Raw genomic sequence first — 112,876 nt, forward strand, 5'->3', positions numbered from 1 at the left:
CAGTGCTCCTCCAGCCAGGCGAACGCGCGCTCCAGCAGCGGGATGGGGCGCCGGCCGTGCGCCCACGCGTAGTAGGCGCGCTGGGCCGCCACGTGCGCGCGCAGCCCGGCCTCGCCGAGCGGGGCCAGCTCCTCGGCCGTGAAGGCGGTCTGGTGCAGCGCCGCGAGGATCCCCACACTCGCGTCCTGCAGCCGCCGCTGTTCGGCGGGGGAGGCGTCGTGCAGCCAGCCCCCGAACGTGTACGGCATCACGTCCGGCGGCACCTGCCCGTCGGCGCGTTCCATGACGAAGAACGGCGTGCCGAGCGGAGCGGGATCCGGCTCGAACCAGAGGGTGCGCGGCGCTGGGATCCCAGCTTTTTCCCTGGCCAGGCGCATAATCTCGAACTGCGCCCGCAGATCGTATGCAGGGAAGACAGGAACGGCTTCCACCGCAGGTGCGAGCCTGGCTACGCAGCGCGTACTGTCTCCGTTCCAGGTGGCGGTGAAGAACAGGGTCTCGCTCGACAGCCCGTTTTCCGACGGTCTGGACATCTCGGACACCGTGGCGTCCGCACCGAGGCGGCCACGGAGCCAGACGGTGGCTCTTTTCCGTAATTCGTCCAGGTCACGGGTGGAAGTACGCAGCTGTTCCGTCACAGTGGGCCTCCCGGGTGGACATATGCCCCTCGACAGTCGTATACCCCCTAGCAAGCGCTTGTCCATATACGGGTGGCCGTTACGGTCAGGTACGCAACAGCCGTACCCTTGTCTGAAAGGGCATGTCACGAAGGGACAAGTGGGATGAGTTCAGCGGGTGAAGGCCTGTCTCGCCCGCTTCCCGAGCAGGTGCGGCTCAACGTGGTGGACCTGGCCTCCCAGGTCCTCGGGTCGATGCCCGCTGTCGCCATACCGGCACCCCTGCGCGGCATCGCCAAGTTCGACCCGCGCAAACGGGCCAGGCTGGGCGGCGCGCCCATCGCGGCGCAACTGGAGAACGACAAGAAGTTCCGCGAGCTGGTGGCGGAGTCCGTGGCCGCGGGCTGGCCCGAGCTGGTCGCCTCGCTGGCGGAGGGCAACGTGCCCCCGGCGGCCGACCCGGTGATGGTGGCCGCGGCGGCCTACCTCACCCGGCCGCCCGGCTGGGCGGAGATGATCGAGGTCGCCCGCATCGATCTGGAGCAGTCGGCGGTGGCGGCCGAGGGCTCCGAGCGCGAGGAGGTCGTGGCCCGGCTGCGCGAGCAGCTCGCCGCGCAGAAGAGCTCCGCCAAGGAGGAGTCCGACCGGCTGCGCGAGCAGATCAAGATCGCCCGCGGGGAGAACTCCGAGCTGCGCCGCAAGCTGCACGACGCCCGGGAACGGGCCAAGGCCGCGACGCGCAAGGCCGAGGAGTCGGAACGGGGCGCGGAGGAGGCCAGGTCGGCCGCGGTGGCCGCGGGCAGCGCGGGCGAGTCCGAGCTGCGGCGGCTGCGCGAGCGGCTGGCCGATGTGGAGAAGCAGCTCGAAGCCTCGCGCCGGGCCGCCCGCGAGGGCAGGAGCATCGAGGACGCCCGCATCCGGGTGCTGCTCGACGCGCTGCAGGACGCCTCGGCCGGGCTGCGCCGCGAGCTGGCCCTGCCCACCACGATCAGCCGGCCCGCCGACTCGGTCGCGGCGAGCACCGGCGAGCGCCCCGGCGTGCGCGGGATGCCCGCGCGGGCCCTGGCCGACGACGACCCGCAGCTGCTCGACCAGCTCCTGGCGCTGCCACAGGTGCATCTGATCATCGACGGCTACAACGTCACCAAGACCGGCTACGGCACCCTCACCCTCGCCGACCAGCGCAACCGCCTCATGACTGCGCTCGGCGGCCTGGTGGCGCAGACCAGGGTCGAGGTGACCGTGGTCTTCGACGGCGCGGAGCTGAACGCGCCCGTGCAGGTGGTTGCGCCGCGTGGGGTGCGGGTGTTGTTCAGCGCGCCGGGGGAGATCGCCGACGACCTCATCCGCCAGCTCGTGCACGCCGAGCCGCCCGGCCGGGCCATGGCCGTGGTGTCCTCCGACCGCGAGGTGGCCGAGTCGGTCAGGCGAATGGGTGCCAGACCCGTTCCGTCTGGCATGCTGCTGCGCCGGCTGGGCCGCGCATAAATTATGAAAAAGTGGGTTTAGGGCGCTACCTCACCCTGCACTTCTGTACTATTTCGCCCCAGGTACATCCCCCTTGGAGGCGACACAGTGAGGTTTGGTCGGGTGCCGGTGGCCGCAGGTCTGACGATCGGACTGGTGCTGACCCCGGTAGGAGCGGCCCTGGCTGATCCCCGGCCCACCTTGGCGCAGGCAAAGGCCAAGCTCAAGAAGCTCAACGACAAGGCCGACAAGGTCGTCGACCGCTACAACACGGCGACCGAGAACTACAAGAAGTCCAAGGGCACCTACACCAAGCTGAACGACACCTACAAGCGCAAGCTGGCCACGGTCGCCGAACTGCGCGAGCAGGTGGTCGGGATGGCCGTCGACAGCTACAAGCTCGGCGGCGACGTCACCTCCTTCCCCGGCCTCATGGGCTCCGACAACCCCGGCGCCATGCTGACGGGGTGGGCGGTGGCCGGGCAGCTGTCACGGGAGCGGGCCGAGAAGCTGGCGGCCTTCAACGAGGCCAACCGCGGGCTGAAGGCCGATCGCGACAAGGCGCAGAAGGCCCTGCAGGGGGCCGACAAGGAACGCGACTCCGTGGAGAAGGAGCGCTCGGAGATCCGCAAGCTCATCGCCCAGCAGGAGAAGCTGCTCAGGAGGCTGGGCGCCTACAACCCCGGCAACCCCAACAGCACGGGCGTCAAGTACACGGGTCCCGCCTCGGGGAACGCCGCCGCCGCGCTGCGGTTCGCGTATGCGCAGATGGGCAAGCCTTACGTCTTCGGCGGCACAGGGCCGGGCGGGTACGACTGCTCGGGGCTCACGCAGGCGGCCTGGCGGGCGGCGGGCCTGTCGTTGCCGCGTACGACGTGGCAGCAGTGGGCCTGGGGGGCCAGCCGCAAGGTGGACATGGACTCACTGCAGGCCGGGGACCTGATCTTCAGCGAAGGGCTCGGGCACGTCGGCATTTATGCGGGTAACGGGGAAGTCGTCCACGCGCCGCAGACCGGTGACGTCGTGAAGGTCACCAAGCTCTCCAACTACGGCCGGAACGTGGTCGGCGCGATCCGCCCGTAACCCCTTCTCTCTCACTCCCGGCACTCATTCCCGGCCGGTTTCGGTCGTGGTCGTGCGTGGGATTTGGTCCTGCTGGGCTGATCTCACGCTCCTCTCTTCGAGAGTTTCAGCGGTGCCGGATGTTTCGTGATGGTTGGGTGCGGAACGGTGCGTAGCCGAGGCCGTCAGATCGCGTTCGTCTACGATCCGGCATCGTAGATATGGGGCCTGGCTCGATGTGATCCGTCGTTGGTGCAGGTATTGCCGGGAACGGCGTGTGGCGTAGATATGCCGAAATATCGCACTCAATGCGACGGGTGATGCGTGGTCGGCCGGGAGCGCTCCCAGTGGGGATGCTCACGTTTATCCAGTGACAAATGTGACTTAAGGGACGGATGGGACCTGACAAGCGGCTGCTCCGGCAAGTGTGAGCAGGGTCACATTTCGGTAACAGAACCTGGTGTTCCAGCAGGGGTTTCGATACCGACTCATCCCCCTGACTGATCTTTACAGCCTGACGCACCCTTTGCCGATCCTTGACCTTTCGGCGTAGCTTCTGGCGTCGTCGCGGTGAACAAGCCATGTCGCCGCGAACCGGCATCGGTCCCTCCCGATGTGAGACAGATAAAAATCCGCCGGTCGCACCCGACGATCCCCACGGCAAGACCTTCGATCGGGACGGCGACCTGCCGAATCCGTGCAGCCAGGAGGCACGGAACCGGGGACCCAGCGATCCCACGTTTCCCCAGGGATCAGGGGTGAATCGGCGCGCCAATCGCGCCGTAGGGCGACTTCCAGGCCCGAATCCGTCAGCTAACCCGGTAGGCGTTCGTGGAAGACACAAGGAGAAATCCTGTCTAATCCCCTGCAGAACCCCCGCCTGTCCCGCCTTGCCCTGAGTGGCGTTGCACTCACGATGTCCGTGACGGCCGGAGGTCTCATCCTCCATGCCCCAACGGCTCAGGCGGCGACCACGAGCGATTCGGCCGGTTCGACGACCGCGGCGCAAACCACCGTCAAGACGTCGAAGAAGGTCACGGCCGCCCATCGACGGGCAGCCAAGGTCGCTCGGCAGCAAGCGAAGGCCCTCAGGGCCGTCGCCGCGGCCAAGAACCAGATCGGTGACCCGTATCGGTACGGAGGCACGGGACCTGGTTCGTTTGACTGCTCCGGCCTCGTCCAGTTCGCCTGGAAGAAGGCCGGGGTCAAACTCCCGCGTGTGGCGAGCAGCCAGTTCGCCCGAGTCCGGAACAAGATCGCCTGGCGGAACCTCAAGCCTGGTGACCTGATGTTCTTCAGCGGGCTTGGTCACGTAGGTATGTACGTCGGCAAGGGCAAGATGATCCACTCGCCTCGGACAGGCGAACGGGTACGCATCGACAAGCTGGGCGGATGGCGTAAGTCGTCCTTCGTCGGAGCGGTTCGTCCCGGCATGTGAAGAAGCCCCGTCCGGATTCTCGGAGGATTTCCCGGATCCGGACGGGGCTCTCGCATGTCCCCACCAAACCCGCCAACTCCCCACGCCCGCTCGCCCCTCGCCCCGCCCTGGCAGCCCTTGGCCGTCCCGACTCCGGCGGTCTCGGCAGCCCGGCCCTGGGGGCCGGCGGGCGGATACTGAGCTCGTGGTGGCCGGGTAACTTGGGCTCGCGTGACGGCGGGTCACCGGTGAAGGGTTCAGCGGCCGTTTCCTGGAGGGCCATCAGCCGAAGTGCGGCGGGTGGGAAACCACGGCAACGCGTAATGGATGGATGAGGTGTCGGGTGAGGCGGCGAGCGGTGGTGGGGGCTCTGCTGCTGTTCGTCCCCGCCGGCGGCGGGGCGCTCTCCGGCTCGCCGATTCTTCCCCCGCAAGCGCGTGACCTGTGGCCAGGTCGCGCGGTCGTCAGCCGGGGCAGGCGCTCCACCGTCGTCGGGCATGACACCGCCCCGCCCGGCCTGCTCGATGAACTGGCTCGCCGGGCCGACGGCGCGGGGCGGAGGGTCTCGGGCGTGCTCGGCCGCCCGCTACGACCGCTCGTCGTCGTGCCGGAGTCCAAGCGCGAGGCCGCCAGGCTGGCGGGAGTGGCCGGGGTGGACGGGCTGGCGGCCGTGGCCGACGAAGGCCGGGTGATCGTCGTGCCCGAGTACTTCGCCGCGCTCAACCCCACCGGCCGGGACGTGGTCCTGACCCACGAGCTCACCCATGTCGCCGCCGGTACCGATCGCCTCCCGGTCTGGCTGTATGAGGGGTTCGCCGACTACGTGGGCTACCGCGACTCCGGGCTGCCCGTGAAGACGGCCGCCGCCGAACTGGCCGCCGAGGTGCGGGCCGGGCGGCTGCCGAGTGCTTTGCCCGGACCTGAGGCTTTCGCGGCGGATGGGCGTGACCCGGACCGGCTGGCGCGGGCGTACCAGGCCGCCTGGCTGGCGTGTCGCTTCCTGGCTGACCGGTTCAGTGAGGGGACCCTGGTGTGGCTCTACCGTGAGGCCCAGGCGGCCGGCGTCGATCGGGCGCTCGCCTCGCTGGGGCTCTCCGTCGCCACACTGACGGCGCGGTGGCGCGCGTACGTACGAGACCAGCTCGTATGAAGGGGAGGCACATGAGCGACACCGACGACCGCAGAGACACCGGCGACGCGGCGCGCAAAGCCGGCACACGAGACGACGAGCCAAGCGAGGACGGCCTACGGGAGGACGACAGCCCACGGGAAGACGGGCTACGCGAGGACGGGCTCCACGAGGACGGGCTAGCCGAGGGCGGCGCGGAGGGCGGTGCGATGGCCGCCGTGGGCGCGGGCCACGCGGGCGGCAGTACCACCGAGGGAGCGGGCCACGCGGGCGGGACCGCCGTCGGGGGAGCGGGCGCTGGCAGTGGTGCGACCGTTGAGGAGAGGGCGGGCTCCGGCGGTGTGATCGCCGGGGGAGCGGGCACCGGCGTCGGTGAGACCGCTGTGGGAGTCGGTGGACGGGTCGCAGCGGACGCCGTTCCGCCGCGCGGGCGCGGGCTCTTCAGGAAGGCGGCGGGGTCGGAGGGCGCCGCACCGGGTGAGTCGGCGGGGTCGGAGGGCGCCGGACCGGGTGAGTCGGCGGGGTCGGAGGGCGCCGGACCGGGTGAGTCGGCGGGGTCGGAGGGCGCCGGACCGGGTGAGTCGGCGGGTGGTGCGGGGCGGGGCGGGCAGGGGCATCGTGGGAGGATGTCCGTGACAGGGAACGATCCAGAGGCGCCCGCCGGCGGGTCGATGCGGCCCGCGGCCATCGCGCTGGTGCTGCTCGGCCTCGTGATCGTGGCCGTGGCCGCCTTCACCACGCCCTGGCGGGCGCTGACCGCCGCCCCGCCCGACCCGGCACGCGACTTCACCGCCGCCCAGATCGCCAAGGCGCAGGCGTTCGACGCGGCCACCACCCTGCCGAGCTACCTCTCGCTCGCGCTCACGATCATCTTCGCCGGCCTCCTGGTCGCCACCCCGATCGCCCCGAGGGTCCTGGGCCGCCTGAAAGGGCCCTGGTGGCTGCGGGTGATTCTGGGCGTCGCGGTGGTGTCCGCGGCCGTGGAGCTGATCAGGTGGCCGCTCGGGATGTGGTTCGAGACGATCCTGCGCGACTACGGCCTGTCCATCCAGGACTGGGGAGGCTGGGCCGGGGACCGGCTGAAGAACCTGGGCGTGGAGGTGTTCCTGATCTGCGTCATGCTGCTGGCCCTGGTCGCGCTGGCCCGCAGGTTCAGGCGCTGGTGGATCCCGGCCGCGGTGGGCGCGTTCGTGCTGACGGTGGTGACGTCGTTCGTGTATCCGGTGGTGTTCGAGCCGCTGTTCAACGACTTCACCTCCATGGAGCAGGGCGAGCTGCGTACGAACCTGCTGGACATGGCGCGGCGTGACGGCGTGCCGGTCGAGGACGTGCTGGTGGCCGACGCCTCGCGCAGGACGACGGCGCTGAACGCGTACGTGTCCGGCTTCGGCGCCACGCGCCGCATCGTCGTCTACGACACACTGCTGCGGGCCCCGCAGCGGGAGGTCGAGCTGGTCGTGGCGCACGAGCTGGGCCACGCCAAGTACGACGACGTGCTGTATGGCACGCTCATCGGCGGCCTGGGCGCGGGTTTCGGCGCGATCGCGTTGTTCCTGGTCTTCAACTCGGTACGCCGCCGCACCGGCCTCACCTCGATCGGCGACCCGCGCGCGGTGGGCGTGGTCATGGGCCTCATGACCTTCGGCTCCCTGCTCATGGGCCCCGCCCAGAACACGATCAGCCGCCACATTGAGGCCAGGGCCGACGTGCACGCGCTCAACCTCACCCAGGACCCGGCCATGTTCATCGCCATGCAAAAACGCCTGGCCATAACTAATATTTCCGACTTGTCGCCGGATGCGGTGGAATATGTGCTCTATGCCTCCCATCCCTCCGGCCCCGAGCGCATCGCCATGGCCCGCTCATGGGCCAAGCTGAACGGCGTCCCCGAACCGTGACCAACGTGCTGGTCGTCACGAACGACTTCCCGCCCAGGCCGGGGGGCATCCAGTCGTTCGTGCACGGGCTCGCGCTGCGCACGCCGGGCGTGGTGGTCTACGCCCCCGCCTGGCCGCGCTGCGCGGAGTTCGACCGGCGTCAGCCGTTCCGGGTCGTGCGGCATCCGACGCGGCTCATGCTGCCCACCCCGGCCGTCGCGCGCACGGCGGCCGGGCTGGTGGCCGAGCACCGCGCCGAGACCGTGCTGTTCGGCGCGGCGGCGCCGCTGGGCCTGCTCGCCCCGCGCCTGCGCAGGGCGGGCGCGCGGCGGGTGGTGATGCTCACCCACGGCCACGAGGCGTCATGGGCGGGCGCGCCGGGCTTCCGCTCGGTGCTGCGCAGGATCGGCGGGCACGCCGACGTGGTGACCTACCTCGGGGCGTATACGCGCGAGCGGCTGGCCGCCGTCATCCCGGCGGGCAAGCTCGTCCGGCTCGCGCCGGGCGTGGACGTCGACCAGTTCCACCCCGGGGCGGCCAAGGCGGACCTGGGGGTGCCCGGGCGGCCGGTGGTGTTGTGCGTGTCGCGGCTGGTGCCGCGCAAGGGCCAGGACCAGCTCATCAGGGCCTGGCCCGAGGTGCTGCGATCGGTGCCGGACGCGGTGCTGCTGCTGGTGGGCGGCGGCCCGTATCGGGGGACGTTGGAACGGCTGGCGGCGGGGCACGAGTCGATCAGGTTCACCGGCACGGTCTCGGCGGCCAGCCTGCCCGGCTACTACGCGGCATCGGACGTGTTCGCGATGCCGTGCCGTACCAGGCTGAAGGGGGTGGACGTGGAGGGGCTCGGGATCGTGTTCCTGGAGGCGTCCGCGACCGGGCTGCCGGTGGTGGCGGGCGCCTCCGGCGGCGCGCCCGACGCGGTGCGGCCCGGCGAGACCGGCCTGGTCGTGAACGGCCAGGACACGGGCGAGGTGGCGCAGGCCATCGTCGAACTGCTGACCGACCCCGACAAGGCGCGCAAGCTGGGCGCCGGCGGGCGCGACTGGATCGCCCGCGAGTGGGCGTGGGACCAGGTCGCGGCCCGCTTCCATGATCTGCTCAGGCCCGGCCCGATCAACGAGGTGGGATAGTAGCGGGGCGGCTCAGCTTCGCGGTCCGCCGTAGAGGTCGTCGACCTGGGCGGCGAAGTCGCTCATCACCCGGCTGCGCTTGATCTTGAGGGTGGGGGTCAGGTGCCCGCTCTCCTCGGTGATGTCCGCGTCCAGGATCGCGAACTTCTTGATCTGCTCGGCCTTCGACACCGCCAGGTTCGCCCGGTCCACCGCCGCCTGGATCTCCTCCCGCACCTTGGGATCCGAGCGCAGGCCCGCGACCGTGGAGCCGGCGGGCATGGCCTCGGGGTCGAGGGTGATCAGGGCAGCCACGAACGGCCGGCCGTCGCCCACCACCATGGCCTGGGAGATCAGCGGGTGGGCGCGCAGCGCGTCCTCCAGCGGCCCGGGGGCCACGTTCTTGCCGGCCGCCGTGACCAGGATCTCCTTCTTGCGGCCGGTGATCCGCAGGTAGCCGTCCGCGTCCAGCTCGCCGAGGTCGCCGGTGTGGAACCAGCCGTCCGCGTCGATCACGTCGGCGATGGCGTCGTCGTTCTTCCAGTAGCCCTCGAAGACGTTCCTGCCCTTGGCCAGGATCTCCCCGTCGTCGCCGATGCGCAGCGTGACTCCGGGCAGCGGCTTGCCGACCGTGCCGATCTTGTTGGCGCCCGGCATGTTGACCGAGCACGGCGCGGAGGTCTCGGTCAGGCCGTAGCCCTCGAAGACCTCGATGCCGACGCCACGGAAGAAGTGCCCGAGCCGGTCGCCCAGCGCGGAGCCGCCGCAGACCGCGGCCGTGAGCCGGCCGCCGGTGGCCGCGCGCAGCTTGGAGTAGACCAGCTTGTCGAACACGGCCCGGCGCAGCCGCAGCCCGAGCGGGGCGCCGCCCGCGCTCTCGGCCTTGCTCCAGGCCACCGCCACGTCCACCGCACTGGCGAAGATCTTGCCCTTGCCGCCCGCGATGGCCTTCTGCTCGGCGCTGTTGTAGACCTTCTCGAACACGCGCGGCACGCCCAGCAGGAACGTCGGCTTGAAGTCCTGCAGGTCGGGGGCGACGTTCTTCATGTTCGGGGTGTGCGCGATGATCGCGCCCGCCTCGAACAGCACCACCTGGATCATCCGCGCGAAGATGTGCGCCAGCGGCAGGAACAGCAGCGCGGCCGGGTCCTTGCGGGCGAAGAGCGGCTCCAGCGGCCCCCGCAGCACGTTGAGCGCGGTGAACAGCAGGTTGTCGTGGGTGATCCGGCAGCCCTTGGGACGGCCCGTGGTGCCCGAGGTGTAGACGATCGTGGCCAGGTCGGAGGAGGTGACGAGCTTCCTGCGCTCGTCCACCTCGGCGGCGGTGACCTGCCCGGTCTCCAGCGTGCCGTCCACCCGCCAGACATGCCCCAGCTCGGGAGCCGCCTCCTTGACGACCTCCTCGTGCCCGTCCAGCTCGACGAAGATCGCCTTGGCCTCGCTGTCGTGCAGGATCCACCTGACCTGCTCGGCCGATGAGGTCTCATAGATGGGTACGGTCACCGCGCCGACGGACCAGATGGCGTAGTCGATCAGCGTCCACTCGTAGCGCGTACGCGACATCAGCGCGACCTTGTCGCCGTGCCCGACCCCCGCCGCGATCAGCCCCCTGGCCACCTCGACCACCTGGTCACGGAACTCGGACGCGGTGACGAGCGGCCACCCGCCGTCGACCTTGCGGCGCATCACGATCACGTGAGGCTCCTGCTCGGCGCGCCGGAAGACCGTGTCGGCCAGGCCCGCGGAGGCAGGCACATCGACCAGTACGGGGACGCTGTACTCGCGCACGAACTCAACTCCTCTTCGGGGAACGCCTGGACGCTACCGTCTAAGGTTACGGGCCGGTAGCTCCGTCATTGAGGCGTTATGAAGGGCACTGTTCACGCTAGCAGCCGCCGATCGTCCACCGGCGCCCTCGAACGGCCCCCTCGGACAGCCACGCGGGCCGCCTAGGATCTCTCCCATGAGGGTCCATGTCGTCAGCGACGTCCACGGCAGAGCCGATGCGCTGGCCAGGGCGGGTGACGGGGCGGACGCGCTGATCTGCCTGGGCGACCTGATCCTGTTCGTCGACTACGACGACCACGCCCAGGGCATCTTCGCCGACCTGTTCGGCGCGCGGAACGCCGAGGAGTTCATCGCGCTGCGCACGGCCAAGCGGTTCGACGAGGCCAGGGCCATGTCCGCGCGGCTGTGGGCCACGCTCGACGGCGACCCGCGCGAGCACATCGAACGCAACGTGCGCGCCCAGTACGCCGCCCTCTTCGCCGCCATGCCGTCCCCGGCCTACCTCACCTACGGCAACGTGGATCTGCCGCGCCTGTGGGCCGACTACCTGCGGCCCGGCCACCAGGTGCTCGACGGGCAGGTGGCGGAGATCGGCGGCCTGCGGTTCGGGTTCGTGGGCGGCGGGCTGAAGACCCAGTACCGCACCCCGCACGAGATCAGCGACGAGGAGTACGCCGCCAAGGTCGAGGCGGTCGGCGAGGTGGACGTGTTGTGCTGCCACATCCCTCCGGCGGTGCCCGAACTGCTCTACGACGTGGTGGCCCGGCGGTTCGAGCGCGGCAGCGAGGCCACGCTGGAGGCGATCCGGCGTACGCAGCCGCGTTATGCCCTGTTCGGTCACGTGCACAACCCGCTGCACGGGCGCGTTCGCATCGGGCGTACCGAATGCGTGAACGTGGGCCACTTCCGGGGGAAAGGCGTTCCGTACGTCCTTGAATGGTGACCTCCCGCAGTTGCGATTTGTGCATTGCGGCGGGCCCCGTTGAGGGGACCGCCGCAGGAGCGATTTGTGCACTACGGTGGTCGCATGTCTGATCGCACCACTTCGACCGCCACCATCGCCGCCGGCCGGGCCGACGTGATGGCGGTCATCGCGGACTTCCCCTCCTACCCGCAATGGGCAGGGCAGGTCAAAAGCGCCGAGGTCCTCAGCACCGACGCGGACGGCAGGCCGCACACGGTGCGCTTCGTCCTGGACGCCGGCCCGATCAGCGACACCTACACCCTCGCCTACGCCTGGCAGGGTGACGACCTCCTGAGCTGGCAAGTGGCCGAGCCGGGAAAGATGGTCTCCGAGCTGCGCGGAAGTTACCGCCTCGCCGACGTGGGCAGTGGCACCGAGGTGACGTACGAGCTGACGGTCGACCTCAGCGTGCCCATGATCGGCCTGATCAAGCGCAAGGCGGAGAAAGTGATCGTGGACACCGCCCTGAAGGGCCTCAAGAAGCGCGTCGAAGGCCGCTGAGTTGAGTCCGCGGGTCCTGCTCTTCACCGGCAAGGGCGGCGTCGGCAAGACCACGGCCGCCGCCGCGACCGCCACGCTCGCCGCCGCCCGGGGCCTCAAGACGCTCATCGTCTCCACCGACACGGCCCACTCGTTGTCGGACGCGCTCGGGGAGGTCCCCGGCGAGATCGCCCCCGGGCTGCACCTGCACCAGGTCGACACGCAGAAGACGCTGGAGCGCCACTGGGGCGAGCTGCAGGACTACGCCAGGGGCGTACTGGTCGAGCTGGGCCTCGACGAGATCACCTCCGAGGAGATCACCGTACTGCCCGGCGCGGAAGAGGTCATCGCCCTGCTGGAGCTGCGCGAGCACGCCCGCGAGGGCCGCTGGGACGTGATTGTGGTGGACTGCGCGCCCACCGCCGAGACGCTGCGCCTGCTGGCCCTGCCCGAGGCGCTCGACTGGCACGTCACCCGCCTCATGCCGGTCGGCCGCAAGATCATGCGGCTGGTCTCGCCGTTCGTGCGCGGCGTGGCCGGCGTGAGCGCCCCCGGCGAGGCCGTCATGAACGCGGGCGAGCGTTTCCACCGCGGCCTCATGGAGGTGCGCGAACTGCTCACCGGCGACCACGCCTCCGTGCGGCTCGTGCTCACCCCCGAGTCCGTGGTGCTCGCCGAGGCCAGGCGCACCCTGACCTCACTCAGCCTGTACGGCTACCGCGTCGACGCCGTCATAGCCAACCGGGTCTTCCCCGACGGGGGCGCCGACGAGTGGCGCGCCCAGTGGGTGGCGGCGCAGTCGCGGCTGCTGTCCGAGGCGGAGCAGTCGTTCGCGCCGCTGCCCATCCACGTCGTCCCCTACCTGCCGGCCGAGCCCGTCGGCAGGGACGCGCTGGCCGGGCTGGGCTCGGCGATGTACGGCGAGTCCGACCCGTTCGCCCCGCACGCGGTCGAGCCGCCGCTGCGGATGAGCGCCGACGAGGTGACGCTGGCCCTGCCCGGCGCCGACCGGGGCGAGGTGGACCTGGCCCGCAAGGGCGACGAGCTGATCGTCACCGCCGGGCCGTACCGCAGGATTCTGGCGTTGCCCGCGGCTCTGGCCCGCAGGAGGATCAGCGGGGCGGAGCTCCGCGACGGGGTGTTGCGCGTGCGGTGGCACGCCGCTGACGGCCCGCCGGGAGAGGCGGGGTCCGCACCACCGTTCGGCCCGGGGAGCGAATCCGCCTCCGAATGAGTTGAACAAGGATGAGCGACCCATACTCAGGGAGGGCCAGATGAGCGAGAGCAACGACAACAACACGGGCAGGGACACGGGCAGGGGAGCCGGCAACGACCCCATCGGCACCGTGGCCGACGAGGCGCGCAGGCTGCTGGACTCGATCCAGGGGCGGGCCACCCGCCAGGTCGGCAGGACCGTCTTCAACTCCTTCACCGGCGGTGGCCGCAGGGAGCGGGACGTGTGGGAGGAGGCCGTGTCCGACACCCACGACGAGTACATCTGCCGCGCCTGCCCGGTCTGCCGGGCGATCGCGGCGCAGCGCGAGTCGGGCGCCGACGTGACCGGTCACCTGATGGCCGCGGGCGGTGAGCTGTTCGCCGCGTTCCGTGGCGCGCTCGACACGCTGAGCAGGCCCGCACCTCCGCGCAGGCCGCGTGACGACCGCGACCGCCGCGCCCCCGACGACCGCCGCGACGACGTGGAACACATAGATCTCGGATAAGGGGACACGGGGCATGCTCACGATCGGTGTCGACATCGGTGGGACGAAGGTGGCCGGTGGCGTGGTCGACGACGACGGCCGGATCGTCGCGCACACGCTCAGGCCGACCGCCGCCGACCGTCCTGACGTGGTGGCCGACACGGTGGCCGACGTCGTACGCGAGCTGTCGGAGGGCCGGACAATCGAGGCCGTCGGCGTCGGCGCGGCGGGCTTCGTGGACGAGACCCGCTCCGTCGTACGCTTCGCCCCCAACCTCGCCTGGCGCGAGGAGCCGCTGCAGAAGAAGATCAGCGACCTGGTCGGCCTGCCGGTCGTGGTGGAGAACGACGCCAACGCCATGGCCTGGGCCGAGACCCGGTTCGGCGCGGGCAGGGGCCAGACCCACGTGGTCTGCGTGACGCTCGGCACCGGCATCGGCGGCGGCCTGGTCTTCGGCGGCGAGCTCTTCCGCGGACGCTGGGGCATGGGCGCCGAGTTCGGCCACATGCAGGTGTTGCCGGGCGGGCGGCCGTGCGGGTGCGGCAACATCGGCTGCTGGGAGAAGTACGCCAGCGGCCAGGCCCTCGTCGCCGACGCGAGGGAGATCGCCGAGGCGAGCCCCGAGCGGGCCCGTACGCTGCTCGGGCTGGCCGGCGGCAAGATCGAGGGCGAGGAGGTCACGGAGGCCGCGCGGCTGGGCGACGACGCCTCGCTGGCCGCCTTCCGCAGCCTGGCCGACTGGCTCGCGCAGGGCATGGCCGACCTGGCCGCCGTCCTCGACCCCGGCTGCTTCATCATCGGCGGTGGCGTCTCCCGCGCCGCCGACCTGTTCATCGACCGGGCCAGGCAGACCTTCGCCGAGCGGCTGACCGGCCGGGGGCATCGCCCGCTGGCCGAGATCAAGCTGGCGGAGCTGGGCGCCTCCGCCGGGCTGGTGGGCGCCGCCGACCTCGCCAGGCAGCGCTAGAGCCCGGGTCCGTGACCACCGCCCGTGAAATGAGAGCCGCCGCGTGACGACCTACGAGTCGAGGGCCGGCACGTGACGGTCAGGGTGGCGACGTACAACCTGCATGGGCTGCGCGACAGCGTGCCCGCGCTGACCAGGGTCATCGCCGCCGCCCGCGCCGACGTGTGGTGCGTGCAGGAGGCGCCCAGGTTCGGCCGCTGGCGGGCCAGGCGCGCGGCCCTGGCCGCCGCCGCGGGGCTGACCGTGGCCACCCCCGGCAGGGTCGGCGGGGTGGCCGTGCTCACCGGGCGGCGCGTGCGCGTGCTGCACGCGCAGCACCACGCGCTGCGGGCCTTCATCGGCCTGGAACGGCGCGGCCTGGCCATCGCCGTGGTGCAGGCGGAAGGAGGGGCCCGGCTGGCCGTCGGCTCGCTGCACCTCGACCTCAGGGACGCGGCCAGGATGCACCACGCCGCCGAGGCCATGGCGCTCATGGAGGCCGTGGCGGCCAGGTACGACGCCACGATCGTGCTCGCCGGCGACATCAACGAGCGGGCACACCAGCCGGCCTGGCGCTATTTGGCCGGGCGGCTGGCCGACTGCTACGCGGTGGCGCCCAAAGGGGACGGGCTGACCTTCCCCGCGAAAGGCCCCTCCGCGCGCATCGACGGGGTGTTCGCCGCGCGCGGGACACGAATCGTGTCCTGCGGGGGAGTGGACGCCGCGATCGCCGATCTGACCGGGGCCAGCGACCATCTCCCCGTTGTCGCAGAGTTGCGAGTTGGGCACTAGCGGGCAAGACAGGCTCTCCAGCCCGTAGCATTTCCTCATGACCCGTCGCTCTCAGCGGCGTGCGCTCTCCTTGATCTTGGCGACGTCCGTGGCCTGGACACAGGTCACGCCCGCCGCGCATGCCGATCCCCGCCCCGCCACGGTAGAGGCGTGGCAGCAGTCGACCAGCGTGCGCCTCCAGCCCGACGGTTCCCTGTCCGACGTGCTCGCGATCTCACCGAACGACGTGTGGGCGGTGGGCCAGCAGGAGATCTGGGACGTCTGGAAGAACCGCGGCACCATCCGCCACTGGGATGGCGGCAAGTGGGCCGAGATCGGCATCCGCGACGCCACGGCCGCGGGCAACCTGCGCGGGCTGGCCGCCGCCTCGACGTCCGACGTGTGGGCGGTCGGCGACGGGCACGACGGGCTGCCGTACCTGGCCCACGGCGACACCGGCGGGTTCGACCGGGTCAGGCCGCAGGGCCTGCGCGCGGGAGACTGGCTCGGCGGCGTGGACGCCAAGGCGGGCAAGGTCGTGGCGGTCGGCAGCCGGGAGAAGAACGGGCTGATCCTCACCGGCCAGGGCAACAACTGGACCGTGCACGAGACCAAGGAGAAGGGCGCGCTGTACGCGGTGGCGGGCGGGTTCGCCGTCGGCGACACCGGCACGGGGCCGCTGATCGTGCACTCCTCCGGCGGCTCGTGGAAGTCCATGCCGCTGCCCTCCATCCCCGGCGGTTACCTGCGTGACGTGCAGGTCGACAACTCCAAGCGGGCGCTGGCGGTGGGCGGCGTCTACCACGGCCCCGGCGACATCGAGCCGCTGGCGCTGACCTGGAACGGCAAACGCTGGCGCGAGTTGCGCCTGCCCGGCTCCGAGGCCAGGCTCTCCGGGGTGACCGGCGACGGCAAGGGCCGCTACTGGATGACGGGCTACGACCCGGCGCGGGCGGCGGAGCCGTTCATGGTGCGCTGTGAGAAGAGCAGGTGCGAGACCATCAGGGGCGAGGCCAAGCAGGGCCGCGACAGCGTACGGCTGCAGGCCGTGGCCTATCTCGCGGGCAAGGGCAGCGTCTGGGCGGTCGGGCACGCGGTCGACACCGCCGACCGCTACACCGACGTGGTGGAGTCGTTCGCCCCCAAGGCCACGACCTCGAAATCGTAGTGTCCTGAAGCTGCAGAGCGCGGCACCCTCCAGAGCGCGGTGCCGTCTGGAGTATGGCGCCGTTTACAGTACGGCGCCGTCGTCCCAGCCTGAGTCGTTGGGCGGGCCGTCGCCCATGCGCACCACCAGAGCCACGAACCCGCCGATGAACGCCGCGACCGCGGTGAACAGCGCCCACCCCTCCATGTGCCAGCTCGCCATCGCCGCGACCAGCAGGTAGGCGGGACCGCCGAACAGCGCCACCCACGCCAGCTTGGTCGGCAGGTCCACCTTGGGCAGCGGGGGAGGCGGCGGGGGCTCGTAGTGGCCCTCGTCCTCCTCCTCGTCCCGCTCGCCCATCGGCTCGTCGTCGTCCTGGCCGGACGGCTCGTCCTCGCGGTCCTCCTCCTCGGAGGGTTTCACCACCCGGCGGGCCGGCTCGGCGGGCACGTTCTCGCTGTCCGGCCATGGCTGGTCGGCCGAGTCGCGCTCGGCCGTGTCGTTGAAGGACGCGACGATCTGCCGCCAGACCTCGTCCTCGTCACTCTGGGGCGTCACCTAGATGGGCCTCTCCACAACGATCGCGACTTCCCCCTGGGTGCGATCAGTCCCTCTGCAAGGGTACCGAGGCATGTGTCCGGATGAAGTCGAGGCTCCCGGCAAAGATCCTGTCGGCATCGTTGTCCAGCGTCGCAACATGGTAGCTATTGGAAAGCTCCTCGATCGTGGCCTGCGGGACCCTCCGGCGAAGGATCGCGACACTCGTCGGCTTCACCACATGGTCCTGAGTGCTGTGGAAGACCAGCAGCGGCTGGGTCACCTTCCGCAGGTCAGCCTGCACCAGAGACCACAGTGACGGTAACGAGGCCGCCGCCTTGACCGGGGTACGGGTGTAGGCCAGCTCGGTCACGCCGGGTTTCTTGACGTCGTTGGCCACTCCGGGCACCGACGGCACGAACCACTTGAGCAGCGGAGCCAGTCTCATCAGCGGCACGTCGTTCGCGATCGACGGGTTGACCGTGATCACACCCCTGATGGCGTCGCCGTGCACCTCGGCCAGCCGTAGCGCCAGGCAGCCGCCCAGCGACAACCCCGCCACGAACATCTCGGTGCAGCGTCCCTGGAGGTCCGAGAACGCCTTCTCCACCTCGGCGTACCAGTCCTCCCAGCGAGTCCTGTTCATCTCCTGCCATCTGGTCCCGTGCCCGGGCTGGCGGGGCAGCGAGACGCTGACCCCGTGACCGGCCAGATACTCGGCCCATGGTCGCAGCGACTGCGGCGTGCCGGTGAACCCATGGCAGAGCAGCACACCGATCTGACCCGCTTCGTGGTGGTAGGGCTCCGCGCCTGGCATGAGCGGCATAACAGCTCCTCTGTGCCGTTTCATTCCGGGAATTTCAGCCGGAACGGCCCGATCGTCGCATGTTCCGGGGTGTTTGTGCGAGAGCTGGTGTAGGAGCATGGCCTTCGAGATGGGAAGATGACTCTGCCCGCTGACAGCGTCGGCTGACGGCGTCGGCTGACAACGGCCGCGGATGGCGAGTGCGCAGGAAGAGGTGCCAGGGTGTTCTACTGGGTGGTCAAGGCCATCTTGGGGCCGATCCTCCACCTCGTCTTCAGGCCGTGGACCGAGGGCGCGGAAAACGTGCCCAAGCAGGGTCCCGCGATCCTGGCGGGCAATCACCTGTCCTTCGCCGATCACTTCTTCGGCCCGCTGCAGATCAGGCGCAAGGTCATCTCGCTCGGCAAGGCCGACTACTTCACGGGTCGCGGCATCAAGGGCTTCTTCACCCGGCTGTTCTTCAGCGGGGTCGGCACCGTGCCGATCGACCGTTCCGGCGGCAAGGCCAGCGAGGCCGCGCTGCGCACCGGGCTGCGCATCCTGCGCGAGGGCAACATCCTGGGAATCTACCCCGAGGGCACCCGCTCACCCGACGGCCGGCTCTACAAGGGCAAGACCGGTGTGGCCAGGCTGGCGCTGGAGTCCAGGGTGCCGGTCATCCCGTGGGCGATGATCAACACGTACGAGATGATGCCGCCCGGGCGGCCCCTGCCCAAGCTGGGCATCAAGCCGGGCGTGCGGTTCGGCAAGCCGCTCGACTTCTCCCGCTACTACGGCATGGAGGACGACCGGCTGGTGCTGCGCGCGGTGACCGACGAGATCATGTACGCGCTGATGGAGCTGTCGGAGCAGGAGTACGTCGACAAGTACGCCGCCAGCGCCAGGGTCGAGATCGAGCGCGCCGCGCGCGCCGCCTCGTCGAAGGGTTAGGCACGCGGCCTCCGGTGGTCACGCGGAAGCACGTAAAGCCTCCTCCGTCTTGCGCATGGCGCTCGTCATCGTCCGCAACTCCTCGCGGCTGAGCCGGTCGATGAGATAGGCGCGCACGACCTCCAGATGGCCGGGGGAAACCTTCTCCAGGCAGCGCAGCCCGGCCTCCGTGAGCACCGCCAGGACGCCTCGGTCGTCGGACGGGCAGGTCGCCCGCTCCACCAGACCGGCCTTCTCCAGCTGGGTGATCTGGTACGTCAGCGCGCTCTTCGACACCACGACGCCCCTGGCCAGCTCGGTCATGCGCATCTGGTGCTCCGGCGCGTCGGAGAGCCGCACCAGGATCTCGTACTGGGGGTGCGTCAGGCCGGCGGCGGCTTTGAGCTGCTCCTCGATGCGCCGCTCCAGCAGATGTGAGGCGGAGACGAAGGCACGCCAGGCGGCCATCTCCGTCGCGTCCAGCCATCGGGGGTCCGTCACTGGTTCAGTGTACTGTCGTTCGAATTTTAACGAAAACTGCTAGGGTGGTCGTTAAAATGTGAACAACTAGCGAGGAGGCCGCATGGCAGACCAGGCGCGTCCCGTAGTACTGCTGCTCGCCAGGATCGCCATCGGGGTGATCTTCCTGGTGCACGGCTACCAGAAGTTCGTGACCAATGGCATCGCGGGCACCACCAAATTCTTCGACTCCGTCGGCATCCCGCTGGCCGGAGTCGCGGCTCCGGCCGTGGCCACCCTGGAGATCGTGGGCGGGCTGGCGCTGATCGTGGGCGCCGCGCTGCCGGTCGTCGGCACGCTGCTCGCGCTCAACATGATCGGCGCGATCGTCTTCGTGCACGGCGCGAACGGCCTGGCCGGAGAGGGCGGCTACGAGTTCGTGCTGGCGCTGGCCGCGGCATGCCTGGCCATCGGCTTCACCGGCGGCGGCGCGCTCGCCCTCGACGGCATGCTGGCCCGCCGCCGCAGCACCGTCCCGGCCACCGCGTAGCCTGCTCCTTATTCAGGACAGGTGCGTGCGGATCTGCCGGATGTGCTCGGGCGTCGTACGGCAGCAGCCGCCGATCAGTGACGCTCCCGCCCGCCGCCACTCCTGCGCCGCCCGGCCGAACTCCACCGGATCGGCCAGGCCCAGCCAGCGGCGGGCGGAGGCGTCCCATCGCTCGCCCGAATTCGGGTAGGCCACCACGGGCAGCCCGCCGGACAGGCGGGAGATCAGCCCCGGCAGGTGGCGCGGCGCGGTGCAGTTCGCGCCGACGGCCACCACGCCGGGGTTGCCGCCGAACAGCGCCGCCGCCTCGCTGATCGGTGTGCCGTCGTTGAGCCGCTCGCCGTCGCGGCACGAGAAGCTCACCCACGCCTTCGTCCCTGGCGTGTCCCGCAGCAGCCTGGCCAGCGCCCGCGCCTCGGCGTAGGACGGGATCGTCTCGCAGGCCAGCAGGTCGGCCCCCGCCGAGACCAGGATCTCCCAGCGCGGCAGGTGCCAGTCGTACAGGCCGTCCTCGTCGAGGTCGTAGTCGCCGGTGTACTCGGCGCCGTTGGCCAGATAGGCGCCGTACGGGCCCACCGAGGCCGCCACCAGCCCCCGCCCCGCCTCGTCGCGGGCCTGCCCGGCCAGCTCGACCGACAGCCGGATCAGCCGCTCCGCCCGCGCCGCGTCCAGCCCCCGCCGCGCGAACCCCGGCAGCGTCGCCTGGTAGCTGGCCGTGATGGCCACGTCGGCCCCCGCCGCGAAGAAGTCCGCGTGCGCGCGCCGGATCAGCGCGGGCTCCTCCATCAGCAGCCGCGCCGACCACAGCTCGTCGCTCAGGTCGGCGCCGAGCTCCTCCAGCCGGGTGGCCAGCCCGCCGTCCAGGACAAGTGTCGTCACTTATCCAGGGTACGGGCGGGGAAAGCCGCTATGACCTGGTCGAGCATGGCCGGGGTGTCCTCGGGGCGATCGACCGTGAAGTCCGCACCGCGCGCCAGGTCGTCGCCCGTCTCGCCGTTGGCCACCGCCACCTTGACGCCCAGGAACGCCGGGTCCCGGTCCTGCCTGCCGCGCAGGGCGTCGAACGCCAGGCCGTCGGACAGGTCGTCGCCGAAGTACCAGGCGCGGGTGAGGGTCTCGGTCTCGCGCTCGATGATCGTGCCCTTGTCGCTCTTCACCGGGGGGCGCAGTTCGACGACCATGCGCCCGTACTGCTCACGCAGGCCCAGCTCGGCCGCCTTGTCCGAGGCCCACCGCTCCACCGCCCTGCGCAGCTCCGGCGCCGCGCGGTAGTGCAGCGCCACCATCAGCGCCTTGTCCTCCACCAGCACCTCGCCGGGCAACTCGCGGCCCGCGTCGGCGATCAGGGTGCGCATGACCGGGGCCCAGGGGCGGGCGCCGGCGTCGGTGCGCACCCGGCCATCCACGACGGTCTGCATGCCGTACAGGCCGAACAGGCGCGCCTGCGGGACCTCGGCGAACCGCTCGCACAGGAAGGCGGCCGGCCGCGCCGAGACGATGGCGACCCTGCCCACGAGCCCGGCCAGCGCCCGCAGCCGAGCCACCGCGCCCGCCACCGGGAACACGGCGGCGGGGTCGCGCATGATGGGGGCGAGCGTGCCGTCGAAGTCGAAGAAGAAGCCGGATCTCGTGCGCTCTGAGACGGTGGCGGACACTGCTTCGGCGAAGCGTAGCGGGGCACGAGGGGAGGCCATGCTCAGTGACGATAGAACAGCCTGACCGGCTCGGATAGACGCTCGCGGGCAAATTCACCGACCTTCCACCGCACGTCCGGGGCGGGAACCAACGCAGGGGGAGAGGGACGGCGGACAGGGCTCACATGTGCGGGGAGGGCGTGAAAAGACGAGTGTGGGCTTGCGCGTGAGGAAGCTGTGAAGAGCCGCTGCGGGTTCACACGGGGGTCGGGGGTGTGGGGAGCGCGGCGAGGCGGGTCAGGGCCCGGTGATCCAGCACGATCACCTCGCCCGCGCCGATCTCGATCATCCCCCGGCGCTCGAACGCGCGCAGCGCTCGGTTCACGCTCACCCTGGCCGCGCCGATCTCGGCCCCCAGCCCCGCCTGCCCGCCGTGCAGCGGCACCCGTCCGGCGGCGCCACGGCGTACCAGCCAGGTGGCCACCCGCGACGGCACGTCCCGCACCGACGCGTCGAGCAGCCGATCGTCCAGGTCGCGCACGGTGGCGGCGAGCGTGCGCAACAACCGCGCCGCCACGGACGGCTCCGCGCCGACCAGCTCCAGCACGGCGGCACGCGGCAGGTGCACCACCTCCACCGGCGTCATGGCCGTACGGGTGGCCCGGTGCGGCCCGTCCACGAGCAGGGCCGTCTTGTCGAACGCGACCGGCGCCTCCTCCACGGCCAGCACCACCTCCCGCCCCTCCGCACTCACCCGCGCCGCCTTGACCCGCCCTTTCAGCAGCACGATCAGGTCGCCGGCCGGATCCCCTTCGGTGCACAGCACCTGCCCCGCCGGATAGCACCGCCGGCGGCCCATCAGCCCACCCAGCCGCTCCTCGCCAAGCCCGTCGAACATGGGCAGATCGGCCAGCGTGTACGTCATATATCCCGTGATACACCATCCCCGTGCCCAGCGATGCTGATCATCCGGCGGGCGGGGCCCTAACGTGCGGGCATGGCGAGATTCGTGTTGCAAATGGCCTTCGACGGCGATCCCCGGCGGCTTGAGGCCCGCCCCGCACACCGGGAGCACCTGCGGCGGCTCAAGGAGCAGGGCCGGCTGGTGACGGCGGGGCCCTGGGCGGACGACAGCGGGGCGCTGCACGTCTATGAGGTGGCGGATGAGGCCGAATTGCGGGAGATCCTCCGGGAGGACCCGTACACGGCGGTGAACGGCTACGAGATCGTGTCGCTGAGGGAGTGGACGCCGATCATGTGAGGCCGTTCCGAGGCGAGCGTGCCGTCATGAGGCGGGTGTGCCGTTATACGGCGGGTGTGGCAGCGCGGCGCGGTGAGTGCGCCGCCACGCGATGACGGTGGCGGCGCACTCGCGCGAGCGGGCGGGGACGGATCAGGTGCGCTTCCAGAAGGAGCGCCGCCCCCCGCCAGAGTCTCCCGAGCCTGGCGCTGAACCGGGGTTTGGCCCTGGACCGGAGTCCGGCCCCGAAGCTGGGTCCGGGCCCGGACCGGAGTCCCAGCCTGGCGTCGTACCCGGGGTCAATCCCTGTGTCGGGTCATGGGCGGGCGAGTGACCGCCGACGAGGGCGGTGAGCACCTCGACGGCGCGCGTGTGCAGCGCCCGCGCGTCGGCCCCGGGTCGTTCCGCGGCCTCCAGTTCCCTGGCCAGGGTCTCCAGCTCCGCGCTGCCGCCGAGGAAGGCGGACAGGGCGGCCAGGCGGGTGCCCAGATCGGCCAAGTACAGCAGGTCGGGCGCGGGGAGGGCGCGGAGCCGGTCGAGTTCGGCCACCAGTTGCGGCCGTACCGACTCCAGCCGGTGGGTGGGCCGTCCCTTCCGGGCACGCCCGAGCAGGCCGCCGCCGGGGGTGGTGGGAGCGACCATCGGTGGCGAGCCCGCCTGCGGGTGGCCATAGCCGGGGCCGCCGGCCACCAGCCCCTGGTCCAGGTCGGCCGAGGTCAGTCCGGGCGCGGGTGTCCGCATCCGGGAGGAGATGGGGCCGGGGGCGGAGGCCAGCATGACGTTGGCTCCGTACGCGCCCATCATCGGCGTCGCGCTCGGCATGTCCCAGCCGCTCGGCGGTTCGACGGGCTGGATGACGCGATGTTCCGGCGCCGAGCCCGCGACCTGCCGGGTGTCGATGGCCACGTACGCGGTGAAGCGGCACAACACGCCGTACTCCAGGGACGTGCGCACGATGCGTGACTCCAGGTCGTGCTCGCCCATGGCGTAGCGGTCCTCCAGCTCCCGCAGGTGCGCGCGGGCCCACACGGCGCGCAGGGCCGGATTGTCCACCGTCACCCCGTTCACCCGCTCCTCCCACGGCGCGCCCGCCGCGATCCCGCGCACGGTGACCGAGGAGCCCTCGCGTACGCGCCCGTACGCGCGTAGCGGCACGCCCGGGAAGATCGAGCCCAGGTGTGTGACGGTGCCGGGCTCCACCTCAAGACCCTTGAGGGACAGGTCGGTCACCAGGGGAGCGCCGATCCTGTGGTGGATGTGCTCCATGGCGGCGTCGAGCCGGTCCTCCGACTCGACCAGCTCGCACCGGCCCGCGCCGAGCCCGGCCAGGCGGCCGAGGAAGCCGGCGTTCACGGCCCTGTCGATGCCGACCGTGTGCACGCGCATGGCCGACAGCGCGCCGCCCGTCTGCTCCAGGATCTGGTCCTCGTTGCCCACCTGCCCGTCGGTGACCAGCACCACGACGCGTTCCCGCTCGCTCCGCCCGCCGAGCAGGGCGATGGCCCTGCGCAGCGGTTCGAGCAGTTCGGTGCCGCCGCGCGCGTCCACCCGGGACAGGTGCTCGACCGCGCGGTACCGGTTGCGGTCGGACGCCTCCTCCAGCCCCTCGAACGCCTCCTCCACGACCGAGTCGAACGTCAGCACCGCGAACCTGTCGCTCGGCGTCAGCGTGTCGACGATGCGCGCGGCGGCCCGGCGGGCGCAGACCATCTTCCAGCCGCCCATGCTGCCGGAGCGGTCGAGCAGCAGCACCAGGTCGCGCGGGGCGCGGGGGGTCTCCAGCGCGGGCGGGAGCACCGTGAGGCCGAACGTGCCCCGGCCGTCGAGCTGGAGGGACGTGGAGGCGTCGTACGTGAGCCGCAGCACGAAGTCGCGGTCGAGGCGCTCGCCGGGGCGCAGCCGTACGACGCTGCCCTCCTCTTCCACCACGTGCAGGCTGGAGGCCAGGCCGCGCAGCTCAAGGCCGGCCGCGTCCACGGTGACGGCCAGCGACAGGCGCACGGGGTCGGGGAAGCCCGGCAGCAGGACCGGCGGGCTGATCCTGGAGGCGTCGGGCACCGCGTCGGTGTCGGGCGCCGTGCCGTCGCCGGCCGGCAGACCGTCGATCGGGCTGCCCGGGATGTAGCGCGGCGCCACGACCAGCGGGAATCTGAACGTGGCCGCGTCGTCCTCGTACGGCAGCGGCTGGCTCATGGTCAGCTTCACCGAGACGCGCTCGCCGGGCAGGATGTTGCCCACCCTGATCGTGAACACGTCGGGCCGGTCCTCCTCGGCGATGGCCGCCCGCCTGCCCTCGCTCAGCGCCCGGTCATAGTCCGCCCTGGCCTGGCCGCGCTCCTTCAGCACGCCTTCGACCACCCGGTCATCGGCCTCCATGCGAAAGCCCGTCACGGCCGCCCGGTCGGGGAGCGGGAAGACGTACGTGGCCTCCAGCGTGACATCGAACGGATTCCTGAACCCCTGCGTGACCTCCACCCCGGCGATGAGCCCCGAGATGTCTGCGGTCACGTCCACGCTCTCCAGCGGCAGGTTGCCGCGCTGGGTCAGCAGCGCGCCGAACCCGGCGTCCGGCACCGGCAGGCACCGCGCGGGCTCCAGCGAAGTGATCTTCATCAGGTCTCCTTGAGAGTGTGGATGGTCCCGCGTTGAGGCAGGGGCGGAAACGCGGCACGGTGCCGGACTGTTATGGGATGGCTTCTTTCTGTTAGGATCCGAACATGCGTACGGCCTACAAGGTCCGGGTGTACCCCACCCCGGCGCAGGCGGCGGTGCTGAACCGCACGTTCGGCTGCGTACGCTTCGTCTGGAACCGGACGCTGGCCTGGCGGCAGGCGCGCTATCGCAGTGAGCGGGTCAGGACGAGCTTCGGCCAGGCCAGCGCCTATCTGACGGCGATGAAGGCCACCGATGAGCTGGCCTGGCTGGGTGAGGTGTCGTCGGTGCCGCTGCAGCAGGTCCTGCGCCACCAGCAGAGCGCCTTCGCCGGCTTCTTCGCTCAGCGGGCCCGGTATCCGCGTTTCAAGGCGCGGGGCGGGCGGCAGAGCGCCGAGTACACCCGGTCGGGGTTCCGCTACCGCGACGGGCGGTTGTGGCTGGCCAAGATGGACGCGCCGCTGGCGTTCGTGTGGTCCTGGCCCGGCACCGAGCCGAGCAGCCTCGACCCGAGCACCGTGACCGTGTCCCGCGACCCGGACGGCCGCTGGTATGCCTCCCTCGCCGTGGACACGCCAGAGCCCGGCCCGGCTCCCGCCGCCGACGCGGCGATTGGCGCGGCGGTCGGCATCGACCTGGGCGTCACGAATTTTGCTGTCACCTCCACCGGCGACACGATCGCCAACCCGCGTCACCTGGCCAGGCGGGAGCGCAACCTGGCCCGCTACCAGCGGCGCCTGGCCCGCACCCGGCGCGGCTCGGCCAACCGGGTCAAGGCCAGGGCGAAGGTGGCCCGCGCGCACCGCAAGGTCCGGGCTTCGCGCGCGGACTTTCTGCACCGCACCTCGGCCCGGCTCATCCGTGACCACGACGTCATCGTGATCGAAGACCTCAACGTGCGCGGCATGGTTCGCAACCGCAGACTGTCCAAGGCCATCTCCGACACGGGCTGGGGCACCTTCCGCGCCCTGCTGGCCTACAAGGCCGCCAGGCACGGCCGCCACCTGATCGTGATCGACCGCTGGTATCCCTCCAGCAAGACCTGCTCGGCCTGCGGGCACCTGCTCGCCGAACTCGCCCTCGGCACCCGGACGTGGCAGTGCCCGTCCTGCGGCACCCGGCACGACCGGGACGTCAACGCCGCCAAGAACATTCTGGCGGCAGGTCTTGCCGCAACTGCCTGCGGAGGTGACGTCAGACATGCCGGGTCTCCCGGGGTGCGGTCGCCGGCGAAACAGGAACCCCAGCCCGCGAGTGCTGGAATCCCCGTCCCTCAGCGCGGGGAGTAGTCAAAGCAGCTCCCTCTCTTCGAGTACCGCGAGCAGCGGCCCAGCCGCCGCCAGCACCGCCTGAACGTCTTCCCCGGACAGAACCCGGCCCGCATCCAGCACCAGCCGCACCCCATCACCCAGCCTGACCCCCGCGACCACAGCCCCGAACGCCGGCGACTGACTGTCGTTCAGCCCCGCGCCCACCGACTCGTCCACCCCCGCGCCCACCGCTGTGGGCACTCCCGCAATCACCGGTGCGGGCATCGGGGGATGGCGGTTGTCCTCCGCCGTGTCCGCGAGTCCAGACTCCGGTGGCCGGCCGTCCTCTGCCGCCGCCGCGTGCGCGTGCGCCGTTCCGCTGCCCGGCCGCTCGGTCCAGAACCGTCCCCGCACCGGCGAGCTGTCCCGCGCCTCTTCAGGTCCGTCAACCGCCTGCAACCCATCGGCCGTCTGCAGTCCGTCAACCGGCTGCAGCCTGTCAACCGCCCGCAGCCCATCCGCAGCCTGGAGCCCATCCGAGACGGTCACAGTCGCAGCCGCCGCATCCGCCCTCACCGAGTCGTCCAGTCCTGCCGCCGACTCCAGGGTGCGATCCGTGGCCCCTGTCAGCGCCGCCTGGATCTCGGCGATCGACCGTCCGGCCGTCTGCAGTCGCTTCACCGCCACGAGCTGCAGCAGATGCCGCCGCCCGTAGCGGGCCACCCGGCCGCGCCTGGTCAGTGGCGGGTCCACCAGGCCGATGGTCGTATACCACCTGATCAGCCGCTCACCCGGTACCTCGCGGACCCGTCCGCTGGCAGGGGTGGACGCCCCGGCGCGCAGGGCGCGCGCCGCGTGCTCGGCCAGTTCGCCGATCGTCCAGGTGTCACTCATACCTTCACAGTGACACTGTCACTATTACACTGTCAACAACGGGGGGAGTGGAAGAAGAAACGCCTGAATTTCGTTGGGAAATGTGTAAAGTCCGACCGACGGGGAGAAAACAGACATGGCTACCATTACTGGCCCACTCTCGGGCGACGCCAGGAACACCGTCGCGGAGGCCCTCCAGGGCGCCTTGGTCGATCTGATCGATCTCTCACTGGTCGCCAAGCAGGCCCACTGGAACCTCATCGGTACACATTTCCGCTCCATCCACCTCCAGCTAGACGAGATCACCGCGCTGGCCAGGACCCACATGGACGTCCTCGCCGAGCGCGCCGTGGCCCTCGGAGCCAATCCGGACGGCCGCGCCGCCACGGTCTCCCGCTCCACCAAGCTCCAGCAGCCCGAGGGCGGCTGGCTTGAGGACGGCAAGGTCCTGGCGATTCTCACCGACATCCTCGACGGCATCAGCAAGCGCATGTACGAGCGCATCAAGGCCACTGACGAGGCCGACCCCGTCAGCCAGGACCTGCTGATCGCCGTGGCGCAGGAGATCGACAAGCAACACTGGATGTTCCAGGCCCAGCGCTGACCAACCGCGAAAAGTCCGGGCCCAGGCCCGGACTTTCGCATGCCTGACCCGTGCGCGATGCGGGCACGCCGAGCTGGGTTCGCTGAGTGGACGTGGCGCGGGCGGGCGTGTCCGTCATCGCCATGGTGCTGTCACCGGTGCCCGATTCCGATGGGCCGGTGGCTCGATTTCCGAAATCTCGTGGTTTATCGGGAAAACGGTTTCATTCTCACACACCGTAGCCAGAGGTGCCGGTCGGTGGTTCATTGGCCGCCATCCGGCTCACGGAAAGTCACCGGCCGCACCTCGTAGCGAAAGGCGGCCACGGGGTTTGCGCAGAGTTTGATCTCGCGAGTCCCTGCCATTCATGTCGGTGCGGTCGACTAGCGTGGCACCTAGAGGGAGGCCCCACGATGTCGCGCAAGACTCTCCTCCGCACGGGCCCGCTCGTGCCGGGCGGCGTCAGCCCGTACGGTCCGCTCGGCCTGCCGGATCCCGGCGGCGCCCTGGCGCTGCCCCCAGGGTTCGCCGGCCGGGTCGTGGCCCGATCCGGCCACAAGGTGGCCGGCCTGACCTGGCACGCGGCCCCCGACGGCGGCGCCTGCTTCCCCGACGGCGGCGGCTGGATCTACGTGTCCAACTCCGAGCTCCCCCTGCTCGGTGGCGCGTCGGCGCTGCGCTTTCGCGCGGACGGCAGCGTCGGCGACGCCTACCGCATCCTGTCGGGCACCGACCTCAACTGCGCGGGCGGCGCCACGCCGTGGCACACCTGGCTGTCGTGCGAGCTCGGCCACCGGGGCCGGGTCTTCGAGTGCGACCCCTACGGCGCCCGCGCCGCACGTCCCCGCCTGTCCATGGGCCGTTTCAAGCACGAGGCCGCGGCCTGCGACCCGGAGCGGCGCGTGATCTACATGACCGAGGACGAGCCGGACGGCTGCTTCTACCGGTTCCGGCCGGGCGACTGGGGCGACCTGACGGAGGGCACGCTGGAGGTCCTGTGCGCCTCGGGCCACTGGCAGGCGGTGCCCTCGCCGGCGGCCCTGCTCAAGGAGGCCCGCCACCAGGTCGAGGACGCCCGCCACTTCGACGGCGGCGATGGCTGCCACTACGCCGGTGGGGTGTGCTACTTCACCACGAAGGGCGACACCGGCCTCTGGGCCTACGACGCCCAGAGCTCCACGCTCGACCGGCTGTGCGAGGGCGTGCGCGCGATCACCGCCGCCCCCTCCGGCGACCTCTACGTCGCCAGGGAGCGCGCGGAGATCGACGTCATCGCGCCTGACCGGGCCGTGACACCGTTCCTGCGCCTCGAAGGGTACGACGGGGCCGAGCTGACCGGGCTGGCGTTCTCACCCGACGGCGAGCGCCTCTACTTCTCGGCCAGACGCGGCCGCACCGAGGGCCAGACGTTCGAGGTAGCCGGCCCCTTCCGCCCCTGACCCAAGACCTCCCACGACTGCCGTCCGGGGCCGCCCCTGACCCGAGGCCCCACGACTGCCGTCCGGGGCCGCCCCTGACCCGAGGCCCCACGACTGCCGTCCGGGGCCGCCCTGACCCGAGGTTCTTCGGCTGTCGTCCGGGGGCGTTTGTTTAGCTCAGGTAGCGGACCAGCATGAGCTTGAGTTCGTTCACGAGTTCGGCCGACCGCTCGGGCGCCGACGAGGTGATCATCGGCATCACCCCCTTCACCATGGCCAGCGCCATCGTGCCCATGAGCCGGGCGCGTTCCTCCGGCAGATCGGGGGAGCGCCGGCGCAACATCTCCGCGAGGTGACCCGAGACGGCCTCGTGCAGCCGCTGTGAGGCCGCCGCGAACTGGTCGCCCGTGGCGGTGCCGTACAGCAGCGCCCAGTACGCGGGTGAGGCGCTCTTGAAGCGCACGCTCTCATCCACCAGCTGCCCCACCAGCGCCTCCAGCGGGATCTCAGGAGTCACCGCAGCCAGCCGGACGGCCCAGAACTCCGCCCGGTCCACGGTGTAACGGGCGACCAGCCCGTCCAGGATCTCCTCCTTGTTCCTGAAGAACTGATAGAGCGACCCCGGCGACGTCCCCGCCCGCGCGGCGACCTGGTTCGTGGTCATGTCCGGATAGCCGACCTCGGCGATCACCAGTTCGGCGGCGTCGAGGATCTCGGCCATGCGCTTCAGGCCGCGCGCCTGCCGGCGGACCGTGCGTTCAGCCATGAGTCCCCTCGTTGACAAATGCGAGCATTTACTTGTATTTCTGGTCTCGGTAGCAAAACACGAGTAGTTTACCGAGTTTTCCGGAGATCTCATGAGAGCCGCCCGATGACGGCGCCCCAGACGGCCCCTCAGACAGCCCCCCGACGCCCCGTGACAGCTGAGAAGGGCCCGCCGCTGCGCAGGCTCGGCTTCGTCCTCGTACGCCGCCGCAAACTCGTCCTGGCGCTGGCCCTGGCCCTGCTGATCGGCGCCGGCGTGCTGGCGGCGGGCGCGGCGTCAGGGTTGTCGCTGGCCAGGTTCGAGGCCCCGGGCTCGGAGTCCGACCGGGCCCAGGCCGAGCTGGCCGAGCGGTTCGGCACGGGCAGCCCCGACATGATCTTCCTGGTGACGGCGAAGAACGGCACCGTGGACGACCCCGCCGTCGAGGCGGCCGGCAGGCAGCTGACCGAGCGGATCGGCCGCGAGCGGGGCGTGGCCGAGTCCGCCTCCTACTGGACCCGCGGCAAGCCCGCCACCCTGCGCAGCGACGACGGCAGGCACGCCATCGTCGTGGTGCGTATTCCGGGCGACGCCGACCACGTTCGCGCCCGGGTGTTGCCCGCGCTCGTACCGGAGATCACCAAGGGCACCGGCCTGCTCCAGGTGCGGGCCGGGGGAGGGGAGGAGGTCTTCAGGGAGACGGTGCCGCTGGCCAGGCAGGACTTCGTCCGGGCCGAACTGGTCATCTTCCCGCTGGCGTTCGCGCTGCTCTGGCTCTACCAGCGGCGCGCCATGGCGGCCCTGGTGCCGATCCTGGCCGGGGTCTACGCCATGGTGGTCGGCCTGGCGCTGCTGAGCGGCGTCCTGCCGTTCGCCGAGATCTCCACCTTCGCGCTCAACCTGACCCTGGCGATGGGGCTCGGCCTGGGCATCGACTACTGCCTGTTCGTCATCCAGCGCTTCCGCGAGGAGACGCGGAACGGCGCCGACCGGGCCGCCGCGGTCGCCGGGGCCGTCGAGCACGCGGGCAGGACCGTGCTGTTCAGCGGCCTGACCGTGGCCTCGTCCCTGGCCGTGCTGTTCGCGCTGCCCTTCGACTTCCTGCGCTCCTTCGCCTACGCCGGCATCGCGGTCGTCGCGGGCGGCCTGGTCGCGGCGGTCATCGTGCTGCCCGCCGTGCTCGCCTCCATCGGCGGAACCATCCTGCCGAAGCGGGAGCGACCCCGCCGCGCGACCGGCTTCTGGCACACGAAGCGCGAGCGGCCCGGGCACACGACAGGGTTCGCGCAGCACGAACGGCCCGAGCGCACGACAGGGTTCTGGCACGGTCTGGCCGTGCGGGTCATGCGCCGGCCGCTGGTGTTCGGCGGGCTGGCCACGGCGCTGCTGCTGGCGCTCGCCTCGCCCTTCCTCGGCCTGCGCTTCGGCGTGGCCGACGACCGCATCCTGCCGCCGGAGGCGTCCTCCAGGCAGACCCAGGAGGTCATCCGCCAGTCCTTCCCGGCCGAGGAGACCGACGCCATCCAGATCATCTCCAGGGACACGACCGCCGGCGACGTCTCCTCCTACGCCGCGGCCCTGTCCCGCCTGCCCGGTGTCGCGCAGGTGGACTCGGCGGCCGGCTCGTACGCGGGCGGCACCCGCGCCGGCGACGGCGACCCGGCCAGGTTCCGGGGACAGGGCACATGGTTGTCCGTGGTGCCGTCCGCCGCCGCGCTGGCCGACGATCCGGTACGCCTGGTCGAGTCCGTACGAACCGTGCGCCCGCCCTTCGAGGTGCTGGTCGGCGGCTACCCGGCCGAGCTGTCCGACTACCGCGCCTCGGTCGTGGACCGCCTGCCCCTGCTGCTCGCGCTCATGCTGGGCGTGACCTTCGTCGTCCTGTTCCTCATGACCAGAAGCGTGATCATCCCGATCAAGGCGACCGTCCTGAACGTCCTCAGCCTCGGCGTGATGTTCGGCGCGCTCGTCTGGATCTTCCAGGACGGCAACCTGTCGGGCCTGCTCGGCTTCACCGCGACCGGCACGCTCGACCCGAGCATCCCGATCCTGATGCTCTGCGTCGCCTACGGCCTGTCGATGGACTACGAGGTCTTCCTGCTGTCGCGCATCAAGGAGGAGTACGACAGGACCGGCGACACCGAACGGGCCGTGGCCACCGGCCTGCAGCGGGGCGCGCCGCTGATCACCGCGGCCGGCGGCATCCTGGCGCTCACGTTCGCCGCCTACGCCACGGCGCAGGTGACGTTCGTGCAGATGCTGGGGGTCGGCATGGCGGTGGCCGTGCTGGTGGACGCCACCGTCATCAGGGCGGTGCTGGTGCCGAGCCTGATGCGCCTGGCGGGCCCGCTGAACTGGTGGCCTACAGGTCGAGCGACCACACCTGATCGATGACCTCGACCCCGTTCTCCATCCCCTTCTCCTCCGACTCCAGCTCGAACCCGGCCGCCTCGTAGATGCGCCGCGCGCTCACCAGGCAGTCGCGCGTCCACAACACGATCCGCTTGTAACCCTCGGCGCGCGCGTGCCGCAGGCACTCCTCCACCAGCCTCCGCCCGAGGCCCAGCCCCCGGGCGGAGGGCTCGACCAGCAACATGCGCAGCTTGGCCGTCGTGTCGTCCTGCCGCACGCAGAACACGCACCCGGCCCGCTCCCCGTCCACCTCGGCGATCCACCCGCTGTCGCGGCCGAAGTCCAGCCCGGAGACGATCCCGGCGACGAGCTGCTCGAACCCGGTGCCCCAGCCGTACTCGGCGCTGTAGAGCTCGCCGTGCCGGTAGACCACCCAGCCCAGGTCGCCGGTGCGCGGCGGCCTGATCACGTACGGCGCCCGCTCCCGCGCCCCGCCCAGCACCTCCTTGATCGCCGCCATGCCCGCCACCAGCCGCTCCTGGTCCTGCTCCGTCAGGCCGGTCAGCAGCTGGCCGATCTCCTCCGCCGAGCGCCGGTCCAGCGCCGCGAAGATCTCCGCCCCGGCCGGGGCGAGCCGGATGAGCTGCTTGCGCGCGTCGGCGGCCGAGCGCTCGCGGGTGATGAGCCCGTCGCCGTCGAAGCGGGTCAGGATCCGGCTGAGGTAGCCCGCGTCCAGGCCGAGCAGCCCGCGCAGTTCCCCGGTCTCCATCCGCTCGGCCTGCGCCAGCTCGAACAGCACCCGCACCTCCGTCAGCGAGTACGGCGAGTCGAGCATCCCGGCCTGGAGCGCGCCGATCACCTTCGTATAGAACCGGTTGAAGGCTCTGACCTCAGAGACCCTTGCTTCTGTCAACGAACTCATTGCCACAGTCAACCATGGGAGAATCCTCGCTGTGAAGCACGTGCGCATAGGCGGATACGGCCCCGGCATCATCACGGAAGGGGCCACGATAGAGGATGGCCTGACCAGGGTGGCGGCCCCCTCGTTCCTGGCCGCCCACCCCACACTCCCGGTGCTGTACGCCGCCGGCGAACTCGAACGCGGCTGGCTCACCGCGTTCCAGGTGCGGCAGGAGGACCTCAGCCCCCTCGACGAGCGGCCGAGTGAGGGCGACAGCCCGTGTCACGTCGCCGTGTCCCCCGACGGCGGCCTGCTCGCGGCGGCCAACTACGGCGACGGCACCGCGACCCTCTACCGGCTCGACGAGCGGGGCGCCTTCGCCGGCGAGCCGATCGTGCTGCGCAACGAGGGCTCCGGCCCGGACCCCGAGCGCCAGGAGGGCCCGCACGCCCACCAGTGCGTCTTCCACGACGGCCTGCTGCACGTCTCCGACCTCGGCACCGACGAGATCCGCCGCTACCACCACGACGGCACCCGGCTGGAGTCCATCCCGATGAGCCCCGGCACGGGCCCGCGCCACTTCGCCTTCTCGGACGGGCGCCTGTACGTGGCGGGCGAACTCGACGGCACCGTCACCCTCATCGACGGCGATCGCCGCACGGTCGCCCCGGCCAGCCGCCGCGAGGGCAAGAACGCACCCTCCCACCTTCAAATCGACGGCGAGTTCGTCTACGTGGCCAACCGCGGCCCCGACACCGTCTCGGTGCTGCGCGCCGCCGACCTGTCCCCGGTGGCCGAGGTGCCGTCGGGCGGCCAGTGGCCCAGGCACTTCGCCATCGACGGCGCCGACCTGTACGTGGCCAACCAGAACTCCGGCGCCGTCACCCGCTTCACCCTGCGCGACGGCGTCCCCGAGCCGACCGGCGAGGCGTACGCGGTGGAGAGCCCGGCCTGCGTGCTGATCTTGTAAGGAGTCGGTCAAGTCGGGGCCCGCCGCGGCGGCGGGTCATGACCATGGGCACGTGCGCAAGATCCTGCTCGCCCTCGTCCTGCTGCTGGTCTCTGGCTGCGGCGAGCCGTCCCGCCCGTCCCCGCCCGCTCCGCGGCCGCCCGCCGCCCCGGCCGCCCCCGCCCCCGCCGCCGCCGCCGACGTGCAGGAGTCGTGGCGGATCACCCGTCACGGGGCCGAGCACGAGATCGAGGGCTACGCCGACCAGGTGAGCGTCCTGCCGGGCGAGCGGTTCAGGCTGCACGTCTCCACCACCGCGCCGCGCTTCACCGCCCGCGCCTTTCGCATGGGCGCGAACCCGGCCGGGGTATGGGAGTCCGAGCGGGTCCGAGGGGTACGGCAGGCGCAGCCGAAGGTGGTGGGCGGCACGGTGACCGCCGCCCACTGGCGCCCGTCGCTGACCGTGGACACCCGGGGCTGGCCGGAGGGCGCCTACCTCGTCAGGCTCGACGCCTCCACCGGCGCCCAGCGCTATGTCCCGATCACCGTGCGCTCGGCCTCCGTCGCCGGCCGCGTGGTGATCGTGAACGCGGTCACCACCTGGCAGGCGTACAACCTGTGGGGCGGCCACAGCCTCTACACCGGCCCCGGCGGGTACGGCCACCGCTCGCGGGCCGTCACCTTCGACCGCCCCTACGACGGCACCGGCGCCCGCCTCTTCCTGGACTTCGAGAAGGAGGCCCTGGCCCTGGCCGAGCAGAGCGGCGTGCCGCTGGCCTACCTGACCAACCTCGACCTGCGGCCCGGCGCCCTGGACGGCGCCCGCGCGGTGGTGTCGCTGGGCCACGACGAGTACTGGTCGCCCGGCATGCGCCGGGCCGTCACCGCCGCCAGGGACCACGGCGCGAACCTGGCCTTCCTCGGCGCCAACGCCGTCTACTGGCGCATCGCCATGCGAGGCAGGACCGTCGTGTGCGACAAGGAGCGCGTCTGCGACCTGTGGCGCGAGTCGCAGCCGGAGAGCGCGCTGGTGGGGCAGATGTACGACTGCTTCCCCGCCGAGGGCGTCTACCGGGTGCGGCGGCCCGGCCACTGGATCTTCGCCGGGACGAAGGGGCGGCGCTTCCCCGGGCTCCTCGGCGTGGAGACCGACCGCGTCTCGCGCGGCTCGCCGGGCAACGTGAAGGTGCTGGCCGAGTCGCCGTTCTCGTGCGGCGGAAGGGCGAGCGTCACGCACAGCACGTACTACACCGCGCCGAGCGGCGCCGGGGTGTTCGCCTCGGGGACCATGCGCTGGGTGTGCGGGCTGCGCGGCAGGAACTGCGGCCACGGCGTCACCGACTCCGCCGCCGCCTTCACCCGCCGCGCCACGCTCAACGTCCTCACCCGCTTCGCCAAGGGCCCGGCGGGCCGCACGCCCTGACAAGGCATGGCGATCAGGTACGAGTCCTCTGACCCCGGGGCCAGGTTCCCCGCCGCGAAAAGTCTGGAGCCGCAGGTTTAGTTTCCAAGCCTGGCGTTTGGTCTAGACCACTGCGTGTGATGCCGGGCACAATGCGAGTCTGACAAGGACTGGTTCGTGACCCCCTATCGGGAGGAACCCGCCATGCGTATTGGAGTGCTCACCGGAGGCGGCGACTGCCCCGGGCTCAACGCCGTGATCAGGGCAGTGGTGCGTAAGGGGGTGAGCGTCTACGGTCATGAGTTCGTCGGCTTCCGTGACGGCTGGCGCGGCCCCCTCGAAGGCGACACGATGCCGCTCGACATCCAGGCCGTGCGTGGCATCCTGCCGCGTGGCGGAACCATTCTCGGATCCTCCCGCACCAACCCGATGAAGATCGAGGGCGGGGTTGACCGGATCAAGGAGAACCTGGCCTCGACCGGTGTGGACGCGCTCATCGCCATCGGCGGTGAGGACACCCTGGGCGTGGCCAAGCAGCTCTACGACCGCGAGGTCAACGTCGTGGGCGTGCCCAAGACCATCGACAACGACCTGTCGGGCACCGACTACACCTTCGGCTTCGACACCGCCGTCAACATCGCCTGCGAGGCCATCGACCGGCTGCACACCACCGCCGAGTCCCACCACCGTGCCCTCATCTGCGAGGTCATGGGCCGGCACGCGGGCTGGATCGCGCTGCACGCGGGCATGGCGGGCGGCGCCAACGTCATCCTCATCCCGGAGAAGCCCTTCGACATCGACCGGGTCTGCGAGTACGTCGAGTCCCGCTTCCGCACCCGCTACTCGCCGATCATCGTGGTCGCCGAGGGCGCGCACCCGATCGAGGGGCAGATAGAGCTGCAGACCGGGACGCTCGACGCGTTCGGCCACGTACGGCTGGGCGGCATCGGCGAGGTCCTGGCCAAGGAGATCGAGAAGCGCACCGGCAAGGAGGCCCGCACCACGGTGCTCGGCCACATCCAGCGCGGCGGCACCCCGACGGCCTACGACCGGGTGCTGGCCACCAGGTTCGGGCTGCAGGCCATCGACGCCGTCCACGAGGGCGACTACGGCAAGATGGTCGCCCTGCGCGGCACCGACATCGTCCGCGTCGGCCTGGACGAGGCCACGGCCGAGCTGAAGACGGTGCCGGTCGCGCGCTACGCCGAGGCGGAGGTCTTCTTCGGGTAGCGGTTGTCCGGCTGAAAGCGCGTTGCAAGCGGGCGGCCGTACCTTCGAGTCAGCGGGGTTACCGCTACAACCCCCTCGAGGTACGGCTTGCGCCGCAGGAAGTCGGCGGCCCACCAATTGCGTCGCAAGCCGTACCTGGCAAATAGCTCAACCGCGGGGCGTGCCGAAGAGATCGACCTCCGGCGCGCCCTCGTCGCGTCCGCGCAGCCGCTGCCTGAACTCGGCCTCGCTGCGCAACTCCTTCTCCGAGGGCGACAGGATGACGGTGAGCAGCAGCCCCACCGTGATCACGCTGATGCCGACGATGAGCGGCATCAGGAAGTCGACCGCCTTGGCGCCGTGCACCGGCAACATCTCGGAGTGTGTCGAGACCGACAGCGAGTACATCCCCGTGTAGTGCATCCCCGAGACCGCGACCCCCATGACCAGCGCCGCCCCGCCGATCCTGAGCGCCCCGCTGACCCGCAGCGTGAACCAGAGCGCCACCGTGGCCGCCGCGATCGCGATCAGCACCGACAGCGCGACGACCAGCGGGTCGTAGGAGACATGACCGGACATGTTCATCGCGGCCATGCCCATGTAGTGCATGGCCGCCACGCCGCAGCCGGTCAGCACGCCGCCGCCGAGCAGGTAGATCAACCGTTGCCCGCCGTGGGCGGCCAGGAACAGGCCCATCCCCACGACGACGACCGCGATGAGCGCCGACGCGACGGTCAGCGGAACGTCGTAGTAGATCACCGAGCCCTGCACGGAGAAGCCGAGCATGGCGATGAAGTGCATCGTCCAGATGCCGGTGCCGCCGATCGCGAAGGCCGCGCCGACGAGCCAGTACTTGCCCTCACGGCCGCCGATGAGCCTCGCTCGGGAGGTCAGCAGCAGGCCGAGCATGGATCCCACGCTTGACATGACATACGCGAGTACGGGCGTTAAAAGCCCATAGGAAAAATGATCGATCGGCGACATACCCCACCCATCCCTTACGCACCGATAAGGGAGTATGAGCAGGGAGTCGTAGCGCGCGCAACTACCTTCGGCGAGCTCGCATGGGCTGGGCGCGCGGCATCGGGGCGGGGTAGCTGAGTTGCTCCTGGTTGTGGGCGGTGCGGCGGCGAAGTTCCAGCTTGGCCACGAGTTCGGCGTCCTCGTGCAGTTCCTCCTCCGAGGGGGACAGGATCACCATGAGGAGCATGGTCAGCGTGATCAGACTGATCACGGTCATGAGCGGGACGAGGAAGTCGAGCGCGTCGGCGCCGCCGATGATGCCGGGGTCGGTGTCCACGGTCACGTGCATGGCGTACATGCCGGTGTAGTGCATGCCGGACACCGCCACGCCCATGACGAGGGCGGCGCCGGTGATCCAGACGGTCTTCTTGACCCGCAGGGTGAACCAGAGCGCGACCGTCGCGGCCACCACGGCGATGCCGACGGAGGCGGCCACGATGACGCGGTCGTAGGAGACGTGGGCGGACATGTTCATCGCGTACATGCCGAGGTAGTGCATGGAGGCCACGCCGAGCCCGGTGAGCAGGCCGCCGCCGAGCAGGGCCAGGATGCGACCGCCGCCGTAGGAGACCAGGAACAGGCCGCAGCCGACGACCACGATGGCGACCACGGCGGAGGCGACGGTGAGCCAGACGTCGTACTTGATCTGGGTGCCGTCCACCTCGAAGCCCATCATGGCGACGAAGTGCATGACCCAGATGCCGGTCCCGCCGATAGAGATGGCCGCCCCCAGCAGCCAGCGCACGCGGGCGCCGCCGCGGGAGGCGTGCGCCTGCGCGGTGAGGCGTAGTCCGAGCATCGATCCGATGCAGGACATCACGTAGGCGAGCAACGGCGTGATCAGTCCGTAGGTGAAATGATTCACAGCGGAGGTCATCTATCGGTTCCTTGCATTAGGGATCCCCGGATTGTGCCATCCCGGATGTCCCTTTCGCATGGATACTCGAACTATCTGTCAATTTTCCTGTCGGAAAACATGAGAAGGTCTCATGGCTATTGAGGGACCGTTCTGGCGGGCCATCGCGGTCTTCCGCGTCGCCTCGCTGGTGTACGCGACCGTCCTGATGGCGCAGTACCGCGGCTACGAGCAGCCGATGCTGGGCTGGCTCGTGATCGGGGTCATGGCGTTGTGGACGGCCGGGGCGACGTTCGCCTACTCCGTCCGGGCGCTGCGCCGCTGGCCGCTGCCGGCCATCGACCTGCTGACGGCCCTGGCGTGCCTGCTGGCCAGCCCGTACGTGCAGGGCGCGGGCCAGGGCGCGGCCGGCACCCTGCCCGTGCCCGCGACCTGGGTGGCCGCCCCCGTGCTCGCCTGGGCCGTGTACGGCGGCAGGCGCGCGGGCACGGCGGCCGGGATCGTCGTCGCGGCGGGGGACCTGTGGTTGCGTATCCGCGAGCCCGACGTGCCCATCATGATCAACGGCGCGGTGCTGCTGGTCATGGCGGGGGTGGTGGTCGGGCACGTGGCCCGGCTGGCCAAGCAGGCCGAGGCACGCATGCAGCGGGCCTTCGAGATGGAGGCCGCCCAGCGCGAACGCGAGCGCCTGGCCCGCGACATCCACGACGGCGTGCTGCAGGTGCTGGCACTCGTGCAGCGGCGCGGCCGGCGGCTCGGCGGTGAGGCGGCCGAGCTGGGACGCCTGGCGGGCGAGCAGGAGGCCGCGCTGCGCGAACTGGTCTCCGGCACCGCTCCGCAGCCCGAGGGGGCGACGGACCTGCGCACGCTGCTGACGCGGCACGGCTCGCCCGACGTGACGATCTCGACCCCCGCCACGCCCCTGGTCCTGCCCACCGAGACGGCCAGGTCCCTGGCGGCGGCCGTCGGCGCGGCCCTGGACAACGTGCGCGCCCACTGCGGGCCCGGGGCCAGGGCCTGGGTGCTGGCGGAGTCCGGCGACGGCACGGTGACCGTCAGCGTCAGGGACGACGGGCCCGGCATCCCCGACGGGAGGCTGGAGGAGGCAGCAGGGGACGGGCGCATGGGGGTGGCGCGGTCGATCCGGGGGCGGGTGGCCGAACTGGGCGGAGAGGTGTCGATTGTCAGCGTGCACGGCCAGGGGACCGAAATAGAGATCACTCTGCCGGCATAGGGGATCGGCATTCGCGATCACCCTGCCGCATGGCCCGCGTGAGCGGGGTCCGAAATAGCCTGGTCTGCCGGAAGGCGTTTCCGGGTTGCGCGGTTAAGGTTGCGGCATGGTTCGGGTCATGGTGGTGGACGACCATCCCATGTGGCGGGACGGCGTCGCCAGGGATCTCGCCGAGGCCGGTTACGAGGTGGTCGCCGTCGTGGGCGAGGGGCGGCAGGCCGTACGGGTGGCCGGGGCGGTGCGGCCCGAGGTCGTGGTGCTGGACCTGCGGCTGCCCGACATGCCGGGCTCCGAGGTGGCCGCGCGGCTGGCGCAGGCCGAGCCGCCCCCCAGGGTGCTGGTGTTGTCGGCCAGCGCCGAGCAAAACGACGTGCTTGCCGCGGTCAAGGCAGGAGCCTGCGGATACCTGGTCAAGTCGGCCAGCCGCGAGGAGTTCCTCGACGCGGTCCGGCGCACCGCGGACGGCGACGCCGTGTTCACCCCGGGCCTGGCGGGGCTGGTGCTGGGCGAGTACCGCCGCCTGGCCGCCGCCCCCGAGCCCGCCGAGGGGCCCCGGCTGACGGAACGGGAGACGGAGGTGCTCAGGCTGGTCGCCAAGGGCCTGTCCTACAGGCAGATCGCCGAGCGGCTCGTGTTGTCCCACCGCACCGTGCAGAACCATGTGCAGAACACGCTCGGCAAGCTCCACCTGCACAACCGGGTGGAGCTGGTGCGATATGCGATCGAGCGGGGGCTCGACGCGGACTAAACTCAAGGGGTCGCGACGTTGCGTTCAAGACCGCATCAACGCCGCGCTTTCCTCATCTTCCCCGGAGGTTCCACCATGACGATGTCCGCCCTGGGCGAGCCGTGCGTACTGCTCAAGCTGGGCGAGATCGTCCTCAAGGGCAAGAACCGCGAGCTGTTCGAACGCCGCCTGATCAGCAACATCCGCGAAGCGCTCAAGGATGTCGGCGTCCAGGTCGACGTGCGCAAGCGGCACGGCGTCATCGCGATCTTCCTGCCCCAGGGCGCCGCCGCCGAGCAGGCGCAGGCCGTGGCAGAGCGGGTCGCCGACGTGCCCGGGCTGGTCTGGGTCCACCAGGCCTGGCGGGTCGCCAAGGACCCCGACACCGTGCTGAAGGCCGGTCTGGTGCTGGTCGGCGAGAGTGAGGAGGCCAAGCGGGGCGCCCGCTTCGCGGTCCGCTCCCGCCGCCGCGACAAGCGCTTCCCGCTGCGCTCCAACGAGCTCGACCGGCTCGTGGGCGGCGCGATCAACGACGAGTACGGCCTGCCGGTCGATCTGAAGAACCCCGAGCTGACGGTGTTCATCGAGGTCGACAGGGACGAGGTGTTCGTCTTCACCGGCGGCATCCCCGGCCAGGGCGGCCTGCCCGTCGGCAGCAGCGGCCGGGCCCTGGTGCTCATGTCGGGCGGCATCGACTCGCCGGTGGCGGCCTACCGGATGATGCGGCGCGGCCTGCACGTCGACTTCCTGCACTTCTCCGGCATCCCGTTCACCACCTCGGAGTCGATCTACAAGGCGTACGCGCTGGTCAGGAAGCTCGACCGGTTCCAGGGCAGGTCACGCCTGTGGGTGGTGCCGTTCGGCAAGGCACAGCAGTCGATCCGCAACTCCGGCCAGGACCGGCTGGCCGTGATCGCGCAGCGGCGCCTCATGCTCAAGACGGCCGAGGAGGTCGCCCATCGCATCCGCGCCGCCGCGCTCATCACCGGTGACGCGCTCGGCCAGGTCTCCTCGCAGACACTGGCCAACATCACCGCCCAGGACAACGCGGTCGAACTGCCGATCCTGCGGCCCCTGGTGGGCTGGGACAAGACCGAGATCATGGCCGAGGCCCGCCGCCTGGGCACCCTGGAGATCTCCGAGCTGCCCGACGAGGACTGCTGCTCGCTGCTGGCCCCCAAGCGCGCGGAGACCCGGGCCAAGATCGAGGACCTGAAGCAGATCGAGCGGCGGCTCGACGCCGAGGAGTTGTGCGTGCAACTGGCCGACTCCATCCAGGAGTACACGCTCTGAAGGCGGCCCCGCCCGCCCCCGGGTGGGCGGGGTGCCGGGAGGTCAGGCGTCGACCTTGAACGGGTCGTGCTGGGTGAGCAGCTTGTCGAGTCTGGCCTGGTCGACGCGGGTGCTGACCTCCGACAGTTCCTGCCGGTCGCGGATGACCTTGCTCAGGGTGACCGTGGAGGTGACCACGTACAGCAGGCCGAGCCCGAGGAAGGCCCTGATCCAGCCCTCGGTGGGCAGGTAGAACAGGGCGATCACCACGGAGCTGAGCGAGATGGCGAACGACAGGATCGCCTGGACGTAGAACGCGGTGGTCGTGGTGGGTTGGATGGGCTTTGTCATGCGGCCATCGTGCTGCCGGAGCGGCGTCCGGCACATGAGGTCGCGTACTCAAGTTACCGATGAGTACAACCCACGGGTAGCTCATGCGCGATCACCGTCCGCTCGCTCTCGCACCCGCCCGCGAGGCACTGGCGGCCCGATGGCAGGATGGCCCAAGACGCGAGACAGGGGAGGAGAGTGATCGTGGAGGAGTCGCGCCTGCCTCCAGGCCAGTACGTCCCGCGCGGCCGACCCGTGATCCACTACGGCAGAGTGCCCGCGTTCAAGCCGGAAGGCTGGGACTTCCGCGTGTTCGGGGCCACGGCCTCGGGTGAGGAGCACCGCTTCGACTGGGGCGAGTTCGAGGAGCTGCCCCGCGCCACGCGCATCGCCGACTTCCACTGCGTCACCAAGTTCTCGCTCATGGCCAACGAGTGGCGCGGCGTCACCCCCGCCACGATCATGGAGGCCGCCCCGCCCGACCCCGGCGTGCACCACGTGATGATCTGGGCCGAATACGGCTACAGCGCCAATCTCCGGATGGCGGACTTCGCCGCCGCCGACACCCTGTTCGCCATGGAGCTGGACGAGAAGCCGCTCAGCCCGGAACGCGGCTTCCCGCTGCGGATCGTGGTGCCCCACCTGTACGCGTGGAAGAGCGTCAAGTGGGTGCGCGGCATCGAATACCTCCTGGAGGACCGCCGGGGTTTCTGGGAGGAGCGCGGCTACCACAACCTGGCCGACCCCTGGCGCGAGCAGCGCTACTCCTACCAGGAGGAACCCGGAGAGGGGCCACCCTAGAATCACTCCGGGTTTTCACCCGGACACGCTCCGTTTTGGTTACGGTTTCAATCATGCTGACCACCGTGTGTGTGGTGCTGTGCTCCGTGACCTTCCTGCTCGGCTTCGGCCTGGCCCGCCCCCCTTGGCGGCGCCGGGCGCTGCCGGAGGTGCGCAGGACGGACGATGCCACATTCGCCACACTGCACATCGCCTCGATGGCCGCCCCGGCCCTGCGCGCGGGGCTCGACCGCGACTCCGCCCGCAAGGCCGTACGGTACCTGCGCATCCTGCTCGGCACCTCCGCGGTCGCGATCACCTCGACGGACGCCGCGCTGGCCTGGGACGGGTCCTGCACCGACGACGTGCTCACCTACGCCCGCGCCACGCTGGCCGCGGGGCGGACGCAGGTGTTCCCCGGCGAGCCCGGCGGGCCCCGGCAGGGGGCGGTGGTGGTGCCGCTCGTCGTGGACGGCACGGTGGTGGGCGCCCTGGCGGCCTTCGACGACCAGGTGAGCGCGGCCCTGGTGCGTACCGTCACCGAGGTCGGCCGCTGGGTCTCCGGACAACTCGAACTCGCCGAGCTCGACGCCTCCAGGCGGCGGGCGCTGGAGGCCGAGATGCGCGCCCTGCGCGCGCAGATCTCGCCGCACTTCGTCTACAACGCGCTGACCACGATCGCCTCCTTCGTCCGCACCAACCCCAAGCGCGCCCGCGAACTGCTGCTCGACTTCGCCGACTTCTCCCGGTACGCGCTGCGCAGGGCGCACGACTTCACCACCCTGGCCGACGAGCTGACCTGCGTCGACCGGTACCTGCTGCTGGAACGTGCCCGCTTCGGCGACAAGCTGCGCTTCAGCATGCAGGTGGCCCCGGAGGTGCTGCCGGTGCCGGTGCCGTTCCTGTGCCTGCAGCCGCTGGTCGAGAATGCCATCAAGCACGGCATGCGCGGGCGCGGCGGCCCCGGCGAGGTGCGGGTGGTGGTGCGCGACGCGGGCCCCGAGGCGCACATCACGGTCGAGGACGACGGCGCCGGGATGGACCCCGAGTGCGCGCGCCGCCTGCTGGACGAGGACCCGGCGCGCGAGGGCAGCGGCATCGGGCTGGCGAACGTGGACCTGCGCATGCGCCAGATCTACGGCGACGGGTACGGGCTCGTCGTGGAGACGGCGCTCGGCGCGGGCACGAAGGTGCGGCTGCGCGTACCCAAGTCCTCCATTAGCTCATTGTAGTCAAATCCTTACGCTATGCTGGCGTGTCCCTTGTGACCTCTGCTTTCATACGGCAGCGTGATGGACATGCTGAGAGTTCTGGCCGTCGACGACGAAGTGCCCGCTCTGGAGGAGCTGGCCTATCTGCTGCGCCAGGACGACCGAATCGAACACGTCATGACCGCGGCGGACGGAGTCACGGCGCTGCAGGACATGGTCCAGATGATCGGCGGCGGCGAGCGGCTCGACGGTGTGTTTCTCGACATCCGGATGCCCGGCCTCGACGGCCTCGACCTCGCCAGGCTCGTCGGCGGCTTTCCCAGCCCGCCCAGGCTGGTGTTCGTCACGGCGCACGAGGAGTGCGCGGTGCAGGCGTTCGAGCTGGAGGCGGTCGACTACCTGCTCAAGCCCGTCAGGGCCGAGCGCCTGTCCGAGGCGGTGCGCAGGCTGGAGGCGGCCACCAACCCCGTCGCGGAGCCCGGCCAGGACGACGTGATCCCGGTCGAGCTGGGCGGGCGCACCCGGTTCGTGCCGCAGCAGGCCGTGTGGTTCGCCGAGGCCAAGGGCGACTACGTGCGCCTGCACACCGTGGACGGCAGCTACCTCGTGCGCATGTCGCTGGCCGCGCTGGAGCGGCGCTGGTCGGACGCCGGGTTCCTGCGCATCCACCGCAGCACGCTGGTCTCGGCGCGGCACGTCAGCGAGCTGAGCTTCGAGGGCGGGCGGGTGACGCTCACCGTCGGCACCGAGACGCTCCAGGTCAGCAGGCGGCACAGCCGGCAGGTGCGCGAACAACTCGTCCGCCAGCACAGAGGCGTGCTCTCATGACAGCCTGCTCCAGGCGTGCTCTCGTGGCGGTCCGCCGTTGCGGCGGCGTGCTCTCCGCGGTCGGGAGTGCGGGGCGTCGAGATCGTGCGGGCGGGGGTGGGGTCCGGTGAGTGGGGGGCGGCGAGTCGTCGTGCCGCGACGGCCCGCCGCGCTCGGCCGGGGTCGGCCGTCCGGCCGTCCGGGTCGCCTGCCCGACATGCCCGCCATCGCGGGCCTGCAGTTACGGCGGGCGCTGCGTACCGTGGCCGCCGTCGCCGGGCTGCTGATGGGCGTTCCCGTGCTGGCCGTGTGGGTGCCCGACCCCTGGGCCTGGCTGGCGTTGTCGCTGGCCGTGCAGGGGGCGTGGGTGTGCCTGGCCGTGCTGCAGCTCAGGGGCGCGGAGCGGCTGGAGAGATGAGCGTCGCGGTGCTGACCGGGATCGCCTTCGTGCTGGTTCTGGGCGTCATGGTCGGCGCCGCCAGGCCACGCCGCTCCAGCGGCGACTTCTACGTGGCGGCCAGGGCGGTTCCCCCTTGGTGGAACGGCGCCGCCATCACCTCCGAGTTCACCTCGGCCGCCGCCTGCCTGGGCACGGCCGGGCTCATCGCCACGCGCGGCTCGCCGATGTTGTGGTATCCGGCGGGGGCCGCGGCCGGGTTCGTGCTCATCCTGGCGCTGGTGGTCGCGCCGCTGCGGCGCTCGGGGACGTACACGCTGCCGGACTTCGCGCAGTGGCGGCTGCGCTCGGTGAAGCTGCGGCGCTTCACCACCTGCTTCGTGCTGGTCATCGGGCTGGCGTTCCTGGTCGCCCAGCTGCACGCCGCCGGGGTGGTGGTACGGCTGCTGACCGGGCTGCCGCCGTGGCTGGGCTGGGCGGCCGTCGCGGTGGCGGCGCTGGGCGTCTCGCTCGCCGGCGGCCTGGGGAGCGTGACGAGCGTGCAGGCCTCGCAGTTCTGGCTGAAACTGGCCGTGTTCGTCGGGGTCGGCGTGGCGTGCTGGCTGACGGTCGGCGTGCGGCCCGTCGAGCGGCTGCGGGTGGCCTACGGAGCCGTGAGCACCGGGCTGGCGGGGGTGGGCGACCCGTCGCTGCCCGGGGTGCTGGCCGTGCTGGTGGCGTGCGCGCTGGGCACGATGGGGCTGCCGCACGTGATCGTGCGGGTCTACACCAACAGGGACGGCCGCGGCGCCCGGCGCTCGATCGTGGCCACGCAGTTCATGCTCGCCGCCTTCTGCGTCGTGCCGCCCCTGTACGGGCTCCTGGGCCACATGCACGTACGGGACGCCGCGGCGGACGAGATCGTGCTCATGCTGCCCGCCAGGATGCTTCCTGGGGCCCTTGGAGAGGTGCTCACGGGCCTGCTGGCGGCGGGGGCGTTCGCGGCGTTCCTGGCCACCACCGGGGGCGTGCTGGTGGCCGTCGGGGGTGCGGTGTCGGCGTGCGTGTCGGGGCCGGGCGTGCGCTCGTTCCGCGTGGCCGTGCTTCTGGTCCTGCTGGCCGCGCTCGCCCTGACGGCGGCCACGGCGCCCGGGGTCTCCGTGGCACTCGTGCTGCTGGGCTTCAGCCTGTCGGCCGCCACGTTCTGCCCGATGCTGGTGCTGGGGATCTGGTGGCGGCGGCTGACGGACGTGGGCGTGGCGGCCGGGTTCGCGCTCGGAGGGGGCGTGACGGCCGCGCTTGTGGGTTGCGAGCAGGCGGGCGTGAACATGGGCGCGCTGACTTCCTGCCCCGCACCGGTCGCGGTGCCGGTCTCCTTCGCCGCGATGGTGGTGACTTCCCTGGTCACACCGGGTCGATTGCCTCGGGGGGTGGGCCGGATGCTGATCAGAATGCATGTGCCCGAGCACCTTGCGGGCCCCCCACCGTGCCGTTCGTCGCCTCACGACGACCGCTCGTCGTAACGCCACTCTCCGTATAGCGATGACTACAGACCGTTCAACGAGCTGTCCGTAACCAGGGTTACGTCCGCAAGATCGTGACCGTAGTGTTTCGCATCGGAAGCCATCCCGGCGCATCGGGAGGGACGGGCCGCGAGGCTCGGGAAACAAAGGTCCGGTGCGCGGGGTTCACCGGCGACGCGCAGGTCGCCGCGGCTTGTCGGGCCCTTGACCGGGGGGTAGGGCCCGCCATGCCGATCGTGAGGGGGCGTCCGCGCGGGCCGTCGAACCGGGGCCCCGCGATCCGGCCCGCGGGGGCGGTCGGATCGCGAAGCGGGCGCCCCTATCACGGTTACCACTCCGGTGGGCGTTCTAATTCGGGACGGCCCTGGTGGGCGTTTCGTCCCGGGCCAGCTCCGATGGACTGATGAGCCGATGAACTGACGAATCTGTCAGCCGTCGCGGAGCTTCTTGAGCAGGGCGATGTCCTCGGCGTGCCCGGGGGCCTTGCCCGGTGTCTCGATGCAGATCGGCACCCCGGCCACCGCCGGATGCCGCATCAGGTCGGCGAACGGCTGGGCGCCGATGTGACCGGCCCCGATGTTCTCGTGGCGGTCCTTCTTCGAGCCGCACACGTCCTTGGAGTCGTTGGCGTGGATCAGCTTGAGCCGCCCGGGCGCGATCGCGTGCAGCGCGTCGAAGGTCTCCTTCACCCCGCCCTCGGCGGCGAGGTCGTGACCGGCCGCGTAGGCGTGGCAGGTGTCGAAGCAGACCCCGGCCCGCGGGTGCCAGTCGAGCGCGGCCAGGTAGGGCTCCAGATCCTGGACGGTGGCGCACAACATGGCGCCCTGGCCCGCCATCGGTTCGAGCAGCAGGTCGGGCCCGCCCTCGGGAATCTCCTCCAGCAGCGGCAGCAGATTGTCGTGCAGTTGCCGCAGTGCGTCGTCGCGCGACTGCGTCACCGCCGAGCCGGTGTGCACCACGACGCCCTTGGCCGCGGTGTCCACCCCGCGCCGCAGCGTGTGCCGCACGATCGCGATGGAGTTGGCCAGCGTCTCCGGGCTGGGAGAGCCGAAGTTGACGAGATAGGGCACGTGGATGAACGTCTCCACGCCCGACTCCGCCAGCTTGGCGTCCTCCTCCGGCTTGCCCTCGGTGAGCGCCCACCCGCGCGGGTTGGTGACGAACACCTGGATCATCTCGGCGCCGATCTCGGCCATGTACTTCAGGCCGCCCGTCGCCAGGCCGCCGGCGACGGACACGTGCCCGCCGATCAGGGATTTCGAGGTCATGATGGCTCTCAGTCTAGGTGCGCCGAGTGACACTTCCGCCGCCCGCCGGGGCGCGTACACAAAGCTTGCTCCAAGAGCGGGGCCCGGTCACATTCGGCGCGCCCGCGCCGGGGAAGGCCCTACCGCGTCCGCAGCCGCCAGGCCGAACGAGGAGAGCCCATGCGCGCCGTCGCCATTTCCGCCTTCGGGGCGGAGCCCCTGCTCATCGAGGCGCCGCAGCCGGAGCCGCGGCCGGGCGAACTGCTCGTACGGCTGCGCGCGGCCGGCTACAACCCGGTCGACAGCAAGATCGCCGGCGGGGCGATGAAGAGCCGGATGTCGCCCAGCTTCCCGTTCATCATGGGACAGGACGGGGCCGGGGTCGTGACGGCGGTGGGGGCCGAGGTGAGCGGCTTCCGGCCCGGCGAGGAGGTCTACGGCCGCTTCACCGACCCGGCGCGCGGCCTGGGCAGCTATGCCGAGTACGGCGTGGTGGCCCAGGACGGTCCCGTGGCCCGCATGCCCGCGGGCATGATCCCCGAGCAGGCCGCCGCCGTGCCCACCGCCTCCGGCACGGCCCGGGACGTGATCGCGGCGGCCGGCCTGGACGAGGGGCAGACGGTGCTGATCGTCGGCGCGACGGGCGGCGTGGGCCAGTCGGCGATCCAGCTCGCCGCCCTGTGCGGGGCCCGCGTGATCGCCACCGCCGGGCCGGCCGACGAGGAGTTCGTACGCGGGCTGGGCGCCGCCGAGACCGTCAACCACCGGGGCGGGCCGATCGCCGAGCAGGTGCTTGCCGTGCATCCCGACGGCATCGACGCGGTGCTGGAGCTGGTCTCGCCGCCCGAGGCCATCGCGCCCCTGGAGAAGCTGCTGCGCCCCGGCGGCGTGATCTGCAGCACCGTGCACGCCCTGGACCCCGGCGCGCTGGCCGCCAGGGAACTGCGCGGCGTGAACGTGATCAACCAGGCCAGCGGCGAGAAGCTGTCGGACCTGGCCGACCTGATCGACGCCGGGAAGCTGCGGGTACGGGTGGAGGCCCAGGTGCCGCTGGAGCGCGCGCCCGCCACGCTGGCCGGGATCGCCGACCGGCACGCCAGAGGCAAGACGGTCTTCACCCTCTGAGCCGGGAGCGGGCGGCGTTCTGAGTCGGCGCGAGCGGGTCGGAGCGGGTGGCGTTCTGAGTCGGCGCGAGCGGGTTGGGGTGGGCGGTGTTCTGAGTCGGCACGGGCGGGTTGGGGTGGGCGGTGTTCTGAGTCGGTACGGGCGGGTCGGAGTGGGGCGGCGTTGGAGCATGTCACGAAAAGGGCCGGGCATCGGGGGCACGAGTTGGGAGTTCTCGCGGATGGACCGGGCACGAGGCGTTTGTGTGTACTTCTGACATGCCCGACACGCTCACCGGATTCAACGCCCGGCCCCCGGCCGAGGCGCGGGCCGCGCTGCTCGCCTGCTGCGCCTCTCCCGCCTTCGCCGGCAAGGTGGCCGCGCTGCGCCCGTACGACGACCTCGACCGGCTGCTGGACACCGCCGGCGCGGCCGTGCGGGAGCTGGACTGGGAGGAGGTCCTGGAGGCGCTGCGGGCGCATCCCAGGATCGGCGAGCGGGCCGGCGGGAGCGACAGGGAGGCGTCGTGGTCCCGGCAGGAGCAGTCGGGCGTGACGGACGAACTGCGCGCCGCGCTCGCCGAGGGAAACCGCGCCTATGAGGAGCGGTTCGGGCACGTCTACCTCATCTGCGCCACCGGCCTGTCCGGCGAGCGCATGCTGGCCAGGCTCAGGGAGCGGCTGGGCAACGACGAGCGGCGGGAGCGCGAGGTCGTACGCGCCGAGCTGGCCGCCATCGCCCGGCTGCGGCTGACGAAGCTGCTGAAGGAGGAGGAGGGCGCGTGAGCCTGTCCACCCACGTCCTGGACGCGGTCACCGGCCGCCCGGCCGCCGGCCTCCTCGTACGCCTGGAGCACGGCGGCCGGGTGGTCGCCGAGGGCCGCACCGACGACGACGGCCGCATCAAGGGCTGGCAGTGCGGCGCGGGCGTGCACCGGATCGTCTTCGACACCGGGTCCTACCTGGAGGAGACCTTCTACCCGGAGGTCGTCGTCACCTTCACCGTGACCGACCCCGCACGGCACCACCACGTGCCGCTGCTGCTCAGCCCGTACGCCTACTCCACCTACCGAGGGAGCTAGATGACCGTCAGGCTCGGCGCCAACCGCTACGGCAAGGCGGAGACCAGGCTCGTCCACGTGGCCAAGGACGGCCGGGAACACCACGTCAAGGACGTCAACGTCAGCATCTCCCTGTCGGGTGACATGGAGGCCGTCCACCTGACCGGCGACAACGCCGCCGTCCTGCCGACCGACTCGCAGAAGAACACCGTCTACGCCTTCGCCAGACGGCACGGCGTCGGCCAGATCGAGGAGTTCGCCCTCCGGCTGGCCGGGCACTTCGTACAGTCGCAGCCCTCCATCCACCACGCCAGGGTGGAGATCGAGGAGTACGGCTGGCACCGCGCCGGCCCGCATTCCTTCGTCCGCGAGGGCGGCGAGGTGCGCACGTGCCTGGTCCACCACGACAGGGACGGCCGCAGCACCGTCGTGTCCGGGCTGAGGGACCTGGTGGTGCTGAACTCGACGGGCTCGGAGTTCCACGGCTACATCGTGGACGACTACACCACCCTGCCGCCCACCTCGGACCGCATCCTGGCCACCGCCGTCACCGCCCGCTGGCGGCACGCCGCCGCCGGCGCCTCCTCCTACGCCAAGTCGTACGAGGAGGTCAGGCGGTGCCTGCTGGAGGCGTTCGCCGGCACCCACAGCCTCTCGTTGCAGCAGACCCTGTACGCCATGGCCGAGCGCGCCCTCACCACCTGCCCCGAGATCTGCGAGGTCAGGCTGACCATGCCGAACAAGCACCACTTCTGCGTGGACCTGTCCCCGTTCGGCCTGGACAACGACAACGTGGTCTTCCACGCCGCCGACCGCCCTTACGGCCTCATCGAGGGCGGCGTGTCGCGGGACGACGCGCCCGACGCCGGATTCGCCTGGGAGTAGGGGAAATGGACTTCTTGCGCCCCACGACGTGGGAGGAGGCGCTGGCCGCCAAGGCGGACCAGCCCGAGGCGGTGCCGATCCAGGGCGGCACCGACGTGATGGTGGAGCTCAACTTCGACGTGCGCAGGCCGCCGGCGCTGCTCGACCTGGGCCGGGTGGCCGAGTTGCGGGAGTGGTCCGAGGAGGGCGGGCACTGCCGGCTGGGCGCGGGGGTGCCGTACACGGCGGTCATCGAACGGCTCGGCGGGCCGCTGCCGGGGCTCGCGCAGGCCGCCCGCACGGTCGGCTCGCCGCAGATCCGCAACAGGGGGACCGTCGGCGGGAACCTGGGCGCGGCCTCGCCGGCGGGCGACAGTCATCCGCCGCTGCTGGCGGCGGGCGCGGTGGTGGAGGTGGAGTCGCGTGACCGGGGCGTCCGGATGATCCCGGCCGCCGAGTTCTACCTCGGGGTCAAGCGCAGCGCCCTGGAGCCGGACGAACTGATCAGGGCCGTGCACGTGCCGGCCGCCACCGGGCCCCAGTACTTCTCCAAGGTCGGCACCCGCAACGCGATGGTGATCGCGGTGTGCTCGTTCGCGGTCGCGCTGCACCCCCGCGAGCGGCGGGTCGGCACCGGCCTTGGTTCGGCCGCGCCCACCCCGCGCCGCGCGCCGGAGGCCGAGGAACTGCTGGCCGCCGAGCTCGACTGGACGGCGCCGCTCGACCCGGCGCTGCTGGCCCGCTTCGGCGAGTTGTGCGCCCGCGCCGCCGCGCCGATCGACGACGTGCGCGGCACCGCCGCCTACCGCGTGCACGCCATCGGCGTGATGGCCCGCCGCACGCTGTCCTGGGCCTGGAACGACCACCTGGAAAAGAGGGCCGCCTGATGCGCGTCACCTTCACCGTCAACGGCCGCGAGGAGAGCGCGCAGGACGTCTGGGAGGGCGAGAGCCTCCTGTACGTGCTGCGCGAGCGCCTGGGCCTGCCCGGCTCCAAGAACGCCTGCGAGCAGGGGGAGTGCGGCTCGTGCACGGTCTACCTGGACGGCGTGCCGGTCTGCGCCTGCCTGGTGGCCGCCGGGCAGGCGGAGGGGCGGCAGGTGCGTACCGTCGAGGGGCTGGCCGAGGAGGACCGGCTCGATCCCGTGCAGGAGGCGTTCGTGGAGTGCGGGGCCGTGCAGTGCGGCTTCTGCACGCCCGGCCTGCTGGTGCAGGCGCACGACCTGCTGGAACGCGTGCCACGGCCGTCGGACGCGGAGATCAGGGAGGCGCTGGCCGGAAACCTGTGCCGGTGCACGGGCTACGAGAAGATCCTCGACGCGGTACGACTGGCAGCGGTCAGGAAGGCGGGCGGATGAGCGCGCGGCGATGGAGCGTGGCGGCCTGGAGGGCGGGCGGATGAGCACGCTGATCGAGAACGTATACCTCGCGCCCGTCGTCGGCCCCGAGATCGAATCCGGATATATCAGGATCGAGGGGGACCGGATCGCCGAGCTGGGCGCCGGTCCCGCGCCGGACGCCCCCGGCGCCACCCGGACCGACGGCGGCGGCTGCCTGGCCACCCCCGGGCTGGTCAACACCCACCACCACCTCTACCAGTGGGCCTCCCAGGGCCTGGCCCAGGACGCCACCCTGTTCGAGTGGCTGGTGGCGCTGTACGAGGTGTGGGCCGCCATGGACGCCGAGGTGGTCAAGGGCGCGGCCACGGCCGGGCTGGGCTGGCTGGCGCTGTCGGGCTGCACCACCTCCAGCGACCACCACTACCTCTTCCCCAAGGGCAGGGGCGACCTGCTGGCCGCCGAGATCGAGGCCGCCCGCGAGGTCGGCCTGCGCTTCCACCCGGCACGCGGCTCCATGGACCTGGGCAAGTCGAAGGGCGGGCTGCCGCCGGACGTCGTGGTCGAGGAGCTGGACGACATCCTGGCCGCCACCGCCGAGGCCGTGGACGCCTACCACGACCCGTCGTTCTCCTCCATGTTGCGGGTGGCGGTCGCGCCCTGCTCGCCGTTCTCGGCCAGCGCCGAGCTGATGACCGAGTCGGCCGCGCTGGCCAGGGCCAAGGGCGTACGGCTGCACACGCACATCGCCGAGACCCTCGACGAGGACGAGCACTGCCGCGAGCGGTTCGGGCTGCGTCCCGTCGACTACATGGAGAAGCTGGGCTGGCTGGGCCCGGACGTGTGGTTCGCGCACGCCGTACACCTGAGCGACGCCGACATCGGCAAGCTGGCCGCCACGGGCACCGGCTCGGCGCACTGCCCCTCCTCCAACGGGCGGCTCGGGGCGGGCATCGCGCGCGTGTCGGAGATGTTGCGGCGCGGCGCGAACGTGGGGCTCGGCGTGGACGGCGCCGCCTCCTCCGAGCTGACCCCCATGGCCGGCGAGTTGCGGCAGGCCCTGCTGTTCCAGCGGGCCAGGTACGGCCCCGACGCGCTGTCCGCCAGGCGGGCACTGGAGCTGGCCACGCTGGGCGGCGCCCGCAACCTCGGCCGCGAGGCCGAGCTGGGCTCGCTCGAACCGGGCAAGCTGGCCGACCTCGTCCTGTGGCCGGTACGCGGGCCGTTCACCGCAGCCGTCGCCGACCCGGTCTGCGCGCTCGTCTTCGGCCCCGCGCCGCCGCCCACCCTCGTGCTGGTCGGCGGCCGTGCCGTGGTGAGCGACGGCGAGTTGCGGACCATCTCCCAGGACGAGGCGGGCAACGCGGGTGTCGCGGCGCACCGGCGGCTGACGCGGCTGGCGCGGGAGCGCGGGGTCGCCGTGGATGGTGGATCGGCACATTAGGGTGTGAACGTCGTTAAATCAGGAGGAAAGGCGGTCCCGTGTCGGAGGAACTCCCAGACCAGCGGCTGACGCGGCTCAAGAGCACGTTCGCCGAGATCGACACCGACGGCGACGGCTACATCAGCGAGGTCGAGCTGAAGCGGCACTTCCCCGACCTGCCGGCGGAGGCGCTCGGGGCGATGAGCCAGGAGGCCGACTCCGACCAGGACGGGCGCTACTCCCTGGAGGAGTTCATCCGCACGGTGCCGTAGCCCGGCCCACGCTGCCGTGGCCCGGCCTGCGCTGCCGTGACCCCGACCCGCCGCCCGGAAATCAGCCGATAAGTCCGCACAAATGCGGACTTATCGGCTGTGAGCCTCCTTGGAGGATCACACACCTGGCGGCGGGCGCGGAGGGCGGCGGTTGATGCGCTCGTGCATAGGTTCGCGGCGGGATCGCGAGTTCACTTGAGGTCACCCCCCTGAACCTGGAGTGAGCACATGAAGAGTGAGGTGCATCCGGTCGACGCGCGCCTGCCCGCCGCGCAACTCGGCACACTCGGGCTGCAACACGTGCTGGCGATGTACGCGGGCGCCGTCGCGGTGCCGCTCATCGTGGGCGGCGCGCTCAACCTGTCCGCCGCCCAACTCGCGTACCTGATCAACGCCGACCTGCTGATCAGCGGCATCGCCACCCTCATCCAGTGCGTCGGCGTGTGGCGGTTCGGGGTGCGGCTGCCGATCATGCAGGGCTGCACCTTCGCCGCCGTCACCCCGATGGTGCTGATCGGCACCACCCAGGGCGGCCTGCCGGCCATCTACGGGGCCGTCATCGTCTCGGGACTGGTCGTCGTGGCCGTCGCACCGTACTTCGCCAAGATCGTCAGGTTCTTCCCGCCGCTGGTCACCGGCACCATCATCACGATCATCGGGATCTCGCTGCTGCCCGTGGCCGCCCGCTGGGCCGCCGGGGGCGCGGGCAGCCCGGCCTACGGCGAGCCGCGCAACATCGCCATGGCCGCCGCCGTGCTGCTGTTCATCCTCATCGTCTACCGGCTGTCCAAGGGGTTTCTGGGCCGGATCGCGGTGCTGGCGGGCATCGTCGCGGGCACGCTGGCCGCGATCCCGCTCGGGTTCACCGACTTCTCGGCCGTGGGCTCGGCGGACCTGTTCGGGATCAGCACGCCGTTCGCGTTCGGGCTGCCCACCTTCCACCTCACCGCGATCGTGTCGATGTGCGTGGTCATGCTCGTCTGCATGACCGAGACGACCGGCGACTTCGTGGCGGTGGCCGAGATGACCGGCTCGGAGCTGCCGCCGCGGCGGCTGGCCGACGGGCTGCGCGCCGACGGGTTCTCCACCGCGCTCGGCGGCGTGTTCAACACCTTCCCCTACACCGCCTTCGCCCAGAACGTCGGCCTGGTCGGGCTGACCGGCGTACGCAGCCGGTGGGTCGTGGCGACCGCGGGCGGCATCCTCGTGGTGCTCGGCCTCATCCCCATGCTCGGCGCGGTGATCGCGGCCATCCCGCAGCCGGTGCTCGGCGGCGCGGGCATCGCGATGTTCGGCACCGTGGCCGCCTCCGGTATCCGCACGCTGGCGAAGGTGAGCTACGAGGGCAACCACAACCTGGTCATCGTGGCCGTCTCCATCGGGGTGGCCGCCATCCCGGTGGGCGCGCCGGACTTCTACGACAAGTTCCCCGACTGGGCCCAGACCATCCTGAACAGCGGCATCAGCACCGGCAGCCTGCTCGTGATCGTCCTGAACCTCGTCTTCAACCACCTGCGGCCCGCCCGGCGCGAGAGCTGAGCGGCTCGGGATGTGATGATGAGTCACGCCTTCCTGCCCGCTCGCACCGGGCAGGAAGGCGTGTCAGGACATTGTTCATCATCAGGTGGGAGTTCGTAGTGGTTCAGCACGTTCTGGTCGCCCCGGACAAGTTCAAGGGGACGCTGACGGCGGCAGAGGTGGCCGCCCGGGTGTCGGCCGGCCTGGGCGTTCCCACGGTGGAACTGCCGATCGCCGACGGCGGCGACGGCACCGTGGACGCGGCCGTGGCGGGTGGCTTCGGCCGGGTCGCGGTCGAGGTCACCGGGCCCACCGGCGAGCGGGTCCTCGCGTCGTACGCCCGGCAGCCCACCGGCACCGCCGTGGTCGAGTTGTCCGAGGCGTCCGGCCTGCGCCGCCTGCCCGGCGGGCGTGAGCCGCTGACCGCCACCAGCTACGGCACCGGCGAACTGATCGCCGACGCCGTGCGGCGCGGCGCCAAGCGCGTGGTGCTCGGCCTGGGCGGCAGCGCCTGCACCGACGGCGGAGCGGGCATGGCGCAGGCACTCGGCGCCCGCCTGCTCGACGAGGCGGGCGACGACCTGCCCCCGGGCGGTGCGGCGCTGCGGAACCTGGCCCGCATCGACATGTCGGGCTTCCTTGACATCTCCGGCGTGGAGTTCGTGGTGGCGAGCGACGTGGACAACCCGCTGCTCGGCCCGCACGGCGCCGCCGCCGTCTACGGCCCGCAGAAGGGCGCCACCCCCGAGGACGTCGAGACGCTGGAGGCCGCGCTGTCGCGCCTGGCCGCCGTCGCCACCTTCACCCACGGGCTGATGGGCGCGGTCGAGCACGACGACGTCGTACGCGCCATGGGCGTGGCGGGCGCGCCGGGGGCGGGCGCGGCCGGCGGGGTCGGGTTCGCGGCGCTGGCGTTCCTGCACGCCGAGATCCAGCCGGGCATCGACTACCTGCTGGACCTGCTCGGGTTCGGTGAGCGGGTCGCGGGGGCGCGCCTGGTGATCACCGGCGAGGGTTCGCTGGATGAGCAGTCCCTGCGCGGCAAGGCGCCCATCGGGGTGGCGCAGGCCGCGGCCAGGGCGGGCGTGCCCGTGGTGGCCGTGTGCGGCCGCCGTACGCTCTCCGACGCCGAGTTGAAGGCCGCCGGCATCGAGGCGGCCTACGCCCTGACGGACCTGGAGCCCGACCCGGCCGCCTGCATGGCGCAGGCCGGGCCCCTGCTCGAACGCCTCGCCGCCCGCCTGGCCGCCGAGCGCCACCTGGAAGGAGCTGAATGACCCCATCCGACACCCCATTCGATCTAGTCGTCAGATCGCGCAGGACCGTCACACCCGAGGGGGAGCGGGCCGCCGCGATCGCCGTACGGGATGAGAAGATCATCGCCCTGTACGACTACGCCGCCCCGCTGCCCGCGGCCGAGGACGTCGACCTGCGCGGGCTGGCCCTGCTGCCCGGCCTGGTCGACACGCACGTCCACGTCAACGAGCCCGGGCGTACCCACTGGGAGGGCTTCGACTCCGCGACCAGGGCGGCCGCGGCCGGCGGCGTCACCACAATCCTGGACATGCCGCTCAACTCCCTGCCGCCCACCGTCAGCGCCGAGGCGCTGGAGGTCAAGCTGCGGGCCGCCGGGGGGCAGTGCCACGTGGACGTCGGGTTCTGGGGCGGGGCGGTGCCGGGCAACGCCAAGGATCTCGCGCCGCTGCACGAGCGCGGGGTCTTCGGGTTCAAGTGCTTCATGTCGCCGTCGGGGGTGGAGGAGTTCCCGCCGCTGGGGCCGGAGGAGATGCGGGCCGCGCTGGCGGAGGTCGCCGGGTTCGGCGGGCTCATGGTGGTGCACGCCGAGGACCCCGACCTGCTGGCCGAGCCCGGCGGGCCGAGCTACCGGGAGTTCCTGGACTCGCGGCCGGGGGCCTGTGAGCGCAGCGCCGTCGAGCGGGCCGTCCGGATGGCGGAGGAGACCGGCTGCCGGGTGCACATCCTGCACGTCTCCAGCGCCGAGTGCCTGGAGGTGCTGGAGACGGCCATGGCCAGGGGCGTGGCGGTCTCCGCCGAGACCTGCCCGCACTATCTGACGCTGGCGGCCGAGCTGGTGCCCGAGGGTGTGACCACGTACAAGTGTTGTCCGCCGATCCGCTCGCGGGCCAACGGCGACCTGCTGTGGGACGGGCTGGCGCGGGGTGTGCTGGGCTGTGTCGTGTCCGACCACTCGCCTTCGACGGCCGAGCTCAAGGTGCCCGACTTCGCCGCCGCGTGGGGTGGCATCGCCTCCCTCCAGCTCGGGCTGCCGGCGGTCTGGACGGAGGCCGCGCGCCGGGGGCACGGGCTGGGGGACGTGGTCCGCTGGATGTCCGCCAATCCCGCCGCCATGGCCGGTATTTCCGGAAAAGGCGGGATAAAGGTGGGGAACGACGCCGATCTGGTGGCCTTCGACCCGGATGCCGACAATCTCATCGACGCCGGACGCCTTCACCACAAGAACCCGGTGACCCCCTACCACGGCCGTACCCTCAAGGGCGCCGTCCTGACCACCTGGCTGCGCGGCCGCCCGGTGGACGGCGATCCGCATGGACGATTGTTGACAGCCAGGGGAGCGTTCTGAGGATGTCCCGTTTCACCATCCTGCCCGACCTCGCCCTGCGCAGCCTCGGCGGCTCGGTCGTGGCGGCCAGCGACGAGTCCTTCGCCGAGAAGGAGAGCCTGATCAGGCCGGGGCGGCCCGGCTTCAGACCGGAGACGTTCGGCAACAAGGGGCAGGTGTACGACGGCTGGGAGACCCGCCGGCGTCGCGAGCCCGGCCACGACTGGGCGCTGGTGCGGCTCGGGATGCCCGGCGTGATCCGGGGCGTGGTGATCGACACGGCCTGGTTCAAGGGCAACTACCCGGCCCAGGCGTCCGTGGAGGCCGCCTCGGTCGCGGGGCATCCGTCGCCGGCGGAGGTGCTGGCCGCGCCGTGGACGCCGATCGTGCCGCTGTCCGCGCTCAAGGGGGACGCCGAGCATCATTTCGAGGTCTCGGGCGAGGAAGCGTACACGCATGTGCGGCTCAACATCCACCCGGACGGCGGGGTCGCCCGGCTGCGGGTGCACGGTGCGGTCCGCCCCGACCTGTCGCTGCGCGACGGCCTCGGCCTCGACCTGGCCGCCCTCGCCAACGGCGGGCTGGTCACCGCCTGCTCCGACGAGTTCTACTCCTCGCCCAACAACGTCATCGCGCCCGGCCTGGCCAGGCACCAGGCCGAGGGCTGGGAGACCGCCAGGCGGCGCGGCGGCGGCAACGACTGGCTGGTCGTACGGCTGGCCGGGCGCGGCGTCATCGCGCTGGCCGAGATCGACACCACGAACCTGCTGTTCAACGCGCCCGGCGCGGTGTCGCTGACGGGACTCGACGGGGAGCGCGAGGTGCCGCTGCTGCCCAGGACCCGCCTGCAGCCGGACACGCCGCACAGCTTCCGGCTCGGCCACACCGAGCCGGTCACGCACGTACGGGTGGACATCTACCCGGACGGCGGCCTGGCCCGCGTCCGCCTCCACGGCCACCTGACCTGATCCGGTGATCACCGGCCCCCATCGGTGCCAGAGCACCTTCCACGACCCTCCTGGCCCGGTGATCGCCGGCGATCATCAGTGCCAGAGGTACACCGTGCTGCCGGACGGCCGCTCGCTGTTCGGGAGCGGCCGCTGGTACTGCACCACGCCGCCGTTCGCCAGCCGCTGCACCCGCACCTGGAACCCCAGCCCCCGCAACTCGGTCTGGGCGTCGCCGACGTTCTTGCCGACCACACCGGGCACCATGCTGAACTGCTGGTCGTCGCGTCCCTCGTTGTCGCCGCGGAACCACTCCCAGATGTCGGTCTGGCAGCGCGCCACCGTCACCTGAACCGGCGCGCCCTTGTCCACCTCGGCCTTGGCCTTGGGCGACTGGGCGATCACCGTGCACGGCTCGGCGTCGTCGTCCACCTCGTTGACCTGTACCTGGAAGCCCTGGTTGGTCAGGTGCTGGGCGGCCTGGTCCTTCGGCATGCCGCCGACGTCGGGCATGACCAGCCCGGCGCTGACGAAGATGTCGACCCGGGCGCTCTTCTTGACCTTCTCGCCGTTCTGCGGGGAGGTGCGGATCACCTTGTCGCGTTCGACCTCGGTGTTGGCCTGGCGCTTGACGTTGCCGACCGTCAGCCCCGCCTTGGCCACCTCGGCGCGGGCATCGTTGCCGGACATGCCCGTCACGTCCGGCACGATGATGCGCTCGGGGCCGAGCGACAACACCACCGTGACCGTCGAGCCCTTCTCCAGCTCCGAGCCGTCGGCCGGGTCGGCGCTGAGGACCAGGCCCTCGCCCACCTTCTCGTGGTACCGGCCCTCGGCCTCGCGTGCCACCAGTCCGGCCGCGGCGAGCTTCTTCTGGGCCTCCGCCAGGTTCATGCCGTTCAGCTTGGGCACGGTGACGTACTCGGGCAGGGAGAAGTACCACCCGGTCAGCCCGACCGCCACGACCATCACCGCGGCCAGCGACACCAGGAACCAGTTGGGCCGGAACCCGCGCCGCCGCCGCGGCACCTCGGCCCGCGGCTGGACCAGCGTGTGGGAGGGGGCGGCGGGCGGCATTGACCGTGTGCCGGTGGGCATGCCGAACTGCTGGGTCCCGGTCGGCGCCCGCAGCGGGCCCGTGCCCGGCGGAGGGGTCGTACGGGGCAACATGCGGTGCGTGTCGACCGCCGCCACCAGCATCGCCGTCGCGTCGGCCGGGCGGTGCCCGGGGTCGCGGGCGGTCGCGCCGGCCACCAGCGTGTCGATCAGCGGCGGCACCTCGGGAGCCACCGACGACGGCGCGGGCACCGTGTCGTGCACGTGCCGGTAGGCGACCGACATCGGCGTCTCGCCGTCGTACGGCTGCTGCCCGGTCACCAGCTCGAACAGCATGATGCCCGCGGCGTAGACGTCGCTGCGCACGTCGGCGGCGCCGGTGGTGACCTGCTCCGGCGCCATGTAGCCGATCGTGCCGATCATCACGCCGGTACGGGTCTGGTTGGTCGCCTCGATCGCCCTGGCCAGGCCGAAGTCGACGACCTTGACCCGGCCGTCGTCGGTCATCAGGACGTTCTCCGGCTTGACGTCGCGGTGCACCATGCCGGCCTGGTGGGCCGCGCCGAGCGCCGCGAGCACCGGGATCATGATCTCGAGCGCCTCGCGGGCGGGCAGCCTGCCGCGGTCCCGCAGGATGTCGCGCAGGGTCCGGCCGGGGACGTACTCCATCGAGAGGTAGACAACGTCGTTGTCCGTGCCCTGGTCGAAGACGTGCACCACGTTGGGGTGCGAGAGGCTGGCGACCGACTTCGCCTCGCCGATGAACCTCCTGACGAACGCCGGGTCCTCGGCGAGCGAGCGGTGCATGACCTTCAGCGCCACCATCCGGTCGAGCCGGATGTCCAGCGCGAGGTAGACGGTCGCCATACCGCCCCGGGCGATCCGGCTCTCGATGCGATAGCGCCCATCGAGAAGCCGACCGACCAGGGGGTCCGCAGTCGTCGTGTCCACCCAGCCGAGTTTACGGGCGATTTGCCACCGGCATGGCCTCGCCGCCCGAAACCGATGCGGAGACGTTCTCGTTGGAACGTCCCCGCACCTGGTGAGCCTGACCAGCGACCACTCGCGTCACAGGGTGCCGGATCCGCTTCGCCGTCGGCGTGGCGTCATCGGCTCCCGGCTTTCACGGGCTCATTGGGGAGGATGCCTCGGCGTAGCGGCGGCGCGGGATGCGGCCCGCCTGGCGCGCCAGGCGGCCGGCCGCCACGGCCCCCTTCATGGCCGCCGCCATGAGGTCCGGCCGCTGCGCCCGGGTGACGGCCGTGGCGAGCAGCACGGCGTCGCAGCCCAGCTCCATCGCCAGGGCCGCGTCGCTGGCCGTGCCGATGCCCGCGTCGAGGATCACCGGCACGGTGGCGGCCTCCACGATGAGCTCGATGTTGTGCGGGTTGCGGATGCCAAGACCGGAGCCGATCGGCGCGCCCAGCGGCATCACGGCCGCGCAGCCCGCCTGTTCCAGCCGCCGCGCCAGCGCCGGGTCGTCGCCGATGTAGGGCAGCACCACGAACCCGTCGGCCACCAGCCGCTCGGCCGCGTCGAACGTCTCGATCGGGTCGGGCAGCAGCGTGCGCTCGTCGGCGATGACCTCCAGCTTGAGCCAGTTGGTGCCCAGGGCCTCCCTTGCCAGCCGGGCCGTCAGCACGGCCTCGCCCGCGGTGAAGCAGCCCGCCGTGTTCGGCAGCACCTTGATGTCGCGCTCGCGCAGCACGTCCAGCACCGAGCCGCGGGCGCCGGGGTCGAGCCTGCGCATCGCCACCGTCGTGAGCTCGGTGCCCGACGCCGCCAGCGCCTGGTCGAGCACCTCCAGCGAGGGCGCGCCGCCGGTTCCCATGATGAGCCGGGAGGAGAACTTCTCCCCGGCGATGATCAGATCATCCACCTTGCACCGCCGTCAGAACCTCCACGCGGTCACGGTCGCTCAGCGCCGTCGTCTCCCAGGCGCCGCGTGTGACCACCTCGTCGTTCAGTGCCACGGCCACTCCGGTGGTCGCCGCGGTCAGTGTGCGTACGGCCTGCGCCACGGTCATGCCGTCGGCGACCTCGTGCGCGGCCCCGTTGATGCTAATAATCATGAAATTTCCCGAAATCTTGCCGGCGCGCACCACGCCGCCAGCTCGCTCTCCTCGCCCGTCAGGGCGCCCAGCAGGATCTCCGTCGTGAGCGGGGCGAGCAGCACGCCGCCCCGGTGGTGTCCCGTCGCGTACGCCAGCCCCGGCGTGCCCGATGGCCCGATGAGCGGCAGGTTGTCGGGCGTGCCCGGCCGCAGCCCCGCCACCACGTCGGCCACCTCCAGCTCGGTGACGCCCGGCACCAGCTCCCTGGCGTCGCGCAGCAGCTCGTACAGGCCGCCCGCGGTGACCCTGGTGTCGAAGCCCATCTCCTCCTGGGTCGCGCCGACGACGAGCTCGCCGTCGCCTCGGGGGACCAGGTAGACGGACGAGCCGTGTACGGTGCCGCGTACACATCGGCTGAGCAGCGGCTGCGGGGAACGCAACCGCATGATCTGCCCCTTCACCGGCCGCACCGGCACCTCGGCCAGCCCGGCACTCCACGCCCCTGCGGCCACGACGACCCGCTCGCCCTGCACTTCACGCTGGTCGGCGTCGGCCAGGCGTACCCCCACGACTCGGCCGTCCTCGCGCAGCAGCTCGGTCGCGCGGGCCCGCACCAGGGGGACGCTGAGGCGTTCGAGCGCGGCCAGCAGGGCGGACGTCACGCGGCGCGGATCCACCCACGCGTCGCCGGGCGCCAGCAGGCCGCCACGCACCGAGGGGGCCAGCATGGGCTCCAGGCGCCGGCACTCGCGCCCGGTCAGCCGCTGGACCGGCAGGCCGAGCTTGTCCATGTAGCCCGCCAGCTCATCCAGCGCCGCCAGGTCGTCGGTCCCGAAGGCGACGTCCAGCGTCCCGTCCGAGCGCAGGTCCAGCCCGCGCGCCGGATCGCCACCGGAGCCACCGCTGAAGCCGTCACCGGAAACGCCGCCGATCCCACCGCCGGGCTCGCGCACCGGATCGCCGTCGGGGCCACTGCCGGATTCGCCGCCGGATTCGCCGCCGGATTCGCCGCCGGGGTCGAGGCCGGCGTCGGTGGTCAGTTCGGCGGCGAAGGCGGGCCAGCGGCGCAGCGCGGCCACCCCCAGCCGCAGCAGCGGCGTCTCGGTGTAGGTCACCTCGCTGACCGGGGCCAGCATCCCCGCCGCCGCGTACGAGGCCCCGGTGCCGGGAGCCGGGTCAACCACGGTGACCGGCCGCCCCGCGCGGGCCATCCGCCAGGCCACGGAGAGCCCGACGACCCCGCCACCCACGATCACATCCACATGCGCTCCCTTCGCCGGCATGATCCGGATCAGGTGTCTTGCGGTCGAAGGCCCGGTAAAGCCTTCCTCTCAGCCCGGTAATGGCCGGACTCCCGCGCGTCTTACGTACCTCAGCCTACGGCCTCGGTTCGATGCGCACGCACCGCCCCCGTTATGGTCATGAACGTGAACCAAGTCGTGGTGGTGGGAGCGGGCCTGGCCGGGGTGCGTACGGTCGAGGTCCTGCGCGGGCGCGGCCACACCGGCCGCATCACGCTGATCGGTCAGGAACGCCATCGCCCCTACGACCGCCCGCCCCTGTCCAAGGCCGTGCTCAAGGGCGAGGCCGACACCAGCTTCGTCGACACCGACCTCGACGCCCTGGGGGTCGACTTCCTGCCGGGCGTCGGCGCCAAGTCGTTGCGGGCCGGCGTCGTGGAGACCACCGAGGGCGAGATCGCCTACGACGGCCTGGTCATCGCCACCGGCGCCGACCCGATCAGGCTGCCGGGCGACGGCCTCCAGCACGTGCTGCGCACCCTCGACGACGCCCACGAACTGCGCGCCGTGCTCGTTCCCGGTGCCCGCGTGACGATCATCGGTGCCGGCTGGATCGGCGCGGAGGTGGCCACCGCCGCGCGCCGCGCCGGCTGCGCCGTGACGGTCGTCGAGAGCGCCCCGACCCCGCTGGCCACCGCCGTCGGCACCGAGATCGGAGCCCGTACCCGGCACTGGTACGACGGCATCGACCTGCGGCTGAACACCATGGTCGACTCCGTGGACGAGGGCGGCGTGCGGCTGGTGGGCGGCGAGTTCGTCGAGTCCCACGTGGTGGTCACCGGCATCGGCGTGCGCCCGGCCGTCGAATGGCTGGCCGGCGCCGACATCGACCTGCACAACGGCGTCGTCACCGACGAGCACCTGCGTACCTCCCTGCCGGGTGTCGTCGCGGTCGGCGACTGCGCCGCCTGGTGGTCGCGCCGCTGGGGGACCAGGCTCAGGGTGGAGCACTGGGACACCGCCCTCAACGCCCCCGAGGTCGCAGCCGCGTCGTTGCTGGGGGAGGAGGCGGTGTACGACCCGGTGCCGTACTTCTGGTCGGAGCAGTTCGGCCACATGATGCAGTACACCGGCCACCACCCGGCGGGCGAGCGGCTCATCTACCGGGGCGACCCGGAGGGAAAATGGTCGGCCGTCTGGCTCACCGCCGACGATGTCGTGGCCGCGGTGCTGGCCGTGGACCGGCCCCGCGACTACGTGCAGGGACGCCGGATCATCGCCTCCGGCGGGCGTCTGGACGCGGAACGCCTGGTAGATCCAGAAGTACCCCTACGGGATTGTGTTGTTTGAGCAAGCACGGCATGTGGTAGTTGTGGTTTCGTGACGCTTTCTGTTGCACAGATCGACCGGGAGACCGACCAACTCGTGGACGAGTGGCTGACACTCCCTGAAGTGGCCTCGCGCCTTGACCTTCCGGTCGGGCGGGCCAAACAACTCCTGCGGGATCACAAGCTCCTCGGCGTACGCCGGGGCAGCGGCGGGCCACAGGTGCCCGCGGTGTTCCTCGACGGAAAGGACGTGATGAAGGGTCTGCCCGGCACACTGACCGTGTTGCTGGACGCCGGCTACGACGACGTCGAGTCGCTGCGCTGGCTCTTCACCCCTGACGAATCCCTGCCCGGCTCGCCCATCGAGGCGATCAGGGCCGGCCGTCACACCGAGGTCAAGCGGCGTGCCCAAGCCCTCGCTTTCTGACGCCCGCCTCTACCTCTGCACCGATGGCCGCCGCGACCGCGGTGACCTGGCAGAGTTCCTCGATTCGGTGCTGGCCTCCGGCGTGGACATCATCCAGCTGCGGGAGAAGGGCCTGGAGGCGCGCGAAGAACTCGCGCTCCTCGAGGTCTTCCGCGACGCCTGCGACCGGCACGGCAAGCTCCTTGCCGTCAACGACCGGGCGGACCTCGCCTACGCCGCCCGGCCCGACGTGCTCCATCTGGGGCAGGACGACCTTCCTGTGACGGTCGCGCGAGAGATACTCGGCGACGACATCGTCATCGGACGGTCCACCCACTCCGCCGCCGAGGCATCCGCCGCGGCCGTGGAGGAGGGCGTCGACTACTTCTGCTGCGGCCCCATCTGGCCCACGCCCACCAAGCCGGGCCGCCCCGCCCCCGGCCCGCCGCTGCTGCGGCACGCGGCGTCGCTGGGAGCAACGCGGCCCTGGTTCGGGATCGGCGGCATCGACCTCGACAACCTGGACGAGGTGATGTCGCACGGGGTGAGCCGGGTGGTGGTGGTACGCGCGATCACCGACGCCGACGACCCCGGCGCGGCGGCGGCGGAGTTCGCCAAGCGGCTCTCGGCCACCTGACCCGAGGCGCCCGCCCAACCCGGCGGGCGCTCCTGGTCCAGGTGACGCCGCTTCGGGCCTCGTGTGCGGCCTGACCTCAGGTCCTGCGGGAGTCGAGCCGACTCTGGCGTGCGGCCTGACCTCAGGTCTTGCGTGAGGTGGCGGCGATGGCGAGGTCGGTCAGGGCCGTGCGGGCGTCCGCCGTGATCGGGGCCGGGTCGAGGGCCGACAGTGCCTCGCCCAGGTAGTCGCCGATCAGGTCCTCGCACTCCTGCAGCGCCCCCGTGTCGTCGATGATCTGGCGCAGCGTCGACACCCCGTGCTCGTCCAGATGGGGGTCGCCCAGCAGCTTGCGTACCGTCTCGGCCTCCAGGGGCGAGGCGGAGGCCAGTGTGCGGGCAACCAGCATCGTGCGCTTGCCCTCCCGCAGGTCGTCCCCCGCGGGCTTGCCCGTCTGCGCCGGGTCGCCGAAGACGCCCAGGATGTCGTCGCGCAATTGGAAGGCGATGCCGACGCGCTGCCCGTACCCGGTGCAAAGGTCGTCGATCCACGGCGTCAGCTCGCGGGCGGCGAGCACCAGGCCGAGCCGGAGCGGCTGCTCGACGGAGTACTTGCCGCTCTTGTACAGCGCCACCCGCAGCGCCGAGTCGAAGGTGTTCTCCCCGTTGGCCTGCTCCAGCAGGTCGAGGTACTGGCCGCACATCAGCTCGCTGCGCATGTGGTCGTGCACGGGCTGGGCGGCCTCGATCGACTCGCGCGCCAGCTCGCTGCCCCGCCACATCTCGCCCGACCAGATCAGCAGCAGGTTGCCCAGCAGGATCGCCGCGCCCTCGCCGAACTGCCCGGCCGAGCCGTACCAGCCGGACTTCTCGTGCATCGCCTGGAAGCGGCGGTGTGCGGCGGGCATGCCCCTGCGCAGGTCGCTCTTGTCCATCACGTCGTCGTGCACCAGCGCGCTGGCCTGCAGCAGCTCCAGCGAGGCGGCAGCGGTGAAGATGCCGGGCTCGTCGTCCGCGCCACCCGCGCCGCGCCAGCCCCAGTAGCAGAACGCCGGGCGCAGCCGCTTGCCGCCCGACAGCAGTTCGTCGGCGGCCGTGCGCAACGGCGCGAACTCGGGGTCGCCGCCGTCGGGCAACCGCCGTTCGACGAACTCCGCGAGGACGCGCTCCACCTGCGCGCGCAGGGATTCCATGGCGGCGGCGTGAGTGGTCATGACATGAGACTAATGGCCGTGGGACCGCGATCGGATCTCCAGGTGGCTCCTCTGACCGGACGGCTTGCGTGATGTGACGGTAGCCTTGTGGTCATGTCGCTTGGTCGATCCTCCATCCGGCCCGATCGTGTCCCCACCGTCCGCGAGATGCTCGCCTCCGGTGACCGGTCGTTCTCGTTCGAGTTCTTCCCCCCGAAGACCGACGAGGGCGAGCGGCAGTTGTGGCGCGCGATCAGGGAGCTGGAGTCACTCCGTCCGACGTTCGTCTCGGTGACGTACGGCGCGGGCGGCACGACCCGCGACCGCACGGTCGACATCGTCGAGCGGATCGCCCACGACACCACGCTCACGCCTGTGGCGCACTTCACAGCCGTCAACCACTCGGTGCGCGAGCTGCGTCACCTCGTGGGGCGCTTCGCCGACGCGGGCGTGCGCAACATCCTGGCCGTGCGCGGCGACCCTCCCGGCGACCCGATGGGCGAGTGGGTGCAACATGCCGAGGGCGTGCTGTACGCCGAGGAGCTGGTACGGCTGATCCGGCAGGCGGGCGACTTCTGCGTCGGCGTGGCCGCCTTCCCCTACAAGCATCCGCGCTCGCCGTCCATCGAGTCCGACACCGAATACTTCGTACGCAAGTGCCGCGCGGGCGCCGACTACGCGATCACGCAGATGTTCTTCCAGGCCGACGACTACCTGCGGCTGCGCGACCGGGTGGCGGCCACGGGGTGCGAGACGCCGATCATCCCGTGCATCATGCCGGTCACGCAGATGAGCACGATCGCCAGGTCCGAGCAGCTGTCGGGGGCGCCGTTCCCGCCGGACGTGGCGGCCAGGTTCGAGGCGGTCAAGGACGATCCGGCGGCGGTGCGGCGGCTGGGCATCGAGCACGGCGCGGAGTTGTGCCAGCGGCTGCTGGACGAGGGCGCGCCGGGGATCCACTTCATCACGTTCAACCGGTCGAGCGCGTCGCGTGAGGTGTTCCAGCGGCTTGAGCGGATCTCCGCGACGGCCTGAGCTTGATCACCGGACCGGCGGGCTGGGAAGGCATCGGCAGCACTGTGCCGGAGGGCCAGAAGGGGCCTGAGCTTGAGCACCCGGGTCGGCGGGCCGGGAGGGGCCTGAGCTTGAGCGCCGGGTCGGTGGGCCGGGAGGCCCGCCACCCGTCCGCAGGGGGACCGGGCGGGTGACGGGCAGGAGACACAAGTAGCCGCCGAGTAAAAGGTCAGTTACTTTCTGTGATGCTTCCTGCCCTCTGTCATGCCCGGCAAACCCGCAGGTCACGGCTTTGCCAAAGACTTTTCACGTCAGCGGCAGCGGGCGTCCGGCGATCGCGTACTCCTCGTGCCCGCCCGGGAAGACGAACTTCGCCAGCAGGTCCGTGAAGCCCATGCTGGCGTAGAGGTGGCGGGCGGCCGTGGGTTGGTCGTGCGTGGACAGCACGGCCGAACGCTCGCGGCGGCCCGCGCACAACGTTTGGATCATGGCGCGGCCGACGCCCTTGTCCTGGTAGGCGGGGTGGACGTGGATCTCGGCCAGTTCGAAGGCGTAGCCCAGCCAGGCGTGGGCGGCCTCCTGGCCCATCTTCTCCACCAGGCCGCGCAGGACGACGTCGTGCCACCACTGGCCGGGCGCGCCGCGGAAACCGTACGCGAAGCCGACGATCTGAGGTTCCGGAACGGGCAGATCTGGGGATGAATCACGCAATTCCGCGAAATAGCACTGAAAATGGGGATATGTCGCGTGATTTCGCATGATGGTTTTGCGGCCGGTGATCTGGTCCTCGGGCGGGTTCATGGCCGCCGTGTAAATGTCGATCACCGTGTCCAGCCGCTCGGTGAACTCGGCGGGCCCGGCTCCGCGAAACTCGATCACCCGTCGCACACTACTCGACGTCCACCGGTGTGCCCCCGGTGATGCGCACGAGCTCGTCGAAGGTCGTCGGGAAGATGGTGTGCGGATGCCCGCCCGCGGCCCACACCACCTCGTGCTTGCCCAGCCAGTTGTCCACCAGGGTGCGCACGGGCGCCGGATGCCCGACCGGGGCCACCCCGCCGATCGGCTGGCCGGTGGCCTGCCTGACGAACTCCGGCGTGGCCCGGCGTACCCGCTCGACGCCCACCTCGCGGGCGATCAGCTCGACGTCCACGCGGTGCGCGCCGCTGGTCAGCACCAGCAGCGGGGCGCCGTCGGCGTCGAAGATCAGGCTGTTGGCGATCGCGCCGACCTCGCAACCGAGCTGCGCCGCGGCGATCGCGGCGGTGGGCGCCGTCTCCGGCAGCACCGCGATCTCACCGGTGGCTCCAAGTTCGCGCAGCGCGGATTGCACGACAAGGGCGTTGGCAGGCAACTTCTCAGACATGGAGACACTCTAAACAGAATGACGCCCTCATTACCCATTCGTGGTGAGTGGTGTAGGGTCCACTGATCTGTTCTTGAAGGTCATCGAGAGGTGGTACGGGTGCGGGTTCGACGGCTGCCCGGGGCGGCTGCTCTTCTGACGGCCGGCGCGGTCGTCCTCACGGGTTGCGGCACGCAGACCGCGGGACGTACGGACGCCTCTTCCGCCATCACGTCCACCACTTCGCCCACCTCACCCGCCGCGGGACAGAACGTCCCCTCGGACACCGTCACCGCGCCGCGCAAGACCCTCAAACTGGGCGCCAAGGGCAAGAACGTCACCTGGATGCAGAAGCGGCTGACCGAGCTCGGCTACCGTCCCGGCAAGGCCGACGGCCAGTACGGCGGCACGACGCTCGCCGCGGTGTGGGCGTTCCAGAAGGTCAACGGCATCAGGCCGACCAGCACCATCGCCAAGCGCACCTGGCAGGCCCTGGAGACGCCCCGCGCGCCCAAGGTGCTGGCCCCGAACGGCAAGCCGACCCGTGCCGAGGTCAACCTGACCAAGCAGGTCATGGTCCTGTACGTCAAGGGCGAGGCCAAGCTGATCACCCACATCTCCTCCGGCAGCAACATCCCCTACTGCGAGACCGCCAACTGGCAGGGCAAGGAGCAGCGCTTCTGCGGCTCGGCCAGCACCCCGACGGGCAACTACCGCACGACGTGGCGGGCCGGCGGGTGGCACAAGTCGTACCTGGGCGAGCTGTACAACCCGATCTTCTTCAACGGCGGCATCGCCTTCCATGGCGCGCTGTCGGTGCCGCTCCAGCCGGCCTCGCACGGGTGCGTGCGCATGCCGATGAACGTGGCCGAGGTCCTGCCGGGGATGCTCGGCAAGGGCGTTCCCGTGCACGTCAAGGGCAAGTTCAAGCGCCTGTAGGAGCCGGATGACGTCCGCGTAACCACATTTGGTGACGGGCGGGTTATCGGGGCTTTGGTGAGCTTCCTCCGAACTTGAGGGGGAAGCTCATGACAACGGCATTGACGGACCGGACGCCCGCCCCGGTGATCCGCCGGGGCGCGGGACGTCACCGGCTCTGGTGGCTGCTGGCCGCCGGCTGGCTGGCGCAGGTGGCGCTACGCCTGTGGCTGAACCGCTACCACGCCGGGCCCGTCGCGAATCCGGACGAGACCGGCTATCTCCTGGCCGCCCGCTGGCTGGCCGGCGGCGTCGGGGCCGATCTGTCGGGCACGACCTTCTACCAGGCCGGGTACGCGCTGCCGCTCGTACCGATCTTCTGGCTGACCTCCGACCCGGTGTTGGCCTACCGGCTGGTGCTGGTGGCCGGGGCGATGGCCTCGGCCGGCGCGTTCCCGATGGCGTACCTGCTGCTGCGGCGGCTGCGAACGGGCACGCGCACGGCACTGCTCATGTCGTTCGCGGCCGGGCTGGCGCCCTCGCTGCTGGTCTTCTCCGGGTACGCGCTGGCCGACGCCATCCTGCCGGTGCTCGTGCTGGGCTGGCTGGTCGCGGTGCACGACCTGGTCGCCAGGGGCTCGGCCGGGGCCGGGGCGGTGGCGGGCGGGCTGGCGGCGTACGCGATGGCCACGCACCTGCGCGGGACGGTGATCGTCGCGGTCTGCCTGCTGGTGGTGGCGGCGCTGTTCCGGAGACTGCCGCGCGCGGCCGTGATCGCCACGCTGATGGGCGCGGTCGTGGTGATGGTCGCGGGTGAGGCGCTCAACGGGGCGCTGCGGGCCGCTCTGTACCCCGGAGGGCACCGAGACCTGTCCGGGCTGCTGCTGACCCGGCTCACGAGCTTTGAGGGGCAGGCGTGGGCGTTGTCGGGCGCGGCGGGGCAGCTCTGGTACCTCATCGCCGCCACATGGGGGCTCGCGGGCGTCGGGCTGGCCGGCGCGGCGGCCCTGCCGGCCCGGCGGACCGCGCCGCTGCCCCAGCGGGTCCTGGCGGGGGCGCTGCTGCTCATCACGCTGGGCGTCGCGTACGCCTCCTCGGCCGCCCTGCCCGACGAGCACCGCGTCGGCAACTACGCCTACGGCCGTTACCTGGCCTGCGTCGTGGTGGCCTGGACGCTGGCCGGGATGCTCGTGCTGGTGCGCGACGGGCGCCTGCGGGTGGTGCGGCACGCGCTGGCCGCCGCCGGGCTGCTGGCCGTGACGGGCGGGGTGGTCGCCCGGTACGCGGGGGACCGGCTGTGGCGCTACTCCTTCATCGCGTTCGACTTCCCCGAGGTGATGTTCCTCAGCGGCGTACGCGACCGGCTCGACCTGGTCGCCGCCTCCACCTCCGCCCTGCTCCTGCTGACCTGCCTGACGGGCGCGGCCCTGCCCACCACCCGGCGGTGGGCGACGTCGCTGGTCGTGGGCGTGGTGATGCTGATCCACCTCGCGTTCGCCGCGCACGTGGCGCCCGCCACCCCGCCCAGAGCGGGGCCTGACTGGCTGCCCGCGCCTCCTCCCGGGCGGGTGGCCGTGGACGCGCGGTTGCCGTGGAACCTGTGGGTGCCGCTGTCGTACCGGGTGTGGTGGACCGAGATCGAGCGCTTCCACGGCACGCCCCCGGCGGGCGCCTGCACCGCCGTCGTGCCCATGACGGCCACGCCGCCGCCCGGCTGGCTCATGACGGGCGAGGGCGGCGCCCGGCAGGGCTGGACTACATGGTCGCGCTGCTAGCGTCCGTCGCGGCACGCCTGCCCTGCGCGTCGGCGATCACCAGCCCGACGGCCTGTACGAGCCCGGCGGCCAGCAGCAGGTAGGCCGTGTACGGCTGCCACCAGGGCAAACCGCCGACGAAGTCGGGGGATTCGTACACATTGGCAAATACCCCGACGAGGTTGAACAGCGCGAAGAAGAACCCCAGCGCGTACGGAAGGATGAGGATCCCCGAGACCACCAGCAGCGGCGTGCGCCCCCGGCTCCGCCGCCGCAGCAGCACCGCGATGACTAGGTAGGACAGCGCCAGCAAGCCGGTGAACAGGGCGGTCCACCAGGTCAGCCGCCAGGTGTCCACGCCCAGCGAGGTCAGGCCGGAGGCGTCGATCATCCCACCTTCCCAGTGAGGGCCGGCGACCTGTGCCCGCGCCGCCGTACGGATGGCCAGATAGCCGGCGCCCGCGTACGCCGCCACCAGGACCGGGCCCAGGGCCACCAACATGAGCCCGACCGGCCATCCGCGCCCGCTCCTCGCCATCGCCTCTCCCATCGCCGCGTCCGTAGGGGACAGCCTCTCAAAAGCGTCCCATCCGGGCGAGCCAAGGCCACTCTCAGCCGAGGGTGTGCAGACCGGAGATGGCGATCTCGGACGCGCGGCGGGCGATGCTCCAGACGTCCTCGATGGAGCGCTCCTCCTCAAGGCTGACCATCACCGAGAGTTTGATCCCCCCGATCAGCGCCCCCACCGCCGCGGCCGCGTCCGTGTCGCTCAGCCGGTCGGGGAACGCTCCGTGCAGCGCCCTGGCCATGTGGAGCTGGCTGTCGAACAGCAGGTGCAGGGCGCGGGCCTGCAGCGCGGGCTCGGTCAGGATGAGCCGCACGCGCAGCGCCGCGTTGTCGAACGTGATGTCCTGGTAGGAGGCCGCCTGTTCGAAACTCTTGTTGATGACCCGCAGCAGCATGCCGACCACCGTCTCGTCCGGCTGTCTGTCCGCGATGGTGGCGACGGCCAGTTGCAGCCGCTCCTTCGTGTCGAAGAAGACCACGTCCTCCTTGCTGGCGAAGTAGCTGAAGAACGTGCGCGTCGACACCTCGGCGCCGGCGGCGATCTCCGCGAGCGTGGTCTCCTCGTAGCCCTTCTCGTCGAACAGCCGCAGCGCGCCCTCGATGAGCGCCTGACGGGTGCGCTGCTTCTTGCGTTCCCGCAGGCCCGGCGCCCCGGATGCCTCTGTCTCCGCTGCCACCGTCTCCGATCCCATCGACCGCGATCGTCCCACCATGCCGGAACTATACTGCACGCCTTGTTTCTTTTCACTGGTTGCAGTTTTGCACTCGCTGATGTTTTCTGGAGGGGAGGCACTGGAAGGAGCCGGAACATGACCGAACTGACCCTGCCCACCGCCCGGCAGCGCCCGCTCGACCCGCCGGACGAGGTCACGCGGCTGCGCGAACAGGCGCCGCTCCACCGCATGACCTATGCCGACGGCCACCTGGGCTGGCTCGTCACCGGTTACGCGGCGGCCCGCGCCGTGCTGGCGAGCCCGCACTTCAGCAACCGGCCGGAGACCCAGCACTCGCCGATCTCCAGGCGCGGGCTGGCCCTGCGCAAGGACTTCCGGGTGCCGCCCGGGTTCTTCCTGCGCATGGACGCGCCCGAGCACACGCGCTTCCGCAGGCTGCTGACCGGGCAGTTCACGGTGCGGCGGATGAAGATGCTCGAACCGCGCATCGAGGAGATCACCGCCGCCTGCCTGGACGCGATGGAGGCCGCGGGGCCGTCCGCCGACCTGGTGGAGAAGTTCGCGCTGCCGATCCCGTCGCTGGTGATCTGCGAACTGCTCGGGGTGCCGTACGAGGACCGCGACCAGTTCCAGGCCGACACCAAGGTCCTGGCCACCCTGGACAGCAAGGCCGACGACGCGGTGGCGGCGCTGAAGCAGATCATGGGGTACCTGTACGAGCTGGTCCAGCGCAAGCGCAAGGTGCCGGGCGACGACCTGCTCAGCGGGCTCATCGAGAGCGGGGAGCTGAACGACGACGATCTCGCGGGGGTCGGGGTCCTGCTGCTGATCGCCGGGCACGAGACGACCGCCAACATGCTGGGGCTGGGGACGTACGCGCTGCTCACCAACCCCGACCAGCTCGCCATCATGCGCGACGACCCGTCGGCGGTGGACAACGGCGTCGAGGAGTTGTTGCGCTACCTCACGATCATCCACCTCGGCCCGATCCGCAGCGCGCTGGAGGACGTGGAGATCGAGGGCATCACGATCAAGGCCGGCGAGTCGGTCGCCATCCACCTGCCCGCCGTCAACCGCGACGCCGCCCGTTTCCCCGACGGCGAGCGGCTCGACCTCACCCGGGAGGCCGGCGGGCACCTGACCTTCGGCCACGGCATCCACCAGTGCCTGGGCCAGCAACTCGCCCGCGCCGAGATGCGGATCGCCTACCCCGCGCTGCTGCGGCGCCTGCCTGGCCTACGCTTGGCGGTAACGCCGGAGGAGGTGCCGATGCGTTCGGACATGAGCATCTACGGGGTGCACCGCCTCCCTGTCACTTGGTAGGTCACGATGGAAATCAAGGCGGATACATCGGTGTGCATCGGGGCGGGCATGTGCGTGCTGACGGTGCCGAAGGTGTTCGACCAGAGTGAGGACGAGGGCACGGTGGTGCTCCTGGAGGAGAAGCCGCCTCAGGAGCTGGAGGACGCCGTACGCCGCGCGGTGACCTTGTGCCCGTCCGGAGCCATCTCGGCCACCTGAGAACCGGGCCGGGTCGTGGCTCCGGCCTCCTGTCGCAGGAACTTGTCACTCCTGCCTGGCCTCAGGACACGTGGGCCCAGGCTTCCTGACTCCTTGACTCCCTAACTTCCTGGCTCCATGGAGGTCCCGGAGCTCACGGAGCCCGGTGCGCCACGCCGGGTGCGCCACGCCGGGTGCGCCACGGCTGGGTGCGCCAGGATGGGTGCGCCACGGCCGGGTGCGCCAGCGCTGGGTGCGCCACGCGCCTTGACACCCCCCTGACACGCTGTTCCGCCGTCGCCGCATGCCAGTCCCGCGGCGGCGGCTTTTTCGTCCGCGCCGCCGTCAACCACCTGGTCTCCTCCGCTTCACGGTCCTTTCTCTTCATGGTCATCGAACCTGTGTTCGTGGATCGGTTGACAACGGGCCGTGATCGAAATTATGTTCGACCTAGTGACGGTGAGGCTCGCGGCTCAACGTCACCAGGACCTGGTCGCGGGCCGTCGCTTCCCCAAGTGACGCTCGCGGCCAGGCTCTCGGGCGAAGGGTGCGTCCTCGTCGTCGGCGGAGACGAGTGGGCGCGCTCTGGCCGGACGGGGAGAGGGGAAGCTCCTCGTCCGGCCTGCCCGGCGGAAATGTCGGTGGCGTCTGCGATTGTTGGCTCCACCGGCGGGAACGCCGGCCGCCGCCCACGACTCCAAAGGAGGCGCGCAAGATGGCACCACGGCCTAGAGACACGCCCGGGCCCCGGCTGTCGCCTGCGGTTCGGGCACACCTGACCGACTCACGTTCCTGCCTGGCGGAAGCGACCGGCGCTCGCACCCCGGCATCCCGATATGTGGCCGCTCACCTGGCGGCACTGCGAGCGGCGGCGGCGATCCTGGCCGCCCGCCCCCGCCCCATGGAGGGGCGGCGACGCCGCCTGCGCAGCGCCTGGGAGCTCCTGCCCGAGGCAGAGCCCCACCTGGCGGAATGGGCCGCCTACTTCGCCACGACCGCCGCCAAGCGCAAGGCCGCGGAGGCGGGCGTGGTACGCCGGATCAGCGCGGCCGACGCGGACGAGATCCTGGCCGAGGCGGAGACCTTCGTCTCCGCGATCGAAGACCTCCTGGGAGTCCCCACCCAGCCCCAACTCCCGGTAAACGTGCCCCTGGCAGGCTAACCCGGCGCGACCACCTCGCGACATGCCCCCGGGCCTGCGCCATGCCCCCGGCCCGCGGTGTGCCCTGGCGCGACCCGCTCGCGGCGTGCCCCGGCCTGCGGTGTGCACTGGCGCGACCCGCTTGCGGCGTGCTCCTCGTGCGACCCGCCCGCAGCGTGCCCCGGTGTGACCTGTCTGTGGCGCAACCCCCGGCTGGCAGGCGGTGCGTCGCCGTCTCCGCGAGCCGGACCGAGCGGTGATCCCGCGGTGTGCCCCTGGGCCTGCGGTGCGACCCGCTTGCGGACCGGGCGGCATTGTGGCTCGCGAACCAGGCAGCGCCGAGGCTTGCGGGCTGGGGAGCGCCGTGGCTTGCGGACCGGGCAGCACGGGCTCGTGAATCGGGGAGCACCCCTCGCTTGCGGGCTGGGGAGCGCCGTCGCTCGGACGGTATGGGGCGAGCGGGGTGGCACGGCTGCCGGTGAGCCGGTGGGGAGGGTGTGCATTCTCGTCTGTGCATCTGGGTGCGGCTGCGTGGCCGCCCCAGGTGGGGGTGGTCGCGTACAGGGGTGCTCGTTGGGTGTGGCTTAGGTGGGTGAGGTGGTCGCGGGGGTGGGGCGGATCAGGTTGAGGAAGGCTGTGGTTGCCGGGGATGGGCGGTTGGTCCAGATGAGGTGTTCGGCTCGCGTGGGGGCATCGCGAAGGCGGATGATGCGTAGGTCGGGGAAGCGGGGTGCGTACGCGGCCGGGAGCATGCCTACGCCGAGGCCCTGGCGTACCAGGTCGACCATGAATTCGGCGGAGGAGACCTCGAAGGGGACCTCGCGTCGTACCCCTGCGGCCGTGAAGGCCTCGTCCGACTGGGCTCGTCCGGCATGGCCGGTGCGGAAGTCGATGAACGGTTCGTCCGCCAGACCTCGCAGGTCTGTTTCGTGCTCTCTCAGGTGGTGATCCGGCGCGACCACGGCGACCAGTTCGCCCGCGCCGAGCCGGTGGCTCTGCACGCCCTTCGGTTCCGCGTGCGGTGGCAGGCCGAGGAAGGCGATGTCCACGACGCCCCGCCGGACCCGTTCGATCAGTTCTTCGCTGCCCGCCGAGAGGAGCGTGACGCGTACCCGAGGATGGTGGCGGCGGTAGGTCTTCAGGGCGACCGGCAAGTTGACGGCGGCGACCGTGGGGATGGCGCCGATGGCGAGCCCACCGCGGATCTCCCCGCTCGCGGCCGCGACCTCGGCCCGAGCGCGGTCCGCGGCCTCCAGGCACTCCCGTGCGGCGGGCAGGAACGCCTCGCCAGCCGGGGTCAGCCGTACGCGGCGGCTGGTCCGTTCGAACAGCCGGGTGCCCAGTTCCCGTTCCAGGGCGGCGATCTGATGGCTGAGCGCCGACTGCACCACGTGGCAGCGTTCGGCCGCCCGGGTGAAGTTGCTGGTCTCCGCGACCGCGACCACGTATCTCAGCTGCTGCAGTTCCATTCGACCATCGTGTATCACGATCGATGACGATGAAAACTATGCGTTGGACTCATTGATCGCCGCTCGTCCACTCTGGTGCACGGCACAAGCACACACCCCAGGGCTGGAAAGAGGGATTTCGACATGCGATCGATCAGAGGGCTGGGCGCTGCTTTCGCGGCTCTCGCACTGGCCATAACGATGAGCGGCCCCGCAGAGGCGGCGTCGGATTGGCGGGCCGGGATGTCTCCGGCGTTGGATGGGCGGGCCGGGACGTTTTCGGTGTCGGATGGGCGGGCCGGGATGTCTCCGGTGCCGGATCGGCTGGCCGGGGCGTCTTCGGTGCCGGATCGGCTGGCTGGGATGTCTCCGGTGTCGGATCGCGGGACTGGGGCGTTTCCGGCGTTGATCTCGTTGCCTGACGGCTTTCAGCCTGAGGGCATCGCCATCGGCGCGGGGCCGTTCGCCTTTGTCGGCTCCATGGCCGACGGGTCCATCTACCGCGCCGATCTGCGTACCGGACGTGGTGCGATCTTCAGTCGCGGGCCCGGCACGCCGTCGCTCGGGATGAAGCTCGACGCACGCGGACGGCTGTTCGTGGCGGGCGGCACGGGCGGCGACGCGCGCGTCCTCGACTCGGGCACGGGCCGGGTGCTGGCCTCCTACCGGCTGGCCACGGGACCGGCGTTCGTCAACGACGTCATCCTCACCCGGGACGCCGCCTGGTTCACCGACTCCACCAACCCGGTGCTCTACAAGCTGCCGCTGAGCGGTGGCGGACGGCTGCCCGCCGCCGCGGTACGCGTCCCGCTGACCGGGGACCTGGTGTACGGCGAGGGCTTCAACGCCAACGGCATCACCCCGACGCCGGACGGCAAGGGCCTGCTCGCCGTGCAGTCGAACACCGGCGACCTGTTCCGCGTCACCTGGTCCGGCGCGACCCGCCGGGTCGATCTGCACGGCGAGTCCCTGCGCGAAGGCGACGGCCTGCTGCTGCGCGGCCGGACGCTGTACGCGGTGCAGAACAGGCTCAACGCCGTGGCCGTGGTACGGCTGAACGCGGCGGGCACCGAAGGCCGCGTCGTGCGGCGGGTGGGCGATCCCCGGTTCGACGTGCCGGCGACGGTGGCCGTCTCAGGATCGCGGCTGTACCTTCCCAACGCCCGCTTCGACACCAGCCCGACTCCCACGACCCCGTACGACGTGGTGGCGATCCCCATCCCCGAGGGAGAGCGGTGACCGGCCCCGAGGGAGACGGAGACCGAGGGAGAGCGGTGACCCGTCCCTGAGGGAGGGCGGTGACCGGTTCCTGAGGGAGGGCGGGCCTGAATATGCCTTTGGGCTCGCCGGAATGCGGCGAGCCCAAGGGTCGGGCGGGCGACTTCAAACTGACGGCCTCAGGTTCCCGCAGCCCTCAGACCCGCGGGTCCGATCGCCCGGGAACCGCGGGCCCTACGGGCTCAGGACCGTGGGGACGGCCCGGAAACCGATCTCAAGCCAGGCGGAGCTCAAGACAGCCGCAAACACCGGCAGGAAGGCCGGAGAACCGGCCTCAGAACGACTCCACGGCCCTGCGGGCCTCGGCGTCGAGGACGCCCCAGCTGATGAGCTCCTCAGTCAGCTCGCTGGGCGACTTGTCGTAGATCACGGCCAGGGAGCGCAGGTCCTCCTGGCGGATCGACAGCACCTTGCCGTTGTAGTCGCCACGCTGGCTCTGGATGGTGGCGGCGTACCTGGCGAGGGCGCCGGCCTTCTCCTTCGGCAGCGTCGCGAGGCGCTCGAGGTCGATCACAAGCTTGGGTGTCGGCCCGAGCGGGCTGGGGGCGGCTCCGCCCGGCAGCAGCTCGGATACGGGCACCCCGTAGAAGTCGGCAAGCTCGGCAAGTTTCTGTACGGTCACCGCTCTGTCGCCACGCTCATAAGAGCCAACGACTACGGCTTTCCACCTGCCGCGCGACTTTTCTTCGACTCCATGCAGGGACAGGCCCTGCTGGGTGCGGATGGCGCGGAGTCGTGCACCCAGCGACTTTGCGTACTCAGACGGCATCGTGTGGCCCCCCGGCTCTTGTATGTATCGCTCTCAGTAGATTGTGCTCCCTTGCGGCGTATGCCCCGGCCACCGGGGGGTCTGATGCCAGGCTCGGCACCATCGGTAGCCATGGCCCTGGGTTTACCCCAGAACGCCGCGAGGTGTGGTTACGCACAGTGACGGTAAAGGGGTGGACGCCTAAGGTCAAGCTGATTGGAAAAAAGATGCCGAATCCGGTCCGGTAGGGAACGCCGCAAACGCCCCTCATGTCCCGCTGGTAACAGTACTTCGTCAGTGTTTGACGACGTATTCCGAAACGTTCACGGCTGGCGCGTGAGAATCATGACGGGGCAGGTCGCAGCCTTGACGATCTTGATCGAGGTGTCCCCGAGGAAGACCCGCCGCAGTGGTCCGGTGTCGCTGGAAGCGCATATGATCATCTCGCCGGGCAACCACGAGGTCGCGCCGAGCGCCTGGGCCACGTTGCGGCCCTCCAGCACTTCGACCTCCACGGGCCGGCGCCGTCCCCGCGCCGCCGCGCGCAGGTCGGCCGCGGCCTGGTCGCGCAGGCGTACGAGCATCTCTTCCTCGATGCTCGCCCGCCTGCCGCTGCTGACGACCAGCGTGACCAGCCGCAGCGGCACGTCCAGGGCCGCCGCCACCCTGGCCGCGTCCGTGACCGCCGTGTCGCAGCCGCGTCCGCGCCGGTAGGCGACGGTGAGGCGGTCGAAGGCGGCCGGCGGCTCCTCGCCGAAGCCGCGCGGCGCGAGCAGGACGGGAACGGAGGAGGAGTGCAGGAGCTGGTCGGCGGTGCTGCCCACGGTGATGCGGCCCCTGCCGCCGCCCGGCGCCGGGCCGATCACCACGACGTCGGCGCCGCGCCTGCGCGCCAGCTCCACCAGCCCGCGCCCGCTGCCCCTGTTGGTGTGCGTGACGTACTCGGCCTCGTGCCCGGCCAGCTCGCGGGCCTGTTCGAGGGTCGCGGCGGCCTGCTCGGCGAGGTAGGCGCGCCAGGCGCTCTCCTCGGCCCTGGCGGGCCCCGGCGTGGAGCGGGCGGGCGGCTGCACGGCCGCCACTGTCAGGCGCGCGTGCGCCTGGTCCCGCAGCAGTACGGCCAGCCGCAGCCCGTCCCTGCCACCGGCCCCCGGCACATATCCGGCCAGCACGTCGTCGAGCCTCATTCAGCGCACCTCGGAATTCAGCCGCGAATGGCGGAAGCCGTACAGGAAGTAGCAGATCAGCCCGGCCAGCATCCACAACCCGAACGCCAGCCAGGTGACCCCGGCCAGCCCCGCCATGACCACGACGCACATGATCGCGCCGAGCACCGGCGTGACGGGGAACAGCGGCGTGCGGAAGCCGCGCGGCAGCTCGGGGCTGCGGTAACGCAGGACGAGCACGCCGACGTTGACGATGGCGAAGGCGAACAACGTGCCGATGCTGGTCGCCTCGGCGAGTTGCCCGAGCGGCACCAGCCCGGCCAGCAGCGAGATGAACAGGGCCACGATGAGGGTGTTGGCGATGGGCACCTGGCGGCGCGGGTTGACCTTCTGGAAGACGCGCGGGATGAGCCCGTCGCGCGACATCGCGAACAGGATGCGGGTCTGGCCGTAGATGACGGTCAGCACGACGCTGGCGATGGCGATGACCGCGCCGAAGGAGACGATCAGGCCGGGCCAGGTCGCGCCGGCGGCCAGGTCGGCGATGTGCGACAGGCTCGCCTCCGAGCTCTCCGGGTCGAAGTCCTGCCACGGCATCGCCCCGACCGCCGCGATCGCCACCAGCACGTAGACGGCCGTCACCAGGGCCAGGGACAGGATGATGGCCAGGGGCAGGTCGCGCTTGGGGTTCTTGGCCTCCTCGCCGGCCGTGGAGGCGGCGTCGAAGCCGATGTAGGAGAAGAACACCTGTGAGGCGGCGGCCGTGATGCCGGCCACGCCCATGGGGGCCAGCGGCGACAGGTTCCCCGCACGGAAGGCGGTGAACGCGACCACGCAGAAGAACAGCAGCACCGCGATCTTGATCAGCACGAAGACGGCGTTGGCGGTGGCGCTCTCGGAGGCGCCGTACAGCAGCAGCCAGGTGGCCAGCAGCACGATGAGGATCGCCGTGACGTTGATCACGCCGCCGTCCTGGCCGGGGGAGCGGGTGATCGCCTCGGGCAGCGTGACGCCGAACAGGGCGCGCAGGAACGAGTTGAGGTACTCGCCCCAGCCCACGGACACGGCCGCCACGGAGACGGCGTACTCCAGCATCAGGCACCAGCCGCAGATCCAGGCCACCAGCTCGCCCAGCGTCGCGTACGCGTAGGAGTAGGACGAGCCGGACACCGGGATCGTCCCGGCCAGCTCGGCGTACGACAGCGCCGAGAGCAGCGCCGTGAACGCCGCCAGCACGAACGCCAGCACCACCGCCGGCCCCGCCTTGGGCACCGCCTGCCCGAGGATGACGAAGATGCCGGTGCCCAGCGTGGCGCCCACGCTGAACAGCGTGAGCTGCCACAACGACATCGTGCGCCGCAGTTCACCGCCCTCGCCCCGACCGCCCTCGGCCACGATGCGCTCGGTCGGCTTGGTACGCAGCAGACGCCGGGCCAGTGTCATGGCGGGCCCCCTACAACGTGCTCGTGAGCGGCCATCGGCCGTTGGGTGTGACGATGGTTCCCGCGTCGCCGCCGAGTATGCGCTCGGCCTCGTCCAGCTTCCCGATGGCCGCCATGTCGCCGGTCGTCTCGACGAAGCGGCAGACCGCCTCCACCTTCGGGCCCATCGACCCGGCGGGGAAGTCCAGGGCGCGCAGTTCGTGCGGCGTGGTGTGCGCGATCCCGCTCTGCTGCGGCGTGCCGAAGTCGCGCATGACACGCGGCACGTCGGTCAGGCTCAGGAACGCGTCGCACTCCAGCGACTCGGCGAGCATCGCGGTGGTGTGGTCCTTGTCGATCACGGCCTCGACGCCGCTGAGCCGGCCCTGCTCGTCGCGTACGACGGGGACGCCACCGCCGCCCGCGCACACCACGATCACGCCCTCGCCGATCATCCGGCGGATCAGCCGGGTCTCCACGACGCGCTGCGGGGCGGGGGAGGGGACCACGCGCCGCCAGTGCCGCCCGTCGGGCCGGACGGTCCAGCCGCGCTCGGCGGCCAGCTTCTCGGCCTCCTCCCGCTCGTAGACCTGGCCGACGAACTTGCTCGGCCGCTCGAAGGCCGGATCGACCGCCGTCACCAGCGTCTGCGTGACCATGGCCAGGACCTGCCTGCCCGGCAGCGCGTTCTGCAGGGCCTGCTGCATCCAGTAGCCGATCAGGCCCTGCGTCTGCGCGCCGAGCGCGTCGAACGGGTAGGGCCTGGTCAGTTCCGGGTCGGCGGCGCTCTCCATGGCCAGCATGCCGACCTGCGGGCCGTTCCCGTGGGTGATGACCAGCTCGTGCTCGGCGGCCAGCCTGGCGAGCGTCCTGGCGGCCGTGCGCACGTTGGCGAGCTGGACGTCGGCGTCCGGCCGCTGGCCGCGCCGCAGCACCGCGTTGCCGCCCAGCGCCACGATGACCCGCATGTCAGCCTCCCAAAGTCGCGACCATGACGGCCTTGATGGTGTGCAGCCGGTTCTCGGCCTGGTCGAAGACGATCGAGCGCGGCGACTCGAAGACGCTCCCGGTCACCTCCAGCGCGTCGAGCCCGGTCTTGTCGAACAGCTCGCGCCCGACTTCCGTACGGGTGTCGTGGAAGGCGGGCAGGCAGTGCATGAACTTCACCGACGGGTTGCCGGTGGCCTTCACCACGGCGTCGTTGACCTGGTACGGCAGCAGCAGCTTGATCCGCTCGTCCCACGCCTCCGGCGGCTCGCCCATCGACAGCCACACGTCGGTGTAGAGGAAGTCGGCGCCTCTGACGCCCTTGTTCAGGTCGTCGGTGACGGTGATCACGGCCCCGGTCTCCGCAGCCAGCGCCTCGGCGGGCCCGAGCACCGTTCCGGGGTCGGGCCACAGCGCCCTGGGGGCGACGATCCGTACGTCCAGCCCGAACATCGCCCCCGCGACCAGCAGCGAGTGCCCCACGTTGTTGCGCGCGTCGCCCAGGTAGGCCAGGGACAGCTCGCGCAGCGGCCGGTCGCCGTGCTCGCGCATGGTCAGCAGGTCGGCCAGCGACTGCGTGGGATGCCACTCGTCGGTCAGCCCGTTCCACACCGGCACCCCCGAGAAGGCCGCCAGCTCCTCCACGTGCGCCTGCGCCGAACCCCGGTACTCGATGCCGTCGAACATCCGCCCCAGCACCCGCGCGGTGTCCCTGACGGACTCCTTGTGCCCGAGCTGCGAGCCGGCCGGGTCGAGGTAGGTGACGTGCGCGCCCTGGTCGTGTGCGGCCACCTCGAAGGCGCAGCGGGTGCGCGTGGACGGCTTGTCGAAGATCAGCGCGATGTTCCTGCCGCGCAGCCGCGGCCGCTCGGTACCGGCGTGCCTGGCCGCCTTCAGCTCGGCCGACAGCCGCAGCAGGAAGCCGAACTCCTCCGGCGTGAAGTCCAGCTCCTTGAGGAAGCTGCGCTGGCGCAGGTCCACGTGTCCCCCTAGACGGCGTCGCGCTCGAGCGGGCAGCTCATGCAGCGCGGCCCGCCACGCCCCCTGCCCAGCTCGCTGCCCCTGATCGTGATCACCTCGATGCCGTTGTCGCGCAGGTAGTTGTTGGTGGTCGCGTTGCGCTCGTAGGCCACGACCACGCCGGGCTCCAGCGCCAGCCCGTTGCAGCCGTCGTCCCACTGCTCGCGCTCGGCGGCGTAGACGTCCTGGGTGGGCGTCAGCACCGTGATGTCCGGCAGGTCGAGGGCGTGCGCGATGGCCTTGTGCATGTCCTGCGGCGGGTGGTCGGTGACCTTGAGCTCCTTGGAGGTCTCCCCGGGCTCGATCGTGTACGCCGGCAGCATGCCCAGCCCCGCGTACTCGGTGAACACGCCCACGTCCAGCATCGTCATCACCGTGTCCAGATGCATGAACGCCCGCGCCTTCGGCATGTCCAGCGCCACGATCCGCCGCGCGGACCCGGCGGCGAACAGCCGCTGCGCCAGCATCTCGACCGCCTGCGGCTGGGTGCGCTCGCTCATCCCGATCAGCACCGCGCCCCGGCCCAGCACCAGCACGTCGCCGCCCTCCATGGTCGCGGGGGCGACCGACTGGCCGGGCATCCAGCAGTGGTATCCGCCCTGCTCGGGCCTGCCGAAGCCGCCGGCGAACGTCGGGTGGTACATGTAGACGGCCTCCATGTTGACCGTCTCCCGCATGCGGGCCTTCTTCTTCATCGCGTTGATCGACACGCCGTCGTAGATCCAGCACGAGGTGTCCCGGGTGAACAGGTGGTTGGGCAGCGGCGGCAGGATGAAGTCGTCGTCCGCCGTGGCGTGGAAGGTCACCGACTTGGGGTCGCAGCCCATTTCGACCAGCTCGCGCTTGGTGATGCCGCCGGTCAGGTAGACCTGCAGGGTGGCCGCGTCCAGCCCGTCGAGGGTGTTGCGTACGTCGTCTATGGCGACCGGGCCGAGCCAGCGCTCGTCGATCACCGCGTCCAGGATGTGCTTGCGGGCCTCGGGGATGTCGACCGTCTCCCTGAGCAGGTCCGCCAGCAGGTGGACCCGGATGCCGCGGGCGGTCAGCACCCGCTGGAACTCCTCGTGCTCCTCGATCGCGCGCTGCACCCACAGCACGTCGTCGAACAGGAAGGAGTCCTTGCTCGTCGGGGTCAGCCGTTTCAGCGCCAGATCGGGCTTGTGCACCAGGACCTGACGCAGGTGACCGACCTCGGAATCGACATGAAATGCCATCTTTGCTGTATCCCCCTCAAGGCGGCGGAAATCACCCGCCACCGCCGCCCCCGCGCGCCCCGAATCTGCCCCGCGCGCGCCCCGCCGACACCGCGCGGCGCCGGAAATTACCTGATCCAGGAGGTGCGACGGCTTGATCGCCGAGCGTAGGCGCGCCACGGGAGGGCACTCGCGTTGTAGCTGGTAGCCCCTGGTACTGTGTGTCCCGACCAACACCCTTTTAAGACCCGTCCCGTGAGGCGGGAAAGGTGGTGAGCTTCGCCATGTCCATCTCCCCAGGGCCCGATCCCGCGGACTCCAGAGCCGTGCTGGAAGCCCCGGACATCCACCGGGCGCTGACCCGGATCGCGCACGAGATCCTCGAACGCACCAAGGGCGCGGGCGACGTCGTCCTGCTCGGCATCCCCACCCGGGGCGCGACCCTGGCCCGCAGGCTCGGCGACCGCATCGAGCAGTTCGAAGGCGTCAAGATCCCCGTCGGCTCGATCGACATCACCATGTACCGCGACGACCTGCGCAGCGGGCCCGTACGGCCGCTCGGCCCCACGGAACTGCCCCCCGACGGCATCGACGGCAAGATCGTCGTGCTCGTGGACGACGTCCTGTACTCCGGCCGCACCGTGCGCGCCGCACTCGACGCGCTCAACGACCTCGGCCGGCCCACCGCCGTGCAACTGGCCACGCTGGTCGACCGCGGCCACCGCGAGCTGCCCATCCGCGCCGACTACGTCGGCAAGAACCTGCCCACCGCCAAGAGCGAGAAGGTCAAGGTCTACGTGCAGGAGATCGACGGCCGCGACGCCGTGCTGCTCATGAAGGGGGGCGACAGGTGAACCGGCACCTCATCTCCGCTGGAGACCTGGCCAAGGACGACGCGCTGCTCATCCTGGACACCGCCGAGGAGCTGGCGAGGGTCTCGGAACGTTCCATCAAGAAGCTGCCGACGTTGCGCGGGCGCACGGTGGTCAACTTGTTCTTCGAGGACTCCACCCGTACGCGGATCTCCTTCGAGGCGGCGGCCAAGCGGCTGTCCGCCGACGTGATCAACTTCTCGGCCAAGGGGTCGAGCGTGTCCAAGGGCGAGTCGCTCAAGGACACCGCGCTCACCCTGGAGGCCATGGGCGCCGACGCGGTCGTCATCCGCCACGGCGCCTCCGGCGCGCCGCACCGCCTGGCCAACTGGGTGCGCGGCAGCGTCGTCAACGCTGGCGACGGCACCCACGAGCACCCCACGCAGGCCCTGCTCGACGCCTTCTCCATGCGCCGCCGCCTGGGCGGCCTGGAGGACCGCAAGGTCACCATCGTCGGCGACGTGCTGCACAGCAGGGTCGCCCGCTCCAACGTGCTGCTGCTGCACACGCTGGGCGCCGAGGTCACGCTGGTGGCCCCGCCCACGCTGCTGCCCGTCTCCGTCGGCAGCTGGCCGTGCCAGGTCTCCTACGACCTCGACGCGGTGCTGCCCAAGTCCGACGTGGTGATGATGCTGCGGGTGCAGAAGGAGCGGATGGGCGCCGCGTACTTCCCCAGCGAGCGCGAATACTCCCGCAGGTACGGCCTGGACAGGGAGCGCTTCGCCAAGATGCCCGACGAGGCGATCGTCATGCACCCGGGGCCGATGAACCGGGGCATGGAGATCGCGGCGGAGGTGGCCGACTCGGCCCGCTCCACGATCGTCGAACAGGTCGCCAACGGTGTGACCATCCGCATGGCCGTCCTGTACCTGCTGCTCGGTGGAGAGACCGCATGATCATTCGAAATGTCAGGATCCTGGGCGCGGAGCCCGTCGACATCAGGATCGCCGACGGCGTGATCGCCGAGATCGGCCCGGACCTGCCGGGCCAGGACGAGATGGACGGCGGCGGCGCCATCGCGCTGCCCGGCCTCGTCGACCTGCACACGCACCTGCGCGAGCCGGGCCGCGAGGACGCCGAGACCGTCCAGACCGGCACCCAGTCGGCCGCCCGCGGCGGCTACACCGCCGTGCACGCCATGGCCAACACCTCGCCCGTCGCCGACACCGCCGGCGTGGTCGAGCAGGTGTGGCGGCTCGGCCGCGAGTTCGGCCACTGCGACGTGCACCCGGTCGGCGCCGTCACCGTCGGCCTGGAGGGCAGGCAGCTCGCCGAACTGGGCGCGATGGCCGACTCGGCCGCCCGCGTACGGGTCTTCTCCGACGACGGCAAGTGCGTGGACGACGCGGTGCTGATGCGCCGCGCCCTGGAGTACGTCAAGGCGTTCGACGGCGTCGTCGCCCAGCACGCCCAGGAGCCCAGGCTCACCGGCGGCGCCCAGATGAACGAGGGCGTCGTCTCCGGCCGGCTCGGCCTGACCGGCTGGCCGGCCGTCGCCGAAGAGGCGATCATCGCCCGCGACTGCCTGCTGGCCGCGCACGTCGGCTCCCGGCTGCACGTCTGCCATGTCTCCACGGCGGGTTCGGTCGAGATCCTGCGCTGGGCCAAGTCCAAGGGCTGGAACATCACCGCCGAGGTCACCCCGCACCACCTGCTGCTCACCGACGACCTCGTGGAGGAGTCGCCCGTGGGCGCCTACAACCCGATCTACAAGGTCAACCCGCCGCTGCGCACCCGCGCCGACGTCGAGGCGCTGCGCGCCGCGCTGGCCGACGGCACGATCGACATCGTGGCCACCGACCACGCGCCCCACCCGGTCGAGGACAAGGAGACCGAGTGGTCGGCCGCGGCCATGGGCATGGTCGGCCTGGAGACCGCGCTCAGCGTGGTCCAGGAGGCGATGGTCGAGACAGGGCTGCTCGATTGGGTAGGTGTCGCCCAGCGCATGTCCGTCGTGCCCGCCCGGATCGGCCGCCTGGCCGGTCAGGGCAGGGTGCTGGAGGTCGGCGCACCGGCCAACATCACCCTCTATGACCCGTCCGTACGCACGAAGGTCGACCCCTCCGCCTTCGCCTCCAAGAGCAGGAACACCCCCTACGAGGGAATGACGCTGCCCGGCGCGGTGGTGGCCACGTTCCTGCGCGGCAGGGCGACCGTTCTCGAAGGGAAGCTGGTTTGAACACTGCGGTGCTGGTTTTGGAAGACGGCCGCGTCTTCCACGGAACCTCATACGGCGCCGAAGGCGAGACGTTCGGCGAGATGGTCTTCAACACCGGCATGACCGGCTACCAGGAGACCCTGACCGACCCCTCCTACCACCGGCAGATCGTCGCCATGACGGCGCCGCACATCGGCAACACCGGCGTCAACGACGAGGACCCCGAGTCGGGCCGCGTCTGGGTGGCCGGCTACGTCGTGCGCGAGCCGTCCAGGGTGGTCTCCAACTGGCGGGCCAACCGCTCGCTGGACGACTACCTCAAGGAGCAGGGCGTCGTCGGGATCGCCATCCCCGGCACCCGCGCGCTCACCCGCCACCTGCGCGAGCGCGGCGCCATGCGCGCCGGCATCTTCTCCGCGCCCTCCTCGCCGGTCGAAGACCTGGTCGAGCGGGTACGCCAGGCGCCAGGCATGGAGGGCGCCGACCTGGCGGGCGAGGTCGCCACGCAGGAGACCTACGTCGTACCCGCGGTCGGCGACAAGCGGTTCACGGTCGCGGCCGTCGACCTCGGCATCAAGGGCATGACCCCGCAGCGGATGGCCGAACGCGGCTGCGAGGTGCACGTGCTGCCCGCCGGCGCCACCTTCGAGCAGATCATGGCCGTCGAGCCGGACGGCGTGTTCTTCTCCAACGGCCCCGGCGACCCCGCCACCGCCGACGTCTCGGCGCTGCGGGGCGTGCTGGAGGCCGGGGTGCCGTTCTTCGGGATCTGCTTCGGCAACCAGCTGTTCGGGCGGGCGCTCGGGCTGTCCACGTACAAGCTGCGCTACGGCCACCGGGGCGTCAACCAGCCCGTGCAGGACGTGCGCACGGGGAAGGTAGAGATCTCGGCGCACAACCACGGGTTCGCCGTGGAGGCGCCGCTCGACGGCCCGTTCGATACCCCGTACGGGCGGGCCGAGGTCAGCCACGTCAACCTCAACGACCGCTGCGTGGAGGGGCTGCGCCTGATCGACGGGCCGGCCTTCAGCGTCCAGTACCACCCGGAGGCCGCCGCGGGCCCGCACGACGCCGCCTATCTTTTCGATGAGTTCTGCGAGGTTATGACCCGTGCCCAAGCGTGAGGACATCCAGTCGGTCCTGGTGATCGGATCGGGGCCGATCGTGATCGGCCAGGCGTGCGAGTTCGACTATTCCGGCACCCAGGCGTGCCGGGTGCTGCGGGCCGAGGGGTTCCGCGTCATCCTCGTCAACAGCAACCCCGCGACGATCATGACGGATCCGGAGTTCGCCGACGCCACGTACGTCGAGCCGATCACCCCCGACTTCGTCGAGAAGATCATCGCCAAGGAGCGCCCCGACGCGCTGCTGCCCACGCTGGGCGGCCAGACCGCGCTCAACACGGCCGTGGCGCTGCACGAGTCGGGCGTGCTCGACAAGTACGAGGTCGAGCTGGTCGGCGCCGACTTCGACGCGATCCAGGCGGGCGAGAACCGCGAGAAGTTCAAGGAGATCGTCGCCAAGGTCGCCCGCGAGCACGGCCTCAACGCCGAGTCGGCGAAGTCGGCCATCTGCCACACCATGGACGAGTGCCTGGCCGCCGCCGCCGAGCTGGGCTACCCCGTCGTCGTGCGGCCCTCCTTCACCATGGGCGGCGCCGGCTCCGGCTTCGCCTACGACGAGACGGACCTGCGCCGCATCGGCGGCGCCGGGCTCGACGCCTCCCCGACCACCGAGGTGCTCCTGGAGGAGTCGATCCTCGGCTGGAAGGAGTACGAGCTGGAGGTCATGCGCGACAAGGCCGACAACGTCGTCATCGTCTGCTCCATCGAGAACATCGACCCGATGGGCGTGCACACCGGCGACAGCGTCACCGTGGCTCCCGCGCTGACCCTGACCGATCGCGAATACCAGAACATGCGCGACGTCGCCATCGCGGTCATCCGCGAGGTCGGCGTGGACACCGGCGGCTGCAACATCCAGTTCGCGGTGGACCCGCGCACCGGCCGCATGATCGTCATCGAGATGAACCCGCGCGTGTCCCGCTCCTCCGCGCTGGCCTCCAAGGCCACCGGCTTCCCGATCGCGAAGATCGCGGCCAAGCTGGCCATCGGCTACACGCTCGACGAGATCCCCAACGACATCACCAAGGAGACCCCGGCCTCCTTCGAGCCGACGCTCGACTACATCGTGGTGAAGGTGCCGCGCTTCGCCTTCGAGAAGTTCAAGGGCGCCGACCGTACGCTCACCACGCACATGAAGTCGGTGGGCGAGGCCATGGCGATCGGCCGCTCGTTCCCCGAGGCGCTGCAGAAGGCGCTGCGCTCGCTGGAGAAGAAGGACTCCTCCTTCACCTGGGCGGGCGACGTCGAGCCCAAGGACGACCTGCTGACGGCGTGCCGCACCCCGCACGACGGCAGGCTGCGCACGATGCAGCAGGCCATCAGGGCCGGCGCCACGCCCGGGGAGCTGTTCGAGGCCACCAGCGTGGACCCGTGGTTCATCGACCAGCTCTTCCGGCTGCACGAGGAGGCCAGGGCCGTCGCCGAGGCGGAGGACCTGACCGCGGAGGTGCTGGAGAGGGCCAAGCACCTCGGCTTCAGCGACGTGCAGCTCGGCGAGATCCGCGGCATCGACGAGGCCAGGGTGCGCGACCTGCGCCACGCGCTCGGGCTGCGGCCCGTCTACAACACGGTCGACACCTGCGCCGCCGAGTTCGCCGCCAAGACGCCCTACCTCTACTCGACCTACGACGAGGAGAACGAGGTCCCGCAGGGGGAGCGGCGCAAGGTCATCATCCTCGGCTCCGGCCCCAACCGCATCGGGCAGGGCATCGAGTTCGACTACGCGTGCGTGCACGCCTCCTTCGAGCTGTCCAGGGCCGGGTTCGAGACGGTCATGGTCAACTGCAACCCCGAGACCGTCTCGACCGACTACGACACCTCCGACCGGCTCTACTTCGAGCCGCTCACCCTGGAGGACGTCCTGGAGGTCGTGCACGCCGAGCAGCAGACGGGCCCGGTCGCGGGCGTGATCGTGCAGCTCGGCGGGCAGACGCCGCTGGGCCTGGCACAGGCGCTCAAGGACGCGGGCGTGCCCGTGGTCGGCACCTCGCCCGAGTCCATCCACCTGGCCGAGGAGCGCGGCGCGTTCGGGCGGGTGCTGGCCGAGGCCGGGCTGCCCGCGCCCAAGCACGGCACCGCGCTGACGGTCGGCGAGGCGCTGGAGATCGCGGAGGAGATCGGCTACCCCGTGCTCGTACGGCCCTCGTACGTGCTGGGCGGGGCCGGCATGGCCATCGTGTACGACGACGAGACGCTGAGCTCCTACATGGCGGCCCAGGAGGGCGGCCACCCGGTGCTCATCGACAAGTTCCTCGACGAGGCCATCGAGATCGACGTGGACGCCCTCTACGACGGCCGGGAGTTGTTCCTCGGCGGCGTCATGGAGCACATCGAGGAGGCCGGCATCCACTCCGGCGACTCGGCGTGCGCCCTGCCGCCGATCACCCTCGGCAGCGCCGACATCAAGGCCATCCGCGCCGCCACCGAGGCCATCGCCGCCGGGGTGGGCGTGCGCGGGCTGCTGAACGTCCAGTACGCCATGCACGCCGGCATCCTGCACGTCCTGGAGGCCAACCCGCGCGCCAGCCGTACGGTGCCGTTCGTGTCCAAGGCCACGGCCACGCCGCTGGCCAAGGCGGCGGCCCGGGTCATGCTCGGCGCGTCGATCGCCTCGCTGCGCGAGGAGGGCATGTTGCCGGCCTCCGGCGACGGCGGGACGCTGCCGCTGGACTCCTCCATCGCGGTCAAGGAGGCGGTGCTGCCGTTCAACCGCTTCCGCGGCGTGGACATCGTGCTGGGGCCCGAGATGCGCTCCACCGGCGAGGTCATGGGGATCGACGAGTTCTTCGGGATCGCCTACGCCAAGTCGCAGGCGGGCGCCTACGGCCAGCTCCCGACGAAGGGACGCGCGTTCGTATCCGTGGCCAACAGGGACAAGCGTGCGATGATCTTCCCTGTGAAGGCGCTCGCGGATCTCGGTTTCGAGATCCTGGCCACCGAGGGGACGGCCGAGGTGCTGCGCCGCCACGGTGTCCATGCCAAGATCGTGCGAAAGCAGAGCGAGGGGGCGGGTCCCGGAGGTGAGCCCACGAGCGTGCAGGCCATTCTCGACGGCGAGGTCGACCTGATCGTCAACACGCCCTTCGGCAGCCCGGGGCAGTCGGGGCCGCGGCTGGACGGCTACGAGATCCGCACGGCCGCCGTGCTGCGCGGCATCCCGTGCATCACCACGGTGTCGGGGCTGGCCGCCGCGGCGGCGGGGATCCAGGCGATCGTACGCGGCGACGTCGGCGTACGGTCTCTCCAGGAGCACGCACAGGCACTCCGGGGTTGACCCCGCACGGGAGGTGAAGACGTCTGGCCGGCACACCGGTGCAGGTGACGGGCACGGTGCTGACCACGCGCCGGGTCGACGCCTACCATGCGCTGACGGTGGTGGCGCCCGGCATAGCCGAGCGTTACCGCCCCGGTCACTTCGTCTCCGTGGCGGTCGGGGGGCCGAACACGTCGATGGTGACGCGCCGCGCGCTGTCCATCCACGACGTGAAGGCCGACTACGGCGGCACGGTCGAACTCGTCTTCACCGCCCGTGGCGCGGGCACCTCCTGGCTCGCCGAGCGGCGCGCCCGTGACACGCTCGACCTGGTCGGGCCGCTCGGGCGCCCGTTCCCGCTGCCGCGCGACCCCGTCCACTGCGTGCTGGTCGGCTCCGAGTACGGCTCCGCCGTGCTGTTCCCGCTGGCCGACGCGCTGCTGGAGCGGGGCTGCCGGGTGGACTTCGTGCTCGGCGGGGCCGGGGCGGAGCGGGTGTTCGGGGCGATGCGGGCCCGGAGGATGGCCGAGACGACCACGCTGACCACCGAGGACGGCTCGCTGGGGCTGCGCGGCAAGGTCACCGACGCGCTGCCCTCGGTGATCGCCGACACGCGGGCCGACGCCGTCTACGCCTGCGCGCCCATGGAGACGCTGCGGGCGGTGACGGCGGTGGGGATGGAGTTCGACATCCCGGTTCAGGTGGCGGTCGAGGAGGCGATGGCCTGCGGGATCGGGGTGTGCATGACGTGCGTGCTGCCCGTCATCGGCGACGACGGGGCGACCAGGATGGTCAGGGCGTGCGCCGAGGGGCCGGTGTTCCGCGGGGAGCGGGTGCGCTTCGAGGACGTGGGAACGATCCCGTTCGACGCGCTCGGCGCCCCCGGAGGCGGTGCACGACATGTCAGTTGATATGCGGACATTTCTGGCGCATGTGGAGCTGGCGAACCCCATCACCACCGCCGCCGGCTGCGCCTCCTCGGGCCGCGAGCTGGCCCAGTTCTTCGACCTGCACCGGCTCGGCGCGCTGACCACCCGCTCCATCACGATGGCGCCGCGCGCTGGCCGGCCCACGCCGCGCATGGCCGAGACGCCCTCCGGCATGCTCAACGCCGTCGGGCTGCAGGGGCCCGGCATCGAGGCGTTCCTGGAGCGCGAGCTGCCCTGGCTGGCACAGCGGGGCATCAAGACCATCGTCTCGATCGGCGGGGGCACCGTCGCGGAGTACTCGGAGCTGGCCAGGAGGCTCGCCGACGCGCCCGGGGTGACCGCGCTGGAGGTCAATCTCTCCTGCCCGAACATGGAGGACCGCGGGCGCGTCTTCGCCCGGGAGGGCAGCGCCGCGGCCGAGGTGATCGCCTCCGTGCGCTCCATCATGCGCTACGACGTGCCCGTCGTCGCCAAGCTCGCGCCCGACGTGGCCGACATCGTCTCGGTCGCCCGCGCCTGCGTGGACGCCGGGGCCGATGCGCTGTCCATGATCAACAACCCGCTGGGCATGGCCATCGACACCGAGGCGCTGCGCCCCTCGCTCGCCGCCGTCACCGGGGGGCTGTCGGGGCCCGCCATCCTGCCGCTGGCCGTACGGTGCGTCTGGCAGGTCCACGCCGCGCTGCCCGGAGTGCCGCTGATCGGCGTGGGCGGCGTCATGACCGGCAGGGACGCCTTCCAGTTCATCCTGGCGGGCGCCTGCGCGGTCGGAGTGGGCACCGCGCTGTTCCACGACCCCTACGCCTGCCTGCGCATCGAACGCGAGCTTGAGGAACTCCTGAGGGCCCGCGGCTTCCAGCGGCTGGCCGACGCCGTCGGCCTGGCGCACCGCCCGCCGGGGAGCGCGCCCCGGCACCTGCTAGTCGATACCGAGGAGAGCACGCCTTGACTCCCGAATCCCTGGAGCGCACGTCTTGACCCCCGCACCGATAGCCGTCGCTCTCGACGCCCCCGACCTGGAGACCGCCGCCCGGTGGGCCGCCCTGGTCACCCCTCATGTCAGCACCGTCAAGGTCGGCCTGGAGCTCTACCTGCGCTACGGGCCCGACGTGATCGCCTCCGTGCGCGGGGCCAGCGGCGTACGCGTGTTCCTCGACCTCAAGCTGCACGACATCCCCAACACCGTCGCCGGGGCCGCGCGGGCGGTGGCGCGGCTGCGGCCCTCGATACTCACCGTGCACGCCGCCGGCGGGCCCGCCATGATCAGGGCGGCGGTGGAGTCCGCGCCGCACACCCAGATCGCCGCCGTGACCATCCTGACCTCGCTGACCGAGGGCGACCTGCAGCGCATCGGGCTCGCCGGTCCCGCCGACGACGCCGTACGCCGGTTGGCAGCGCTGTCGGTCGAGGCGGGCGCGACGGCGCTGGTGTGCTCGCCCAACGAGGTCTCCGCCGTACGGGCGGAGGTGGGCGCGGGGATCACCCTGATCACGCCCGGCGTACGGCCCACCGGGGCCGCCACGCAGGACCAGGTGCGGGTCGCCACGCCGGAGCAGGCGCTGGCCGACGGGGCCGACCTGCTGGTGATCGGGCGGCCCATCACCGGCTCGCCGGACCCGGGCGCGACGGCCGCGGCCATCGCTGCCTCGCTCCGGCGCGCCTCGTGACGGCGTCCGCTGCCCGGCTGCCGTAGGTCCCTGGCGCGTCGAACCGTCCCAGCGGCGCCATCGGCCGCTGATGCACCAAATGACCAATTCGGTGCGAAGGCGGTCAAGGCGCCCCCATGGACGGGGACACGCGCGCGGGATCGAGGACGCGCACGACACGCCCACCGGACTCCGCTAACAAGATCATAAGGCATCCGTGCACGGGGTTGCACGCCAACGCGGGGAAGGGTTTCGGCCCAGGTGCGGAGGGGGTTTCGGACATCGGCCCGGGACTCGAACACGATCACCCTTGCGTTTCGCGACATCGGCGCGACCCGACGCGCGAAGCGAGATGTGAGGACGATTTGATCAGCACAATGTGATTTTACAAACACGGAGAGTGATGAAGTGGATTTTGTGGCGAGAGAAACCGCTCTTGACGTTGCTTAGGGGGCGATGACCAGCTAGTTTCCCTTCCCGTCCGAGTACATCGACAGAAATTCGAGGTGACCCGGCGTGGCTCTTCCTCCCCTGACCCCTGAGCAGCGCGCCGCAGCTTTGGAAAAGGCTGCCAAGGCCCGTAAAGAGCGTGCCGAGGTCAAGAACCGGCTCAAGCATGGCGCGGTTTCTCTGGCTGAGGTGCTCAAGGATGGGCAGACCGACGACGTCATCGGCAAGATGAAGGTGTCGGCTTTGTTGGAATCGCTCCCCGGCGTGGGCAAGGTCCGCGCCAAGCAGCTCATGGAGCGGCTTGCCATCGCCGAGTCCCGCCGCGTGCGGGGCCTCGGCGCGAACCAGAGGGCCTCCCTCGAGCGCGAGTTCGGTGGCAACGAGAGCTAATCTCTGTTCCACACGGAAACGCGGGTTCAACGGGGGGTAGGAAGTGACCGACAGGTCCTGGTCCGGCGATGTCAGTGCCCACGAGGCGGTCGGATCGGGAGCGGAGGTCGGCTTCCTGCCCTTGCTCGAAAGGCGGCTGACGGTCCTGTCAGGACCGTCGGGCGTCGGTAAGTCCACGGTCGTCGCCGAGCTCCGGCGGGCACACCCCGAGGTGTGGCTGTCGGTCTCGGTGACAACCAGGAGGCCCCGGCCCGGCGAGGTCAACGGGGTCCACTACTTCTTCGCCGACGGCGCGGAGTTCGACCGGCTGGTCGAGGCCGGCGAGCTGCTCGAATGGGCGGAGTTCGCGGGCAACCGCTACGGCACGCCGCGCGAGCCGGTGCTGAAGAAGCTGGCCGAGGGTGTGCCGACGCTGCTTGAGATCGACCTTGAGGGCGCCAGGCAGGTGCGGGCGAGCATGCCGGAGGCGCTGCTGGTGTTCCTGGCCCCGCCCACCTGGGAGGAGCTGGAGAGAAGGCTGCGCGGGCGCGGCACCGAGCCCGAGGACGTCATCGCCCGGCGGCTGGCGGCCGGACGGGTCGAGATGGCCGCCGAACCCGAGTTCGACCTCACCCTGGTGAACACGACCGTCCACGACGTGTGCCATCGGCTGATAGCCTTGATGACTGACCCTCAGGGGGTCACGACAACCACCAACCGAGAGGTCTGACAATCGTGGCAGGCACCACCCCGGCCGCGGAGGGCATCACCAACCCGCCGATCGACGCGCTGCTCGACATCGTCGACAGCAAATACTCCCTGGTGATCATGGGTGCCAAGCGCGCCCGCCAGATCAACGCCTACTACTCCCAGCTCGGCGAGGGCCTGCTGGAGTACGTCGGGCCGCTGGTCGAGACGCACGCACAGGAGAAGCCGCTGTCCATCGCGCTGCGCGAGGTCTCCGAGGGCCTGCTCAACGCCGAGCCCATCGAAGGCGCGGTCTGACCCCTTCGATGCAGGTCGTCCTGGGCGTCAGCGGCGGCATCGCCGCGTACAAGGCATGTGAGCTGCTTCGGCTGTTCACCGAGTCCGGGCACGGGGTGCGGGTCGTGCCGACCCGCGAGGCCCTCAACTTCGTCGGCGCGCCCACCTGGGCCGCCCTGTCGGGCAACCCCGTCTCGGCCGAGGTGTGGGACGACGTCCACGAGGTGCCCCACGTGCGCATCGGCAAGCGGGCCGACCTCGTGGTGGTGGCGCCCGCGACCGCCGACGTACTGGCCAAGGCGGCGCACGGGCTGGCGGGCGACCTGCTCACCAACACGCTGCTGACGGCCACCTGCCCGGTCGTGTTCGCGCCCGCGATGCACACCGAGATGTGGCAGCACCCGGCCACCCGCGCCAACGTCGCGACGCTGCGCGAGCGGGGCGCCATCGTGATCGATCCGGCCGTGGGCCGGCTCACCGGGGCCGACACCGGCCCCGGGCGGCTGCCCGACCCCGCCGAGATCTTCCAGGTCTGCCTGCGCGTGTCGCGCGGCAGGCCCCGTGACCTGGCCGGCCAGAAGATCGTCGTCTCCGCGGGCGGCACGCGCGAGGCCATCGACCCCGTCCGCTACATCGGCAACCGCTCCTCCGGGCTGCAGGGCTACGCCCTGGCCCGCACGGCCGCGGCCAGGGGCGCCGAGGTGACGCTGGTGGCGGCGAACGTCAACCTTCCCGATCCCGCCGGGTCCACGGTGGTGCGGGTGGAGTCGACGGCCGAGTTGCGCGAGGCCGTGCTGGCGGCCTCCGGCTCCGCCGACGTGGTCGTGATGGCCGCCGCGGTGGCCGACTTCCGGCCCGCCACGCGGCACGACGTCAAGATCAAGAAGACGGACGGCGAGCCCGAGGCGATCCCGCTCGTCAAGAACCCCGACATTCTTGCCGAACTGGGCGCGCGCCGCCGGGACGAGGTGGGCGCGGGGCCGCGGGTGCTCGTGGGGTTCGCGGCCGAGACGCACGACGTGCTCGCCAACGGGCAGGCCAAGCTCGCGCGCAAGGGCTGCGACCTGCTGGTCGTCAACCAGGTGGGGGAGGGGCTGGCCTTCGGGGTCCCCGACAACGCGGCGACCGTGCTGGTGGCGGGCGGTGAGCCGGTGGAGGTGCCGTTCGGGCCCAAGGAGGATCTGGCCGACGCTGTGTGGGATCTGGTGGCCGTACGGCTGCGCTGAAAAGCTGAGAAGCTGGCAAATCGGGAAACGGACAGTTCCCCCTTTGGCGTACAAAGCGTGTAGCTCCGATTACTCGATCACCTGTTGCAACATCTGCCTATGCCTGCGGATACTTAGGGCAAAGGGGGATGGAATGCCGGTGGGGTCTGCTGTCCGGGATCGTTGTCGAACGCTGCTCGGTGACCAAGGGGAAATCCACTACGTCTTTCCCGCGTTCTCGGAAGGACCGGCCGGGACGGGGAACTTCCTCGTCGTGGTCACCGGGGCCGCCATATCGGTGCTGGCCACCAGGACACTCAGGACCGATCGGCCGGTGTCGGTGTTCGCGGAGTTCCCGCGGCACACCCGGCTCGGCCCGATCCTGCCGGGAAACGTACTCGAGTTGGGCTCGATGGTCTTCGAGTTCGATGAGGAGTACGCCGCGGTGATCTCGGCGGCCGACGCGGAGATCTTCGCGCCGGAGACCTTGCCACCGGATCCGCTGCCGGAGCTCTGAGGAGGGCCATATGGTGGACAGTTTCGCGACCTGGCGCATTGTAGGGCTAGACTTCGGCGAGGCCCGTCCATGCCCATTGGTCCCGGGCCTTTCATCCGTCAGCAGCCGCTGCATGAGGAGCCACTGAGTTGTCCCGTCGCCTGTTCACCTCCGAGTCGGTCACCGAAGGCCACCCGGACAAGATCGCCGACCAGATCAGTGACGCGATTCTCGACACCATGCTCAAGGACGACCCCAAGAGCCGGGTCGCCGTCGAGACGCTGATCACTACCGGCCAGGTCCACGTCGCAGGCGAGGTGACGACCGAGACCTACGTCGACATCCCCGGAGTCATCCGCGAGAAGATCCTGGAGATCGGTTACGACGCCTCCCACAAGGGCTTCGACGGCGCCTCCTGTGGCGTGTCGGTGTCCATCGGAGCGCAGTCGCCCGACATCGCCCAGGGTGTCGACGACGCCTACGAGCACCGCGTGGACGGCGACATCGACGAGCTCGACCGCCAGGGCGCCGGCGACCAGGGCCTCATGTTCGGCTACGCCTGCCGCGAGACCCCCGAGCTGATGCCGCTGCCGATCACGCTGGCCCACCGGCTGTCGCAGCGCCTGTCCGAGGTGCGCAAGAGCGGCACGGTGCCCTACCTGCGTCCCGACGGCAAGACCCAGGTCACGATCGAGTACGACGGCGACACGCCCGTGCGTCTCGACACCGTCGTGGTCTCCACGCAGCACGCCGCCGAGATCGACCTCAAGGAGATGCTGACGCCCGACATCAAGGAGCACGTGGTCGACCCCGTGCTCGCGGGCCTCGACATCGACATCGAGGGCTACCGCCTGCTGGTCAACCCGACCGGCCGCTTCGAGATCGGCGGCCCCATGGGCGACGCCGGCCTCACCGGGCGCAAGATCATCATCGACACCTACGGCGGCATGGCCCGCCACGGTGGCGGCGCTTTCTCCGGCAAGGACCCGTCCAAGGTCGACCGCTCGGCCGCCTACGCCATGCGCTGGGTCGCCAAGAACGTCGTCGCGGCCGGGCTCGCCGACCGGTGCGAGGTGCAGGTGGCGTACGCGATCGGCAAGGCCCAGCCGGTCGGGCTGTTCGTGGAGTGCTTCGGCACCGAGAAGGTTTCGGTGGAGAAGATCCAGGAGGCCGTGCTGCAGGTGTTCGACCTGCGTCCGGCCGCGATCATCCGCGACCTGGACCTGCTGCGGCCGATCTACTCCGAGACGGCCGCTTACGGGCACTTCGGCCGCGAGGGCTTCTCCTGGGAGTCCACCGACCGCGCCGAATCCCTCCGCACGGCGGCGGGCCTCTAACGATTCTTTTCTTTCTGCCGCCTCCTGTCTTCAGGGGCGGCAGAGGGTGCGTTCCACAGGTCCATCCTTTACGGCTCCGCGCGGGAGGGTCCACTCACCGCACGGGGCCGGCCTCTGTCCAGGGGGACGCTCACCGGGCGGGCGTGGCCGGGCACCGTGACGCGCGCTCTGTGGGCCGTGGTCGTGGTGATTTCGTCCCTCGCCCTCGCCCTCGTCCGGGAGATCCGCTCCTGCGTGAGCAGCCTTCAGCATGAGTGCGCGAGCAGCGTCAGCGTGAAGACGTGAGCTGGCTCAGCGTGGGGACGTGTGCAGGCTCAGCGTGGGGACGTGTGCAGGCTCAGCGTGGGGACGTGAGCAGGCTCGTGCGCGTACGGCAGGATCGGATCACCAGGACCTTCCAGGAGGCTCGCCGCGTGGGGACGCGGGCCGATGTCGCGGGCGTCGGGGTGGTGGCGGTCTGGTAGACCTTTTGCGTGACCCACTCCTCCGACGACGCCCTCCTGCCGCTCGAAGCCGTGCGGCCCGCGACCTCGTCGAAGGACACCAGGGGGGCCGTGGTCTCCGCGCCCGAGAACCCCGTGGCGCGGGTGGCCGTGGACAGCCCGCTGCCGCACCTCGACCGGCCCTTCGACTACCTCGTCCCCGCCCCCATGCACGAGACGGCCCAGCCGGGAGTGCGGGTGCGGGTGCGGTTCGCGGGCAAGCTGGTTGACGGGTTCCTGCTGGAGCGGGTGCCGGAGAGCGAGCACGAGGGCAAGCTGGCCCCGCTCGAACGCGTGGTCTCGCCCGAGCCGGTGCTCACCTCGGAGATCGCCGGCCTGGCCAGGGCGGTCGCCGACCGGTACGCGGGCACCCTGGCCGACGTCCTGCGCCTGGCCGTACCACCTCGCCACGCCAAGGTCGAAGGCGAACCCCCGAAGTCCGAGCCGCCCCCGCAGCCCGGGGCTGCCACGTCTGGGACTGCGATGTCCGTGGCTGCGACGTCCGGGGCTCCGACATCGGCGGCTCCGCAGTCCGGGGCTTCGGCGTCGGAGGCTCCGCAGTCCGATGCTCCTCAGTCCGTGCCGCCCCCGAAGTCCGAGGCTCCGAAATCGGAGCCGTCCCCCAAGCCCGAGGCTCCGCAGGCCGTAGTTCCGCAGTCCGAGCCGCCCCCGCAGTCCGAGGCCCAGAATGCCCCGTCTCAGCCCAGCCCGTCCGGGGCGCGTAACGGCCCGGACCGCCCCGCCGTCGAGGCTGAGCCGCCGGAGGCTGCGTCCGGTCTCGCTGAGAAGACGGGTTCGTCGGCGGAGTCGCGGGTGCCGGGTCCGAGCGCCTGGGATGCGTACCCGACCGGACCCTCCTTCCTCGACGCGTTGCAGCACGGGCGGACGCCTCGGGCCGTGTGGTCGGCGTTGCCTGGAGCCAAGGGGTGGGCCGGGGCCGTGGCGGAGGCCGTGCGTGCGACGCTCGACGGTGGCAGGGGAGCGGTCGTCGTGGTTCCCGACGGCAAGGACGTGGCGCTGGCAGACGCCGAGTTCGCGCGGATCCTCGGTCCCGGCAGGCACGTGGCGCTCACCGCCGACCTGGGGCCTGCGGAGCGGTACCGGCGGTGGCTGAAGGCGCTGAGAGGGCAGGTGCGGGCCGTCGTGGGCACCAGGGCCGCCATGTTCGCCCCGGTCGCCGACCTCGGCCTGGTGGCCATCTGGGACGACGGGGACGACCTGCACGCCGAGCGCCTGGCACCGTACCCGCATGCCCGGGAGGTGCTCGGGCTGCGCGCGCACCGCAGCGGCGCGGGGATGCTGATCGGCGGCTACGCGCGTACCGCCGAGGCCACCCAGCTCGTCGCCGCCCGCTGGGCCAGGCCGATCGTGGCCGCGCGTACGACGATCAGGGGCCTGGCGCCGCGCGTGCGGCCCGCGGGCGAGGACGCCGAACTGGCCAAGGACCAGGCGGCCCGGCAGGCCCGCCTGCCCAGCATCGCCTGGCGGGCCCTGCGGCACGGGCTGGACAGCGGCCCGGTGCTGGTGCAGGTGCCCAGGCGCGGCTACCTGCCCTCGCTGGCCTGCCAGCACTGCCGAGCCCCCGCCCGCTGCGTCCTGCCCCCCACCCGCACGTCCACCTCCCGTGACGCCGACCACCATGGTGCCGAGCCGCTGGACGGCCGTTCCTATGCCCCACAGGGCAGGCAGGAGGAGGCTGGGCCGGGTGGGGCAGGGTCGCTGTGTCATGGTCCGCTCGCGCTCAGAGGTGGCCACGCGGCCCCGTACTGCCGCTGGTGCGGAAGGGTGGACGCGGACTGGCGGTGCCCGTCCTGCGGCAGCCCCCGGCTGCGGGCGGTGGTGACGGGCGCCAGGCGCACGGCCGAGGAGCTCGGCAGGGCCTTCCCCTCCGTGCCGGTGCGCACCTCGGGCCGCGACGGCGTCCTGGCCACGGTGCCCGCCGGTCGCGCGCTGGTCGTCGCCACCCCGGGCGCCGAGCCGGTGGCCGAGGGAGGCTACGCGGCGGCCGTGCTGCTGGACGGGTGGGCGCTGCTCGGGCGCGCCGATCTGCGGGCGTCGGAGGAGACGGTACGCCGGTGGATGAACGCCGCGGCCCTCCTGCGTCCCGGCGCGGAACTGGTGGTGCTCGGGGACGCCGGGCTGCCGGCCGTACAGGCTCTGCTCAGGTGGGATCCGATCACTCACGCCGAGCGCGAACTCGGCGATCGTGCCGAGCTGGGGTTCCCGCCCGCGGTGCGGATGGCCACGCTCACCGGCGCGGCCAGTGCGGTCAGGCAGATGCTGGAAGAGGTACGCCTGCCGCCCGACGCCCAGGTGCTCGGCCCCGTGCCGGTGGACGAGTCCGGCCAGGAACGCGCCATGATCCGGGTACGCAGGGCCGGCGGCGCGGCGCTGGCGGCGGCGCTCAAAGGGGCCGTTGGGGTGCGTGCGGCCCGCAAGACGCCGGATGTCGTGAGGGTGAGTGTCGACCCGCTCGACCTGATTTAGACCGTTTCCCCGATTCGCTCATCCGATGGCCAGCCGTTAGCGTGCCCCTGTGTCGATCGAATGGGTGAACCAAGCCATCGACGATCTGCGCGCTTGGGGGCGCGTGCGGGAAGTCGAAGTGGACGCGGACGAGGTCCGCCTGCTCTGCGACTACGCCAGCGACTACCTCAACGTCAACGAACTGGGCGATTTCACTGCCGAGACCTTCGACGAGCTGCTGCTGTCCATCTATCCGCGCAAGGTCATCGCCCCTCCGGAGAGCGCCCAGGAGTCCGTCGCCGCCGCCCGTACCCTCGTCGCCTACCTCGACGAGGCGGGCAAGGCGAGCGGCGACACGGTGGCGCGGATGCGCGAAAGGCTCGACGACATCGCGCTGCGCATGCCCGACGCGCTCGCCGACACGGCGAACTTCGGCATGGCCAAGAGCCTGTTCAGCTCCATCGGCCCCGAGTCGCTCGAGCAGTCGATCGCCATCCCCTCCGGCGAGCTGCCCGACCTGGGCGAGGCGCCCTGCGACTGCCCGGGGTGCACGCCGCTGCCCGCCGTACGGCTGGCCGCGCCGCAGGACCTGCTGACCGCGCTGGAGAGCGTGCCGACAACGGACGAGGAGCCGCCGCCCGCCGGCGGCGATCCGCTGGAGGCGTGGGCGCGGCGCGTCGCCCGCATCCTCGAACAGGACACCGGCGGCGCCGTCACCGGCCATGCGGAGCTCGACGAAGGGCTCTACGACCTGTTCGACATGCTCTACCGGCTCCAGGTGCGGGTCCCCGTCAGCGTGATCGGCGACTACCTCGACGATCTCGCGGGCGACGGTGAGATCGACCTGGCCGCCGTGCTCGGCCGGCTGAAGCGTACCGGGCTGATCCGGGTCGAAGGCGACACCGCCGAGTTGCCGCCGCTGGCCGTCTGGGCGCTGCGCGAGCACTACCTCGCGCTCGGCATCGACGCCCCCCAGGCCCCCGACCTGGCCGAGGCCGACGCGCGCGGGCTCATCGAAGGGCTGCTCGAAGGCGTGCCGACCGAGATCGCCGAGGACGACATCGACCGCTGGTTGTCCGGCCGCGCCTCCGGCGAGGCCGCCGCCGAACTGCTGGCCGCCGCCTCGGGCGCGCCCGCCGTGGCGCGCGGCATCGCCATCACCATCGTCGACCGGCTCGGCGCCGAGGCCGAGCCCGCGGTGCGCGGCCACCTCGACGACCAGGAGCTGCGGCCGCACGTCATCCACTGGCTGGCCGCCAGGAAGCTGCCCGCGCCGCCGCTGACCCAGGAGGAGCTGCTGTGGGTCAGCGTCGACATGCTCGCCCTGGCCATGCCCGCGGCCGAGGAGGACCCCGACAACTTCGCCGCGAACATGGCGGCCTCCGGCCCGTCCGCCCATCTCATCGAGGAGATGTGGCGGGTCGATCACCCGGACGTCGTCGAGGTGCTCGAACTGCTGGGACGTTCCATGCAGGACGGCGCGGTGGCCAAGGCGGCGCGCAAGGCGGCCTTCAAAGCCCGCTCCCGAGCCATCCGTTGAGTACGCTCCTGTGACCGGTGTGCAGTAAGTTTCGTGGGTGGCAAACAATGTCTTCGACCTCGCCGAGCTGCGCAAGCTGATCGATGAGCAGGCCGCCGTGCCTCCACGGCCACCTGAGGAGACTCCGGTGGAGCGGGAGGCGCTGACGTTCCCGCCGGTCCCGCTGGCGTCCGACGCGGAGCTGGCCAGGGCCGTGCCCACCGTGCCGCTCGTGGCCGACGCCATCAGGCTCACCACCTGGACGGGCACCCGGCAGGTGCGGCCGGAGGGGCATCTCAACGAGGCCGACGCCGCGCTCGCGGCCAAGGAGCTCGGCCTGACGGCCGCGCGGCTCAGGCTGGTCTGGATCGTCGCGGTCAACACCGGCCTGGTGCAGATCCTCGGCGGCCGGGCCTCGCGGGGGCCGCTGTCGATGCAGCTCACGGTCGAGGCCACGCTGGAGTTCTGGGACGGCGTGGTCATGGACGTGCTCGACCGCGCCGACGATGGCCTGACCGGGTCCGCCGTGGTCGACGGCCACCTGGCCGAGATGCTCGCCACGATCTACTCCGTACGGTCCGGCGTGGCCACCGCCAACCTCGCCCGCGGCATCCTGCAGTCCCACGAGGTCGCCTGCGCGCCCGGCGCCGCCGAGATGCGCAAGATCGCCGCCGCCCTGCCCGCCGAACTCCTTGAGGCGTTGAGCCTGCTGACCTACTGCGGCCTGGTCGAGCAGACGGCCGCGGGCCGTACGGCGCTGACCCCGCTCGGCGTCTGGGCCGTCCGCCGCGACCTGCTGCGCGAGGGGCACGACGCGCCGACCGCCGCCGAGGTGGAGGTCTTCGCCGACCTCTCGGCCGCCGAGCTGGTGGAGGCCCTGGTCAAGGGCAGCGCCACGCAGAGCGCGGTGGCGGGCTGGCTGGAGCGCCGCTCGCCCGAGTCGGCCGCCCGCGACCTGGTCGAGATCGCCTCATCCGGTACGGCGGGCCAGCGCGGCGCCGTGGGCGCGATCCTGGAGGAGCTCGGACCGGAGGCCGAGGCGCCCGTCAGGCAGGCACTCGGCCATCCGCTGATGCGCCGCTACGCCGCCTCCTGGCTGCACATCCGCGACCTCGACGCGCCGACCCTCAGCTCCGAGGACCACACCTGGATCGCGGTCGACTCGCTGGCGGCGCTCATGCACCTGTCGGGTCCCGCCGCCGGCCGGATCGACCCGCCGGAGCCCGGCGAAGACCTGATCAAGCTGGTGGGCGAGATGCCCGCGGTCGGCCATCCCGACACGATCGCCGTACTCGACATGCTCGCCACCGCCCACGACGACAAGGCCGTGGTGAAGGCGGCGCGCAAGGCGGCGATGAAGGCCCGCTCACTGGAACACGCCCGCACGGCCGACAACGGCCGGTAACCCCGCACGACGACCGGCACGACGACCGGCACGACGACCGGCACGACGACCGGCACGACGACCGGCACGACGACGCACACGACGACCGGCGACCGGCGACCGCGACACTGCGCAGGGCGGCCTCGGGCGTACGTGCAGCGGCAGGCGGCCCGGCGCACAGCGGTCGTCAGTTCGCGCTCGCGGCGGCCGGGGGCGCGCCGGGCGGTGGTCCGTGCGGCGGTCTGCAACCCGTGCGGACAGGCGGCTGGAGCCGTGCCGGGCGAGGAGCACTCGCGCAGGGCCGGTAGCGGACGCTCACCTACACTAAACTGGGCTGATCCACGCCCCGAGAAACGGAGTGACCCCCTTGGCGATCCAGTCGATCCGGCTGTTCGGAGACCCGGTGCTGCGCACCCCGGCGGCCCCGGTCGTCGACTTCGACAAGGAGCTGCGCAAGCTGGTCAAGGACCTTACCGACACGATGATGGACGCTCCAGGCGCGGGCCTGGCGGCCCCGCAGATCGGTGTCGGGCTGCGGGTGTTCACCTACTACGTGGACGAGCAGGTCGGCCACCTGATCAACCCCGACCTCGACCTGTCCTCCGATCTCGACGAGGAGGGCGAGGAGGGCTGCCTGTCCTTCCCCGGCCTGTCGTTCCCGACGCCGCGATCGATCCGCGCCGTCGCCAAGGGCTTCAACATGCACGGCGAGCCCGTCACGCTGGAGGGCACCGACCTCATGGCCAGGTGCTTCCAGCACGAGACCGACCACCTCGACGGCATCCTGTTCATCGACCGCATGGACCCCAAGCAGCGCAAGCTGGCCATGAAGGCCGTGCGCGAGGCGGAGTGGAGCGGCCTGTCCGCCCCCGTCATCAGGGTCTCGCCGCACGCCACCGGCGGAAGGGCGCTCTGAGAGCATGCGTCTGGTCTTCGCGGGCACGCCCGAGACGGCACTGCCGTCGTTGCGCACTCTGATCGACTCGACCCGGCACGAGGTCGTGGCGGTCATCACCCGCCCCGACGCCCAGTCGGGCCGCGGCCGCAAGGTCCACCCCTCGCCGGTGGCCGACCTCGCGGAGGAGGCCGGGATCGAGGTGCTGCGCCCGCAGAAGGCCGGCGACCCCGCCTTCCTCGACCAGCTGCGCGCCCTGGAGCCCGACTGCTGCCCGGTGGTGGCCTACGGCGCGCTGCTGCCGCAGTCGGCGCTCGACGTGCCCCGGCACGGCTGGATCAACCTGCACTTCTCGATCCTGCCCGCATGGCGCGGCGCCGCGCCCGTACAGCACTCGATCCTGCACGGTGACGAGATCGGCGGGGCGAGCACGTTCCAGATCGTCAAGGAGCTCGACGCCGGGCCGGTCTACGGCGTGGTGACCGAGGAGATCCACACCTCCGACACGAGCGGGGCGCTGCTGGAGCGGCTGTCGGTCTCGGGCGCCGGTCTGCTCGCCGCCACCCTCGACGGCGTCGAGGACGGCACCCTGGAGGCCCGTCCGCAGCCGGCCGACGGGATCACCCTCGCCCCCAAGATCACTGTCACGGACGCCCGCGTCGACTGGACCAAGCCCGCCCGGCACATCGACCGCCTGATCCGGGCCTGCACCCCCAATCCCGGGGCGTGGAGCGAGTTCAGGGGGCAGCGGGTGAAGGTCGGGCCTGTGCGGGTGGTTCCCGGGGAGCGGCTGGAGCCCGGTGAGATTGCCGCGGACAAGACATCCGTGCTGGTCGGGACGGCTACCGATACGGTGGAGCTGAGCGAGGTGCAGCCGCAGGGCAAGCGGTTGATGGGGGCCGTGGAATGGGCCCGAGGGGTTCGCCCAGAGGGTAAAGAGGTCTTCAAGTGACTGACCGTGTCGATCTTGGTTCAGACGGTAACATCGTCGCCATGACTACAACCAGTAGCGAAGCGATCGCTCTTATAGCGCGGATGGACAATCTGCGCGAAGACCAGGATGTCGCCTTCAAAGTCCTTGGCGACGTGCGAGAGGACTCCCGGGAGATCCGGAGGCACACGTTCCGGATCGAGCACAGCATGGACAAGGCGCACGGGAAGATGGTGCGCATCGAGGAGAAGGCCAGCAAGGCGCTGAAGCTGGGAGAGCAGCTCGGAGAGAAGATCGACGTCCTGACGGGTCGGTTCGACGGTCTGGAGGGTCGGTTCGACGTCCTGACGGGTCGGTTCGACGGTCTGGAGGGTCGGTTCGACGTCCTGGAGGGACGGTTCGACCGTCTGGAGGGTCGGTTCGACGGTCTGGAGGGTCGGTTCGACGGTCTGGAGGGTCGGTTCGACGTCCTGGAGGGACGGTTCGACCGTCTGGAAGGGCGATTCGATGCCCTGGACGGTCGGGTCACGGTGCTGGAGGCCGACGTGGCTGAGCTCAAGACGGACGTCAAGGGGCTCAAGGCGGACGTCAAGGAGCTCAAGACCGGCATGGTCAATGTCACGGCGCTCCTCGGGCAGGTGCTCGACAGGTTGCCGCCCAAGGCGTGAGTGAAGGTTTGAGGGGATGAAAACCAGGGGGCATCAGGGGGCTGGCGGCAGGGGCGGCGACAGCCGTGCGAGTAGGCCACGCAGACCCGCGCGCGACCCAGCGCGCAACGCGGCCTTCGACGTCGTGCGCGCGGTGGACGAGCGCGACGCGTACGCCAACCTGCTTCTGCCGCGCCTCCTTCGCGATCGCGGCATCAAGGGACGAGATGCCGCGCTTGCCACCGAGCTCGCGTACGGGACGCTGCGGGGGCTCGGCACCTACGACGCCATCATCGAGATGTGCAGCGACCGCGCGCCCGATCCGGACGTGCGCGACGCCCTGCGGCTCGGCGCTCACCAGCTCCTGCGCATGCGCGTCCCGCCGCACGCCGCCGTCGGCACCACCGTGGATCTCGTACGCCTGCGCATCGGTCCCGGCGCGGCCAAGTTCGTCAACGCGGTGCTGCGTAAGATCGGCTCGCGGACGATCGAGGAATGGGTGCCCATCGTCGCGCCTGACCCGGCCGACGACCCCGTCGGGCATCTCGCGGTCGCCTACGGCCATCCCCGCTGGATCGTCTCGGCCTTCCGTGACGCCCTGGGTACGGCCGAGGAGATGGCCGACCTGCTCGACGCCGACAACGCCCGGCCCCTGGTGACGCTGGTGGCGCGGCCGGGGCGCAGCTCGGTGGAAGAGCTTGAAGAGGTGGGCGCGATGCCTGCCCGCTACTCGCCGTACGCCGCCTACCTGCGCGAAGGCGATCCGGGGCAGATCGACGCCGTGGCCGAGACCCGCGCGGCCGTTCAGGACGAGGCCAGCCAACTGGTCGCACTTGCCCTCACCCGGGTGCCGGTCGATGGCGACGGGGACGAGCGGTGGCTCGACATGTGTGCGGGCCCCGGCGGCAAAGCGGGCCTCCTGGACGCCATCGCCACCCACGGCGACCTGGCAGGACTGAGCGCCGAGGCCGACGAGAGCAAGGGCTCCTCCTCCGCGAGGAGCACCGGCCCCTCCGCGGATGGCGCCGAGGCTTTTCCTGGTGGGGCGCGGCTGGTGGCCGCCGATGTGCAGTATCACCGGGCGCGGCTGGTCTGGGAGACCACCAAGGTGGCGTCGGTGCTCACCGCCGACGGTACCGAGCCGGCGTGGCGGGAGGGCGTGTTCGATCGGGTCATGCTCGACGCTCCCTGTACTGGGCTCGGCGCGCTGCGGCGGCGGCCGGAGGCGCGATGGCGGCGCGATCCGTCGAGCATCGCCGAGCTGGGCAAGTTGCAGCGGCGACTGCTTGAGACCGCGCTGGACGCCGTGCGGCCCGGAGGCGTGGTGGCCTACGTGACCTGCTCCCCGCATCTGGCCGAGACCAGGGTTGTGGTCGGTGATGTCGTGGGGCGCAGGAAGGACGTCGAGCCGCTTGATGCGCGTGACTACCTGCCCGAGGTGGAGGAGCTCGGAGAGGGGCCGCACGCCCAGTTCTGGCCCCACCGCCACGGCACCGACGCCATGTTCCTGGCCCTGCTCCGCAAGCTGTCCTGACACGACGGGGCATGCCGTTGCGGTGCGCCGAATGGTGTGAGGTGCGGCCGTGTACAGTCCGCGTTCTGGTGTGATGCGCGGTCGCGTACAGTCCGCGTCTTAATGTGATGCGCAGTCGGCTACGGTGCGCGTCTTGATGTGACGCGCGGTCGGCTACGGTCCGCGTCTTGATGTGACGTGCGGCCGCGAACAGTTCGCGTCTTGGTGTGGCGCGCGGTCGCGATGGTTGTGCGTTGTGGTGTCGTGGGTTGGGCGTTGTGTGTGGCTTGCGGGATGAGAGGGGCCTGTGACGTGCCGGAAGGCGGGTTATGTGGCGCTTCGGGGGTGCATGTGATCCGATCGACGACGTGGACTTCCTGGATGACCTTCATAAAGCGGAACTTGCACCGATCATCTGGCTGCAGAACTGGCCCGATGTTGTCGAGCCTGTGCTGCAGCTGGTGTCGGTGCTGGGCACGGACACGTTCTTCCTGCTCTGCCTGCCCGTGCTCTACTGGTGCGTCAACCCCGCGCTCGCCCTGCGGCTCGGCCTGACGGTTCTGCTGGCCGCCGCCACGAACGCGATCGGCAAGCTCGTCGCACACCAGCCCAGGCCGTACTGGATCGACTCCCGGATCCACCCGCTGTCCATCGAGCAATCCTTCGGGCTGCCGTCCGGGCACGCGCAGATCGGCACCGCGGGCCTGGGCAGGCTCGCGGCGATGGCGGGCAGGCCCTGGGCGTGGTGCACGGCGGGGGCGATCGTCGCGCTGGTGTGTCTGAGCAGGCTGTACCTGGGCGTGCACTTCATCTCGGACGTGGTGGCCGGCGTGCTGCTCGGGCTGGCGGTGCTGCTGATCGTCAGCAAGCTCGAACGGCCCGCGACGGCCTGGTGGCGAAGGCAGGAGCTGTGGGCCCAGCTCACCGTCTCCTTGATGCTCTCCGGCGCGCTGATCGGCGTCGCCGCGCTGGCCAACGTCCCGTACGCCGGGTGGGCGCCGCCGCCGAGCTGGAGCTCGGCCGGGACGATCGATCCGGAGAGCATGGACACGGTCATCACCATGGCAGGCGTGCTGCTCGGGACGCTGGCCGGCACGTCGATCATGTACCGGCTCGGCTGGTTCGACGCAGGCGGGGCTTTCGGGTTGCGGGCCGCCCGCTGGGCGCTCGGCACGGTCGTGGCGGTGCTCATCTGGTACGCCGAGCGCGAAGTGCTGCCGCAGAACGGCTTGGGGACCTATGTCGGGTACGCGTTGCTGACGCTCTGGGTGCAGGTCGGAGCCCCGGTGCTGTTCATCAGGCTCGGGCTGATGAGCAGGGCGGGCAAGGCGCGGGCCGTGGTGCACTGACACTGGCGGCAGGCGTGCCGGGGCGAGGATGTCAGGGGTGTGCGAGGCGGGACTGGCCGAAGGTGCGTCGGTGTGGCAGAGCGGGGTGTGCTGGGGGCGGGGGTCGAAGGTGTGTCGGGTGTGGCAGGCCGGGGTGTGCAGGGGCGTAGGGGCGAGGCGGGCGGGTGAAGGGGTTGTGGGTGTGCCGGGCGCGGGGGTTGTGGGTTCTTCAATAGACTTGGCGCATCATGGCCGTACAGATCTCGCCCAGCATCCTCGCCGCCGACTTCGCCAGGCTCGCCGATGAGGCGGCCGCCGTGCCGAACGCCGACTGGCTGCACGTCGATGTCATGGACTACCACTTCGTGCCCAACCTGACCCTCGGGCTGCCCGTGGTCGAGGCGCTGCGCAAGGCGACCGACACCCCGCTCGACTGCCACCTCATGATCGCCGACCCCGATCGCTGGGCGCCGCAGTACGCGGAGGCGGGTGCGGGCAGCGTGACCATTCATGCCGAGGCGGCCAGGGCGCCCATTCGTACGCTGCGCGAGATCCGGTCGCTCGGCGCCAGGGCGGGTCTGGCGCTCAACCCGGCCACGGCCGTCGAGCCGTACGAAGATCTGCTCGGCGAGGTCGACATGCTGCTGCTGATGACGGTCGAGCCGGGGTTCGGCGGGCAGAAGTTCCTCGATGTCGTGCTGCCGAAGGTGCGGCGGGCCCGGGAGCTCATCGGGCGGCATGGCGGGCGGGTCTGGTTGCAGGTCGATGGCGGTGTGGACGCCGGTACGATCGAGCGCTGCGCCGAGGCGGGGGCCGATGTGTTCGTGGCGGGCAGCGCGGTCTACGGGGCATCGGACCCGGTGGCCGCGATCGACGAACTGCGCGCCGCCGCCAACCGCGCCATCTCCTGAGCCCCTGAGCCCTCGCCCCTCTGAGCCCTCGCCCCTCTGAGCCTCTGGCCTCTTGAGCCGCCGATCCTTGTGGAAGTCCTTGGTGGCGCGCGCTTGGAGTCGGCGCAATGCATGAGGCCGGCTGTCGAGGTCCTGCGCGCCGCGCCCCGGAGCGCCTGCGCCGCCGTAAGTTCCTGACATGAAGCGGTGTTCGAGCGGGTAAGTCCTCACTTATGAGCGACCATGGGATCTTCGGGCCCCGCTCGGTGACGTGGCGGGTGATGGGTGAGCCGATCCTGCTTGTGGGTGGTATTCGCGCGCTGCTGATGCAGGGCCTGCATCCGAGGGCCATGCGCGGCGTGCTGCAGAACTCCGCGCTCATGGATCCGCAGGAGGCGTGGTCGCGGTTCGTACGGACCACCGAGTTCGTACGGGTGCGCACCTACGGCACCCACGACGAGGTCGAGCGCGCCGGTCGCCGGGTTCGCAAGATCCATGCCA

Annotated in this window: 109 protein-coding genes and 2 riboswitches (2 of these 111 only partly in view); of the genes, 77 read left to right on the forward strand and 32 right to left on the reverse strand. The window is 71.1% G+C overall.

Annotated features, from left to right (window positions below; all coding sequences use genetic code 11):
* Window positions 1-533 carry the 5' portion of a phosphotransferase family protein gene (locus AB0I81_RS21740; RefSeq protein ID WP_360659240.1) on the reverse strand. It extends 439 nt beyond the left edge of the window, so 533 of the gene's 972 nt are visible here — the first part of the coding sequence; the start codon lies at window positions 531-533; the stop codon falls past the left edge of the window.
* A gap of 249 nt (window positions 534-782) precedes the next feature.
* Here AB0I81_RS21740 and AB0I81_RS21745 point away from each other — a divergent pair, with 249 nt between their 5' ends.
* The 6 genes from AB0I81_RS21745 (at window position 783) to AB0I81_RS21770 (ending at window position 8,699) form a co-directional block, all read left to right on the forward strand.
* A complete protein-coding gene (locus tag AB0I81_RS21745) occupies window positions 783-2,105 on the forward strand; it encodes an NYN domain-containing protein (protein WP_360659242.1) in 1,323 nt (440 codons plus the stop codon).
* Between the two features lie 87 nt (window positions 2,106-2,192).
* Complete coding sequence (locus tag AB0I81_RS21750) at window positions 2,193-3,167, forward strand: C40 family peptidase (protein ID WP_360659244.1); 975 nt, start codon at window positions 2,193-2,195, stop codon at window positions 3,165-3,167.
* A gap of 656 nt (window positions 3,168-3,823) precedes the next feature.
* Window positions 3,824-3,989: riboswitch (cyclic di-AMP (ydaO/yuaA leader) on the forward strand.
* A 73-nt stretch (window positions 3,990-4,062) separates the two neighbouring features.
* On the forward strand, window positions 4,063-4,584 hold the full coding sequence (locus AB0I81_RS21755; protein ID WP_360659246.1) for a C40 family peptidase: 522 nt from the start codon (window positions 4,063-4,065) through the stop codon (window positions 4,582-4,584).
* A 322-nt stretch (window positions 4,585-4,906) separates the two neighbouring features.
* Entirely contained in the window at window positions 4,907-5,713 is an 807-nt protein-coding gene (locus AB0I81_RS21760; RefSeq protein ID WP_360659248.1) for a hypothetical protein, read from the forward strand.
* Window positions 5,714-5,724: 11 nt separating this feature from the next.
* Complete coding sequence (locus AB0I81_RS21765) at window positions 5,725-7,590, forward strand: M48 family metalloprotease (protein ID WP_360659250.1); 1,866 nt, start codon at window positions 5,725-5,727, stop codon at window positions 7,588-7,590.
* Window positions 7,587-8,699, forward strand: coding sequence for a glycosyltransferase family 4 protein (locus AB0I81_RS21770; protein WP_360659252.1), 1,113 nt, complete (start codon window positions 7,587-7,589; stop codon window positions 8,697-8,699). Before AB0I81_RS21765 ends, AB0I81_RS21770 begins: the two co-directional genes overlap by 4 nt.
* A gap of 12 nt (window positions 8,700-8,711) precedes the next feature.
* Here AB0I81_RS21770 and AB0I81_RS21775 read toward each other — a convergent pair whose 3' ends face one another.
* Entirely contained in the window at window positions 8,712-10,466 is a 1,755-nt protein-coding gene (locus tag AB0I81_RS21775) for an AMP-dependent synthetase/ligase (RefSeq protein WP_360659253.1), read from the reverse strand.
* Between the two features lie 175 nt (window positions 10,467-10,641).
* On the opposite strand from AB0I81_RS21775, the gene AB0I81_RS21780 reads away from it, so the two are divergent.
* The 7 genes from AB0I81_RS21780 to AB0I81_RS21810 all read left to right on the forward strand — a co-directional run bounded on the left by AB0I81_RS21780 (window position 10,642) and on the right by AB0I81_RS21810 (window position 16,495).
* Complete coding sequence (locus tag AB0I81_RS21780) at window positions 10,642-11,409, forward strand: metallophosphoesterase (protein WP_360659255.1); 768 nt, start codon at window positions 10,642-10,644, stop codon at window positions 11,407-11,409.
* Between the two features lie 84 nt (window positions 11,410-11,493).
* Window positions 11,494-11,931: an SRPBCC family protein gene (locus AB0I81_RS21785; RefSeq protein WP_360659257.1), complete on the forward strand. Its 438-nt coding sequence runs from the start codon at window positions 11,494-11,496 to the stop codon at window positions 11,929-11,931.
* A gap of 1 nt (window position 11,932) precedes the next feature.
* On the forward strand, window positions 11,933-13,144 hold the full coding sequence (locus tag AB0I81_RS21790) for an ArsA family ATPase (protein WP_360659259.1): 1,212 nt from the start codon (window positions 11,933-11,935) through the stop codon (window positions 13,142-13,144).
* A 40-nt stretch (window positions 13,145-13,184) separates the two neighbouring features.
* The gene (locus tag AB0I81_RS21795) at window positions 13,185-13,631 is read left to right on the forward strand and encodes a DUF5304 family protein (protein WP_360659261.1); all 447 of its coding nucleotides are present in this window, start codon (window positions 13,185-13,187) and stop codon (window positions 13,629-13,631) included.
* A 13-nt stretch (window positions 13,632-13,644) separates the two neighbouring features.
* Entirely contained in the window at window positions 13,645-14,577 is a 933-nt protein-coding gene (locus AB0I81_RS21800) for an ROK family glucokinase (RefSeq protein WP_360659263.1), read from the forward strand.
* Window positions 14,578-14,649: 72 nt separating this feature from the next.
* Window positions 14,650-15,348, forward strand: a complete 699-nt coding sequence (locus AB0I81_RS21805; RefSeq protein WP_360659265.1) for an endonuclease/exonuclease/phosphatase family protein — start codon at window positions 14,650-14,652, stop codon at window positions 15,346-15,348.
* A 37-nt stretch (window positions 15,349-15,385) separates the two neighbouring features.
* On the forward strand, window positions 15,386-16,495 hold the full coding sequence (locus tag AB0I81_RS21810; protein WP_360659267.1) for a hypothetical protein: 1,110 nt from the start codon (window positions 15,386-15,388) through the stop codon (window positions 16,493-16,495).
* Between the two features lie 63 nt (window positions 16,496-16,558).
* Here AB0I81_RS21810 and AB0I81_RS21815 read toward each other — a convergent pair whose 3' ends face one another.
* Together AB0I81_RS21815 and AB0I81_RS21820 are read right to left on the reverse strand one after the other, a co-directional pair.
* Window positions 16,559-17,032 (reverse strand): hypothetical protein, encoded by a 474-nt coding sequence (locus tag AB0I81_RS21815; RefSeq protein ID WP_360659269.1) that lies wholly within the window; start codon window positions 17,030-17,032, stop codon window positions 16,559-16,561.
* A gap of 46 nt (window positions 17,033-17,078) precedes the next feature.
* Window positions 17,079-17,837 carry an alpha/beta fold hydrolase gene (locus AB0I81_RS21820; RefSeq protein WP_360659271.1) on the reverse strand — a complete coding sequence of 253 codons (759 nt, stop codon included), beginning with the start codon at window positions 17,835-17,837 and terminating at the stop codon, window positions 17,079-17,081.
* A 201-nt stretch (window positions 17,838-18,038) separates the two neighbouring features.
* On the opposite strand from AB0I81_RS21820, the gene AB0I81_RS21825 reads away from it, so the two are divergent.
* A complete protein-coding gene (locus AB0I81_RS21825) occupies window positions 18,039-18,746 on the forward strand; it encodes a lysophospholipid acyltransferase family protein (RefSeq protein ID WP_360659273.1) in 708 nt (235 codons plus the stop codon).
* A gap of 18 nt (window positions 18,747-18,764) precedes the next feature.
* Here the strand turns inward: AB0I81_RS21825 and AB0I81_RS21830 are convergent, their stop codons facing one another.
* Window positions 18,765-19,226, reverse strand: a complete 462-nt coding sequence (locus tag AB0I81_RS21830) for a MarR family transcriptional regulator (RefSeq protein ID WP_360659275.1) — start codon at window positions 19,224-19,226, stop codon at window positions 18,765-18,767.
* Between the two features lie 82 nt (window positions 19,227-19,308).
* Here AB0I81_RS21830 and AB0I81_RS21835 point away from each other — a divergent pair, with 82 nt between their 5' ends.
* Window positions 19,309-19,734 carry a DoxX family protein gene (locus AB0I81_RS21835; RefSeq protein WP_360659277.1) on the forward strand — a complete coding sequence of 142 codons (426 nt, stop codon included), beginning with the start codon at window positions 19,309-19,311 and terminating at the stop codon, window positions 19,732-19,734.
* A gap of 12 nt (window positions 19,735-19,746) precedes the next feature.
* Here AB0I81_RS21835 and mmuM read toward each other — a convergent pair whose 3' ends face one another.
* The 3 genes from mmuM to AB0I81_RS21850 all read right to left on the reverse strand — a co-directional run bounded on the left by mmuM (window position 19,747) and on the right by AB0I81_RS21850 (window position 22,293).
* Window positions 19,747-20,613 (reverse strand): homocysteine S-methyltransferase, encoded by an 867-nt coding sequence (mmuM, locus tag AB0I81_RS21840; RefSeq protein WP_360659278.1) that lies wholly within the window; start codon window positions 20,611-20,613, stop codon window positions 19,747-19,749.
* Window positions 20,610-21,428 carry a trehalose-phosphatase gene (gene otsB / locus AB0I81_RS21845; RefSeq protein ID WP_360659280.1) on the reverse strand — a complete coding sequence of 273 codons (819 nt, stop codon included), beginning with the start codon at window positions 21,426-21,428 and terminating at the stop codon, window positions 20,610-20,612. The genes mmuM and otsB overlap by 4 nt, the downstream gene beginning before the upstream one ends.
* 196 nt (window positions 21,429-21,624) lie before the next feature.
* Window positions 21,625-22,293, reverse strand: a complete 669-nt coding sequence (locus AB0I81_RS21850; RefSeq protein WP_360659282.1) for a Crp/Fnr family transcriptional regulator — start codon at window positions 22,291-22,293, stop codon at window positions 21,625-21,627.
* A gap of 72 nt (window positions 22,294-22,365) precedes the next feature.
* Between AB0I81_RS21850 and AB0I81_RS21855 the strand changes: the two genes are divergently transcribed.
* Window positions 22,366-22,629 (forward strand): muconolactone Delta-isomerase family protein, encoded by a 264-nt coding sequence (locus AB0I81_RS21855; protein ID WP_360659284.1) that lies wholly within the window; start codon window positions 22,366-22,368, stop codon window positions 22,627-22,629.
* A 132-nt stretch (window positions 22,630-22,761) separates the two neighbouring features.
* Here the strand turns inward: AB0I81_RS21855 and AB0I81_RS21860 are convergent, their stop codons facing one another.
* Window positions 22,762-25,221, reverse strand: coding sequence for a VIT domain-containing protein (locus AB0I81_RS21860; RefSeq protein ID WP_360659286.1), 2,460 nt, complete (start codon window positions 25,219-25,221; stop codon window positions 22,762-22,764).
* A gap of 104 nt (window positions 25,222-25,325) precedes the next feature.
* Between AB0I81_RS21860 and AB0I81_RS21865 the strand changes: the two genes are divergently transcribed.
* The gene (locus AB0I81_RS21865) at window positions 25,326-26,549 is read left to right on the forward strand and encodes an RNA-guided endonuclease TnpB family protein (RefSeq protein WP_360659288.1); all 1,224 of its coding nucleotides are present in this window, start codon (window positions 25,326-25,328) and stop codon (window positions 26,547-26,549) included.
* Here AB0I81_RS21865 and AB0I81_RS21870 read toward each other — a convergent pair whose 3' ends face one another.
* Window positions 26,550-27,404: a helix-turn-helix domain-containing protein gene (locus tag AB0I81_RS21870; protein ID WP_360659290.1), complete on the reverse strand. Its 855-nt coding sequence runs from the start codon at window positions 27,402-27,404 to the stop codon at window positions 26,550-26,552.
* A 115-nt stretch (window positions 27,405-27,519) separates the two neighbouring features.
* Between AB0I81_RS21870 and AB0I81_RS21875 the strand changes: the two genes are divergently transcribed.
* Window positions 27,520-27,987, forward strand: coding sequence for a DNA starvation/stationary phase protection protein (locus AB0I81_RS21875; protein ID WP_360659292.1), 468 nt, complete (start codon window positions 27,520-27,522; stop codon window positions 27,985-27,987).
* A gap of 392 nt (window positions 27,988-28,379) precedes the next feature.
* The gene (locus AB0I81_RS21880; RefSeq protein WP_360659294.1) at window positions 28,380-29,405 is read left to right on the forward strand and encodes an alkaline phosphatase PhoX; all 1,026 of its coding nucleotides are present in this window, start codon (window positions 28,380-28,382) and stop codon (window positions 29,403-29,405) included.
* Between the two features lie 151 nt (window positions 29,406-29,556).
* Here AB0I81_RS21880 and AB0I81_RS21885 read toward each other — a convergent pair whose 3' ends face one another.
* Window positions 29,557-30,150 carry a TetR/AcrR family transcriptional regulator gene (locus AB0I81_RS21885; protein WP_360659296.1) on the reverse strand — a complete coding sequence of 198 codons (594 nt, stop codon included), beginning with the start codon at window positions 30,148-30,150 and terminating at the stop codon, window positions 29,557-29,559.
* Between the two features lie 150 nt (window positions 30,151-30,300).
* On the opposite strand from AB0I81_RS21885, the gene AB0I81_RS21890 reads away from it, so the two are divergent.
* A complete protein-coding gene (locus AB0I81_RS21890; RefSeq protein WP_360659298.1) occupies window positions 30,301-32,523 on the forward strand; it encodes an MMPL family transporter in 2,223 nt (740 codons plus the stop codon).
* On the opposite strand, the gene AB0I81_RS21895 is transcribed toward AB0I81_RS21890, so the two are convergent.
* Window positions 32,492-33,340, reverse strand: coding sequence for a helix-turn-helix domain-containing GNAT family N-acetyltransferase (locus AB0I81_RS21895; RefSeq protein WP_360659300.1), 849 nt, complete (start codon window positions 33,338-33,340; stop codon window positions 32,492-32,494). The two genes, AB0I81_RS21890 and AB0I81_RS21895, sit on opposite strands and share 32 nt — an antisense overlap.
* 94 nt (window positions 33,341-33,434) lie before the next feature.
* Between AB0I81_RS21895 and AB0I81_RS21900 the strand changes: the two genes are divergently transcribed.
* From AB0I81_RS21900 to AB0I81_RS21910, 3 genes are all read left to right on the forward strand, one after another.
* Window positions 33,435-34,352, forward strand: a complete 918-nt coding sequence (locus AB0I81_RS21900) for a beta-propeller fold lactonase family protein (protein WP_360659302.1) — start codon at window positions 33,435-33,437, stop codon at window positions 34,350-34,352.
* Between the two features lie 52 nt (window positions 34,353-34,404).
* Window positions 34,405-35,754: a N,N-dimethylformamidase beta subunit family domain-containing protein gene (locus tag AB0I81_RS21905; RefSeq protein ID WP_360659304.1), complete on the forward strand. Its 1,350-nt coding sequence runs from the start codon at window positions 34,405-34,407 to the stop codon at window positions 35,752-35,754.
* 183 nt (window positions 35,755-35,937) lie between these two features.
* Window positions 35,938-36,963 carry a 6-phosphofructokinase gene (locus AB0I81_RS21910; RefSeq protein WP_360659798.1) on the forward strand — a complete coding sequence of 342 codons (1,026 nt, stop codon included), beginning with the start codon at window positions 35,938-35,940 and terminating at the stop codon, window positions 36,961-36,963.
* Between the two features lie 147 nt (window positions 36,964-37,110).
* Here the strand turns inward: AB0I81_RS21910 and AB0I81_RS21915 are convergent, their stop codons facing one another.
* Window positions 37,111-37,869 carry an MHYT domain-containing protein gene (locus AB0I81_RS21915; RefSeq protein WP_360659306.1) on the reverse strand — a complete coding sequence of 253 codons (759 nt, stop codon included), beginning with the start codon at window positions 37,867-37,869 and terminating at the stop codon, window positions 37,111-37,113.
* Window positions 37,870-37,987: 118 nt separating this feature from the next.
* Window positions 37,988-38,842: an MHYT domain-containing protein gene (locus tag AB0I81_RS21920; RefSeq protein ID WP_360659308.1), complete on the reverse strand. Its 855-nt coding sequence runs from the start codon at window positions 38,840-38,842 to the stop codon at window positions 37,988-37,990.
* Between the two features lie 112 nt (window positions 38,843-38,954).
* On the opposite strand from AB0I81_RS21920, the gene AB0I81_RS21925 reads away from it, so the two are divergent.
* From AB0I81_RS21925 to thiI, 3 genes are all read left to right on the forward strand, one after another.
* Window positions 38,955-40,055 (forward strand): DUF5931 domain-containing protein, encoded by a 1,101-nt coding sequence (locus AB0I81_RS21925; protein WP_360659310.1) that lies wholly within the window; start codon window positions 38,955-38,957, stop codon window positions 40,053-40,055.
* A 106-nt stretch (window positions 40,056-40,161) separates the two neighbouring features.
* A complete protein-coding gene (locus AB0I81_RS21930; protein WP_360659312.1) occupies window positions 40,162-40,803 on the forward strand; it encodes a response regulator transcription factor in 642 nt (213 codons plus the stop codon).
* Between the two features lie 75 nt (window positions 40,804-40,878).
* Window positions 40,879-42,075 carry a tRNA uracil 4-sulfurtransferase ThiI gene (thiI, locus tag AB0I81_RS21935; protein WP_360659314.1) on the forward strand — a complete coding sequence of 399 codons (1,197 nt, stop codon included), beginning with the start codon at window positions 40,879-40,881 and terminating at the stop codon, window positions 42,073-42,075.
* A 42-nt stretch (window positions 42,076-42,117) separates the two neighbouring features.
* Here the strand turns inward: thiI and AB0I81_RS21940 are convergent, their stop codons facing one another.
* A complete protein-coding gene (locus AB0I81_RS21940) occupies window positions 42,118-42,405 on the reverse strand; it encodes a YiaA/YiaB family inner membrane protein (protein ID WP_360659316.1) in 288 nt (95 codons plus the stop codon).
* 183 nt (window positions 42,406-42,588) lie between these two features.
* Here AB0I81_RS21940 and AB0I81_RS21945 point away from each other — a divergent pair, with 183 nt between their 5' ends.
* From AB0I81_RS21945 to AB0I81_RS21965, 5 genes are all read left to right on the forward strand, one after another.
* Complete coding sequence (locus tag AB0I81_RS21945) at window positions 42,589-43,185, forward strand: molybdopterin-dependent oxidoreductase (RefSeq protein ID WP_360659317.1); 597 nt, start codon at window positions 42,589-42,591, stop codon at window positions 43,183-43,185.
* A 53-nt stretch (window positions 43,186-43,238) separates the two neighbouring features.
* Window positions 43,239-44,396 carry a histidine kinase gene (locus AB0I81_RS21950; protein ID WP_360659319.1) on the forward strand — a complete coding sequence of 386 codons (1,158 nt, stop codon included), beginning with the start codon at window positions 43,239-43,241 and terminating at the stop codon, window positions 44,394-44,396.
* Window positions 44,397-44,462: 66 nt separating this feature from the next.
* Window positions 44,463-45,203 (forward strand): LytTR family DNA-binding domain-containing protein, encoded by a 741-nt coding sequence (locus tag AB0I81_RS21955; RefSeq protein ID WP_360659321.1) that lies wholly within the window; start codon window positions 44,463-44,465, stop codon window positions 45,201-45,203.
* Window positions 45,204-45,399: 196 nt separating this feature from the next.
* The gene (locus AB0I81_RS21960; protein WP_360659322.1) at window positions 45,400-45,600 is read left to right on the forward strand and encodes a hypothetical protein; all 201 of its coding nucleotides are present in this window, start codon (window positions 45,400-45,402) and stop codon (window positions 45,598-45,600) included.
* A complete protein-coding gene (locus AB0I81_RS21965; RefSeq protein WP_360659324.1) occupies window positions 45,597-47,081 on the forward strand; it encodes a cation acetate symporter in 1,485 nt (494 codons plus the stop codon). The genes AB0I81_RS21960 and AB0I81_RS21965 overlap by 4 nt, the downstream gene beginning before the upstream one ends.
* Before the next feature lie 428 nt (window positions 47,082-47,509).
* Here AB0I81_RS21965 and AB0I81_RS21970 read toward each other — a convergent pair whose 3' ends face one another.
* Window positions 47,510-48,349 (reverse strand): deoxyribonuclease IV, encoded by an 840-nt coding sequence (locus tag AB0I81_RS21970; RefSeq protein ID WP_360659326.1) that lies wholly within the window; start codon window positions 48,347-48,349, stop codon window positions 47,510-47,512.
* A 159-nt stretch (window positions 48,350-48,508) separates the two neighbouring features.
* On the opposite strand from AB0I81_RS21970, the gene AB0I81_RS21975 reads away from it, so the two are divergent.
* From AB0I81_RS21975 to alc, 12 genes are all read left to right on the forward strand, one after another.
* Window positions 48,509-49,453, forward strand: coding sequence for an NADP-dependent oxidoreductase (locus AB0I81_RS21975; RefSeq protein WP_360659328.1), 945 nt, complete (start codon window positions 48,509-48,511; stop codon window positions 49,451-49,453).
* Window positions 49,454-49,710: 257 nt separating this feature from the next.
* Window positions 49,711-50,217, forward strand: coding sequence for a 2-oxo-4-hydroxy-4-carboxy-5-ureidoimidazoline decarboxylase (gene uraD, locus AB0I81_RS21980; RefSeq protein ID WP_360659330.1), 507 nt, complete (start codon window positions 49,711-49,713; stop codon window positions 50,215-50,217).
* Complete coding sequence (gene uraH / locus AB0I81_RS21985) at window positions 50,214-50,513, forward strand: hydroxyisourate hydrolase (RefSeq protein WP_360659332.1); 300 nt, start codon at window positions 50,214-50,216, stop codon at window positions 50,511-50,513. The genes uraD and uraH overlap by 4 nt, the downstream gene beginning before the upstream one ends.
* Entirely contained in the window at window positions 50,514-51,377 is an 864-nt protein-coding gene (pucL, locus tag AB0I81_RS21990) for a factor-independent urate hydroxylase (RefSeq protein WP_360659334.1), read from the forward strand.
* A gap of 5 nt (window positions 51,378-51,382) precedes the next feature.
* Window positions 51,383-52,243: an FAD binding domain-containing protein gene (locus AB0I81_RS21995; protein WP_360659336.1), complete on the forward strand. Its 861-nt coding sequence runs from the start codon at window positions 51,383-51,385 to the stop codon at window positions 52,241-52,243.
* A complete protein-coding gene (locus AB0I81_RS22000; RefSeq protein WP_360659338.1) occupies window positions 52,243-52,713 on the forward strand; it encodes a (2Fe-2S)-binding protein in 471 nt (156 codons plus the stop codon). Before AB0I81_RS21995 ends, AB0I81_RS22000 begins: the two co-directional genes overlap by 1 nt.
* Before the next feature lie 40 nt (window positions 52,714-52,753).
* Entirely contained in the window at window positions 52,754-54,136 is a 1,383-nt protein-coding gene (locus AB0I81_RS22005) for an 8-oxoguanine deaminase (RefSeq protein WP_360659800.1), read from the forward strand.
* A 38-nt stretch (window positions 54,137-54,174) separates the two neighbouring features.
* The gene (locus AB0I81_RS22010; protein ID WP_360659340.1) at window positions 54,175-54,387 is read left to right on the forward strand and encodes an EF-hand domain-containing protein; all 213 of its coding nucleotides are present in this window, start codon (window positions 54,175-54,177) and stop codon (window positions 54,385-54,387) included.
* Window positions 54,388-54,615: 228 nt separating this feature from the next.
* Complete coding sequence (locus tag AB0I81_RS22015; protein ID WP_360659341.1) at window positions 54,616-55,926, forward strand: nucleobase:cation symporter-2 family protein; 1,311 nt, start codon at window positions 54,616-54,618, stop codon at window positions 55,924-55,926.
* Between the two features lie 98 nt (window positions 55,927-56,024).
* On the forward strand, window positions 56,025-57,182 hold the full coding sequence (locus AB0I81_RS22020; RefSeq protein WP_360659343.1) for a glycerate kinase: 1,158 nt from the start codon (window positions 56,025-56,027) through the stop codon (window positions 57,180-57,182).
* Complete coding sequence (gene allB / locus AB0I81_RS22025) at window positions 57,179-58,507, forward strand: allantoinase AllB (RefSeq protein ID WP_360659345.1); 1,329 nt, start codon at window positions 57,179-57,181, stop codon at window positions 58,505-58,507. The genes AB0I81_RS22020 and allB overlap by 4 nt, the downstream gene beginning before the upstream one ends.
* A gap of 2 nt (window positions 58,508-58,509) precedes the next feature.
* Window positions 58,510-59,454 (forward strand): allantoicase, encoded by a 945-nt coding sequence (alc, locus tag AB0I81_RS22030; protein WP_360659347.1) that lies wholly within the window; start codon window positions 58,510-58,512, stop codon window positions 59,452-59,454.
* A gap of 75 nt (window positions 59,455-59,529) precedes the next feature.
* Here the strand turns inward: alc and pknB are convergent, their stop codons facing one another.
* From pknB to AB0I81_RS22050, 4 genes are all read right to left on the reverse strand, one after another.
* Window positions 59,530-61,440: a Stk1 family PASTA domain-containing Ser/Thr kinase gene (gene pknB / locus AB0I81_RS22035; protein WP_360659349.1), complete on the reverse strand. Its 1,911-nt coding sequence runs from the start codon at window positions 61,438-61,440 to the stop codon at window positions 59,530-59,532.
* Between the two features lie 172 nt (window positions 61,441-61,612).
* Window positions 61,613-62,368 (reverse strand): thiazole synthase, encoded by a 756-nt coding sequence (locus tag AB0I81_RS22040; RefSeq protein ID WP_360659351.1) that lies wholly within the window; start codon window positions 62,366-62,368, stop codon window positions 61,613-61,615.
* On the reverse strand, window positions 62,361-62,561 hold the full coding sequence (gene thiS / locus AB0I81_RS22045) for a sulfur carrier protein ThiS (protein ID WP_360659353.1): 201 nt from the start codon (window positions 62,559-62,561) through the stop codon (window positions 62,361-62,363). The genes AB0I81_RS22040 and thiS overlap by 8 nt, the downstream gene beginning before the upstream one ends.
* Window positions 62,558-63,805, reverse strand: a complete 1,248-nt coding sequence (locus AB0I81_RS22050; RefSeq protein WP_360659355.1) for an FAD-dependent oxidoreductase — start codon at window positions 63,803-63,805, stop codon at window positions 62,558-62,560. Before AB0I81_RS22050 ends, thiS begins: the two co-directional genes overlap by 4 nt.
* Window positions 63,795-63,911: riboswitch (TPP riboswitch) on the reverse strand. (Overlaps the previous gene by 11 nt.)
* 53 nt (window positions 63,912-63,964) lie before the next feature.
* Here AB0I81_RS22050 and AB0I81_RS22055 point away from each other — a divergent pair.
* From AB0I81_RS22055 to thiE, 3 genes are read left to right on the forward strand one after another with little or no spacing between them, the layout of a single operon-like run.
* Complete coding sequence (locus AB0I81_RS22055) at window positions 63,965-65,134, forward strand: FAD-dependent oxidoreductase (protein ID WP_360659357.1); 1,170 nt, start codon at window positions 63,965-63,967, stop codon at window positions 65,132-65,134.
* Between the two features lie 30 nt (window positions 65,135-65,164).
* Window positions 65,165-65,539 (forward strand): Rv2175c family DNA-binding protein, encoded by a 375-nt coding sequence (locus tag AB0I81_RS22060; protein ID WP_360659359.1) that lies wholly within the window; start codon window positions 65,165-65,167, stop codon window positions 65,537-65,539.
* Complete coding sequence (gene thiE / locus AB0I81_RS22065) at window positions 65,517-66,155, forward strand: thiamine phosphate synthase (protein WP_360659360.1); 639 nt, start codon at window positions 65,517-65,519, stop codon at window positions 66,153-66,155. The genes AB0I81_RS22060 and thiE overlap by 23 nt, the downstream gene beginning before the upstream one ends.
* Before the next feature lie 121 nt (window positions 66,156-66,276).
* On the opposite strand, the gene AB0I81_RS22070 is transcribed toward thiE, so the two are convergent.
* Entirely contained in the window at window positions 66,277-67,347 is a 1,071-nt protein-coding gene (locus AB0I81_RS22070) for a polyprenyl synthetase family protein (RefSeq protein ID WP_360659362.1), read from the reverse strand.
* A gap of 93 nt (window positions 67,348-67,440) precedes the next feature.
* Here AB0I81_RS22070 and metF point away from each other — a divergent pair, with 93 nt between their 5' ends.
* On the forward strand, window positions 67,441-68,361 hold the full coding sequence (gene metF / locus AB0I81_RS22075) for a methylenetetrahydrofolate reductase [NAD(P)H] (RefSeq protein WP_360659364.1): 921 nt from the start codon (window positions 67,441-67,443) through the stop codon (window positions 68,359-68,361).
* Between the two features lie 285 nt (window positions 68,362-68,646).
* Here the strand turns inward: metF and AB0I81_RS22080 are convergent, their stop codons facing one another.
* Together AB0I81_RS22080 and AB0I81_RS22085 are read right to left on the reverse strand one after the other, a co-directional pair.
* Window positions 68,647-69,219 (reverse strand): GNAT family N-acetyltransferase, encoded by a 573-nt coding sequence (locus AB0I81_RS22080; RefSeq protein ID WP_360659366.1) that lies wholly within the window; start codon window positions 69,217-69,219, stop codon window positions 68,647-68,649.
* Window positions 69,220-69,229: 10 nt separating this feature from the next.
* Window positions 69,230-69,706 (reverse strand): YbaK/EbsC family protein, encoded by a 477-nt coding sequence (locus tag AB0I81_RS22085; RefSeq protein WP_360659368.1) that lies wholly within the window; start codon window positions 69,704-69,706, stop codon window positions 69,230-69,232.
* A 99-nt stretch (window positions 69,707-69,805) separates the two neighbouring features.
* Here AB0I81_RS22085 and AB0I81_RS22090 point away from each other — a divergent pair, with 99 nt between their 5' ends.
* Window positions 69,806-70,624, forward strand: a complete 819-nt coding sequence (locus tag AB0I81_RS22090; protein WP_360659370.1) for a L,D-transpeptidase family protein — start codon at window positions 69,806-69,808, stop codon at window positions 70,622-70,624.
* A gap of 89 nt (window positions 70,625-70,713) precedes the next feature.
* Complete coding sequence (locus AB0I81_RS22095; protein ID WP_360659372.1) at window positions 70,714-72,378, forward strand: hypothetical protein; 1,665 nt, start codon at window positions 70,714-70,716, stop codon at window positions 72,376-72,378.
* On the opposite strand, the gene AB0I81_RS22100 is transcribed toward AB0I81_RS22095, so the two are convergent.
* Together AB0I81_RS22100 and AB0I81_RS22105 are read right to left on the reverse strand one after the other, a co-directional pair.
* Window positions 72,359-72,895 carry a hypothetical protein gene (locus tag AB0I81_RS22100; RefSeq protein WP_360659374.1) on the reverse strand — a complete coding sequence of 179 codons (537 nt, stop codon included), beginning with the start codon at window positions 72,893-72,895 and terminating at the stop codon, window positions 72,359-72,361. The two genes, AB0I81_RS22095 and AB0I81_RS22100, sit on opposite strands and share 20 nt — an antisense overlap.
* A gap of 73 nt (window positions 72,896-72,968) precedes the next feature.
* A complete protein-coding gene (locus AB0I81_RS22105) occupies window positions 72,969-73,637 on the reverse strand; it encodes a helix-turn-helix domain-containing protein (RefSeq protein ID WP_360659376.1) in 669 nt (222 codons plus the stop codon).
* Between the two features lie 96 nt (window positions 73,638-73,733).
* Between AB0I81_RS22105 and AB0I81_RS22110 the strand changes: the two genes are divergently transcribed.
* The 3 genes from AB0I81_RS22110 (at window position 73,734) to AB0I81_RS22120 (ending at window position 76,260) form a co-directional block, all read left to right on the forward strand.
* Window positions 73,734-74,921 carry a cytochrome P450 gene (locus AB0I81_RS22110; RefSeq protein ID WP_360659378.1) on the forward strand — a complete coding sequence of 396 codons (1,188 nt, stop codon included), beginning with the start codon at window positions 73,734-73,736 and terminating at the stop codon, window positions 74,919-74,921.
* Between the two features lie 6 nt (window positions 74,922-74,927).
* Window positions 74,928-75,119, forward strand: coding sequence for a ferredoxin (locus AB0I81_RS22115; protein ID WP_360659380.1), 192 nt, complete (start codon window positions 74,928-74,930; stop codon window positions 75,117-75,119).
* A 694-nt stretch (window positions 75,120-75,813) separates the two neighbouring features.
* Window positions 75,814-76,260, forward strand: a complete 447-nt coding sequence (locus AB0I81_RS22120; RefSeq protein WP_360659382.1) for an SAV_6107 family HEPN domain-containing protein — start codon at window positions 75,814-75,816, stop codon at window positions 76,258-76,260.
* Window positions 76,261-76,823: 563 nt separating this feature from the next.
* On the opposite strand, the gene AB0I81_RS22125 is transcribed toward AB0I81_RS22120, so the two are convergent.
* Window positions 76,824-77,708, reverse strand: coding sequence for a LysR family transcriptional regulator (locus tag AB0I81_RS22125; RefSeq protein ID WP_360659384.1), 885 nt, complete (start codon window positions 77,706-77,708; stop codon window positions 76,824-76,826).
* A gap of 393 nt (window positions 77,709-78,101) precedes the next feature.
* On the opposite strand from AB0I81_RS22125, the gene AB0I81_RS22130 reads away from it, so the two are divergent.
* On the forward strand, window positions 78,102-78,926 hold the full coding sequence (locus AB0I81_RS22130; protein ID WP_360659385.1) for a superoxide dismutase: 825 nt from the start codon (window positions 78,102-78,104) through the stop codon (window positions 78,924-78,926).
* 313 nt (window positions 78,927-79,239) lie between these two features.
* Here AB0I81_RS22130 and AB0I81_RS22135 read toward each other — a convergent pair whose 3' ends face one another.
* The 6 genes from AB0I81_RS22135 to AB0I81_RS22160 all read right to left on the reverse strand — a co-directional run bounded on the left by AB0I81_RS22135 (window position 79,240) and on the right by AB0I81_RS22160 (window position 85,518).
* On the reverse strand, window positions 79,240-79,734 hold the full coding sequence (locus AB0I81_RS22135) for a transcriptional regulator (protein ID WP_026214021.1): 495 nt from the start codon (window positions 79,732-79,734) through the stop codon (window positions 79,240-79,242).
* A 302-nt stretch (window positions 79,735-80,036) separates the two neighbouring features.
* Entirely contained in the window at window positions 80,037-80,897 is an 861-nt protein-coding gene (locus AB0I81_RS22140; protein ID WP_360659388.1) for a universal stress protein, read from the reverse strand.
* Entirely contained in the window at window positions 80,898-82,319 is a 1,422-nt protein-coding gene (locus tag AB0I81_RS22145) for an amino acid permease (RefSeq protein ID WP_360659390.1), read from the reverse strand. It lies immediately after the preceding gene.
* Window positions 82,320-82,329: 10 nt separating this feature from the next.
* A complete protein-coding gene (arcC, locus tag AB0I81_RS22150; protein WP_360659392.1) occupies window positions 82,330-83,265 on the reverse strand; it encodes a carbamate kinase in 936 nt (311 codons plus the stop codon).
* A gap of 1 nt (window position 83,266) precedes the next feature.
* Window positions 83,267-84,265, reverse strand: coding sequence for an ornithine carbamoyltransferase (gene argF / locus AB0I81_RS22155; RefSeq protein WP_360659394.1), 999 nt, complete (start codon window positions 84,263-84,265; stop codon window positions 83,267-83,269).
* A gap of 8 nt (window positions 84,266-84,273) precedes the next feature.
* Window positions 84,274-85,518, reverse strand: coding sequence for an arginine deiminase (locus tag AB0I81_RS22160; RefSeq protein WP_360659396.1), 1,245 nt, complete (start codon window positions 85,516-85,518; stop codon window positions 84,274-84,276).
* Between the two features lie 263 nt (window positions 85,519-85,781).
* On the opposite strand from AB0I81_RS22160, the gene pyrR reads away from it, so the two are divergent.
* The 24 genes from pyrR to AB0I81_RS22280 form a co-directional block, all read left to right on the forward strand.
* On the forward strand, window positions 85,782-86,351 hold the full coding sequence (gene pyrR, locus AB0I81_RS22165) for a bifunctional pyr operon transcriptional regulator/uracil phosphoribosyltransferase PyrR (RefSeq protein WP_360659398.1): 570 nt from the start codon (window positions 85,782-85,784) through the stop codon (window positions 86,349-86,351).
* Entirely contained in the window at window positions 86,348-87,265 is a 918-nt protein-coding gene (locus AB0I81_RS22170; protein WP_360659400.1) for an aspartate carbamoyltransferase catalytic subunit, read from the forward strand. The genes pyrR and AB0I81_RS22170 overlap by 4 nt, the downstream gene beginning before the upstream one ends.
* Window positions 87,262-88,548: a dihydroorotase gene (locus AB0I81_RS22175; RefSeq protein WP_360659402.1), complete on the forward strand. Its 1,287-nt coding sequence runs from the start codon at window positions 87,262-87,264 to the stop codon at window positions 88,546-88,548. Before AB0I81_RS22170 ends, AB0I81_RS22175 begins: the two co-directional genes overlap by 4 nt.
* Window positions 88,545-89,651, forward strand: a complete 1,107-nt coding sequence (gene carA / locus AB0I81_RS22180) for a glutamine-hydrolyzing carbamoyl-phosphate synthase small subunit (RefSeq protein WP_360659404.1) — start codon at window positions 88,545-88,547, stop codon at window positions 89,649-89,651. The genes AB0I81_RS22175 and carA overlap by 4 nt, the downstream gene beginning before the upstream one ends.
* A complete protein-coding gene (gene carB, locus AB0I81_RS22185; RefSeq protein WP_360659406.1) occupies window positions 89,638-92,925 on the forward strand; it encodes a carbamoyl-phosphate synthase large subunit in 3,288 nt (1,095 codons plus the stop codon). Before carA ends, carB begins: the two co-directional genes overlap by 14 nt.
* Window positions 92,926-92,963: 38 nt before the next feature.
* Window positions 92,964-93,815, forward strand: a complete 852-nt coding sequence (locus AB0I81_RS22190; RefSeq protein WP_360659408.1) for a dihydroorotate dehydrogenase electron transfer subunit — start codon at window positions 92,964-92,966, stop codon at window positions 93,813-93,815.
* Window positions 93,805-94,782 carry a dihydroorotate dehydrogenase gene (locus AB0I81_RS22195; RefSeq protein WP_360659410.1) on the forward strand — a complete coding sequence of 326 codons (978 nt, stop codon included), beginning with the start codon at window positions 93,805-93,807 and terminating at the stop codon, window positions 94,780-94,782. Before AB0I81_RS22190 ends, AB0I81_RS22195 begins: the two co-directional genes overlap by 11 nt.
* A gap of 25 nt (window positions 94,783-94,807) precedes the next feature.
* Window positions 94,808-95,500, forward strand: a complete 693-nt coding sequence (gene pyrF, locus AB0I81_RS22200; protein ID WP_360659412.1) for an orotidine-5'-phosphate decarboxylase — start codon at window positions 94,808-94,810, stop codon at window positions 95,498-95,500.
* A gap of 495 nt (window positions 95,501-95,995) precedes the next feature.
* A complete protein-coding gene (gene mihF, locus AB0I81_RS22205) occupies window positions 95,996-96,319 on the forward strand; it encodes an integration host factor, actinobacterial type (RefSeq protein WP_020541698.1) in 324 nt (107 codons plus the stop codon).
* Between the two features lie 115 nt (window positions 96,320-96,434).
* Window positions 96,435-97,028, forward strand: a complete 594-nt coding sequence (gene gmk / locus AB0I81_RS22210; protein ID WP_360659802.1) for a guanylate kinase — start codon at window positions 96,435-96,437, stop codon at window positions 97,026-97,028.
* Between the two features lie 5 nt (window positions 97,029-97,033).
* Window positions 97,034-97,303 carry a DNA-directed RNA polymerase subunit omega gene (gene rpoZ, locus AB0I81_RS22215; RefSeq protein WP_043638590.1) on the forward strand — a complete coding sequence of 90 codons (270 nt, stop codon included), beginning with the start codon at window positions 97,034-97,036 and terminating at the stop codon, window positions 97,301-97,303.
* Window positions 97,304-97,311: 8 nt separating this feature from the next.
* Window positions 97,312-98,508 (forward strand): bifunctional phosphopantothenoylcysteine decarboxylase/phosphopantothenate--cysteine ligase CoaBC, encoded by a 1,197-nt coding sequence (gene coaBC, locus AB0I81_RS22220; RefSeq protein ID WP_360659415.1) that lies wholly within the window; start codon window positions 97,312-97,314, stop codon window positions 98,506-98,508.
* A gap of 133 nt (window positions 98,509-98,641) precedes the next feature.
* A complete protein-coding gene (locus AB0I81_RS22225) occupies window positions 98,642-99,004 on the forward strand; it encodes a hypothetical protein (RefSeq protein ID WP_360659416.1) in 363 nt (120 codons plus the stop codon).
* A gap of 128 nt (window positions 99,005-99,132) precedes the next feature.
* Window positions 99,133-100,320, forward strand: coding sequence for a methionine adenosyltransferase (metK, locus tag AB0I81_RS22230; RefSeq protein WP_360659417.1), 1,188 nt, complete (start codon window positions 99,133-99,135; stop codon window positions 100,318-100,320).
* Between the two features lie 515 nt (window positions 100,321-100,835).
* Complete coding sequence (locus AB0I81_RS22235) at window positions 100,836-103,289, forward strand: primosomal protein N' (protein WP_360659803.1); 2,454 nt, start codon at window positions 100,836-100,838, stop codon at window positions 103,287-103,289.
* 49 nt (window positions 103,290-103,338) lie between these two features.
* Window positions 103,339-104,808, forward strand: coding sequence for a hypothetical protein (locus tag AB0I81_RS22240; protein ID WP_360659419.1), 1,470 nt, complete (start codon window positions 103,339-103,341; stop codon window positions 104,806-104,808).
* Window positions 104,809-104,845: 37 nt separating this feature from the next.
* Window positions 104,846-106,192 (forward strand): hypothetical protein, encoded by a 1,347-nt coding sequence (locus AB0I81_RS22245; protein WP_360659421.1) that lies wholly within the window; start codon window positions 104,846-104,848, stop codon window positions 106,190-106,192.
* A gap of 346 nt (window positions 106,193-106,538) precedes the next feature.
* Complete coding sequence (gene def / locus AB0I81_RS22250) at window positions 106,539-107,087, forward strand: peptide deformylase (RefSeq protein ID WP_360659423.1); 549 nt, start codon at window positions 106,539-106,541, stop codon at window positions 107,085-107,087.
* A gap of 4 nt (window positions 107,088-107,091) precedes the next feature.
* Window positions 107,092-108,018, forward strand: coding sequence for a methionyl-tRNA formyltransferase (fmt, locus tag AB0I81_RS22255; protein WP_360659425.1), 927 nt, complete (start codon window positions 107,092-107,094; stop codon window positions 108,016-108,018).
* A 41-nt stretch (window positions 108,019-108,059) separates the two neighbouring features.
* Window positions 108,060-108,665 carry a hypothetical protein gene (locus AB0I81_RS22260; RefSeq protein WP_360659427.1) on the forward strand — a complete coding sequence of 202 codons (606 nt, stop codon included), beginning with the start codon at window positions 108,060-108,062 and terminating at the stop codon, window positions 108,663-108,665.
* A gap of 16 nt (window positions 108,666-108,681) precedes the next feature.
* A complete protein-coding gene (locus tag AB0I81_RS22265; RefSeq protein WP_360659429.1) occupies window positions 108,682-110,178 on the forward strand; it encodes a transcription antitermination factor NusB in 1,497 nt (498 codons plus the stop codon).
* Between the two features lie 347 nt (window positions 110,179-110,525).
* Entirely contained in the window at window positions 110,526-111,506 is a 981-nt protein-coding gene (locus tag AB0I81_RS22270; RefSeq protein ID WP_360659433.1) for a phosphatase PAP2 family protein, read from the forward strand.
* A gap of 227 nt (window positions 111,507-111,733) precedes the next feature.
* On the forward strand, window positions 111,734-112,396 hold the full coding sequence (gene rpe / locus AB0I81_RS22275) for a ribulose-phosphate 3-epimerase (protein ID WP_360659435.1): 663 nt from the start codon (window positions 111,734-111,736) through the stop codon (window positions 112,394-112,396).
* Window positions 112,397-112,608: 212 nt separating this feature from the next.
* A protein-coding gene (locus tag AB0I81_RS22280) for an oxygenase MpaB family protein (RefSeq protein ID WP_360659437.1) crosses the window boundary here: on the forward strand, window positions 112,609-112,876 show its start. 542 nt of this gene lie beyond the right edge of the window; 268 of the gene's 810 nt are visible here — the first part of the coding sequence; it begins with the start codon at window positions 112,609-112,611; its stop codon lies off the right edge, out of view.

It is taken from the genome of Nonomuraea sp. NPDC050404, assembly GCF_040655495.1.
Lineage (GTDB): Bacteria > Actinomycetota > Actinomycetes > Streptosporangiales > Streptosporangiaceae > Nonomuraea.

Bases quoted from the DNA above. Each gene is read 5' to 3' on its own strand.
- AB0I81_RS22115 (WP_360659380.1), top strand. From the start codon at position 74,928: ATGGAAATCAAGGCGGATACATCGGTGTGCATCGGGGCGGGCATGTGC.
- AB0I81_RS21880 (WP_360659294.1), top strand. From the start codon at position 28,380: ATGTCGCGCAAGACTCTCCTCCGCACGGGCCCGCTCGTGCCGGGCGGC.
- AB0I81_RS21940 (WP_360659316.1), bottom strand. From the start codon at position 42,405: ATGACAAAGCCCATCCAACCCACCACGACCACCGCGTTCTACGTCCAG.
- AB0I81_RS21875 (WP_360659292.1), top strand. From the start codon at position 27,520: ATGGCTACCATTACTGGCCCACTCTCGGGCGACGCCAGGAACACCGTC.
- AB0I81_RS22100 (WP_360659374.1), bottom strand. From the start codon at position 72,895: ATGGCGAGGAGCGGGCGCGGATGGCCGGTCGGGCTCATGTTGGTGGCC.
- AB0I81_RS21950 (WP_360659319.1), top strand. From the start codon at position 43,239: ATGCTGACCACCGTGTGTGTGGTGCTGTGCTCCGTGACCTTCCTGCTC.
- AB0I81_RS21745 (WP_360659242.1), top strand. From the start codon at position 783: ATGAGTTCAGCGGGTGAAGGCCTGTCTCGCCCGCTTCCCGAGCAGGTG.
- AB0I81_RS21975 (WP_360659328.1), top strand. From the start codon at position 48,509: ATGCGCGCCGTCGCCATTTCCGCCTTCGGGGCGGAGCCCCTGCTCATC.
- AB0I81_RS21930 (WP_360659312.1), top strand. From the start codon at position 40,162: ATGGTTCGGGTCATGGTGGTGGACGACCATCCCATGTGGCGGGACGGC.
- AB0I81_RS22015 (WP_360659341.1), top strand. From the start codon at position 54,616: ATGAAGAGTGAGGTGCATCCGGTCGACGCGCGCCTGCCCGCCGCGCAA.
- AB0I81_RS22000 (WP_360659338.1), top strand. From the start codon at position 52,243: ATGCGCGTCACCTTCACCGTCAACGGCCGCGAGGAGAGCGCGCAGGAC.
- AB0I81_RS21995 (WP_360659336.1), top strand. From the start codon at position 51,383: ATGGACTTCTTGCGCCCCACGACGTGGGAGGAGGCGCTGGCCGCCAAG.
- AB0I81_RS21925 (WP_360659310.1), top strand. From the start codon at position 38,955: ATGGCTATTGAGGGACCGTTCTGGCGGGCCATCGCGGTCTTCCGCGTC.
- AB0I81_RS22110 (WP_360659378.1), top strand. From the start codon at position 73,734: ATGACCGAACTGACCCTGCCCACCGCCCGGCAGCGCCCGCTCGACCCG.
- AB0I81_RS21850 (WP_360659282.1), bottom strand. From the start codon at position 22,293: ATGACGTACACGCTGGCCGATCTGCCCATGTTCGACGGGCTTGGCGAG.
- AB0I81_RS21960 (WP_360659322.1), top strand. From the start codon at position 45,400: ATGCCCGCCATCGCGGGCCTGCAGTTACGGCGGGCGCTGCGTACCGTG.
- AB0I81_RS21955 (WP_360659321.1), top strand. From the start codon at position 44,463: ATGCTGAGAGTTCTGGCCGTCGACGACGAAGTGCCCGCTCTGGAGGAG.
- fmt (WP_360659425.1), top strand. From the start codon at position 107,092: ATGCGTCTGGTCTTCGCGGGCACGCCCGAGACGGCACTGCCGTCGTTG.
- metF (WP_360659364.1), top strand. From the start codon at position 67,441: ATGTCGCTTGGTCGATCCTCCATCCGGCCCGATCGTGTCCCCACCGTC.
- coaBC (WP_360659415.1), top strand. From the start codon at position 97,312: ATGCAGGTCGTCCTGGGCGTCAGCGGCGGCATCGCCGCGTACAAGGCA.
- AB0I81_RS22160 (WP_360659396.1), bottom strand. From the start codon at position 85,518: ATGGCATTTCATGTCGATTCCGAGGTCGGTCACCTGCGTCAGGTCCTG.
- AB0I81_RS21915 (WP_360659306.1), bottom strand. From the start codon at position 37,869: ATGTCAAGCGTGGGATCCATGCTCGGCCTGCTGCTGACCTCCCGAGCG.
- AB0I81_RS21810 (WP_360659267.1), top strand. From the start codon at position 15,386: ATGACCCGTCGCTCTCAGCGGCGTGCGCTCTCCTTGATCTTGGCGACG.
- AB0I81_RS22260 (WP_360659427.1), top strand. From the start codon at position 108,060: ATGACTACAACCAGTAGCGAAGCGATCGCTCTTATAGCGCGGATGGAC.
- AB0I81_RS22095 (WP_360659372.1), top strand. From the start codon at position 70,714: ATGACAACGGCATTGACGGACCGGACGCCCGCCCCGGTGATCCGCCGG.
- AB0I81_RS22120 (WP_360659382.1), top strand. From the start codon at position 75,814: ATGGCACCACGGCCTAGAGACACGCCCGGGCCCCGGCTGTCGCCTGCG.
- AB0I81_RS21870 (WP_360659290.1), bottom strand. From the start codon at position 27,404: ATGAGTGACACCTGGACGATCGGCGAACTGGCCGAGCACGCGGCGCGC.
- AB0I81_RS22145 (WP_360659390.1), bottom strand. From the start codon at position 82,319: ATGACACTGGCCCGGCGTCTGCTGCGTACCAAGCCGACCGAGCGCATC.
- AB0I81_RS22140 (WP_360659388.1), bottom strand. From the start codon at position 80,897: ATGAGGCTCGACGACGTGCTGGCCGGATATGTGCCGGGGGCCGGTGGC.
- AB0I81_RS22135 (WP_026214021.1), bottom strand. From the start codon at position 79,734: ATGCCGTCTGAGTACGCAAAGTCGCTGGGTGCACGACTCCGCGCCATC.
- AB0I81_RS22085 (WP_360659368.1), bottom strand. From the start codon at position 69,706: ATGTCTGAGAAGTTGCCTGCCAACGCCCTTGTCGTGCAATCCGCGCTG.
- AB0I81_RS21835 (WP_360659277.1), top strand. From the start codon at position 19,309: ATGGCAGACCAGGCGCGTCCCGTAGTACTGCTGCTCGCCAGGATCGCC.
- AB0I81_RS21920 (WP_360659308.1), bottom strand. From the start codon at position 38,842: ATGACCTCCGCTGTGAATCATTTCACCTACGGACTGATCACGCCGTTG.
- arcC (WP_360659392.1), bottom strand. From the start codon at position 83,265: ATGCGGGTCATCGTGGCGCTGGGCGGCAACGCGGTGCTGCGGCGCGGC.
- pucL (WP_360659334.1), top strand. From the start codon at position 50,514: ATGACCGTCAGGCTCGGCGCCAACCGCTACGGCAAGGCGGAGACCAGG.
- AB0I81_RS22055 (WP_360659357.1), top strand. From the start codon at position 63,965: ATGAACGTGAACCAAGTCGTGGTGGTGGGAGCGGGCCTGGCCGGGGTG.
- AB0I81_RS21800 (WP_360659263.1), top strand. From the start codon at position 13,645: ATGCTCACGATCGGTGTCGACATCGGTGGGACGAAGGTGGCCGGTGGC.
- AB0I81_RS21795 (WP_360659261.1), top strand. From the start codon at position 13,185: ATGAGCGAGAGCAACGACAACAACACGGGCAGGGACACGGGCAGGGGA.
- AB0I81_RS21755 (WP_360659246.1), top strand. From the start codon at position 4,063: ATGTCCGTGACGGCCGGAGGTCTCATCCTCCATGCCCCAACGGCTCAG.
- AB0I81_RS22005 (WP_360659800.1), top strand. From the start codon at position 52,754: ATGAGCACGCTGATCGAGAACGTATACCTCGCGCCCGTCGTCGGCCCC.
- AB0I81_RS21965 (WP_360659324.1), top strand. From the start codon at position 45,597: ATGAGCGTCGCGGTGCTGACCGGGATCGCCTTCGTGCTGGTTCTGGGC.
- AB0I81_RS21970 (WP_360659326.1), bottom strand. From the start codon at position 48,349: ATGACCTCGAAATCCCTGATCGGCGGGCACGTGTCCGTCGCCGGCGGC.
- thiI (WP_360659314.1), top strand. From the start codon at position 40,879: ATGACGATGTCCGCCCTGGGCGAGCCGTGCGTACTGCTCAAGCTGGGC.
- allB (WP_360659345.1), top strand. From the start codon at position 57,179: ATGACCCCATCCGACACCCCATTCGATCTAGTCGTCAGATCGCGCAGG.
- AB0I81_RS21780 (WP_360659255.1), top strand. From the start codon at position 10,642: ATGAGGGTCCATGTCGTCAGCGACGTCCACGGCAGAGCCGATGCGCTG.
- AB0I81_RS21765 (WP_360659250.1), top strand. From the start codon at position 5,725: ATGAGCGACACCGACGACCGCAGAGACACCGGCGACGCGGCGCGCAAA.
- AB0I81_RS22175 (WP_360659402.1), top strand. From the start codon at position 87,262: ATGATCATTCGAAATGTCAGGATCCTGGGCGCGGAGCCCGTCGACATC.
- alc (WP_360659347.1), top strand. From the start codon at position 58,510: ATGTCCCGTTTCACCATCCTGCCCGACCTCGCCCTGCGCAGCCTCGGC.
- AB0I81_RS21860 (WP_360659286.1), bottom strand. From the start codon at position 25,221: ATGAAGATCACTTCGCTGGAGCCCGCGCGGTGCCTGCCGGTGCCGGAC.
- rpe (WP_360659435.1), top strand. From the start codon at position 111,734: ATGGCCGTACAGATCTCGCCCAGCATCCTCGCCGCCGACTTCGCCAGG.
- AB0I81_RS22070 (WP_360659362.1), bottom strand. From the start codon at position 67,347: ATGACCACTCACGCCGCCGCCATGGAATCCCTGCGCGCGCAGGTGGAG.
- AB0I81_RS22225 (WP_360659416.1), top strand. From the start codon at position 98,642: ATGCCGGTGGGGTCTGCTGTCCGGGATCGTTGTCGAACGCTGCTCGGT.
- AB0I81_RS21865 (WP_360659288.1), top strand. From the start codon at position 25,326: ATGCGTACGGCCTACAAGGTCCGGGTGTACCCCACCCCGGCGCAGGCG.
- otsB (WP_360659280.1), bottom strand. From the start codon at position 21,428: ATGGCCTCCCCTCGTGCCCCGCTACGCTTCGCCGAAGCAGTGTCCGCC.
- thiS (WP_360659353.1), bottom strand. From the start codon at position 62,561: ATGATTATTAGCATCAACGGGGCCGCGCACGAGGTCGCCGACGGCATG.
- AB0I81_RS21820 (WP_360659271.1), bottom strand. From the start codon at position 17,837: ATGCCGCTCATGCCAGGCGCGGAGCCCTACCACCACGAAGCGGGTCAG.
- AB0I81_RS21885 (WP_360659296.1), bottom strand. From the start codon at position 30,150: ATGGCTGAACGCACGGTCCGCCGGCAGGCGCGCGGCCTGAAGCGCATG.
- AB0I81_RS22125 (WP_360659384.1), bottom strand. From the start codon at position 77,708: ATGGAACTGCAGCAGCTGAGATACGTGGTCGCGGTCGCGGAGACCAGC.
- AB0I81_RS22265 (WP_360659429.1), top strand. From the start codon at position 108,682: ATGAAAACCAGGGGGCATCAGGGGGCTGGCGGCAGGGGCGGCGACAGC.
- AB0I81_RS22195 (WP_360659410.1), top strand. From the start codon at position 93,805: ATGTCAGTTGATATGCGGACATTTCTGGCGCATGTGGAGCTGGCGAAC.
- uraD (WP_360659330.1), top strand. From the start codon at position 49,711: ATGCCCGACACGCTCACCGGATTCAACGCCCGGCCCCCGGCCGAGGCG.
- AB0I81_RS21910 (WP_360659798.1), top strand. From the start codon at position 35,938: ATGCGTATTGGAGTGCTCACCGGAGGCGGCGACTGCCCCGGGCTCAAC.
- pyrR (WP_360659398.1), top strand. From the start codon at position 85,782: ATGTCCATCTCCCCAGGGCCCGATCCCGCGGACTCCAGAGCCGTGCTG.
- AB0I81_RS21785 (WP_360659257.1), top strand. From the start codon at position 11,494: ATGTCTGATCGCACCACTTCGACCGCCACCATCGCCGCCGGCCGGGCC.
- AB0I81_RS22105 (WP_360659376.1), bottom strand. From the start codon at position 73,637: ATGGTGGGACGATCGCGGTCGATGGGATCGGAGACGGTGGCAGCGGAG.
- AB0I81_RS21855 (WP_360659284.1), top strand. From the start codon at position 22,366: ATGGCGAGATTCGTGTTGCAAATGGCCTTCGACGGCGATCCCCGGCGG.